Origin of the sequence: Pseudomonas sp. CFBP13528, assembly GCF_005233615.1 — a bacterium.
Classification (GTDB): domain Bacteria; phylum Pseudomonadota; class Gammaproteobacteria; order Pseudomonadales; family Pseudomonadaceae; genus Aquipseudomonas; species Aquipseudomonas fluorescens_AM.
Genome location: NZ_QGAJ01000001.1, coordinates 56029 through 168353 on the forward strand (window position 1 = coordinate 56029; position 112325 = coordinate 168353).

General features: G+C 60.4%; 107 protein-coding genes (1 of these 107 running past the window's edge). 55 read left to right on the top strand and 52 right to left on the bottom strand.

The window, feature by feature from the left end:
* Positions 1-25: 25 nt before the first annotated feature.
* The 3 genes from PspCFBP13528_RS00275 to coxB form a co-directional block, all read right to left on the bottom strand.
* Positions 26-577, bottom strand: a complete 552-nt coding sequence (locus tag PspCFBP13528_RS00275; RefSeq protein WP_101220833.1) for a cytochrome c oxidase assembly protein — start codon at positions 575-577, stop codon at positions 26-28.
* Positions 578-712: 135 nt separating this feature from the next.
* Positions 713-2299, bottom strand: a complete 1587-nt coding sequence (gene ctaD, locus PspCFBP13528_RS00280; protein WP_065953386.1) for a cytochrome c oxidase subunit I — start codon at positions 2297-2299, stop codon at positions 713-715.
* A 58-nt stretch (positions 2300-2357) separates the two neighbouring features.
* The gene (coxB, locus tag PspCFBP13528_RS00285; RefSeq protein ID WP_065953385.1) at positions 2358-3485 is read right to left on the bottom strand and encodes a cytochrome c oxidase subunit II; all 1128 of its coding nucleotides are present in this window, start codon (positions 3483-3485) and stop codon (positions 2358-2360) included.
* Positions 3486-3854: 369 nt separating this feature from the next.
* On the opposite strand from coxB, the gene PspCFBP13528_RS00290 reads away from it, so the two are divergent.
* Positions 3855-4502, top strand: coding sequence for a hypothetical protein (locus PspCFBP13528_RS00290; RefSeq protein ID WP_137199452.1), 648 nt, complete (start codon positions 3855-3857; stop codon positions 4500-4502).
* A 73-nt stretch (positions 4503-4575) separates the two neighbouring features.
* Here the strand turns inward: PspCFBP13528_RS00290 and PspCFBP13528_RS00295 are convergent, their stop codons facing one another.
* The 8 genes from PspCFBP13528_RS00295 to prlC form a co-directional block, all read right to left on the bottom strand.
* On the bottom strand, positions 4576-6123 hold the full coding sequence (locus PspCFBP13528_RS00295; RefSeq protein ID WP_065953384.1) for a SulP family inorganic anion transporter: 1548 nt from the start codon (positions 6121-6123) through the stop codon (positions 4576-4578).
* 85 nt (positions 6124-6208) lie between these two features.
* Positions 6209-6940 (bottom strand): carbonic anhydrase, encoded by a 732-nt coding sequence (locus PspCFBP13528_RS00300; protein ID WP_065953383.1) that lies wholly within the window; start codon positions 6938-6940, stop codon positions 6209-6211.
* A 229-nt stretch (positions 6941-7169) separates the two neighbouring features.
* Positions 7170-8228, bottom strand: a complete 1059-nt coding sequence (locus PspCFBP13528_RS00305; protein WP_137199453.1) for a PA0069 family radical SAM protein — start codon at positions 8226-8228, stop codon at positions 7170-7172.
* A 70-nt stretch (positions 8229-8298) separates the two neighbouring features.
* A complete protein-coding gene (locus PspCFBP13528_RS00310; RefSeq protein WP_101220835.1) occupies positions 8299-9597 on the bottom strand; it encodes a cytochrome c in 1299 nt (432 codons plus the stop codon).
* A 12-nt stretch (positions 9598-9609) separates the two neighbouring features.
* Entirely contained in the window at positions 9610-11394 is a 1785-nt protein-coding gene (locus PspCFBP13528_RS00315) for a GMC family oxidoreductase (protein ID WP_065895305.1), read from the bottom strand.
* Positions 11395-11396: 2 nt separating this feature from the next.
* Positions 11397-12149, bottom strand: a complete 753-nt coding sequence (locus PspCFBP13528_RS00320; protein ID WP_065953380.1) for a gluconate 2-dehydrogenase subunit 3 family protein — start codon at positions 12147-12149, stop codon at positions 11397-11399.
* 829 nt (positions 12150-12978) lie between these two features.
* Complete coding sequence (locus PspCFBP13528_RS00335; RefSeq protein WP_065886753.1) at positions 12979-13254, bottom strand: YheV family putative zinc ribbon protein; 276 nt, start codon at positions 13252-13254, stop codon at positions 12979-12981.
* Positions 13251-15302 (bottom strand): oligopeptidase A, encoded by a 2052-nt coding sequence (prlC, locus tag PspCFBP13528_RS00340; protein WP_137199455.1) that lies wholly within the window; start codon positions 15300-15302, stop codon positions 13251-13253. The genes PspCFBP13528_RS00335 and prlC overlap by 4 nt, the downstream gene beginning before the upstream one ends.
* A 101-nt stretch (positions 15303-15403) precedes the next feature.
* Between prlC and PspCFBP13528_RS00345 the strand changes: the two genes are divergently transcribed.
* Together PspCFBP13528_RS00345 and PspCFBP13528_RS00350 are read left to right on the top strand one after the other, a co-directional pair.
* Positions 15404-15946: a gamma carbonic anhydrase family protein gene (locus PspCFBP13528_RS00345; RefSeq protein WP_137199456.1), complete on the top strand. Its 543-nt coding sequence runs from the start codon at positions 15404-15406 to the stop codon at positions 15944-15946.
* A complete protein-coding gene (locus PspCFBP13528_RS00350) occupies positions 15943-16602 on the top strand; it encodes an HAD family hydrolase (RefSeq protein ID WP_137199457.1) in 660 nt (219 codons plus the stop codon). The genes PspCFBP13528_RS00345 and PspCFBP13528_RS00350 overlap by 4 nt, the downstream gene beginning before the upstream one ends.
* A gap of 85 nt (positions 16603-16687) precedes the next feature.
* Here the strand turns inward: PspCFBP13528_RS00350 and PspCFBP13528_RS00355 are convergent, their stop codons facing one another.
* Positions 16688-17731 carry an aminopeptidase gene (locus PspCFBP13528_RS00355; RefSeq protein WP_101218835.1) on the bottom strand — a complete coding sequence of 348 codons (1044 nt, stop codon included), beginning with the start codon at positions 17729-17731 and terminating at the stop codon, positions 16688-16690.
* Between the two features lie 103 nt (positions 17732-17834).
* Here PspCFBP13528_RS00355 and PspCFBP13528_RS00360 point away from each other — a divergent pair, with 103 nt between their 5' ends.
* Positions 17835-18257, top strand: a complete 423-nt coding sequence (locus PspCFBP13528_RS00360; RefSeq protein ID WP_065953375.1) for a hypothetical protein — start codon at positions 17835-17837, stop codon at positions 18255-18257.
* Here PspCFBP13528_RS00360 and PspCFBP13528_RS00365 read toward each other — a convergent pair whose 3' ends face one another.
* Both PspCFBP13528_RS00365 and PspCFBP13528_RS00370 read right to left on the bottom strand, forming a co-directional pair.
* A complete protein-coding gene (locus tag PspCFBP13528_RS00365) occupies positions 18258-18497 on the bottom strand; it encodes a DUF1161 domain-containing protein (protein ID WP_065953374.1) in 240 nt (79 codons plus the stop codon).
* A 206-nt stretch (positions 18498-18703) separates the two neighbouring features.
* Positions 18704-19135 (bottom strand): OsmC family protein, encoded by a 432-nt coding sequence (locus PspCFBP13528_RS00370; RefSeq protein ID WP_065953373.1) that lies wholly within the window; start codon positions 19133-19135, stop codon positions 18704-18706.
* A gap of 215 nt (positions 19136-19350) precedes the next feature.
* Here PspCFBP13528_RS00370 and PspCFBP13528_RS00375 point away from each other — a divergent pair, with 215 nt between their 5' ends.
* Positions 19351-20352: an LLM class flavin-dependent oxidoreductase gene (locus PspCFBP13528_RS00375; RefSeq protein ID WP_065953372.1), complete on the top strand. Its 1002-nt coding sequence runs from the start codon at positions 19351-19353 to the stop codon at positions 20350-20352.
* A gap of 60 nt (positions 20353-20412) precedes the next feature.
* Here the strand turns inward: PspCFBP13528_RS00375 and PspCFBP13528_RS00380 are convergent, their stop codons facing one another.
* Together PspCFBP13528_RS00380 and PspCFBP13528_RS00385 are read right to left on the bottom strand one after the other, a co-directional pair.
* Positions 20413-20637 (bottom strand): DUF1161 domain-containing protein, encoded by a 225-nt coding sequence (locus tag PspCFBP13528_RS00380; protein WP_065953371.1) that lies wholly within the window; start codon positions 20635-20637, stop codon positions 20413-20415.
* Between the two features lie 116 nt (positions 20638-20753).
* Positions 20754-20969, bottom strand: a complete 216-nt coding sequence (locus PspCFBP13528_RS00385) for a dodecin (protein WP_065953370.1) — start codon at positions 20967-20969, stop codon at positions 20754-20756.
* Positions 20970-21125: 156 nt separating this feature from the next.
* Between PspCFBP13528_RS00385 and PspCFBP13528_RS00390 the strand changes: the two genes are divergently transcribed.
* The gene (locus PspCFBP13528_RS00390) at positions 21126-21452 is read left to right on the top strand and encodes a DUF883 family protein (RefSeq protein WP_003170746.1); all 327 of its coding nucleotides are present in this window, start codon (positions 21126-21128) and stop codon (positions 21450-21452) included.
* Here PspCFBP13528_RS00390 and PspCFBP13528_RS00395 read toward each other — a convergent pair.
* Positions 21449-22345 (bottom strand): LysR family transcriptional regulator, encoded by an 897-nt coding sequence (locus PspCFBP13528_RS00395; RefSeq protein WP_065953369.1) that lies wholly within the window; start codon positions 22343-22345, stop codon positions 21449-21451. The two genes, PspCFBP13528_RS00390 and PspCFBP13528_RS00395, sit on opposite strands and share 4 nt — an antisense overlap.
* A 110-nt stretch (positions 22346-22455) precedes the next feature.
* On the opposite strand from PspCFBP13528_RS00395, the gene trpB reads away from it, so the two are divergent.
* The 3 genes from trpB (at position 22456) to PspCFBP13528_RS00410 (ending at position 26324) form a co-directional block, all read left to right on the top strand.
* The gene (gene trpB, locus PspCFBP13528_RS00400) at positions 22456-23682 is read left to right on the top strand and encodes a tryptophan synthase subunit beta (RefSeq protein WP_065953368.1); all 1227 of its coding nucleotides are present in this window, start codon (positions 22456-22458) and stop codon (positions 23680-23682) included.
* Positions 23682-24491 (top strand): tryptophan synthase subunit alpha, encoded by an 810-nt coding sequence (gene trpA / locus PspCFBP13528_RS00405; RefSeq protein WP_065953367.1) that lies wholly within the window; start codon positions 23682-23684, stop codon positions 24489-24491. Before trpB ends, trpA begins: the two co-directional genes overlap by 1 nt.
* A 171-nt stretch (positions 24492-24662) precedes the next feature.
* Complete coding sequence (locus PspCFBP13528_RS00410; protein ID WP_137199458.1) at positions 24663-26324, top strand: BBE domain-containing protein; 1662 nt, start codon at positions 24663-24665, stop codon at positions 26322-26324.
* A gap of 36 nt (positions 26325-26360) precedes the next feature.
* Here the strand turns inward: PspCFBP13528_RS00410 and PspCFBP13528_RS00415 are convergent, their stop codons facing one another.
* The 6 genes from PspCFBP13528_RS00415 to PspCFBP13528_RS00440 form a co-directional block, all read right to left on the bottom strand.
* The gene (locus PspCFBP13528_RS00415) at positions 26361-27665 is read right to left on the bottom strand and encodes an MFS transporter (protein WP_065953365.1); all 1305 of its coding nucleotides are present in this window, start codon (positions 27663-27665) and stop codon (positions 26361-26363) included.
* A 185-nt stretch (positions 27666-27850) separates the two neighbouring features.
* On the bottom strand, positions 27851-28999 hold the full coding sequence (gene dgoD, locus PspCFBP13528_RS00420; protein WP_003187297.1) for a galactonate dehydratase: 1149 nt from the start codon (positions 28997-28999) through the stop codon (positions 27851-27853).
* Positions 29000-29047: 48 nt separating this feature from the next.
* The gene (locus tag PspCFBP13528_RS00425) at positions 29048-29668 is read right to left on the bottom strand and encodes a 2-dehydro-3-deoxy-6-phosphogalactonate aldolase (RefSeq protein ID WP_065953364.1); all 621 of its coding nucleotides are present in this window, start codon (positions 29666-29668) and stop codon (positions 29048-29050) included.
* Position 29669: 1 nt separating this feature from the next.
* A complete protein-coding gene (locus tag PspCFBP13528_RS00430) occupies positions 29670-30629 on the bottom strand; it encodes a 2-dehydro-3-deoxygalactonokinase (RefSeq protein ID WP_101218827.1) in 960 nt (319 codons plus the stop codon).
* A gap of 164 nt (positions 30630-30793) precedes the next feature.
* Positions 30794-31120: a DOPA 4,5-dioxygenase family protein gene (locus PspCFBP13528_RS00435; protein WP_137199459.1), complete on the bottom strand. Its 327-nt coding sequence runs from the start codon at positions 31118-31120 to the stop codon at positions 30794-30796.
* 30 nt (positions 31121-31150) lie between these two features.
* The gene (locus PspCFBP13528_RS00440; protein ID WP_101218825.1) at positions 31151-32101 is read right to left on the bottom strand and encodes a LysR family transcriptional regulator; all 951 of its coding nucleotides are present in this window, start codon (positions 32099-32101) and stop codon (positions 31151-31153) included.
* Positions 32102-32204: 103 nt separating this feature from the next.
* On the opposite strand from PspCFBP13528_RS00440, the gene betC reads away from it, so the two are divergent.
* The 3 genes from betC to PspCFBP13528_RS00455 all read left to right on the top strand — a co-directional run bounded on the left by betC (position 32205) and on the right by PspCFBP13528_RS00455 (position 36317).
* On the top strand, positions 32205-33719 hold the full coding sequence (gene betC, locus PspCFBP13528_RS00445; RefSeq protein ID WP_065953360.1) for a choline-sulfatase: 1515 nt from the start codon (positions 32205-32207) through the stop codon (positions 33717-33719).
* 16 nt (positions 33720-33735) lie between these two features.
* The gene (gene choX / locus PspCFBP13528_RS00450; RefSeq protein ID WP_137199460.1) at positions 33736-34650 is read left to right on the top strand and encodes a choline ABC transporter substrate-binding protein; all 915 of its coding nucleotides are present in this window, start codon (positions 33736-33738) and stop codon (positions 34648-34650) included.
* A 98-nt stretch (positions 34651-34748) separates the two neighbouring features.
* Entirely contained in the window at positions 34749-36317 is a 1569-nt protein-coding gene (locus PspCFBP13528_RS00455) for a SulP family inorganic anion transporter (protein WP_137199461.1), read from the top strand.
* 53 nt (positions 36318-36370) lie between these two features.
* On the opposite strand, the gene aroE is transcribed toward PspCFBP13528_RS00455, so the two are convergent.
* Both aroE and hemF read right to left on the bottom strand, forming a co-directional pair.
* Complete coding sequence (gene aroE, locus PspCFBP13528_RS00460; RefSeq protein ID WP_101218821.1) at positions 36371-37189, bottom strand: shikimate dehydrogenase; 819 nt, start codon at positions 37187-37189, stop codon at positions 36371-36373.
* On the bottom strand, positions 37189-38121 hold the full coding sequence (gene hemF / locus PspCFBP13528_RS00465) for an oxygen-dependent coproporphyrinogen oxidase (protein ID WP_065953356.1): 933 nt from the start codon (positions 38119-38121) through the stop codon (positions 37189-37191). Before hemF ends, aroE begins: the two co-directional genes overlap by 1 nt.
* Positions 38122-38280: 159 nt before the next feature.
* Between hemF and PspCFBP13528_RS00470 the strand changes: the two genes are divergently transcribed.
* Positions 38281-39258: a quinone oxidoreductase gene (locus PspCFBP13528_RS00470; RefSeq protein ID WP_101218819.1), complete on the top strand. Its 978-nt coding sequence runs from the start codon at positions 38281-38283 to the stop codon at positions 39256-39258.
* Positions 39259-39362: 104 nt separating this feature from the next.
* On the opposite strand, the gene PspCFBP13528_RS00475 is transcribed toward PspCFBP13528_RS00470, so the two are convergent.
* The 3 genes from PspCFBP13528_RS00475 to PspCFBP13528_RS00485 all read right to left on the bottom strand — a co-directional run bounded on the left by PspCFBP13528_RS00475 (position 39363) and on the right by PspCFBP13528_RS00485 (position 41922).
* Positions 39363-39920 carry an L-threonylcarbamoyladenylate synthase gene (locus PspCFBP13528_RS00475; RefSeq protein ID WP_065886727.1) on the bottom strand — a complete coding sequence of 186 codons (558 nt, stop codon included), beginning with the start codon at positions 39918-39920 and terminating at the stop codon, positions 39363-39365.
* 58 nt (positions 39921-39978) lie between these two features.
* Positions 39979-41082, bottom strand: a complete 1104-nt coding sequence (dprA, locus tag PspCFBP13528_RS00480; RefSeq protein ID WP_137199462.1) for a DNA-processing protein DprA — start codon at positions 41080-41082, stop codon at positions 39979-39981.
* Positions 41083-41145: 63 nt separating this feature from the next.
* Positions 41146-41922, bottom strand: coding sequence for a peptidoglycan-binding protein (locus PspCFBP13528_RS00485; protein WP_065953353.1), 777 nt, complete (start codon positions 41920-41922; stop codon positions 41146-41148).
* Positions 41923-42057: 135 nt separating this feature from the next.
* Between PspCFBP13528_RS00485 and def the strand changes: the two genes are divergently transcribed.
* From def to PspCFBP13528_RS00510, 5 genes are all read left to right on the top strand, one after another.
* On the top strand, positions 42058-42564 hold the full coding sequence (def, locus tag PspCFBP13528_RS00490; RefSeq protein ID WP_065953352.1) for a peptide deformylase: 507 nt from the start codon (positions 42058-42060) through the stop codon (positions 42562-42564).
* A gap of 69 nt (positions 42565-42633) precedes the next feature.
* Entirely contained in the window at positions 42634-43587 is a 954-nt protein-coding gene (gene fmt, locus PspCFBP13528_RS00495) for a methionyl-tRNA formyltransferase (RefSeq protein ID WP_137199463.1), read from the top strand.
* Positions 43584-44894 (top strand): 16S rRNA (cytosine(967)-C(5))-methyltransferase RsmB, encoded by a 1311-nt coding sequence (gene rsmB / locus PspCFBP13528_RS00500; RefSeq protein ID WP_137199464.1) that lies wholly within the window; start codon positions 43584-43586, stop codon positions 44892-44894. Before fmt ends, rsmB begins: the two co-directional genes overlap by 4 nt.
* Positions 44895-44916: 22 nt before the next feature.
* A complete protein-coding gene (gene trkA, locus PspCFBP13528_RS00505; protein WP_065953349.1) occupies positions 44917-46290 on the top strand; it encodes a Trk system potassium transporter TrkA in 1374 nt (457 codons plus the stop codon).
* Positions 46291-46308: 18 nt separating this feature from the next.
* Positions 46309-46620 carry a hypothetical protein gene (locus PspCFBP13528_RS00510; RefSeq protein ID WP_065953348.1) on the top strand — a complete coding sequence of 104 codons (312 nt, stop codon included), beginning with the start codon at positions 46309-46311 and terminating at the stop codon, positions 46618-46620.
* 134 nt (positions 46621-46754) lie between these two features.
* Here the strand turns inward: PspCFBP13528_RS00510 and PspCFBP13528_RS00515 are convergent, their stop codons facing one another.
* On the bottom strand, positions 46755-47642 hold the full coding sequence (locus tag PspCFBP13528_RS00515) for a lysophospholipid acyltransferase (protein WP_065953347.1): 888 nt from the start codon (positions 47640-47642) through the stop codon (positions 46755-46757).
* Between the two features lie 40 nt (positions 47643-47682).
* Positions 47683-48240, bottom strand: a complete 558-nt coding sequence (tag, locus tag PspCFBP13528_RS00520) for a DNA-3-methyladenine glycosylase I (RefSeq protein ID WP_065953346.1) — start codon at positions 48238-48240, stop codon at positions 47683-47685.
* Between the two features lie 81 nt (positions 48241-48321).
* Here tag and glyQ point away from each other — a divergent pair, with 81 nt between their 5' ends.
* The 4 genes from glyQ (at position 48322) to PspCFBP13528_RS00540 (ending at position 52718) form a co-directional block, all read left to right on the top strand.
* Positions 48322-49275 (top strand): glycine--tRNA ligase subunit alpha, encoded by a 954-nt coding sequence (gene glyQ, locus PspCFBP13528_RS00525; RefSeq protein WP_065953345.1) that lies wholly within the window; start codon positions 48322-48324, stop codon positions 49273-49275.
* Positions 49272-51326, top strand: coding sequence for a glycine--tRNA ligase subunit beta (gene glyS, locus PspCFBP13528_RS00530; RefSeq protein WP_065953344.1), 2055 nt, complete (start codon positions 49272-49274; stop codon positions 51324-51326). Before glyQ ends, glyS begins: the two co-directional genes overlap by 4 nt.
* Positions 51326-51865 (top strand): D-glycero-beta-D-manno-heptose 1,7-bisphosphate 7-phosphatase, encoded by a 540-nt coding sequence (gene gmhB, locus PspCFBP13528_RS00535; protein WP_170827553.1) that lies wholly within the window; start codon positions 51326-51328, stop codon positions 51863-51865. Before glyS ends, gmhB begins: the two co-directional genes overlap by 1 nt.
* 82 nt (positions 51866-51947) lie before the next feature.
* The gene (locus tag PspCFBP13528_RS00540; protein WP_137199465.1) at positions 51948-52718 is read left to right on the top strand and encodes a lysophospholipid acyltransferase family protein; all 771 of its coding nucleotides are present in this window, start codon (positions 51948-51950) and stop codon (positions 52716-52718) included.
* 245 nt (positions 52719-52963) lie between these two features.
* Here PspCFBP13528_RS00540 and PspCFBP13528_RS00545 read toward each other — a convergent pair whose 3' ends face one another.
* Complete coding sequence (locus PspCFBP13528_RS00545; RefSeq protein WP_065953342.1) at positions 52964-53230, bottom strand: hypothetical protein; 267 nt, start codon at positions 53228-53230, stop codon at positions 52964-52966.
* A gap of 47 nt (positions 53231-53277) precedes the next feature.
* Positions 53278-55566: a CHASE2 domain-containing protein gene (locus tag PspCFBP13528_RS00550; RefSeq protein ID WP_137199466.1), complete on the bottom strand. Its 2289-nt coding sequence runs from the start codon at positions 55564-55566 to the stop codon at positions 53278-53280.
* A gap of 369 nt (positions 55567-55935) precedes the next feature.
* Between PspCFBP13528_RS00550 and PspCFBP13528_RS00555 the strand changes: the two genes are divergently transcribed.
* Positions 55936-56658: a response regulator transcription factor gene (locus PspCFBP13528_RS00555; protein WP_137199467.1), complete on the top strand. Its 723-nt coding sequence runs from the start codon at positions 55936-55938 to the stop codon at positions 56656-56658.
* 103 nt (positions 56659-56761) lie between these two features.
* Here the strand turns inward: PspCFBP13528_RS00555 and gyrB are convergent, their stop codons facing one another.
* From gyrB to dnaA, 4 genes are read right to left on the bottom strand one after another with little or no spacing between them, the layout of a single operon-like run.
* Positions 56762-59179 carry a DNA topoisomerase (ATP-hydrolyzing) subunit B gene (gyrB, locus tag PspCFBP13528_RS00560; protein WP_065886704.1) on the bottom strand — a complete coding sequence of 806 codons (2418 nt, stop codon included), beginning with the start codon at positions 59177-59179 and terminating at the stop codon, positions 56762-56764.
* 4 nt (positions 59180-59183) lie between these two features.
* Entirely contained in the window at positions 59184-60287 is a 1104-nt protein-coding gene (gene recF, locus PspCFBP13528_RS00565; protein WP_057725758.1) for a DNA replication/repair protein RecF, read from the bottom strand.
* Positions 60288-60307: 20 nt separating this feature from the next.
* Positions 60308-61411: a DNA polymerase III subunit beta gene (gene dnaN / locus PspCFBP13528_RS00570; protein ID WP_065886702.1), complete on the bottom strand. Its 1104-nt coding sequence runs from the start codon at positions 61409-61411 to the stop codon at positions 60308-60310.
* A 38-nt stretch (positions 61412-61449) separates the two neighbouring features.
* The gene (gene dnaA, locus PspCFBP13528_RS00575; RefSeq protein WP_137199468.1) at positions 61450-62955 is read right to left on the bottom strand and encodes a chromosomal replication initiator protein DnaA; all 1506 of its coding nucleotides are present in this window, start codon (positions 62953-62955) and stop codon (positions 61450-61452) included.
* A gap of 584 nt (positions 62956-63539) precedes the next feature.
* On the opposite strand from dnaA, the gene rpmH reads away from it, so the two are divergent.
* The 5 genes from rpmH to mnmE all read left to right on the top strand — a co-directional run bounded on the left by rpmH (position 63540) and on the right by mnmE (position 67468).
* Positions 63540-63674, top strand: a complete 135-nt coding sequence (rpmH, locus tag PspCFBP13528_RS00580) for a 50S ribosomal protein L34 (RefSeq protein ID WP_003213577.1) — start codon at positions 63540-63542, stop codon at positions 63672-63674.
* 16 nt (positions 63675-63690) lie between these two features.
* On the top strand, positions 63691-64095 hold the full coding sequence (rnpA, locus tag PspCFBP13528_RS00585) for a ribonuclease P protein component (RefSeq protein ID WP_003177079.1): 405 nt from the start codon (positions 63691-63693) through the stop codon (positions 64093-64095).
* A complete protein-coding gene (gene yidD, locus PspCFBP13528_RS00590) occupies positions 64088-64333 on the top strand; it encodes a membrane protein insertion efficiency factor YidD (RefSeq protein ID WP_019816912.1) in 246 nt (81 codons plus the stop codon). Before rnpA ends, yidD begins: the two co-directional genes overlap by 8 nt.
* A 2-nt stretch (positions 64334-64335) precedes the next feature.
* Positions 64336-66018, top strand: a complete 1683-nt coding sequence (gene yidC / locus PspCFBP13528_RS00595; RefSeq protein WP_065894368.1) for a membrane protein insertase YidC — start codon at positions 64336-64338, stop codon at positions 66016-66018.
* 79 nt (positions 66019-66097) lie between these two features.
* Positions 66098-67468 carry a tRNA uridine-5-carboxymethylaminomethyl(34) synthesis GTPase MnmE gene (gene mnmE / locus PspCFBP13528_RS00600; protein WP_101218805.1) on the top strand — a complete coding sequence of 457 codons (1371 nt, stop codon included), beginning with the start codon at positions 66098-66100 and terminating at the stop codon, positions 67466-67468.
* A gap of 7 nt (positions 67469-67475) precedes the next feature.
* Here mnmE and PspCFBP13528_RS00605 read toward each other — a convergent pair whose 3' ends face one another.
* The 3 genes from PspCFBP13528_RS00605 to PspCFBP13528_RS00615 form a co-directional block, all read right to left on the bottom strand.
* Positions 67476-69908: a TonB-dependent siderophore receptor gene (locus tag PspCFBP13528_RS00605; protein ID WP_137199469.1), complete on the bottom strand. Its 2433-nt coding sequence runs from the start codon at positions 69906-69908 to the stop codon at positions 67476-67478.
* A 90-nt stretch (positions 69909-69998) separates the two neighbouring features.
* Complete coding sequence (locus tag PspCFBP13528_RS00610; protein ID WP_137199470.1) at positions 69999-70943, bottom strand: FecR domain-containing protein; 945 nt, start codon at positions 70941-70943, stop codon at positions 69999-70001.
* Positions 70943-71449 carry a sigma-70 family RNA polymerase sigma factor gene (locus PspCFBP13528_RS00615; protein ID WP_137199471.1) on the bottom strand — a complete coding sequence of 169 codons (507 nt, stop codon included), beginning with the start codon at positions 71447-71449 and terminating at the stop codon, positions 70943-70945. The genes PspCFBP13528_RS00610 and PspCFBP13528_RS00615 overlap by 1 nt, the downstream gene beginning before the upstream one ends.
* A 541-nt stretch (positions 71450-71990) precedes the next feature.
* Between PspCFBP13528_RS00615 and mnmG the strand changes: the two genes are divergently transcribed.
* The 16 genes from mnmG (at position 71991) to glmS (ending at position 87815) form a co-directional block, all read left to right on the top strand.
* Entirely contained in the window at positions 71991-73883 is a 1893-nt protein-coding gene (gene mnmG / locus PspCFBP13528_RS00620; protein WP_137199472.1) for a tRNA uridine-5-carboxymethylaminomethyl(34) synthesis enzyme MnmG, read from the top strand.
* Positions 73880-74524 carry a 16S rRNA (guanine(527)-N(7))-methyltransferase RsmG gene (rsmG, locus tag PspCFBP13528_RS00625; RefSeq protein WP_065953334.1) on the top strand — a complete coding sequence of 215 codons (645 nt, stop codon included), beginning with the start codon at positions 73880-73882 and terminating at the stop codon, positions 74522-74524. The genes mnmG and rsmG overlap by 4 nt, the downstream gene beginning before the upstream one ends.
* Positions 74525-74542: 18 nt before the next feature.
* On the top strand, positions 74543-75340 hold the full coding sequence (locus tag PspCFBP13528_RS00630; RefSeq protein ID WP_057725767.1) for a ParA family protein: 798 nt from the start codon (positions 74543-74545) through the stop codon (positions 75338-75340).
* 9 nt (positions 75341-75349) lie between these two features.
* Complete coding sequence (locus tag PspCFBP13528_RS00635; RefSeq protein ID WP_065953333.1) at positions 75350-76222, top strand: ParB/RepB/Spo0J family partition protein; 873 nt, start codon at positions 75350-75352, stop codon at positions 76220-76222.
* Positions 76223-76382: 160 nt separating this feature from the next.
* Complete coding sequence (locus tag PspCFBP13528_RS00640; protein WP_065886693.1) at positions 76383-76790, top strand: F0F1 ATP synthase subunit I; 408 nt, start codon at positions 76383-76385, stop codon at positions 76788-76790.
* Between the two features lie 16 nt (positions 76791-76806).
* Complete coding sequence (gene atpB, locus PspCFBP13528_RS00645) at positions 76807-77676, top strand: F0F1 ATP synthase subunit A (protein ID WP_057725770.1); 870 nt, start codon at positions 76807-76809, stop codon at positions 77674-77676.
* A gap of 133 nt (positions 77677-77809) precedes the next feature.
* Positions 77810-78067 carry a F0F1 ATP synthase subunit C gene (gene atpE / locus PspCFBP13528_RS00650; protein ID WP_002555987.1) on the top strand — a complete coding sequence of 86 codons (258 nt, stop codon included), beginning with the start codon at positions 77810-77812 and terminating at the stop codon, positions 78065-78067.
* Between the two features lie 56 nt (positions 78068-78123).
* Positions 78124-78594: a F0F1 ATP synthase subunit B gene (locus PspCFBP13528_RS00655; protein ID WP_003195835.1), complete on the top strand. Its 471-nt coding sequence runs from the start codon at positions 78124-78126 to the stop codon at positions 78592-78594.
* Between the two features lie 12 nt (positions 78595-78606).
* On the top strand, positions 78607-79143 hold the full coding sequence (locus PspCFBP13528_RS00660) for a F0F1 ATP synthase subunit delta (protein WP_003195833.1): 537 nt from the start codon (positions 78607-78609) through the stop codon (positions 79141-79143).
* A gap of 21 nt (positions 79144-79164) precedes the next feature.
* On the top strand, positions 79165-80709 hold the full coding sequence (gene atpA, locus PspCFBP13528_RS00665; protein WP_065953332.1) for a F0F1 ATP synthase subunit alpha: 1545 nt from the start codon (positions 79165-79167) through the stop codon (positions 80707-80709).
* A 50-nt stretch (positions 80710-80759) separates the two neighbouring features.
* Complete coding sequence (gene atpG / locus PspCFBP13528_RS00670) at positions 80760-81620, top strand: F0F1 ATP synthase subunit gamma (protein ID WP_003195829.1); 861 nt, start codon at positions 80760-80762, stop codon at positions 81618-81620.
* A gap of 27 nt (positions 81621-81647) precedes the next feature.
* Positions 81648-83024, top strand: a complete 1377-nt coding sequence (gene atpD, locus PspCFBP13528_RS00675; RefSeq protein WP_065953331.1) for a F0F1 ATP synthase subunit beta — start codon at positions 81648-81650, stop codon at positions 83022-83024.
* Between the two features lie 44 nt (positions 83025-83068).
* Positions 83069-83485, top strand: coding sequence for a F0F1 ATP synthase subunit epsilon (locus PspCFBP13528_RS00680; RefSeq protein ID WP_032885166.1), 417 nt, complete (start codon positions 83069-83071; stop codon positions 83483-83485).
* Positions 83486-83607: 122 nt separating this feature from the next.
* The gene (glmU, locus tag PspCFBP13528_RS00685) at positions 83608-84975 is read left to right on the top strand and encodes a bifunctional UDP-N-acetylglucosamine diphosphorylase/glucosamine-1-phosphate N-acetyltransferase GlmU (RefSeq protein ID WP_101218799.1); all 1368 of its coding nucleotides are present in this window, start codon (positions 83608-83610) and stop codon (positions 84973-84975) included.
* Positions 84976-85204: 229 nt separating this feature from the next.
* The gene (locus PspCFBP13528_RS00690) at positions 85205-85972 is read left to right on the top strand and encodes a DeoR family transcriptional regulator (protein ID WP_065886690.1); all 768 of its coding nucleotides are present in this window, start codon (positions 85205-85207) and stop codon (positions 85970-85972) included.
* A gap of 10 nt (positions 85973-85982) precedes the next feature.
* Positions 85983-87815, top strand: coding sequence for a glutamine--fructose-6-phosphate transaminase (isomerizing) (gene glmS, locus PspCFBP13528_RS00695; protein ID WP_057011543.1), 1833 nt, complete (start codon positions 85983-85985; stop codon positions 87813-87815).
* A gap of 285 nt (positions 87816-88100) precedes the next feature.
* Here the strand turns inward: glmS and PspCFBP13528_RS00700 are convergent, their stop codons facing one another.
* From PspCFBP13528_RS00700 to PspCFBP13528_RS00725, 6 genes are read right to left on the bottom strand one after another with little or no spacing between them, the layout of a single operon-like run.
* The gene (locus PspCFBP13528_RS00700; RefSeq protein WP_065933648.1) at positions 88101-89033 is read right to left on the bottom strand and encodes a phosphatidate cytidylyltransferase; all 933 of its coding nucleotides are present in this window, start codon (positions 89031-89033) and stop codon (positions 88101-88103) included.
* Between the two features lies 1 nt (position 89034).
* Positions 89035-89655 (bottom strand): lysophospholipid acyltransferase family protein, encoded by a 621-nt coding sequence (locus tag PspCFBP13528_RS00705; protein ID WP_065953327.1) that lies wholly within the window; start codon positions 89653-89655, stop codon positions 89035-89037.
* A gap of 9 nt (positions 89656-89664) precedes the next feature.
* The gene (locus tag PspCFBP13528_RS00710; protein ID WP_137199473.1) at positions 89665-90108 is read right to left on the bottom strand and encodes a hypothetical protein; all 444 of its coding nucleotides are present in this window, start codon (positions 90106-90108) and stop codon (positions 89665-89667) included.
* Entirely contained in the window at positions 90098-91396 is a 1299-nt protein-coding gene (locus tag PspCFBP13528_RS00715; RefSeq protein WP_137199474.1) for a phosphatase PAP2/dual specificity phosphatase family protein, read from the bottom strand. Before PspCFBP13528_RS00715 ends, PspCFBP13528_RS00710 begins: the two co-directional genes overlap by 11 nt.
* A gap of 2 nt (positions 91397-91398) precedes the next feature.
* The gene (locus tag PspCFBP13528_RS00720) at positions 91399-93153 is read right to left on the bottom strand and encodes a bifunctional alpha/beta hydrolase/class I SAM-dependent methyltransferase (protein ID WP_137199475.1); all 1755 of its coding nucleotides are present in this window, start codon (positions 93151-93153) and stop codon (positions 91399-91401) included.
* Positions 93154-93164: 11 nt separating this feature from the next.
* Complete coding sequence (locus PspCFBP13528_RS00725; RefSeq protein ID WP_065953323.1) at positions 93165-93788, bottom strand: CDP-alcohol phosphatidyltransferase family protein; 624 nt, start codon at positions 93786-93788, stop codon at positions 93165-93167.
* Positions 93789-94098: 310 nt separating this feature from the next.
* On the opposite strand from PspCFBP13528_RS00725, the gene PspCFBP13528_RS00730 reads away from it, so the two are divergent.
* From PspCFBP13528_RS00730 to cfaB, 8 genes are all read left to right on the top strand, one after another.
* Entirely contained in the window at positions 94099-96003 is a 1905-nt protein-coding gene (locus tag PspCFBP13528_RS00730; protein ID WP_137199476.1) for a protease modulator HflK, read from the top strand.
* 12 nt (positions 96004-96015) lie between these two features.
* Positions 96016-97005 (top strand): protease modulator HflC, encoded by a 990-nt coding sequence (locus PspCFBP13528_RS00735; RefSeq protein ID WP_137199477.1) that lies wholly within the window; start codon positions 96016-96018, stop codon positions 97003-97005.
* A complete protein-coding gene (locus tag PspCFBP13528_RS00740; RefSeq protein WP_137199478.1) occupies positions 97002-98036 on the top strand; it encodes an SPFH domain-containing protein in 1035 nt (344 codons plus the stop codon). The genes PspCFBP13528_RS00735 and PspCFBP13528_RS00740 overlap by 4 nt, the downstream gene beginning before the upstream one ends.
* Positions 98033-99919: a cation-translocating P-type ATPase gene (locus PspCFBP13528_RS00745; protein WP_137199479.1), complete on the top strand. Its 1887-nt coding sequence runs from the start codon at positions 98033-98035 to the stop codon at positions 99917-99919. Before PspCFBP13528_RS00740 ends, PspCFBP13528_RS00745 begins: the two co-directional genes overlap by 4 nt.
* A 116-nt stretch (positions 99920-100035) precedes the next feature.
* Entirely contained in the window at positions 100036-100287 is a 252-nt protein-coding gene (locus PspCFBP13528_RS00750) for a hypothetical protein (protein ID WP_065953319.1), read from the top strand.
* 61 nt (positions 100288-100348) lie between these two features.
* Complete coding sequence (locus PspCFBP13528_RS00755) at positions 100349-101194, top strand: DUF692 domain-containing protein (protein ID WP_101218746.1); 846 nt, start codon at positions 100349-100351, stop codon at positions 101192-101194.
* The gene (locus PspCFBP13528_RS00760; protein ID WP_137199480.1) at positions 101185-101973 is read left to right on the top strand and encodes a DNA-binding domain-containing protein; all 789 of its coding nucleotides are present in this window, start codon (positions 101185-101187) and stop codon (positions 101971-101973) included. Before PspCFBP13528_RS00755 ends, PspCFBP13528_RS00760 begins: the two co-directional genes overlap by 10 nt.
* An 87-nt stretch (positions 101974-102060) precedes the next feature.
* Positions 102061-103245, top strand: a complete 1185-nt coding sequence (gene cfaB / locus PspCFBP13528_RS00765; protein ID WP_137199481.1) for a C17 cyclopropane fatty acid synthase CfaB — start codon at positions 102061-102063, stop codon at positions 103243-103245.
* Between the two features lie 109 nt (positions 103246-103354).
* On the opposite strand, the gene cls is transcribed toward cfaB, so the two are convergent.
* Complete coding sequence (cls, locus tag PspCFBP13528_RS00770; RefSeq protein WP_137199482.1) at positions 103355-104794, bottom strand: cardiolipin synthase; 1440 nt, start codon at positions 104792-104794, stop codon at positions 103355-103357.
* Positions 104795-104924: 130 nt separating this feature from the next.
* Here cls and PspCFBP13528_RS00775 point away from each other — a divergent pair, with 130 nt between their 5' ends.
* Positions 104925-105446 carry a DUF3617 domain-containing protein gene (locus PspCFBP13528_RS00775; RefSeq protein ID WP_065886672.1) on the top strand — a complete coding sequence of 174 codons (522 nt, stop codon included), beginning with the start codon at positions 104925-104927 and terminating at the stop codon, positions 105444-105446.
* 74 nt (positions 105447-105520) lie between these two features.
* Here PspCFBP13528_RS00775 and PspCFBP13528_RS00780 read toward each other — a convergent pair whose 3' ends face one another.
* The 5 genes from PspCFBP13528_RS00780 to folE2 are packed head-to-tail and all read right to left on the bottom strand — an operon-like array spanning position 105521 to position 109389.
* A complete protein-coding gene (locus PspCFBP13528_RS00780) occupies positions 105521-106081 on the bottom strand; it encodes a DapH/DapD/GlmU-related protein (RefSeq protein ID WP_065886671.1) in 561 nt (186 codons plus the stop codon).
* Positions 106078-106956: a metal ABC transporter substrate-binding protein gene (locus PspCFBP13528_RS00785; protein ID WP_137199483.1), complete on the bottom strand. Its 879-nt coding sequence runs from the start codon at positions 106954-106956 to the stop codon at positions 106078-106080. Before PspCFBP13528_RS00785 ends, PspCFBP13528_RS00780 begins: the two co-directional genes overlap by 4 nt.
* 11 nt (positions 106957-106967) lie before the next feature.
* On the bottom strand, positions 106968-107834 hold the full coding sequence (locus PspCFBP13528_RS00790; RefSeq protein WP_101218740.1) for a metal ABC transporter permease: 867 nt from the start codon (positions 107832-107834) through the stop codon (positions 106968-106970).
* Positions 107834-108502 (bottom strand): metal ABC transporter ATP-binding protein, encoded by a 669-nt coding sequence (locus PspCFBP13528_RS00795; protein ID WP_137199484.1) that lies wholly within the window; start codon positions 108500-108502, stop codon positions 107834-107836. Before PspCFBP13528_RS00795 ends, PspCFBP13528_RS00790 begins: the two co-directional genes overlap by 1 nt.
* Complete coding sequence (gene folE2 / locus PspCFBP13528_RS00800; protein WP_137199485.1) at positions 108499-109389, bottom strand: GTP cyclohydrolase FolE2; 891 nt, start codon at positions 109387-109389, stop codon at positions 108499-108501. The genes PspCFBP13528_RS00795 and folE2 overlap by 4 nt, the downstream gene beginning before the upstream one ends.
* A 128-nt stretch (positions 109390-109517) precedes the next feature.
* On the opposite strand from folE2, the gene PspCFBP13528_RS00805 reads away from it, so the two are divergent.
* A complete protein-coding gene (locus PspCFBP13528_RS00805) occupies positions 109518-110729 on the top strand; it encodes an N-acetylmuramoyl-L-alanine amidase (protein WP_065953311.1) in 1212 nt (403 codons plus the stop codon).
* Here PspCFBP13528_RS00805 and PspCFBP13528_RS00810 read toward each other — a convergent pair.
* On the bottom strand, positions 110726-111094 hold the full coding sequence (locus PspCFBP13528_RS00810) for a glutamine synthetase (protein WP_065953310.1): 369 nt from the start codon (positions 111092-111094) through the stop codon (positions 110726-110728). The genes PspCFBP13528_RS00805 and PspCFBP13528_RS00810 overlap by 4 nt on opposite strands.
* 140 nt (positions 111095-111234) lie before the next feature.
* Between PspCFBP13528_RS00810 and zigA the strand changes: the two genes are divergently transcribed.
* A protein-coding gene (gene zigA, locus PspCFBP13528_RS00815) for a zinc metallochaperone GTPase ZigA (RefSeq protein WP_137199486.1) crosses the window boundary here: on the top strand, positions 111235-112325 show its 5' portion. It continues 118 nt past the right edge of the window; the window shows 1091 of its 1209 coding nt (coding positions 1-1091); the start codon lies at positions 111235-111237; its stop codon lies beyond the right edge, outside the window.

Sequence of the window (112325 nt, forward strand, 5' to 3'; positions counted from 1 at the left end):
TCCTGATTGAGCGGGCAAACAGTAGCTAGCCGCCGCTGCGGGCCGCCCCGGGCGGCTGGCGCGCGGTGATATCAAACAGCGTGTAGGCCAGGGTCAAATGCTTCACATCCTTGGGCATCGCACGATCGACGATAAAGCGCACCGGCATCTCGATACGTTCGCCTGGCTGCAGCACTTGCTGGGTGAAGCAAAAACACTCGGTCTTGTGGAAGTACATCGCCGCTTCGGCCGGGGAAATGCTGGGCACTGCCTGGGCGGTCATCGGTTTGTCGGTGGGGTTGTAGGCCACAAATAGCATCTCGGTCACAGCGCCCGGATTGACCACGACTTCGTCGGCCTTGGCATGGAAATCCCAGACCATATCGATGGCGTTGGTGGACAAAAACTGCACCCGCACCTGGCGCGACGGGTCGACGACCTGCTCGCCCTCGTATTGCCCGCCAGTCTTGCCATTGATGCCGAACGCCTTGCACATCACGTCGTAAATGGGCACCAGGGCAAAGCCAAAGGCGAACATCGCCAGCACCAGAATGAGCAGGCGCGTGACCAGGCGCTTGATCGGTACGGCGTCAGCCATGACACCCACCCAAAGCGGACACAATCAATGTGGGAGGGGGCTTGCCGCCGATGGCGGTGTACCAGTCGACACTATCATTGGCTGTGAGATAGCTATCGGGGGCAAGCCCCCTCCCACAGGGGAGCACGAGCGTACTCATTTGACCTCCGGCGGCGTAGTGAAGGTGTGGTACGGCGCGGGCGAGGGCACGCTCCATTCCAGCCCTTCGGCGCCATCCCACGGCTTGGCCGGTGCAGGCGGGCCGCCGCGGATGCACTTGATCACGATAAACAGGAAGAAAATCTGCGTGGCGCCGAACATGAAGGCGCCAATCGAGGACACCATGTTGAAGTCGGCGAACTGCAGGTTGTAGTCCGGCACCCGGCGCGGCATACCGGCCAGGCCCACGAAGTGCATCGGGAAGAACGCCATGTTCATGCCCACGAAGGACAGCCAGAAGTGCAGCTTGCCGAGGGTTTCGTCATACATGTGGCCGGTCCATTTCGGCAGCCAATAGTAGGCCGAAGCGAAGATGCCGAAGATCGCGCCGGGCACCAGTACGTAATGGAAATGCGCCACCACAAAGTAGGTGTCGTGGTACTGGAAGTCCGCCGGCGCAATCGCCAGCATCAGCCCGGAAAAGCCGCCGATGGTGAACAGGATCACGAAAGCCACCGCAAACAGCATCGGCGTCTCGAAGGTGAGCGACCCCTGCCACATGGTGCTGACCCAGTTGAACACCTTGACCCCGGTAGGCACCGCAATCAGCAGGGTGGCGTACATGAAGAACAGTTCGCCCACCAACGGAATGCCGACCACGAACATGTGGTGCGCCCACACGATGAACGACAGGAACGCAATGCTGGCCGTGGCGTAGACCATCGAGGTGTAGCCAAACAACGGCTTGCGCGAGAAGGTCGGGATGATCGAGCTGACGGCGCCAAAGGCCGGCAGGATCATGATGTACACCTCGGGGTGGCCGAAGAACCAGAACACATGCTGGAACAGCACCGGATCACCACCGCCCGCCGCACTGAAAAAGCTGGTGCCGAAGTGGATGTCCATCAGCATCATGGTCACGCAACCGGCCAGCACCGGCATCACCGCAATCAGCAGGAACGCGGTGATCAGCCAGGTCCACACGAACAGCGGCATTTTCATCAGGGTCATGCCCGGTGCGCGCAAGTTGAGGATGGTCGCGACCACGTTGATCGCGCCCATGATCGAACTGATGCCCATCAGGTGAATGGCGAAGATGAAGAACGTCACGCTTTCCGGCGCATAGGTGGTGGAGAGCGGGGCATAGAAGGTCCAGCCGAAGTTCGGCCCGCCGCCGGGGCTGAACAGGGTCGACACCAGCAGCAGGAACGCCGCCGGCAGCAGCCAGAAGCTGAAGTTGTTCATGCGCGGCAGGGCCATGTCCGGCGCGCCGATCATCAGCGGGATCATCCAGTTGGCCAGGCCGACAAAGGCAGGCATCACGGCGCCGAACACCATGATCAGGCCGTGCATGGTGGTCATCTGATTGAAGAACGCCGGCTCCACGATCTGCAGGCCGGGCTGGAACAGTTCGGCACGAATCACCATGGCGAACGAACCGCCCAGCAGGAACATGGTAAAGGCGAACCACAGGTACATCGTACCGATGTCCTTGTGATTAGTGGTCAGCACCCAGCGCATCAACCCTTTCGCGGGGCCGTGGGCGTGGTCGGCGTGACCCTGGTCATCGATCACAGTGCTCATGGCCGTTCTCCTGCAAGCGAGTAAGCGGGGCGATTCAGGGCATTGGCAATGAAGGTAGTCATTTGCTCTCCGCCTGTTTCAGGGCCAGCACGTCTTTGGGCGTGACCATGTCGCCTTTGTTATTGCCCCAGGCATTGCGCTCGTACGTCACGACAGCGGCGATATCGACTTCCGACAGTTGCTTGCCGAAAGCGGCCATCGCGGTGCCGGGCTTGCCGTGATAGACAATGTTCAGGTGGTCGGCAGCGGGGCCGGTGGCGATTTTCGAACCCTTGAGCGCCGGGAACATCGGCGGCAGGCCCTGGCCTTCGGCCTGGTGACAGGCCACGCAGGTGGTGTGGTAGACCTTGTCGCCGCGCGCGACCAACTCATCCAGCGTCCACTCCTTGGAGGTCAGTTCCTTGAGCTTGGCCGCCTCTTGTTTGCGCTCACCGAGCCAGGTGTCGTAGTCAGCCTTGGATTTGACTTCGACCACAATGGGCATGAAGCCGTGGTCCTTGCCGCACAACTCGGCGCACTGGCCGCGATAGATGCCGGGCTTCTCGACACGGGTCCAGGCTTCGTTGACGAAACCGGGGATAGCGTCGCGCTTGACCGCAAAGGCCGGCACCCACCATGAGTGAATCACGTCGGCGGCGGTCACCAGAAAGCGCACCTTGGCGCCCACCGGCAACACCAGCGGCTGGTCGACTTCCAACAGGTAATGTTCGCCCTTGGTGGCCTGGTTATGGATCTGCTCGGCGGGCGTGGCCAGGTTGCTGAAGAACTCCACGTCCTGGCCCAGGTATTTGTAATGCCACTTCCACTGATAACCGGTGACCTGGATATCGATATCCGACTCACTGCTGTCGTAGATGTTGATCAGGGTCTTGGTCGCTGGAATGGCCATGGCCACCAGAATCAGCAAGGGCACCACGGTCCAGAGAATTTCCACGGTGGTGCTCTCATGGAATTTGGCCGCTACCTGGCCCGTGGATCGGCGGTGCAGGATCATCGACCAGAACATCGCGCCAAACACGACAATGCCGATCACCACACAAATCCAGAAAATGGTCATGTGCAGGTCAAACACAGCGTGACTGACTTCAGTAGCCCCTGGCGCCATATTCGTTGTCCAGGCCGCGTGGGCCTGGCCGAATACCGACCACAACAGTAAGCCCATCCAAACGTGTGGATGTCGCGTCATTGCGGGTTCCCCTTTATGTTTCTTGTTATCCCGCCGGTTTGCACCTGCGGCCAAGGGAGCGGCTTCCAGACTGCTTACAACCGCCAAGCCTTGCCTGCGTCTGCAGTTGGGCGTCATCAGCTAATTGCGTACAAATCCGAGTATAGACAGCCGCAGCGACCCCGCAATGTGTAGGGGCAAATGAGTGGAAACAGACGGACGGGGCCCAATAGAATAGGCGGCGGAATCGTTTATCCGACGAAGCAGGGCATTTCGATATAACGTCTACGTATATCCATGAAATAATTATGACAAATGCGTCTTAGGCGCTCGTATAAACGAGCTACCTTATCCTCTCCCTTTTCCTACACCTGCATGACTGGAGCCTTCATGAACACCGCCGCATTGCGCGAGCAGATTTCCCGTGCCCATCAACACGAAGCAACGACGGGCCAGCTTGCCCGGCAACTGGAAAAACAATTGCCGCACCTGCATTCGGCCATTTCCCTGGCTGACGGTGATCGCAACATTGTCATGAGCCGCTTTGTCACCGCCTACATCGACCTTGTCCCCGAGTTGCTCGACGCCGCCAATGACGTGGCTCGCGAAGCCGGAATCGAAAGCCAGATCAAGCCCGTGCTGAAGATTGCCGAGCATTTCTTCCTGCAGCCACCGGCGATTCTGGCTGGCCACGAAGGCCTGGACGGTCTGCTGGACGAGGCCTACCTGGCCCATCGGCTGGTGGAGGAAGTCAACGATCTGTATATCAAGCATTTCGGCCAGCCATTGATTCCGGCCGACACCACGGTTGCCAACCTGATTGCCCATCAATTGATTGGTGAAGGTTTCGCCAACCAGCTGGATGAAGCAGTGCACCTGGCGGTGGATGAGATGCTTAACGAGGAGAGCTTTGCGCTGGAGTCGGTCGAGGCTTATCGCGAAACGCTCAAAAGCCCGAACACAGAAGCCGCATGGAAGCGCTGGCCATGCCTGTCGCGCCAGCTGGGCGTTGAGCTGGCGCTGGATCAGCCGGCGTAATCTTCGGCTACGACGATCAAATGTGGGAGGGGGCTTGCCCCCTCCCACATTTTTGATCCGGTTTCGTCAGGTATCAGGTAGTAGACGGCGCCGAGCCAATCCCCACCGTCGTTCGCACCCGACCTTCCAACCGACGCTTCAAGCCACGCGCTTCGATCACCAGCTTCGAGCCCTTGGCTGCATTGGCCCGCCCCCATTCCTCCAGCAACTCCAGGCAGGAATGGTCGATATAACTCAGGTTATTGAGCGGCACATGCACGGTGGTTCCGGTCGGCACGGTCGACAGCACCTGCGTCAACGCCGGTACTTTGAGGAACGTTGCCGCTCCGGTCAGGCGCAACTCCATCTCACCGTCCTGAGGCAAATCGATCAGGCTGATTTTCAGCCGTGATGCCTTGAAGGCCAGCTTGACCAGCGTCAGCCCGAAGCCCACCAGTACGCCCGTCAGCAGGTCGGTGAAGATGATCGCCAGCGCGGTGGCGGCATAGGTGAACATCGGCATCCGGCCATAACGTCCCAAGGCCTTGAACGCCTTCACGTCCACCAGCTTGATCCCGGTATACACCAGCACGCCCGCCAGGCTCGCCACCGGGATGCTCTGCAGCACACTCGACAGCAACAGCACGAAGCCCAGCAACCACACGCCATGGAACATCGCCGACAACCGCGTGGTGGCGCCCGCCTGGACGTTGGCCGAACTGCGCACAATCACGCCGGTCATCGGCAAGGCACCGACCAATCCGCACAGCATATTGCCCACGCCTTGTGCGGACAATTCCTTATCGAAATCCGAGCGCTGCCCACTGTGCATGCGGTCGACCGCTGCGGCGGACAGCAGCGTTTCGGCACTGGCGATAAACGCGACGGCGAATGCGGCGATCAGCAGTTGCGGGTCAGCCAGGTTGAGCAGGTCGCTGGGGCGCAGCCAATCGATGGCATCGGACAGGTTCTCCGGTACCTCCACACGCTTGACCTGCAGGGCCAGCACCAGGCTGGTCACCGTCGCCAGGCCTACGCCCAGAAGGGCACCTGGCACAAAGCGTAACTTCTGCGGCCGGAATTTATCCCACAGGTACATCACCAGCATGGTCGACACACCAAGCAAGCCCGCCTGCCAGCCGAGCCCGCCGCCGAGGGTGGGAATCGCTTCGACCAAGGCGGCCGGAAAGCCCGCCAGGTTATCCAGCCCCGACGGTTTGGGCGCACCGTCGAGCATTACATGGATCTGCGACAGCACGATCAATACGCCGATCCCCGCCAGCATGCCGTATACCACCGCCGGCGCCGTCACGCGGAACCAGCAGCCCAGGCGTAGACGCCCGGCCACCAATTGCAGGAAACCCGCCAGCAGCAGGATAGGCCCGAGCATCAGCATGCCGTGCTGGCGCACCAACTCGAACACCAACACCGCCAAGCCCGCTGCCGGGCCACTGACTTGCAGCGGAGAGCCCGCCAACCAGCCCACCACCAGACCACCGATGATACCGGTGATCAAGCCCTTGGCCGGCGGCATGCCGGACGCGATTGCGATCCCCATGCACAAGGGCAGGGCGACCAGAAACACCACCACGGAGGCGAGCAGCTCCCGCGGCAAAACAGCTTTCAATTGAGCAGCACGCATGATGACTCTCCCGAGGCATTCGCCGGGCGCGGTAAAGCCTGGCTGCATCCATGGCAGCCACCGCATTACCCGGCAGGGAAGTGTGTTAGAAGCGCGCTTTAGGCGTCGCGGATGGAATCGGGCCTTCGCCGCCCAACGGTCGGAACGCCGACTGATCCGCATCGTAGGCGCGGATCTCGCTGGTTTCGATGTTGTAGATCCAGCCGTGAATAAACAATTGGCCATTGGCCATGCGCGAAGCCACGGAAGGGTGGGTGCGCAAGTGCTGCAACTGGGCGATGACGTTTTCTTCGGTCAGTACCTTCATGCTCTCGCCTTCATTGGCGCAGTCGCAGTTGTCGTGGACCATCGTCTTGGCGACCTCGGCATGCCGCAACCAGGCCTTGACCGTCGGCATCTTCTCGAGGCTGTCGGGATTGAGCACCGCGCGCATGGCGCCGCAATCGGAGTGCCCGCACACGATGATGTGCTGTACGCCAAGGGCGAGTACCGCGTACTCGATGGCCGTGGAAACACCGCCGTTCATCTGGCCGTAGGGAGGGACTACGTTACCCACGTTGCGGGTCACGAACAGGTCGCCGGGCGAACTTTGAGTAATCAGCTCAGGCACGATGCGCGAGTCGGCGCACGTAATGAACATCGCGCGCGGGCTCTGGGCCGTGGCGAGTTTCTTGAAGAGTGCTTCCTGCTGGGGGAAGACGTCGTGATGAAAATGCAAAAAACCGTCGACGATATGCTGCAGCGCTGCATCGGCGGTTTCCGCCACTTGAGGGGCTGAAGCCGACGCAGCCAACGGCTGTTTATCCTTATCACTCATGATTCAACCTCTTGATCAATGCAGGGGAAGTGTTCAGCTCAGTTCTGACGCCCGGGCGGTTAAATAGTTGGGAAACTCCGCCAATCAGGGCGCCGACTCATCAGTCACTCGTTGAACAAGGTACCCCTCGAAACTTAACTCAAACTGAATGAACCGCTCTAGATCGGGGGTTTCAGTGATATCAAAACGCGACCATTCCTACAGCAGTTTCGCATTTGTCTTCTTCAGTCTACAACAATGCCATTTGCCTGCCCGGTGGGCAAAATGCCGTGCAATCGAGATTGAAGCCTTCACGGCGATTGAGCCCCAGACGTTTGATCGCCTTGCTGAAACGCTGCGCCAGCAGATCGGCAAACGGGCCCTCACCGCGCATACGCACACCGAAACGGCTGTCATACACCTCGCCACCACGCACCTGACGCACCAAGCTCATCACATGCGCCGCGCGCTGCGGGTAATGCGCCGCCAGCCACTCCTCGAACAGCGGCGCCACCTCGAGCGGCAGACGCAGCATCATGTACGCGGCACTTTGCGCACCTGCGGCATGGGCCTCGGTAAGCAGGCTTTCCAACTCACTGTCGTTGATCATCGGAATCATCGGCGAGCACAGCACACCGACCGGGATACCCGCCTCCCGCAGCACCCGTATTGCCCGCAACCGCGCCTTGGGCGCCGCTGTACGTGGCTCCAGAATGCGTTTGAGTTCATCGTCGAGGCTGGTGAGGCTGATCATTACCGCCACAAGCCGTTGCCGGGCCAGTTCGGCAAGCAGGTCCAGGTCGCGCAGGATCAACGAGCCCTTGGTGATGATGGTCACCGGGTGCCGATAACGCAGCAGCACTTCAAGGGTTTGGCGGGTGATCCTGTATTCACGCTCGATAGGCTGGTACGGGTCGGTATTGGAGCCCAGGTTGATCGGCGCGCACACATACCCCGGCTTCGACAGTTGCTGTTCCAGCACGTCGGCGGCATTGCTCTTGGCAATCAGCCGGGTTTCGAAATCCAGCCCCGGCGACATGTCCCAGTAGGCATGGCTGGGCCGTGCATAGCAGTAGATGCAGCCATGTTCGCAGCCGCGATAAGGATTGATGGAGCGATCGAACGGCAAGTCCGGCGAGTTATTGCGGGTGATGATGGTCTTGGCCGTTTCGATGCGCACTTCGGTACCCTGGGTAGGCGGCACTTCCTGGTACCAGCCGTCGTCCTCGGCCACGCTGACGATGGGCGCGAAACGGTTGTGCAGGTTGGTGGCCGTGCCCCGGCCACGGGGTGGCAGTGCAGTGGTCATGAAAACGCCTCGATACTGTTTTTATATACAGTATCGAGGCGCGCGGCTTCTGACCAGTGCCGTCTGGCGGTCAGTGCTTTTGCGTGACCTGCCCCAGATCGTCACCCGAGGTGGTGCGCATATCGCTTTTGCGCAGATCGGCCACGTCGCTTGCGCTCACGGGTGCGCCCTGATTGCCCCAGCTGCCGCGGATAAAACTGACCACATCCGCCACTTCCTGGTCCGACAAGCGCCAGGCGAATGCCGGCATGGTGAAGGTCGACGGCGCGGCGTGAGTGGCGGGCAAGGTGCCGCCGTTCAACACGATGTTGATCAATGATGTGGCGTCCGCCGTCTGCAGCACCGGGTTGCCCGCGAGCGCCGGGAACACCCGCGTATAACCATGCCCATCGGTACGGTGGCAGGCCGCGCAGTTGTCGATATATACCGAGGCGCCCGGCTTGCTGTCATCCCCCTTCCAGAGCGCCTGGGCCACTTGTTGGTCGTACGAGTGCGGCTGGTCCTTGGGGTCCACCGCCGGCAGGCTCTTGAGGTAGCGGGCGATAGCGGTCAGATCGTCCTGCGATATGTATTGCATGCTGTGGACCACCACATCGCTCATGCCGCCAAACACCGCGCTGCGATCACTGCGACCGGTCTTGAGAAATTGCACCAGTTGCTCTTCGCTCCAGCTGCCGAGGCCGTCCTTGTGGTCGCCGCGCAGGCTTTTCGCAATCCAGCCTTCCAGGGGCGCGCTGCCGGACAGGAATGCGCTGCCGTCAGCGGCGCTCAGGGCTTTTTCCTGCATGGTCAGGGCGCGGGGCGTATGGCACGCACCGCAATGGCCAAGGCCTTCGACCAGGTAGGCGCCACGGCTGACCACTGGGTCGGCGGTGGCTTGTGCCTGATGTTCCTCGACCGATGGCGCGAACATCCAGCGCCATGCCGCCAGGGGCCAGCGCATGCTCAACGGCCAGGGAATATCACTGTCCCGGTTCTCCTGGGCGACCGGCTCGACGCCTTTCATGAAGTAGGCATATAACGCCTGCATATCGCTGTCGCTGACGCGCGCGTAAGACGGGTAGGGCATTGCCGGGTAAAGCGTACTACCGCTCTTGGCGACGCCATGGCGCACGGCCTTGTCGAAGTCTTCGAAGCTGTAGTCTCCCAGGCCGGTCTTGTCCGGTGTGATGTTGGTGGAATAAATCACGCCAATGGGGGTTTCCATCGGCAGGCCGCCGGCGAATGGCTTGCCGCCCTTGGCGGTGTGGCAAGCCACACAATCACCGGCGCGGGCCAGGTATTCACCTTGCTTGATCAGGTCGGTTTCAGCCGCGCTGACCGAGCAACTGCTGAACAGCGCCAGAGAGGCGATAACGAGTGCTTTCATGGTCATCGCTCCTTATGCCTGAACCAGCGGGCCGGGGTTTTTCAGGTACTGTTCGCGGATCGCACGGGCCGACCAGTAGGTCAAAGCTGCCACCAGACCGGTAGGGTTGTAGCCCAAACCTTGTGGGAAAGCGGACGCCCCTGGGACAAACACGTTGTGTACATCCCAGCTCTGCAGGTAACGGTTCAACGCGCTGGTTTTCGGGTCGGTGCCCATGATCGCGCCGCCGTTAAGATGAGTGGTCTGGTACGACGCCGTATTGAAATGCTCACCGACCTTTTTGCCGAGAACGGCGATCGCCTTGGGATTCATGGCCTGGGCGACCTTGCCCATTTTTTCCATCATGAAGCGGTTCATCTTGATGTCGTTTTCCTGCCAGTCGAAGGTCATCCGCAACAGCGGCAGGCCGTAGGCATCGCGGTAAACCGGGTCCAGATCCAGGTAATTGCTGCGGTAGGACTGATGTGCGCCGTGGGAATCCATCGACACTTGGTGGGTGTAGTAATCGGCGGTGGCACGCTTCCACGCGCTGCCCCAGGCCGGCGTGCCCGGAGGGTTGGAGGTGCCGGCAATCGGCCGGCTGCCCGCCTGGTTGACCCACATCGGCGAGCCGCCCACGAAGCCGTGCGGGCCATGGTCGAAGTTGTCGGCATTGAAGTCATCAATGGCCACGCCATTGCCGCCCGCGCCGATAAAGTTGTTGGTGTGGGTGTCCTTGTCGAAGAACGCCTTGATGGTGCCCATGTTCTGGTAGGCAAAGTTCCTGCCCACCACGCCTTCGTTGGTAATCGGGTCGTAAGGCTTGCCGATGCCCGACAGCAGCATCAGGCGCACGTTGTGGAACTGGAACGCGCCGAGGATCACCAGGTCCGCCGGCTGTTCGCATTCCCGACCCTGGCCGTCGACATAGCTCACACCGGTGGCTTTCTTCCCGGTGCTGTCGAGGTTGACCTTGAGCACGTGGGAATTGGGCCGCAGCTCGAAATTCGGCACTTGGCGCAACGCCGGCAGAATGTTCACGTTGGGCGACGCCTTGGAGTACATGTAGCACACGTAGCCACTGCAAAAGCCGCAGAAGTTACACGGTCCCATCTGCGCGCCGTAAGGGTTGGTGTAAGGCCCCGACGTATTGGCCGACGGCAGGTTGTAGGGTTTGTAACCCACATCAGCAGCCGCTTTCTGAAACAGCTGCGCGGAGACCGTGTTTTTCTGTGCCTCCAGCGGGAAGGGGTTCGAGCGATCCGGTGCATACGGGTTGCCGCCGCGACCTTCACCCACCAATTGACCCTTGACGGTCCACGCCTGGCCGGAAGTGCCAAAGACTTTTTCCGCGTAATCGAAAAACGGCTCCAGCTCTTCGTAGCTGACACCGAAGTCCTGGATGGTCATGTCCTTGGGAATGAAGTGCTTCCCATAGCGCTCTTCGTAGTGGCTGCGCATGCGCAACTCGATGGGGTCGACACGAAAATGCACGCCCGACCAATGCAGGCCTGCGCCGCCGACACCGTTACCGGGCAAGAAGGCGCCGAGCTGACGGTTGGGCAGGGCGACGTCATTCACACTATGGCGAATGGTCACCGTCTCTTTGGAAATGTCCTGGAAGAGTTTTTTACGCACGCTGTAGGTCAGTTCATCAATGACCTGGGGATAGTTGCCGTCCGGGTAGGTGTCCTGCATCGGGCCGCGCTCCAGCGCTACCACGTTGAGGCCGGCCTCGGTCAGCTCCTTGGCCATGATCGCGCCGGTCCAGCCGAAGCCCACGATCACCGCGTCCACTTTCTTCATGATGGTCGCCACGGTCATGCCCTCTCGCCGCGAATGGAAACAGCCGGGAAGGGGTATTGCTCGTTGCGCTCCACCCAGTCCATGAAATCGGCGCGGGCGCCGGGGAAACCGATCATGGTCCAGCCGACCATGCCTTTGTTGCCGCCGTGGATGGGATCGCAGAAGAAGCCCTCCTTGGTGTTCTGCAACAACAGGTTGAAGAACATCTTTGCTGGCACCGCCTCGAAGTGAGCGCTCACTTCGCTGCCACCCGCCTCCAGGCGGCGCAACATATCGTCTCGGGTAGCGCTGTCTTGCGCGGCAAAAACTTTACCGTTGAACGCTTTCGACCAGGCATCCGTCGCGGCGATACCCAGCCGATAGATTTCCCTGGGCACTAATTTGCTCTGCCAGCCCATCTCCGGCGCGGCGTCGGCATTGAAGGGGCCTTGCATGAACCACAGGGCGCCACTGGCGTACGGGGTGTTCATCTGACGGTCGATGTATTCCGGCGCGCCAGCCTCCAAGGCACCTGGGCCCTGAGCATCAGCGGGAATCAAACGCTCCACGGCAGCGTTGATAAACGCCCACTCCTCGGCGGTGAAATAAGTCGGCTCATACGCTTTGTCACTGGGAGCCGGCTGGGTTGGCGCGGCCTGGACAGGCTCGGGCGTCGCCATCAGCATCGAACCGCCAAGGCCGGTACTGGCAACCGTGACCACCGGGATCAAGGTCAAGGATTTGCGCAAAAAATCACGCCGGGGGTTGTCTTGATCTTGATCAGACATGGGTGCACCTCATCATGTGGTCACGGATTTGGCCGCCGCTTCTGGGGAGCGACTTGGCTTTTTTTGCCGCGAGCGGCAATCAATGGTTACAAATGATAGCAGGCTAAGCATGTGGAGGAGGAGTTCAGCGACCTAAGTCGCATACAGGCGGGCAAAAAAATGGGAGGGGGCCTTCTTCTGATGGCGTAGGTATACACAACTCTGTAGCGCTCAACGGTAACCACGATGCGAAGCGAGTCGCTCTTGATCTTGATCTGCTTTTGATCTCAGGCGCCCCGTTAAACCACGCTGGCCGAACGCAGGCTTGAATCCGTGGGTAACCCGGCAGGACGCCGGGTTAGCCGCACTGGGCCATGGATGGCCCATTGCGGCGGCCCACGGATTCAAGCCGGAGAGAGGGCACACCGAGCCTAGGCGAGGTGCCGAGTGGTGGGGCAAGAGCCTTTTTGGTTACTTTTGGGGCTCTTTTCCAAAAGTGACCCGCTGTAAAAGCGGAACCCATAGCAGCCGTTACTGCAGAAACGGATATGTACTCGTTCCAATCCAGCATCCTGGTCGGCCCAGAGGCCGCCATCGGGGGCAAGCCCCCTCCCACATTTGGACCTCGGAGTGTCAGGTAGAACCGCGTCGGCTGTCCGGCCGTCACAGGGGCAAGCCCCTCCCACATTTGGACCTCGGAGTGGCAGGTAGAACCGCGTCGGCTGTCCGGCCGTCACAGGGGCAAGCCCCTCCCACATTTGGACCTCGGAGTGTCAGGTAGAACCGCGTCGGCTGTCCGGCCGTCACAGGGGCAAGCCCCCCTCCCACATCTTGGATCGGCGTAAGGCTGCTAGTCTTTTTTCAGCTTTGGATTGGGAAAGAACTGCACCGCTTGCACCTTAGGGTCGGCCGGCGCTTTCAAGGCCGAGGTATTGACCCGCGTACCCAGCTCCCTGGGCACTGACAGCCCCTGGTCATTGAGCGTATCGGTATAGCCGCAGGCCACACATTCGCGGTGCGGCACGTTGTCTTCGGTCCACATCTTCAGCTTGTCCGGCTCGCTGCACGCCGGGCAGACCGCCCCGGCGATGAATTGCTTTTTGGTAATCACAGGCCCTTCACTCATGCTGCCGCGTCCTCACTCAGGCCGCTGTGGCGCAAGAGTGCGTCAATCGACGGCGCCCGTCCGCGGAAGTCGACGAACAACACCATCGGTTCCTGGGAACCGCCCCGTGCGAGAATCGCTTCCCGGAAGGCGCGGCCGGTCTGGGCATTGAGCACGCCGTCTTCTTCGAACTTGGAGAAGGCATCCGCCGAGAGCACTTCGGCCCACTTGTAGCTGTAGTAACCCGCCGCATAACCGCCGGCGAAGATATGCGCAAAGCTATTGGGGAAACGATTGTAGGCCGGCGGACGCATCACCGAGACTTCATCGCGCACACCTTCCAGCACCTGCGCCACACTGCGACCGTCGCCGTGGGTGGCGTGCAGTTCGAAGTCGAACATCGAGAACTCCAGCTGGCGCACCATCATCAGGCCGGACTGGAAATTCTTCGCCGCGAGCATTTTTTCCAGCAGGTCCTGGGGCAACGGTTCACCGGTTTCGTAATGACCGGAAATCAGCGCCAGGCCTTCAGGCTCCCAGCACCAGTTCTCCATGAACTGGCTCGGCAACTCCACCGCATCCCAGGCCACGCCGTTGATACCGGATACGCCGGCATGTTCAACGCGGGTCAACAGGTGGTGCAGGCCATGGCCGAATTCGTGGAACAGGGTGGTGACTTCATCGTGGGTCAGCAGGGCAGGCTTGCCACTGTCGGCCGGGGTGAAGTTGCACACCAGGTTGGCCACCGGGCTTTGCAGCACGCCATCGACGGTGCGGCGGCGGTCGCGGGCGCCGTCCATCCAGGCACCGCCACGCTTGTTGGCGCGGGCATACAAGTCAAAGAAGAAGCGGCCGACGTGCTGGCCGTTTTCCTTGATCTCGAACAGGCGCACGTCCGGGTGCCAGGCGTCGAAACCTTTCTGCTCGGCGATTTCGATGCCATACAGGCGCTGCACAATGGCGAACAGGCCGCCCAGCACCTTGTCGATCGGGAAGTAGGCGCGCAGGGCTTCCTGGGACACGCTGTAGCGCTGCTCGCGCAGTTTTTCGCCGTAGAAACCGCTGTCCCAACTTTGCAGGTCGGCACAACCTTGTTCGGCGGCGTAGGCCTTGAGCTGCTGCAGGTCCTGGGTCGCGAACGGCTTGCTGCGCCGGGCCAGGTCGCGCAGGAAACTCAGCACCTGATCGCTAGACTCGGCCATTTTGGTGGCCAGGCTCAGTTCGGCAAACGACGCGTAGCCCAGCAATTGAGCCAGTTCCTGACGCAAGTCGAGGATCTGTTCCATCACCGGGCCGTTATCGTTCTGACCGGCATTCGGGCCCTGGTCCGACGCCCGGGTGCAGTAGGCCGCGTAGACTTCTTCACGCAGGGTACGGTCCTGGGCGTAGGTCATTACCGCGTAATAGCTCGGAAATTCCAGAGTGATCAGCCAGCCATCGAGACCTTTGGCCTGGGCGGCGGCGGCCATTTGCGCCTTGGCCGAATCGGTCAGGCCGGCGAGGGTGGCTTCGTCGCTGACGTGCCGGGTCCAGGCCTGGGTAGCGTCCAGCAACTGGTTGGAGAATTTGCTGCCCAGTTCCGACAGCTTGCTTTGCACTTCGGCGTAGCGCTTCTGCTGCTCGGGCGGCAAATCGATACCCGACAGGCGGAAGTCGCGCAGGGCGTGTTCCAGGATGGTTTTTTGCGCCACATCGAAACCAGCGGCCTCCGGGCTGTTGGCCAGGGCTTCGAAGGCCTGGAACAGTTCACGGTTCTGCCCCATCTCGGTGGAATAGGCGCTCAATGCCGGCAGGCACGCCTCATAGGCTTCGCGCAGCTCGGCGCTGTTACACACCGCGTTGAGGTGGCTGACAGGGCTCCAGGCCGCGCCGAGGCGATCGTTGAGCTCGTCCATGGCCAGGACCAGACCCGCCCATGTCGGATTTTTGCCCTGGCTTTGCAGGATGTCTGCGATCGCTGCACGGTTGTCGGCCAGGATCTGTTCGATGGCCGGCTGGACATGCTCGGCACGGATCGCCGAGAACGGCGGCAGGTCGTAGGGCTGCAGAAGGGGGTTGTTCGCGCTCACGGTTGGCACCTTGGCTGAAGAAACAGATAAGACAAAGATGGGGCCATCTTAATTACAATCAACACCCACCGCAGCTATCAGTACAACAGAGAGAGGCTATCGTGACCCTTCGCACCTATCAGAATCACACGCCAACCCTGGGCACCGGGGCTTTTGTCGATGTTTCGGCGGTGGTGATCGGCGATGTCGAAATCGGCGCCGACAGCTCGGTCTGGCCATTGACGGTTATTCGCGGCGACATGCACCGTATCCGTATCGGTGCGCGCACCAGCGTGCAGGACGGCTGTGTCCTGCACATCACCCACGCCGGCCCGTTCAACCCGGACGGTTTCCCGCTGTTGATCGGTGACGACGTCACCATCGCTCACAAAGTCATGCTGCATGGCTGCACCGTGGGCAGCCGCATCCTGATTGGCATGGGCAGCATCGTCATGGACGGCGCAGTGGTGGAGGATGACGTGATCATTGGGGCCGGCAGTCTGGTGCCGCCGGGCAAGAAACTCGACAGCGGCTTTTTGTATGTCGGCAGTCCGGTTAAACAGGTCCGCCCACTGACCGACAAGGAGCATGCCTTTTTCACCTACAGCGCGGCGAACTACGTGAAGCTCAAAGACCTGCACATCGCGCAAGGATTCGACCAATGACCCTGCACCACCAGACCGTGCTGTTCGACCTGGATGGCACCCTCACCGACCCGCGCGAGGGCATCACCCGGTCGATCCAGTACGCCCTCGGCAAACTGGGCATCGACGAGCCGGACCTGACCCGGCTCGAACACTTCATCGGCCCGCCGTTGCTGCAGGCGTTCATGCAGTTCTATGGCTTCGACGAGGCCAAGGCGTGGGAAGCGGTGAATTTCTATCGCGAGCGCTTCAAGGTCACCGGACTTTATGAAAACCAGGTATTCGACGGCGTGATGCCCTTGCTGGAAGAACTGAACCGCCAGGGCCGCCAACTGTATGTGGCGGCATCCAAGCCGTGGGAATTCGCCCGCGAGATCGCGCGGCATTTCGACTTTGCCAAGCACTTCAAGGTGATTTACGGCAGCGAGATGGATGGCACGCGCACCAACAAGGTCGAGCTGATCGCCCACCTGGTGCGTGAAGAAGGGCTGGACCCGGCCACCACCTTGATGATCGGTGATCGCAAGCATGACCTGATCGGCGCGCGCAGCAATGGGCTCGACTCGGCGGCGGTGGGCTATGGGTTTGGCAGCTTTGAAGAGCTGAATGCCGAAGCGCCGACCTGGCATTTTGAGACGTTGGCAGACATGCATCAGGCATTTTTGCAGCGGCCTTGAGGCCGCCATCGGGGGCAAGCCCCTCCCACAATTGACCTGTGTACACCGCTCAAAATGTGGGAGGGGGCTTGCCCCCGATGAGGCCCTAAAGAGCAGCTTTCTCCAACTGCCTCAACACCGCCCTGCGCTGCTCCACCGGCAACCCTCCCAACTTCTCCACCGCCCCATAGAACTTCACCCAATCCCGCCCTTCCTGCGCAAACAACGCCGCAAACGCCGGCACCCACTGGTCGTACAGCCCGAACGGCAGCAGCCGCGCGTTGTTCATCGGCTGGTTGATCCACGCGTCATAACGCTTGTCGCCGCCCCACTGGCTGTCGCGCAGTTGGCGGTACTCCCTGCGCAGGCGTTCGAACTGCGCGGCCTTGGCCTGGCGCATCACATCGGCCGCCAACGGCTGGGCGTAGAGGTTTTCCAGGCGTTTGCGGGTATCGAGTATCAACTGGGTAAACTGGTCGCGCTGCTGCAACGTCGCATCGCTCAGCGGCGCCAGGCCACGGGCGGCGCGCCATTGCCGCGTACCTTCCTGCTCGACAAAGCTGGCGAATGACTCATTGAATTCGGTGTCGTCCTTCACGTAGACGCGCTGATGCGCCAGCTCGTGGAAGATCAGCGTGGCCAAACGCTCATCGCCCCAGTTCATCATCGAACTGATGATCGGGTCATTGAACCAGCCCAGCGTGGAATAGGCTTCGACGCCGCCAATCGCCACGTCCATGCCTTGTTGGCGCAGCAACGCCGCCTCGCCACGCGCCGCACCCTGGCTGTAATAGCCGCGGTAGGCCACGCAACCGGCGATGGGGAAGCAGTGGTTTTGCGCAGACAAAGAAAATTCCTGCGTGGCGAAGACATTCCACACCACATAGGGTCGACCAATATCGGCATACAGCCGGTAGCTTTGATTGTCGGGCAAGTGCAGCTGTTCGCTGGCGAACGCGCGGGCCTTCTGGGATTGAAGCAGATGCTCACGCAACGATTGAGGACGGGCCGGATCGGCGATGACCTCGGCCACCGGTTCCCGCGCCCGCAGCAGTTGCCACTGGCCACTTGCTAACTGGCCGTAGTAACTGACGCTGGAGCAGCCGCTGAGCAACATAACCATCAGCCCTGGAAGAAAACGCCTGATCATGCCGCGACTGCTCCTGGGTAGTGGGTGCGCTTGAAGTGAATTTGAATGTTCCGCGTGATGGCGTGTTTATACTCAAAATATCTTCTCGCGTTGAGTACCTGCCATGCGCCAGCTTTTGTATCCCGTCGCCGCCCTGTTGCTCAGCGCTTGTGCATCGACGCCGATCCCACCCGTGGACCCGCAGCAGGCCTGGGTGGATTTCACCACACCCACCCCGGGCGCCAAATTGGTCATGGCTCAGCGCCTGGACGGGAAAAACCTCGAAGACGGGCGCTATTTCCAAATGCCGCCCGGGGCCCACGAACTGATGGTGCGCTTCGACTTCGAAGTGCCCGCCGGTGGTGGGTTGGGGGGGCTCAGCCAGATGATGTACCGAACCTGCTTCATGACCTTGCAGTACGACCACTTCCAGGCCGGCCAGCGCTACGTACTGGAAGGGCGCTCACTGGCGTTCACGCCCAACATCCGCCTGTATGACTCGACGCGCCAGTTGCTGGCTGAAGAGCGCAGCGTGAACTGCATCTGATCAGTCGTTGTTCTTCTGGTAGAGGATGCGCTTGGTGCCGTTTTCGCACGTGCCGACGATCATGGCGCTGTCGTGATTCTTGGCTTCCTCGGCCGTGATGATTTCCAGGGTATAGGACGGGATCGCCTTGGCCTGGATGTTTACTTCGATTTCCTTGCGGAGCTCTTCGCAGTCTTTTGGCGCGGCCACAGCCGAAGTGGCCAATACGCCGCAGATGACCGCCAAAGCAAAACGTTTCATGTGTGTAGCTCCCTGAATGCATTGCGCACGGGTGTGCGTCTAGGCTGCATAGGCTATAGGACCACATTTAGGAAACACGAGTTCTTATTTAACGCAGAACAAAAAATGTGGGAGGGAGCTTGCTTCCGACAGCGGTGCATCAGTCATATATGCGTCGACTGACACTCTGCTATCCGGAGCAAGCCCCCTCCCGCACGATCCTGGGGTTAGCTCACCAGCGTGGCATCCAGGGTGATGGTTGCGTTCAGCACTTTGGATACCGGGCACCCTTCCTTGGCCTTTTTGCTCAGTTCGTCGAACTGCGCCTGGCTGGCGCCCGGAATTTTGGCTTTAAGCACCAGATGCACAGCGGTAATCGCAAAACCGCCCTCGACCTGATCGAGCGTCACCTGGGCTTCGGTGTCGATGCTGTCAGCCTTAAGGCCTGCATCGCCGAGAATCATGGAAAACGCCATAGAGAAACAGCCGGCGTGGGCCGCACCGATCAGCTCTTCAGGGTTGGTACCCTTGCCGCCTTCGAAACGGGCCTTGAAGCCATAGGGCGCTTCGCGCAGCACGCCGGTCTCGGTGGAAATGGAACCCAGGCCGGTCTTCAGATCACCTTCCCAATGCGCGGATGCCTTTTTAACGATACTCATAGCTTTCTCCTCGAACGGTGGTTTTGCGTCGGTAAGGTTCTGAGGATAGACGCCATGGCAAAGTTCATCTTGTCGGAAAGACCTACCAAATAAGTAGGAAATTTCATAACTGCTATTGAATTTCGGGTATATGCCCTCATTGCATAGAACATGCACATGAAGCGGCAGGTTTTGGTTCGTCTAAGAAGCCTGCGCCCCTATTGGAGAAGCAGGCTATGAAATCGCTGTCCGACGTTAAGTTCTCGACCCTCGACCTGGTGCCCGTGCGCGCCAATGGCAGTGCGGCGCAATCGCTGCGCAATTCCCTGGACCTTGCCCAGCATGTGGAAAAGCTCGGCTATAACCGTTTCTGGGTGGCCGAACACCACAATATGGACGGTATCGCCAGCTCGGCCACGTCGGTGTTGCTCGGCTACCTGGCCGGTGGGACCTCGACCATCCGTGTCGGCTCCGGCGGGGTGATGCTGCCCAACCACGCGCCGCTGGTGATCGCCGAGCAGTTCGGCACCCTGGAGAGCCTGTACCCTGGCCGTATCGACCTGGGCCTTGGCCGTGCGCCCGGTTCCGACCAGATGACCGCCCGCGCCCTGCGCCGTGAACGCTCCGGCAGCGCGGACGACTTCCCGCAAGACGTGGCCGAGCTGATGGCCTACCTCGGACCGCGCACGCCCGATCAGCGAGTGATCGCGGTACCGGGCACCGGCACCAACGTGCCGGTATGGTTGCTGGGCTCGAGCCTGTTCAGCGCGCAATTGGCCGGTGAACGTGGCTTGCCCTACGCCTTCGCCTCACATTTCGCACCGCGCCTGATGCATGAAGCGATTCGGGTGTACCGCAATCACTTCACGCCGTCGGCCGTGCTGGACAAGCCCTACGTGATGCTCGGCATTCCGCTGGTCGCCGCTGACACCGATGAACAGGCCGACTACCTGGCCACCTCGGTGTACCAGCGCATTCTCGCGCTGATGCGTGGGCAAAGCCTGGTGCAGCGCCCGCCGGTGAAAAGCATGGACGGCCTGTGGCTGCCCCACGAGAAAGAGGCGGTGGGCAGTTTCCTCGGCCTGGCGATGGTGGGCAGCCCGGCGAAAATCCGCGCCAAACTGCAGGTGCTGATCGAACAGACCGGCGCCGACGAACTGATCTTTACCTGCGACCTGTATGAGCATGCCGATCGGATTCATTCCTACGAGCTGCTGGCGCAGGTGATGAAGGGCTAAACCCCCAGACGAAAAAAAACCGACGCGCCTGCGTCGGTTTTTCAGGTCTGCAACACGGGATTAACCGCGCTTGTAGACGATTTCCTTGGTGCCGCCTTCGCAACTGCCAATCACTTGGCCATCGGCGGCAGCGCCTTTGTCCACAACATCCAGCGAATAGTGCTGAACGCCCTTGGCATCAAGCTTTGCCGCGAGTTCGCTTTTCAGCTCGTCACAAGGTTTGCCCGCCGCCAGGGCCGTACCTGCAATGCTCAACAAACCTACCGCCAACAAGAACTTCTTCATCCGATACTTTCCTTGCGCTGGTCGAAAAGAGCATGCCGACGCTTAAGGCGTCGGCATGCATTGGGTGTAGCGCAGGTTATGGCAATCGGCCAGCGATCAAAGTTCCACGCGCCCGATCAACTAGTGGCAATTCGGAATCCCACCTTGAGAGTGACCTGATAGTGCGCGACCTTGCCATTCTCGATATGCCCACGTGTTTCAGTCACTTCAAACCACTCCAGATGCTTGAGGCTTTTGCTGGCTTCGGCCAGGGCATTCTGGATCGCATCTTCGATGGTGGTGGTGGATGAGCCGACCAATTCGACTTTCTTGTAGGTGTGATGTTCGCTCATGGCATTTCTCCTAGGGTCGTCAATCAAGACTAGCAGTGAATATTCGTACTGCTTGAGGCGACCGCTTGGCTACGAAAGTTCAGATTTAATGCACTTTCTGAAACGGCCGCAGTCGGTATCTACACACGCCACTCAATCACTTCAGGAGATGTCCACATGGCCAACACTTCTTTACGCAAAGCGTCGCTGGAAAGCATGGAAGCCGAGATTTCGAGCCTGCTCAAATCCCTCGAGAGCCTCAAGGACGACGCATCCGATGAGTCGCGCAAAACGCTGAAGGCCCTCAAAAGCAATGCCGAGAATGCCCTCAAGCACTCTCGCCACCTGATCAGCGATGCCTACGAAGAAAGCAAAGTCAAAATCCGCGAAACCGGCGTTGCCACTCGCGACTACGCACAAGAGCACCCATGGACCACAGCCGGCGTCGCTGTCGGTGCACTGGGTCTGCTGGCGGCTTACCTGCTGTGCAAACGCGGCGACTAAACGATTTGGCGCGCCAGCTCAGCCTTTAGCCACTGCGCCAATTGCCCGGCGCGCCCATCTGCGGCGCGCTTGGGTAGCCACAACGCCAGGTGCGCCGGAGTTTCACTGAAGCCCCACGGCGCTACCAGCCGACCCGCTCGCAGGTCCTCTGCCACCAGCGGTTGAGGCGCAATCGCCACGCCCAGGCCCGCCACGGCCGCCTCCAGCAAATAATACAAATGTTCAAAACCCTGGCCGAATTTCAGCGCGCCGGGCTCGATCCCGTGTTGCTGCGCCCAGCTGGGCCAGGCCTGCGGGCGCGATGTGGTGTGTAACAGAGGCTCGCCACGCAAGGCCTGGGCGGGTGCCTGGCGCAGGCGCTCGTAACCGGCGAATCGTGGACTCATGACCGCGCCGATGCGCTCGCTGGCCAGCTCATACACCTGCATATCCGCCGGCCACGGTGGCTCGGCGAATACCAGCAAGGCATCAAGGCCGGGGCGCCTGGGGTCGAGATCGCCGTCACCCGCCGACAGGTGCAGACGCAAGTCCGGCAAGTCGGCATTCAAGCGCCCCAGACGCGGGATCAACCAGCGGGCCAGCAGGCTGCCCGAGCATCCCAGTACAAACGGTGCGTCGGCGCTGCGCTGGGTGAGTTCGGCACACACATCGCGCAGACGCTCGAACGCCTCGGCGCTGGCGTCGCGCAACCTTGCCCCCGCATCTGTGAGTTTAAGGCCGCGCCCGTCTTTGACGAACAGGCTGACCCCCAAGTGTTCTTCCAGCACTTTCAACTGGCGACTGACTGCGCCATGGGTGACATGCAATTGCTCCGCAGCTTGGCTGACGCTGCTGAGACGGGCGGTGGCCTCAAACGCGCGCAGCGCATTGAGCGGCGGAAGATCTCGACTCATATGTGAGTTTTCCTGACAGGTTGCGGCGATCTTATCGGTTTTCAGCCCGCAGCGGCAGGGGTAGAGTGGTCCTCATTGTTTTCCACACCCCTTCATTCCTGGAGCGTCCCATGACTCAGTCCCAGACCGACCTGCGCAACGGCCCTGACGTCAACGGCCTGTTTGGCGCGTTCGGCGGCCGCTACGTCGCTGAAACCCTGATGCCGTTGATCCTCGAACTGGCCCGTGAATACGAAGCAGCCAAGATCGATCCGGCGTTCAACGAAGAATTGGCCTACTTCCAGCGCGATTACGTCGGACGCCCAAGCCCGCTGTACTTCGCTGAACGCCTGACCGAGTTCTGCGGCGGCGCCAAGATCTACCTCAAGCGCGAAGAGCTGAACCATACCGGGGCGCACAAGATCAACAATTGCATCGGCCAGATCCTGCTGGCTCGACGCATGGGCAAGAAGCGCATCATCGCCGAGACCGGCGCCGGCATGCACGGCGTGGCCACTGCCACCGTCGCCGCGCGCTTTGGCCTGCAATGCGTGATCTACATGGGCACCACCGACATCGAACGCCAACAGGCCAACGTGTTTCGCATGAAGCTGCTGGGCGCTGAAGTGATCCCGGTGGTCGCCGGCACCGGTACCCTGAAAGACGCAATGAACGAAGCCCTGCGTGACTGGGTCACCAATGTCGACAGCACCTTCTACCTGATCGGCACCGTGGCCGGCCCGCACCCGTACCCGGCCATGGTGCGCGATTTCCAGGCCGTGATCGGCAAGGAAACCCGCGACCAATTGCAAGCCCAGGAAGGCCGCCTGCCGGACAGCCTGGTGGCGTGCATCGGCGGCGGCTCCAATGCGATGGGCTTGTTCCACCCATTCCTGGATGACACCAGCGTCGAGATCATCGGCGTTGAAGCAGCCGGCCATGGCATCGAAACCGGCAAGCATGCCGCCAGCCTCAATGGCGGGGTACCCGGTGTATTGCACGGCAACCGCACCTTCCTGCTGCAGGACGATGACGGCCAGATCATCGACGCGCACTCGATCTCCGCAGGCCTGGACTACCCCGGCATCGGCCCTGAACACGCCTGGTTGCACGACATCGGCCGCGTCCAGTACACCTCGGTGACCGACGATGAAGCCCTCGACGCCTTCCACAAATGCTGCCGCCTGGAAGGGATCATTCCAGCACTGGAAAGCGCACACGCCCTGGCTGAAGTCTTCAAACGCGCACCGACCCTGCCCAAGGACCACCTGATGGTGATCAACCTGTCCGGCCGGGGCGACAAAGACATGCAGACCGTCATGCACCATATGGAACAGTCCCAGCAGGAGAAACATTGATGAGCCGCCTGCAAACGCGCTTCGCGCAACTCAAAGAGCAGAACCGCGCCGCCCTGGTGACCTTCGTCACCGCCGGCGACCCGGGTTATGACGCCTCGCTGGCGATCCTCAAGGGCCTGCCCGCTGCCGGAGCCGACGTGATCGAGCTGGGCATGCCCTTCACCGACCCGATGGCCGATGGCCCGGCCATCCAATTGGCCAACATCCGTGCGCTGGAGGCCAAGCAGAACCTGGCGAAAACCCTGCAGATGGTTCGCGAGTTCCGCAAAGACAACAACGACACGCCGCTGGTGTTGATGGGCTACTTCAACCCGATCCACAAGTACGGTGTGCCGCAATTCATCACCGATGCCAAGGCAGCTGGCGTAGACGGCCTGATCGTGGTGGACATGCCGCCTGAACATAACGGCGAACTGTGCGATCCGGCCCAGGCGGCGGGTATCGACTTTATCCGCCTGACCACGCCGACCACCGACGACGTACGCCTGCCGACGGTGCTCAACGGCAGCTCCGGCTTTGTGTACTACGTGTCGGTGGCGGGTGTGACCGGTGCCGGCGCGGCCACCCTGGAGCACGTTGAAGAAGCCGTGAATCGCCTGCGTCGCCACACCGACCTGCCGATCAGCATCGGCTTCGGCATCCGTACGCCGGAGCAAGCGGCGGCCATTGCGCGCCTGGCGGACGGGGTGGTGGTGGGGTCTGCGCTGATCGATCACATCGCCAGCGCCGGCAGCGACCAGCAAGCGATCGATGGTGTATTGAGCCATTGCGCAGCGCTATCGGAAGGCGTGCGTAACGCTCGTCGGTAAGCGCGCCTGTCTGGATTCTTGCGCTAGGCTTGTGGGGTGACATGCAGTCATCCCACAAGCACTTCATGCGTCTTGTCGTCTAACCGCCTCCGCAAGCCCCCCGCAGTTCTTGCCTCTCGGTTGTTAAGTTAGCTGCATCAGAAGTCATCTTTGGCTCTTAAGGAGTACATCATGGCATTTGATCTCATCACGTCTTCAGACCCCCGTCATTCCACCTTGCAAAAAGGCTTCAACCTGCGCTGGCCATTGGGCAACCAGCAGGGCGAGTCGTCGCCCAATGGCGCCAATCGCATCTACCTCTGCCACAGTCCCCAGGACATCGTCGACGCCGCCGCCGAGGCGCTGGCCGTCACCGATGGGCGTATCACGGTTCGAAGCGGTGGTCACTGTTACGAAGGTTTCGTCTCCAACAAGATGCCCGGCAACGGCGACGAGGTGTTATCGATCCTGGATATCAGCCCTCTGAACCAAGTGGTCTACGCTGCCGATGGGCAAATCGCTTCCCAGCTGGTGCCGGCGCGGCCCGAGCGCTACGGTTTTCGCCTGGAGGCGGGTGCGCAGAACTGGGACGCCTACGTCAGGTTGTACAAGCTGGCCAATAAAACACTGCCGGGGGGCTCATGCTATTCGGTCGGGCTGGGCGGGCATATCTGCGGGGGCGGCTATGGGTTGTTGTCACGCAAGCATGGCCTGGTGTGCGATTGGCTGCACGGTGTGGATATGTTGGTGCCCAATGCACAGGGAACCGGCCTGACACCTGTGCATGTCTCGCGAGACAGCACAGACCCTGACGAGCTCGACCTCTTCGCGGCGTGCTGCGGCGCAGGCGGTGGTCAATTCGGCATCATCACCAGCTACTACTTCAAGGCACTGCCCGAGGCGCCGAAGGAAGTGCTATGGCTGGTGCTGGAATGGGATTGGTCGCTGCTGACCGATAAGTCCAGGCTCGACAACCTGCTTATCGCCTATCAAAACTGGTTCGCCGTTAACCAACGCAATCCCGACACCTGGGGGCTGGCCACCAAACTGGAGATGCGCCATCTGCACACCGGTAATGTGACCCTGGGCATCCACTACGTTGATCGGGACGGAGGGCTGGAGGACCAGGCGCCCTTCGTGGATTTCGTCGCAAAAATGCTCGCGGCCATTGGCCTGCCCGCGACGGAATGCCTGGTGCCGTTTTACGTTGTGCATATGCCAAGCGGCGGCGCCAGCGGACGCACCATCAGTGCATTGCCAGACGCATTAGCGGCCACGCGGCGCCTGGATTGGCTGGTGTGCCAGCAAACCTTGAATGGTTCAGGGGACAATCTGCGAGGGCGCTACAAGTCGGCCTATCAGAAGGGTGAATTCACCCCTCAGGTGCTCCAGGCGATCTGGGACACGCTGCACCTGGACGCCCCCGAGGAACACTTGACCCAGAGCCTGATACAAATCCAGTCGTTTGGCGGGCGCATCAATGAGCCCTCACCGGCGGTGCGCAAGGAGTCGTCGGTTTCGCAACGCTCCTCCTATCTGAAGTGGCAGCCCCAATGTTATTGGCACGATGCCAGCGAGGCGGCGGATCAGGCCCACGCCCGATGGATTCAGGGACTGTTTTTCCAAGCGTTCGTCAATGACCAGGGAGTACCGATCAATGACCAGTTCGAGGGCTGCTATATCAACTATCCGGACCTCGACATGACCCACGTCGGCGGTGATCCGGCCAACCCTAAAAACCCCTTTTGGTACAAGATTTTCTGCCCCGAGACGCCGATAGAAAGTCGCCTGCGCCGCACCAAGCGGCATTGGGACCCGCACAATGTGTTCCGTAACGAGATGTCCGTGCCGTAGACAAATAAAAAAAGGCGACCTTACGGTCGCCTGATTTCACAGCTCAATGCGCTCGACCTTGCCCACCAGCAACACGTAGGAAAGCGCGCCAAGCAACGCCAGCACTGCGATATAGGTAATCGCCGGCGCAAACGAATCACCGCTGGCGAGAAAACCAATCACGATCGGCGTGGCAATGGCTGACAAGTTGCCGATGAAGTTGAACACGCCACCGGTCAGCCCCAGCAAGCGCGCAGGCGCCAGCGTGGACACCAGCGACCAGGTGATCGATGCCAGGCCATTGCCGAAAAACGCCACCGCCAGGAACGCAATCACCCAGGCGGTGGAGTCCACGTAGTTGGCGCCGATGATCGCGGTGGAAATCAGCAGCCCGCCAATGATCGGCAACTTGCGCGCAAAGCCCACCGACGCGCCCCGGCGGATCAGCCAGTCGGAAAAAATCCCGGAGCACAGGACACCGACGAACGCCGCCAGAAACGGCAGTGAGGCGAGCAGACCGGACTTGATGAAATCCATGCCGCGATACTTCACCAGGTAGGTCGGGAACCAGGTCAGGAAAAACCACAGGGTGGAATTCAGGCAGAACTGCCCCAGGTAGATGCCCCATAACTTGCGCTTGCTCAGCACAATGCCCAGGTCAACCCAGCTGAACGGCGCCTTGGCCGTGTGTGCCTGCATATCCACCAGGCCACCGCCGTCACGGATCAGCTGGATTTCCGCCGCGTTGGCGCCTTTGAAATCCTTGGGCTCGCGGTACACCGCGTACCAGATCAGCGCCCATAAAATGCCGACGCCACCGGTGGCGACGAAGACCATGTGCCAGCCGAACGCGTGCTGCAGCCAGGCCAGCACGGGGGTGAGAAACGCCAGCCCGACGAACTGCCCGGAGGTGTAGACGCCAATCGCCGTGGCGCGCTCACGCTCGGGAAACCAGGTGGTCACGACCCGGCTGTTGATCGGATAAGCCGGGGCTTCCAGGGCGCCGACAGCCATGCGCAACACGAACAATGCGATGAAGCTTGCGGCAAAGCCAAGCATGACGGTGGCGATGGACCACAACAGCAGGGCGACGGTGTAGAGAATGCGCGGGGGCACACGGTCGACCAACCAGCCGCCAGGGATCTGCATCGCGGCGTAGGTCCAGCCGAACGCCGAGAAAATCAGCCCGACATGGACCGGGTCGATGCCCAGCTCGCTGGTCAGCGCGGGAGCGGCAATCGACAGGTTGCTGCGGTCGAGGTAGTTGATCACCACGGTGATGAACAGCAGCACCATGATGAAGAAGCGCTTTCGGCTGGGCGTGACTAAAGAAGCCTGTCCGGTGAGGGGTTCAGGGTGCATGGGGAGGTGCCTCTTCTTGTGTTTATTGAGGTCTGAAAAGCTGAGCTGACTGAAGAAACTGGATCAAATGTGGGAGGGGGCTTGCCCCCGATTTCGGTGTGTCATCCACTGATGTACTGGCTGTTCCACCGCCATCGGGGGCAAGCCCCCTCCCACATTTTTGACCACATTTTAGCCAGTCAACATCACCACTCGGCGAAACTGCCGTCGGCATGGCGCCAGATCGGGTTGCGCCAGCGATGGCCGATGGCCGCGCGCTCGACCACGTATTCCTCGTTGATCTCGATGCCCAGGCCCGGCCCGTTGGGGATTTTCACGAAGCCCTGGTCATAATCGAACACGCCCGGGTCGCGCACGTAGTCGAGCAGGTCGTTGCTCTCGTTGTAGTGAATGCCCAGGCTTTGTTCCTGGATAAACGCGTTGTAGCACACCGCATCCAATTGAAGGCAGGCCGCCAGGGCAATCGGGCCGAGCGGGCAGTGCAGGGCCAGGGCCACGTCATAGGCTTCGGCCATGTTGGCGATCTTGCGGGTTTCGGTGATGCCGCCGGCGTGGGACGCATCCGGCTGAATGATGTCGACATAACCTTCACTGAGCACTCGCTTGAAATCCCAACGCGAGAACAACCGCTCGCCCAGGGCAATCGGGGTGCTGGTCAGCGGTGCCAGTTCCTTGAGGGCCTCGTAGTTTTCGCTGAGCACCGGTTCTTCGATGAACATCAGCTTGTACGGGTCCAGCTCTTTCATCAGCACCTTGGCCATGGGCTTGTGCACGCGACCATGAAAATCGACGCCAATGCCGACGTTAGGGCCGACCGCATCACGCACGGCAGCGACGTTGGCCAGGGCCAGGTCGACCTTTTCGAAGCTGTCGACAAACTGCAGTTCTTCGGTGCCGTTCATTTTCACCGCAGTGAAGCCACGGGCCACGGCCTCTTTGGCGGCGCGGGCGGTGTCGGCGGGGCGGTCGCCACCAATCCATGAATACACGCGGATCTTGTCACGCACCTGGCCGCCCAGCAGGTCGCTGACGGACACGCCCAGGGCCTTGCCCTTGATGTCCCACAACGCCTGGTCGATACCGGCGAGGGCGCTCATGTGCACAGCGCCACCGCGGTAGAAACCGCCGCGATAGAGCACAGTCCAGATGTCTTCGATATTGCGTGGGTCTTTACCGATCAGGTAGTCGGACAATTCTTCGACGGCAGCGGCCACGGTGTGGGCGCGACCTTCAACCACGGGCTCACCCCAGCCGGTGACGCCCTGGTCGGTTTCGACTTTGAGGAAGCACCAGCGCGGCGGGACGATGAAGGTCGTCAGTTTGGTGATTTTCATCTGTTGTCTCTCTTATAGATGCAGCGCCAGCAGGCGCGGAACTTGAAATCAGCTCAGGGCTTTCCAGGCCGCGACATAAGCCTGGGCGCGGCTCGCAACCTGCTCTACGGTCATACCCGGCTTGAACAACCCGGACCCCAGCCCGAAGCCCTTGGCACCGGCGTCGGTGAACACTTGCATGTTGTCCGGCGTAATACCGCCCACCGGCAGCAGCAACGTGCCCGCCGGCAATACCGCAAGCCACGCCTTGATGACCGCCGGGCCCATTTGCTCGGCCGGAAACAACTTCAATACATCGGCACCTTCGGCCAGTGCGGCAAAGGCTTCGGTCGGCGTGGCGACGCCCGGCGACAGATACAAGCCGGCTGCTTTCGCCGCCCGCAATACCTTGGCATCGCTGTGGGGCATCACGATCACCTGGCCGCCGGCGGCCTTGACCTGCTCGACCTGCTCGGGCGTCAGCACCGTCCCGGCACCAATCAGGCAATCGGCGGGCAGGCTGTCGCGCAGGGTGCGGATGCTGGTGTAGGGGTCCGGCGAGTTAAGCGGCACTTCGATGACGCGAAAACCGGCCTGGTACAGCGCCTGGCCGACGGCTTCGGCTTCGTCCGGGCGCACACCGCGCAGGATCGCGATCAGACCGTTTTGTGCAAGTGCTCTTTTAAGCATGTCAGGCCTCCGTTACAGGTTGAGTGAGCCCGGCCGCCACGGCCAGTTGCCACAAACCGCGCTCGCTGGCTGCCTGCGCCAGGCTGACGTCGGCGAAGCCGCAAAGCGCGAGGGCACGTTGATAGCGGGCGCAGAGGGGGGCGGCACCGACCAGGACGATCGGCTTGGGTTTTGCGCTGTCGGGTAAACCGGCGAGTTCATGACCGATCAGCAGGCCGGACAGGTAGTCGGGCTGCTGCTCAGGCGTCAGTTGGGCGGTCAGGCCGAGGGTGCGGGCACTGAACAGGGTCGAGAGCACGCCGCGCTGGCCGTCCGCCGAAAGCGCCACATGCACGCCGCGATCAAACGCCTCGGTCTGGAAATGTTCCGATGATTTCTGGGTACGTCCCAGGATGCTGTGCTGGCTCAATACGGCGAACAGCTCACCGGTCATGAACGTGTCGAAGTGAGTGATACATCCCTCGACCACCTCGACCCATTTGGAATGGCTGCCCGGCAGGCCGATCAGCACTTCGCTCGCAAGCCCGTGCAGCACACCGAGCACCTGGGTTTCTTCGCCGCGCATCACATTGGGCAGGCCGACCTGTTCGATCACGCCCGGCACAATATGCACATCAACGCCACGCACGCTGCGCACCTTATGCAGCGCCTGGCCCAGGCTGGCCACATCCACCGGGGTGTTGCGATAAGCCGCTTCGCTCCACCCCTGTGCGCTGCCGACCATGCCGCAGGCAATCACCGGCAGTTCGGGCTGGGCGTCGAGCCAGTCCCCACACGCGGTGTCGAAGGCCAGCTCGAAACCATTGCTGCAGCGCACGCCCGCAATGTCACGCGGTTCGTTGGGCAAATGCATGATGCCCGACGCCAGTGAGCGTTGCTCCAGCACCACGCCGGCGGGGCCTAGTTTGTAAGCACGAAGGGAGCTGGTTCCCCAATCGAGCGCGATCAATTGCGCCTGCATCGCTTCACCTGAAATGAGTGGGTGCTGAAAAAAGCAGATGGGCGAATATAAACCTAAGCTTTGTAATATCTCAATATATAAATATCAGTCCCATATATTGGGAGAATGCCGCAAGAAATCCTACGCATTCTTGGGAGAATGAGCATTGCAGCCGCCTGGACAGGTTAAAAAATCGACAAATCCAGCTCGCGCATCGCACCCATCCAGATCGCGTAATCGGTGTGATCCTTCAGGTCATCGCCAGTCTCGGGGTGCAGGAACACCACCAGGCCGTCGCGATGCAGCGCCAGCCACGGCAGTACCACGCCAATGTATTCCGGCTCGAATGCCAACTGGCAGCTCCAGTCCGGGTGCGGGCCCACCGGACGCTCATGCACACGCCCCATGCGCAGCGGGAACAGCGCTGCCGCGTCTTCACACAAGGTGCGTGCCTGGTCGAGGGTGTTGGCGTCGAAGTAGATATGGGCGTGGTAGCCCTTGATACGTTGCATGACGGACTCCGGATCCACTGTGCGCCGATCCTAGACCGCAATCGACGGCAGGGCCAGCCCGGTCAATGACTGCGCACTGCTGGCCTGCTCTGCCATCAGCCAATCGACAAACCGTTCGACCAACTGCCCGCGACGCTTGCGCTGGGGCTGCACCACGTAATAGCCCAAGCGCGAGACCACCGTGTCGCTGATCGGCCTGCACAGCCAGTTCTGCTCCAGCAGGTTATCCACCAGGTGGCGCCAGCCGATCGCGACGCCCTGGCCGGCAATAGCCGCCTGAATCAGCAGCGTGTAATTGTCGAAACGCAACTGGCCAGGAGTGGGCGCGGCACTGATCCCCAGCTCGCGAAACACACCGGCCCAATCGAACCATTGACGATTGTTTTCCTGACGCAGGTGCAGCAGGGGGTAGTCCGGCAGGGTCTGTACGGTCAGCGCAGTGGCCTGGTTGTTGAGCCACTGCGGGCTGCACACCGGGAACACTTCCTCGTTGAACAACCAAAGGCTGTCGCCTTGCTTGAAGCGTCCATCGCCAAACAGCACGGCCACGTCGATGTCGCTGCGCAGGCTGGCGTGGTTGCGCTCGCTGGTCACCAGGCTCACGTCAACCTGCGGGTTGTCCTGGTGGAAGCGATGCAGGCGCGGCATCAGCCAGTAGGCGGCAAAGGCGAAGTCAGTGGCCACTTGCAGCACTTCGTGCTGGTCCTGCTGGGTGACGGTGCCCAGGCCCAGGTGGATGGTTTGCAGGCCGGCCTGCACGTGTTCGAACAGCAGGGCGCCGGCGTCGGTCAATTCGATGCCACGGTAGATGCGATCGAACAAGCGGATCGCCAACTGCTCTTCAAGCCGTTTGATCTGCTGGCTGATGGCCGGTTGGGTGGTACCCAGTTCCATCGCGGCGGCGGTGAAACTGCGCCGCCGCGCAGCCGCTTCGAACGCGCGCAGCAGGTCGAGTGAGAGGTCACCCAGCGCTTCATACATAAGCTGTGCTTATCCTAGGCATTGTTCTTCATGGGCTTTACCACGTTTTTCATGGACCGCATGCTCATTGGCATAAACACCGCCTATGGAATGCCGAGAAACCATGAAGCGCAAGAACATTCTTTTCATCATGGCCGATCAAATGGCCGCGCCGCTGCTGCCGTTCTACGGACCTTCCCCGATCAAGCTGCCGAACCTGAGCCGCCTCGCCGAGCAGGGCGTGGTCTTCGACGCGGCCTACTGCAACAGTCCGCTGTGCGCGCCTTCGCGCTTTACGTTGGTCAGCGGCCAGCTGCCGAGCAAGATTGGCGCCTATGACAACGCGGCAGATTTCCCCGCTGATGTGCCCACCTACGCCCACTACCTGCGTCGCCTCGGCTACCGCACGGCGCTGTCGGGCAAGATGCATTTCTGCGGTCCCGACCAGTTGCACGGCTATGAGGAGCGCCTGACCAGCGACATCTACCCGGCCGACTATGGTTGGGCGGTGAACTGGGACGAACCGGATGTACGCCCCACCTGGTATCACAACATGGCCTCGGTGCTGCAAGCCGGGCCATGTGTGCGCACCAACCAGCTGGATTTCGACGAAGAAGTGGTGTTCAAGGCCCAGCAATACCTGTTCGATCATGTCCGCGCGGACGGCGCGCAGCCGTTCTGCCTGACCGTGTCGATGACCCATCCCCATGACCCCTACACCATTCCCAAACCGTTCTGGGACCTGTACGACGACAACGACATCCCACTGCCTGAAACACCGGCACAGGGCGATCTCGACCCGCACTCCCAGCGTTTGCTCAAGGTCTACGACCTGTGGGATAAACCGCTGCCTGTGGATAAGATCCGCGATGCACGCCGTGCCTATTTTGGCGCGTGCAGCTACATCGACAGCAATGTTGGCAAGCTGCTGCAAACCCTGGAAGACACCGGGCTGGCCGATGACACCATCATCATCTTCTCCGGCGATCACGGCGACATGCTGGGCGAACGCGGCCTCTGGTACAAAATGCACTGGTTCGAAATGGCCGCCCGCGTGCCGCTGTTGGTCAGTGCGCCGGGGCAATTTGCGGCGCACCGTGTGTGCCAGGCCGTCTCGACCGCCGACCTGTTGCCCACCCTGGTAGAGTTGGCCGGCGGCGAGCTGGACCCGCGCCTGCCCCTGGATGGCCGTTCGTTGCTGGCGCACCTGCAAGGCGAGGGCGGGCACGACGAAGTGTTTGGCGAATACATGGCCGAAGGCACCATCAGCCCGCTGATGATGATTCGCCGGGGCGCCTACAAATTCATCTACAGCGAAGACGACCCTTGTCTACTGTTCGATGTACACAACGACCCGCACGAGCGGGAGAACCTCGGTCAGTCACCTGAACACCGGCCACTGTTCGAGGCTTTTTTGGCTGAGGCGCGGGCCAAATGGGACATCCCGGCGATCCACCAACAGGTGCTCGCCAGCCAACGCCGCCGTCGCCTGGTATTCCAGGCACTGTCCCAGGGCAAGCTCAAGAGCTGGGATCACCAGCCACTGGTGGACGCCAGTCAGCAGTACATGCGCAACCATATCGACCTCGACGACCTGGAGCGCAAGGCACGTTATCCACAACCCTGCCAAAACCAGTAAATACAGAGGGAAGGCCATGCAAAAGTTAACGGTAGTGCTGGGCATGCTGGCGTTGAGCAGCGCCAATGCATACGCGGACCCCAGCTGTGAAACGGTAAAAATGGCCGATCCCGGCTGGAGCGACATTGCGGCGACCAACGCCATCACCGGTTTTCTGCTGACCGGCATGGGCTACAAGCCCAAGGTCGACACCCTCGCCGTGCCGATTACCTTTGGCGGGCTCAAGGATGGTCAGGTTGACGTGTTCCTGGGCAACTGGATGCCGGCGCAGCAGGGCTTCTATGACAAGTTCGTGGCCAATGGCGATGTCGTACAGCTGGCGAAGAACCTCGACGGCACCGAGTTCACCCTTGCCGTACCGGACTACGTGTGGGACGCGGGTGTGCATGATTTTGCCGATCTGAATAAATTCGCCGACCAGTTCGGCAAGAAGATCTACGGCATCGGCTCCGGCGCGCCGGCGAATATCTCGCTGCAGGAGATCATCAAGAAGAATGACTTTGATCTCGGCCAGTGGAAGCTGGTGGAGTCGAGTGAACAGGCGATGCTCGCCGAAGTCTCGCGAGCGGTGAAGAAACAGCGCTTCGTCACCTTCCTCGGCTGGACGCCGCACCCCATGAACGTGCAGCTGAAAATGCACTACCTCAAAGGCGGCGAGCAGTATTTTGGCAGCACCGGCAGCGTCTATACCCTGACCCGCAAGGGCTATGCGCAAGCCTGTCCGAATGTGGGCAAACTGCTGACCAACCTGAGTTTCACCCAGGAGATGGAGAACAGCATCATGGCTGACGTGGCCAACAATAAGGTCAGCAATGCCGAAGCAGCCAAGGCGTGGATCAAGGCCAATCCGGCGGTATTGGACAAATGGCTCGATGGCGTGAAAACCGTTGATGGCAGGGATGCGTTGGCAGCGGTAAAAGCCAACCTCTAAGACACACCACGATCCAAATGCGGGAGGGAGCAAGCCCCCTCCCACAAGGATCAGCATGTGCTGATACCCTGAGCCCAACCTTTGAATCCGAGCCTGCGATGCCCCGGCCCAACCGCCACACCCTGTTCCCTTTCCTCGATTGGCTCCCGCGCCAAACCTGCGGCAGCGTCGGCCGGGATGCCATCGTCGGCCTCAGCGGCGCCGTACTCGCGCTGCCACAATCGATTGCCTACGCGCTGATTGCCGGGCTCCCACCGGAGTACGGCCTGTACGCGGCCATTATTCCAGTGTTGATCGCTTGCCTGTGGGGCTCGTCCTGGCACCTGATCTGCGGTCCTACAGCGGCAATTTCCATTGTGCTCTACGCCAGCATCAGCCCGCTGGCGGTGCCGGGTTCCCAGGATTACATCACCTTGATCCTGCTGCTGACCGTCCTGGCCGGCGTGTTCCAGTGGTTGCTGGGTCTGCTGCGCTTCGGCGCGCTGGTGAATTTCGTCTCCCATTCCGTGGTGCTTGGTTTCACCTTGGGTGCCGCAGTGGTCATCGCCCTCGGGCAGTTGCCCAACCTGCTGGGGCTGGACCTGCCGAGCCAGGCCACCGCGATCAACAGCCTGCTGGCGCTGCTCGAGCATGCCGGCGAGTGGGATCACGCCTCGCTTGCCCTGGGCATGAGTACCTTGCTGGTGGGCGCGTTGCTCAAATACCTGATGCCACGCTGGCCGAGCCTGTTGATCGCCCTGGCCCTGGGCAGCCTGGCCACGTGGCTGTGGCCGGCGCTGTTCGGGCATGTGGCGCTGGTCAGTTCGTTCATCGGCAAGCTGCCACCCTTGCGCCCGTTGCCAATGGACCTGGATACGATCCTGCGCCTGCTGCCGAGCGCGGTGGCGGTGGGCATGCTGGGACTGGTGACCAGCCTGTCGATTGCCCGTTCATTGTCGGCCCGTTCGCAGCAACTGCTCGATGCGAATCAGGAAGTTCGCGCCCAGGGTTTATCCAATATCGTCGGCGGGTTTTTCTCCGGGTATTTGTCGGCAGGCTCCTTCACCCGTTCCGGCCTCAGTTATGAGGCGGGTGCCCGCTCGCCATTGGCCGGCGTGTTTTCCGCACTCTGGGTGGCGCTGTTCGCGCTGTATGGCGCAGGGTTGATCGCCCACATCCCGATCCCGAGCATGGCGGCAAGTATCCTGTTGATCTGCTGGGGGCTGGTGGACCACCGAGGCGTTCGGGCGCTGTTGCGCGTGAGCCGCGCCGAATTCGTGGTGATGGTGCTGACGTGTGTCGCTACCTTGCTTCTGGAACTGCAAACGGCGATTTATGCCGGGGTACTCGCGTCGCTGTTTTTCTACCTCAAGCGCACCTCGCAACCCCGGGTGCAGCAATGGCGCGACGGCGACGAGGATGTCTTGCGCGTGGGTGGCTCGATCTTTTTTGGCGCCAGCCACTACCTGCAGGTGCGCCTGCAACGTTTGCAGGGCGAGCGGGTGGTGATTGAGGCCCAGCAGATCAACTTTATCGACTATTCCGGGGTGGAGATGCTGCACCAGGAAGCGCGGCGGTTGGCGGGGTTGGGGCGTAGCCTGAGATTGCGCGGGGCTCGGCCGCAGGTGGTGGATGAGTTGAAAAAGCTGGAGGGGCCAGACAGGTGCCCCATCCATTTCGAGGACTGAATACGGTCAAAACTGTGGGAGGAGGCAAGCCCCCTCCCACAGTTGGATGTATGTCAGGCCAACTGGCGGCGCAGCTCGGCCAGTACCGGCGCCGACTCCGGGCGAACGCCGCGCCACAGGAAGAAGGCCTGCGCCGCCTGTTCAACCAGCATGCCCAGGCCATCCATCGCTACCGCTGCACCTTGCTCATCGGCCCAGCGACAGAAGGCGGTCGGCTCCTTGGCGTACATCATGTCGTAGCAGAACGTCTTGCCCGGTTCGATCAAACTGCCCGCAATCGGCGGTACGTCGCCTGACAAGCTGGCGGACGTGGCGTTGATAATCACGTCCACCGGCTCACGCAGCCAATCGAAACCACTGGCGGACACCGGCCCCAGGTCGTCGAACAGCTCGGCCAGCCCTTCGGCTTTTTCCACGGTGCGGTTGGCAATGATCAGCGAGGCGGGCTTCTCGGCCAGCAACGGTTCCAACACGCCGCGTACCGCGCCACCGGCGCCCAGCAACAGGATGCGCTTGCCTTGCAGGTCCAGCCCGGCGTTGACCTTGAGGTCGCGCACCAGGCCTGCGCCGTCAGTGTTGTCACCGATCAACGTGCCATCGGCCAGCTTGCTCAGGGTATTCACCGCGCCGGCGCGTTGGGCGCGTTCGGTGAGCGTGTCGGCCAGCCGGAAAGCGTCTTCCTTGAACGGCACGGTGACATTCGCCCCACGGCCATGTTGAAAGAACTCACGGGCGCAGCCGATGAAATCCTCCAGCGGCGCGAGCAACGTGCTGTAGTCCATCTGCTCGCCGGTCTGCTCGGCGAACAGGCGGTGAATCAACGGTGATTTGCTGTGGCCGATGGGGTTGCCGAAGACGACATAGCGATCCATCACACCACCACCTTGGGCGCAGCCAGGCCGAGCCAGTCGCGGTCTTGCAGAAAATAGTCGGTAAGGCGCGCTTCTTCGCTGCCGGCTTCGGCTTTCCAGTCGTAGCTCCAGCGCACCTGCGGCGGCAGCGACATCAGGATCGACTCGGTACGCCCGCCCGACTGCAGGCCGAACAGGGTGCCACGGTCATAGACGAGGTTGAACTCAACGTAGCGGCCCCGGCGGAACTCCTGGAACTGGCGCTGCTGTTCGGTGTAAGCCATCGCCTTGCGGCGCTGCATGATCGGCAGGTAGGCGTCGATGTAGGCATCACCGATGGCGCGGATGAAGGCAAAGCAGGTGTCGAAGCCCCATTCGTTCAAGTCATCGAAAAACAGGCCGCCGATGCCACGCGGCTCGTTGCGGTGCTTGATATGGAAATAGGTGTCGCACCAGGCTTTATAACGCGGGTAAACGTCCGCACCGAACGGCGCACAGGCCTGCTCGGCCACGCGATGCCAGTGGATGCAGTCTTCGTCGTTGCCGTAATAGGGCGTCAGGTCAAAGCCGCCGCCAAACCACCACACCGGCTCTTCGCCTTCTTTTTCGGCAATGAAAAAGCGCACATTGGCGTGGGAAGTCGGCACGTGCGGGTTGTGGGGATGGATCACCAGCGACACGCCCAGCGCCTCGAAGCCGCGCCCGGCCAGTTCAGGGCGATGCGCACTGGCGGACGGTGGCAAGCCGCTGCCAAACACGTGGGAAAAATTGACGCCGCCTTTTTCGATGACCGACCCGTTCTCAATCACACGGGTGCGACCGCCACCACCCGCAGGCCGGGTCCAGGCGTCTTCGATAAAGCGCGTGTCCGTTTCGAAGGTTTCCAGGGCGCTGCAAATGCGGTCTTGCAGGTCGAGCAGGTAGGCTTTTACAGCCTCGGTGCGAGTAGTCATGGCATCACCTTGAATCGGGCAAAGCTACGCGAGGCCATTGGGCGTCGGCGGCAAATGGGCGCACAGGATACCACCCCACCCCGTGTCGTCGCAGTTGACGAAGATCAAGCTTAGGAGTCCGATAGGAGCCTTCGTTTATTCGACCCAAGGAGAAGGTAGATGGCCAAACGTATCCAGTTCAGCGCCCACGGCGGCCCCGACGTGCTCGAGTATGTGGACTACACACCAGCGGAGCCAGGCCCACAGCAGGTTCGGGTGCGCAACGAAGCCATTGGCCTGAACTTCATCGACACTTATTTTCGCAGCGGCCTCTACGCGCCACCGTCGTTGCCCTCGGGACTGGGGGCCGAAGGCGCCGGTGTGGTCGATGCCGTGGGCAGTGAAGTCAGCCAATTCAAGGTCGGCGACCGCGTGGCCTATGGCAGCGGCCCGCTCGGCGCCTACAGCCAACTGCACGTGTTGCCCGCCGCCAATCTGGTGCATCTGCCGGACGAGATCAGCTTCGAACAGGCCGCCGGTGCCATGCTCAAGGGCCTGACCGTGCAGTACCTCTTACGCCAGACCTATGAGTTGAAGGGCGGCGAAACCATTCTGTTCCACGCCGCCGCAGGCGGTGTGGGCTCCCTGGCTTGCCAATGGGCCAAGGCGCTGGGCGTCAAGTTGATCGGCACGGTGAGCTCACCGGAGAAAGCCGCCCTGGCCAAATCCCTCGGCGCCTGGGAGACCATTGATTACAGCAAGGAAGATGTCGCACAGCGCGTGCTGGAACTGACTGACGGTAAAAAGGTGCCGGTGGTGTATGACGGCGTTGGCAAGGACACTTGGCTGACGTCGCTGGACAGCGTGGCACCGCGTGGCTTGGTGGTGAGTTTCGGGAATGCGTCGGGCGCGGTGGATGGGGTGAACCTGGGGATTCTGTCGGCGAAGGGGTCGCTGTATGTCACCCGGCCGACGCTGGCGACCTACGCGAGCAACGCGAAGGATTTGCAGGCGATGGCCGATGACCTGTTCTCGATGATCAAGAGCGGCAAGGTGCGCATTGATATCAACCAGCGCTATGCACTGGCGGATGCGGCCAAAGCGCAGACCGAGCTGTCGGCGCGGCGCACGACCGGCTCGACCATTCTGCTGCCTTAAGCAAGTCATCGGGGGCAAGCCCCCTCCCACCCTTGACCGAGGTGTCACGACGAACACCAATCAAATGTGGGAGGGGGCTTGCCCCCGATAGGCGCGACTCGGTCTCAGGAAGGCCGCACCACATCCCCCGTCGCCAGGTCACGGATCAGGCTCGGGTTCTTGCGCCCCCCCAGGGCGCCGCCCAACACAAGGTCCACCTGCCCCCGGAAATACTGCTCCACCCGAATCCGCGTACGCGCGGCCGGACGGCCCTGGGGGTTGGCCGACGTGGAAATCAACGGCCCGACCTGGGCGCACAAATCCCGTACCAGCGGATGGTCACTGACCCGCAGCGCCACGGTGTCATGCACACCCGTGACCCATTCCGGCAGCAAGTCCTGATGGGGCACCAGCCAGGTATTCGGCCCAGGCCAGGTGCTGGCCATGCGCTCGATCCAAGTGTCGGGAAAGTCTTCGAACAGGAAGTCGAACTGGCGAATATTATCGGCCACCAGGATCAGGCCCTTATCCACTGAGCGATTCTTGATCGCCAGCAAACGGTCCACCGCTGCTTCATTCCACGGGTCGCAGCCCAGGCCCCAGACCGCTTCGGTCGGATAGGCAATCACCGCACCAGCGCGAATTTCTCGTGCGGCTTCCAGCACACGCCACCTGTTGACCATTGTTTACTCTCCGAACTAAAGCTCTGGGCAGTTTACCGATCTTCGTTGCAAAACCCAGCTACAACCGCTCGCCACGCGCAAGCCAGCGCCCACTTTCACAGATCACCTGGCCTTCGAGTTCCAGCTCGGTAAGGCTCGCCAGCACCTGGGCCAGCGGCCGTCCACTGGAAAGCGCCAGGGCTTCGCTGGTATGCGGGGCCGCATGCAACAGGGCCACCAGTGGATGCACAACCGGCACCGGGGCCGGGCGTGACAATGCCTGCCAACCGCGCAAGCCTTCAAGAATATGCTCGATGGTTTCCACCAGCACCGCGCCATCGCGGATCAACTGATGACAGCCCTTGGCCGCGGGGTGATGGATGGAACCCGGAATGGCGTACACCTCGCGCCCTTGTTCCGCCGCCAGCCGTGCGGTAATAAGCGAACCGCTGGCGATGCTGGCTTCCACCACCAAAACGCCCAGGGACAAACCGCTGATAATACGATTGCGCCGTGGAAAGTTACCGGCCTGGGGTGGCGCGTCCAGTGGAAACTCGGAAACCACGGCGCTGCCCTGGGCGATCATGGTGGCGGCGAGCGTCTTGTGGCGCTGTGGATAAAGTTTTTCCAGGCCGGTGCCGAGTACACCGATGGTATGACCGCCCACGTCCAATGCCGCCTGATGGGCCGCACCATCGATACCCAACGCAAGGCCGCTGGTGATGACGAAACCGGCGCTTGCCAGGCTGCGGGAAAAGGCGGCGGCGGTGTCCATGCCGGGGCGGGAGGCGCGACGACTGCCGACCACGGCCAATTGCGGTTTTTCCAGCAGCGTGGGGTCGCCAGCAACGAATAACAGCGGCGGAGCACCCTCAATCTGGCCTAGCAGCGCAGGGTAATCGGGCTGGTCCCACATCAGTAAATGCTGGCCCGGACGGGCCAGCCAGGCCAATGCCGCACTGGCCCCATCGCGAATATCCGGACTGCGCCGGGCATCGGCACTGACCGCCGGCAACCCGAGCGCACGCCAGGCACTGGCAGGTGCACTGATGGCTTTGGACGCAGAGCCGAACGCCTCGATCAACCGGTGAAAACGCCTGGGGCCCAGTTCCGGCAACCTGTGCAAGCGTAGCCGGGCTTCCAGCTCTGCCGGGGAAATCTGAGTGCTGTTTATCGGAAACATCTGATCATCCTTGATCGGAACAAGCTGTGGATAACTCTGTTGGTAACTTATTTAGCAGGCTATTTATTGCGATTGATCGTCAGTCTCGAAACGATCCATGACCGCCAACGGTCGGGACGCGCTGAGAACCAGGGCGTAGCTGAGTTTTTCATAGGTGCGAAATACCAGCAGGGTGCCAGCACGCACATCCGGGAGTCGCGTCGGGGCACCTGTAAGCGCATCGCGTACCGAGGCGCCAGCCCTGATCACCGTGAGCAATTGGCCTTCGACTACGCCGTCCCGGCGCCCCTTGTTCAAGGTCACCGCATCCAGCACGCCGATTTGCGTGACGCCCTTGGGGATATCGATGATGTGACCCTCAACGAAGGGTGCATGGGCAGCCGTTTTCAGATCGGCCAGGCTGACGCCAGGTTCGGCGCGAAGCAAACGGTCGCCTGGACGCACTTCCTGGGTAACCCTTTGCACGGCCAGGGTGGTGAGATCATCGGTCAGCAAAAAACGCGCGGTGCCGATGTCGTCGGCATTGATTCCAAGCAGTTCCCGGGTGTCGGGATCGGTATAGACCCTGCCTCGACGGAAGATCCCGTAATTCGGCTGGGTCGGGTCCAGACTGCCCCTGGCGTAGACGCGCTCGCCATTGGCGCCCAGCACGCGTCCGGCCTCGGCGGCGACGATGTAGGGTGCGTTGTCCAGGTCCTTGGGGGAATCGAGCAGACGATTGTGCAGCAAGAAGCTCTGTATCGCCTTTTGCGTGACAGGGTCCAGGCGCTGGCCGGGCTGTGGAATCAGCGCCATGGCCAGCGGGGCCCATAGCAGCAAGACGAGTAGCGATTTCCTCATGGGGTCAATCTCCTTTATTATGTGCGTTCGCGTGAAACGCCATAGCCTTCGCGGCTTTCGAACGTTTCACACCGGCTGCCTGGGTCCATCCCACCGCCGATTTGCCTCTACCTCACATGTGCAGCAATTACGCTTATGGCTATTTTGAACATCCTCGAATTTCCCGACTCGCGCCTGCGCACGATCGCCAAGCCGGTGGCCGTAGTGGACGACAAGGTTCGTCAGTTGGTCGATGACATGTTTGAAACAATGTATGAAGCTCCGGGCATCGGCCTCGCCGCGACCCAGGTCAACGTGCATCTGCGCGTCGTGGTCATGGACCTGTCCGAAGATCGCAGCGAACCCCGGGTGTACATCAACCCCGAGTTCGAAGCGCTGACCGACGAGATGGGCGAATACCAGGAAGGTTGCCTGTCGGTGCCGGAGTTCTACGAGAACGTCGAACGCCCATTGCGCGTGAAGATCAAGGCCCTGGACCGTGACGGCAAGCCGTTCGAGTTGATTGCCGAAGGCCTGTTGGCGGTGTGCATCCAGCACGAGTGCGACCACCTCAACGGCAAGCTGTTTGTCGATTACCTGTCCACGCTCAAACGTGACCGGATCAAGAAGAAGCTGGAAAAAAAGCATCGCCAGCAAGCTTGATGCCCTCCTTCCAAAGGCTTGCTGCGGCAAGCCTTTTTCTTTTGTGACTGCTTTTAACCGAGAACTCCGATGACCGAGCCACTGCGCATTGTTTTTGCCGGTACACCCGAATTTGCCGCCGAACACCTCAAGGCGCTGCTTGCCAGCCCCTATGAAATCGTCGCGGTGTACACCCAGCCGGATCGCCCGGCCGGGCGCGGGCAAAAACTGATGCCCAGCCCGGTCAAGCAACTGGCGCTCGAGCACAGTATCGCCGTGCTGCAACCACCGACCCTGCGCAATGCGGATGCCCAGGCGGAACTGGCCGCGCTCAAGCCGGACCTGCTGGTGGTCGTCGCCTACGGCTTGATCCTGCCTCAGGCCGTACTCGATATCCCACGCCTGGGCTGCATCAACAGCCACGCTTCGTTGCTGCCACGCTGGCGCGGAGCGGCGCCGATCCAGCGCGCCGTGCAAGCAGGCGACAGCGAAAGCGGCGTGACGGTCATGCGCATGGAAGCAGGGCTGGACACCGGCCCGATGCTGCTCAAAGTCACCACGCCGATCACCGCCGAGGACACCGGCGGCAGCCTGCACGACCGTCTGGCTGAAATGGGCCCGCCCGCCGTCATCCAGGCCATCGCCGGGCTTGCTGCGGGCACCCTGGAAGGCGATGTGCAGGACGACAGCCTGGCCACCTACGCGCACAAACTGAACAAAGACGAAGCCCGCATTGACTGGAGCCGCCCGGCCGTGGAGCTTGAGCGCCTGGTGCGTGCGTTCAACCCATGGCCTGTCTGCCACAGCACGCTCAACGGCGAAGCCTTGAAAGTGCTGGCTGCCACCCTGGCCGACGGTGAAGGCGCGCCCGGAGAAATCATCGGCGCCAGCAAGGACGGCCTGCTGGTCGCCTGCGGTGAACAGGCGTTGTGCCTGACACGTCTGCAACTGCCCGGTGGCAAGGCGCTGAATTTCAGCGACCTGTTCAACAGCCGCCGGGAGCAATTCGCTCCGGGCACGATCCTTGGGGTGAGCGCTCAATGAACCCACGTCTGGCCGCCGCCAAGGCGCTCGCCGCCGTGCTCAACGGCAAGGCTTCGCTGAACAGTTCACTGCCTGTGCAGTTGGACAAGGTCGAAGACCGTGATCGCGGTTTCACTCAGGACCTGGCGTTTGGCACGGCGCGTTGGCAGCCAAGGTTGTCGGCGTTGGCGGCCAAGTTGCTGCAAAAACCGTTCAAGGCAGCCGATGCCGATGTTGAAGCGCTGCTGCTGGTCGGTCTCTATCAACTGCTCTACACCCGCGTACCGGCCCATGCCGCCATCGGTGAGACGGTGGGTTGCGCCGACAAACTGAAAAAACCCTGGGCCAAGGCCTTGCTCAATGCCGTGTTGCGCCGCGCCCAGCGCGAAAGCGAAGGGCTGCTGGCCGAGCTGGAACATGACCCGGTGGTGCGCACCGCGCATCCGCGCTGGCTGCAAAAATCCCTGAAGGCGTTCTGGCCGCAGCAATGGGAAGCCATTTGCGCGGCGAACAATGCCCATCCGCCGATGATCCTGCGGGTCAACCGCCGGCATCACAGCCGCGACGCCTACCTGCAATTGCTCAGCGAAGCGCGCATCGACGCCGCGCCGTGCGTGTACAGCATCGACGGTATCGTGCTCCAGGCTGCCACAGACGTGCGCAGCCTGCCGGGCTTTGCCGAGGGCTGGATCAGCGTGCAGGACGAAGCCGCACAACTGGCCGCCGACCTGCTCGACCTGGCACCCGGCCAACGCGTCTTGGACGCCTGCTGCGCGCCTGGCGGCAAGACCTGTCACATCCTGGAAGTCGAAAAGGACCTGGGCGGTGTGGTAGCGGTCGACCTGGAAGCCAAGCGTCTGGTGCGCGTACGGGAAAACCTCGCACGCCTGGGTTTGAGCGCCGAATTGATCGCCGCCGACGGCCGCGACACCGCCACCTGGTGGGACGGCAAACCGTTCCAGCGCATCCTGCTGGATGCGCCCTGTTCGGCCACCGGCGTGATCCGCCGCCACCCGGATATCAAGCTGACGCGCCAACCCGACGACATCGCCGCGCTGGCCGTGTTGCAAGGCGAACTGCTCGACGCGCTGTGGCCCACCCTGGAAGTCGGCGGCATTCTGCTTTACGCCACCTGCTCCACCTTGCCCACCGAGAATACCGAGGTTATCGAAGCCTTCCTCGCCCGCACCAGCGGCGCACGGGAACTGGACCTCGCGACCACGGCCGGCATCAAGCAACCGCACGGTCGCCAATTGCTTGCGCAGGAAGGCGGGCATGATGGCTTCTACTACGCCAAACTGATCAAGATCGCCGCCGCGCGCGGCTGAATGGTTTTAAGGGAGTGACCGGATGAAAATCATCATCCTCGGGGCAGGGCAGGTCGGTGGCACGCTGGCTGAACATTTGGCCAGCGAAGCCAACGACATCACCGTGGTCGATACTGACGCAGAGCGCCTGCGCAATCTGGGCGACCGCCTGGACATCCGCACGGTGCAGGGCCGTGCGTCGTTCCCGACTGTGCTGCGCCAAGCCGGTGCCGACGATGCCGACATGCTCGTCGCGGTCACCAACAGCGACGAGACCAACATGGTCGCCTGCCAGGTCGCCCACACGCTGTTCCACACCCCGACCAAGATCGCCCGTGTGCGCGAAGCCGCCTACCTGACCCGCGCCGGCCTGTTCGATAACGATGCCATTCCGGTGGACGTGCTGATCAGTCCGGAACAGGTGGTCACGCACTACATCAAGCGCCTGATTGAAATTCCGGGTGCCTTGCAGGTGATCGACTTCGCCGAGGGCAAGGCGCAACTGGTCGCGGTAAAGGCCTACTACGGCGGGCCGCTGGTGGGTCAGCAATTGCGTCAATTGCGCGAACACATGCCGAATGTGGAAACCCGCGTCGCCGCGATTTTCCGGCGTGACCGGCCCATCCTGCCCCAGGGCGACACCGTGATCGAAGCCGATGACGAAGTGTTTTTCATCGCGGCCAAGGCGAATATTCGTGCGGTAATGAGCGAAATGCGCCGGCTCGACGAGACCTATAAACGCATCGTCATCGCCGGCGGCGGGCAGATCGGTGAGCGCTTGGCGGAGGCCATCGAAAGTCGCTACCAGGTGAAGATCATCGAGATGAGCCCCACGCGCTGCCGGCACTTGTCCGACACGCTCGACAGCACCGTGGTGCTGCAGGGCAGTGCCTCGGACCGCGACCTGCTGATGGAAGAAAACATCGCCGATGCCGATATCTTCCTGGCGCTGACCAACGACGACGAGGCCAATATCATGTCCTCGCTGCTGGCCAAGCGGCTGGGGGCGAAGAAGGTGATGACCATCATCAACAACCCGGCCTATGTCGACCTGATCCAGGGCGGCGATATCGACATCGCCATCAGTCCGCAATTGGCAACCATCGGCACGTTGCTCGCTCACGTGCGCCGTGGCGACATCGTCAGCGTGCACTCCCTGCGCCGTGGCGCGGCGGAGGCTATCGAGGCGATTGCCCATGGCGACTCCAAATCGAGCAAGGTCATCGGCAGGGCCATCCGCGATATCGGCTTGCCGCCGGGCACCACCATTGGCGCGATCATTCGCGATGAAGAAGTGATCATCGCCCACGACGATACGGTCATCGCCACCGGTGACCATGTGATCTTGTTCCTGGTGGACAAGAAACATATCCGCGACGTGGAGAAGCTGTTCCACGTGGGCTTGAGCTTTTTCTGATCAAACGGAGTGACCGACATGCTCGAATCCCTGGAAAAAATGCTCGCCAAGGGCGTGGATAATTCGCTGCTGCGGTTTGGGCTGGGCAAGGGTTATCTGGACCTGAAGGACAACGCCAAGGCGGCGCAGCACCTACAGAAATGTGTCGAGTTCGACCCTAAGTATTCGGCGGCCTGGAAGTTGTTGGGCAAGGCGCAGTTGGGGCAGGATGATAACGCTGGCGCACGATACGCGTGGGAGAGAGGCATCGAGGCGGCCCAGGCCCATGGCGACAAACAGGCCGAAAAAGAGATGACGGTATTCCTGAAGAAACTCGACCGCCAGACCTGAGCAGAACCAAATGTGGGAGGGGGCTTGCCCCCGATAGCAGTGTGTCAGCCAATACATAGTTGACTGAACCACCGCTATCGGGGGCAAGCCCCCTCCCACATTGTTTTTTGTGGTGATCTTGAGTCAGGTGTCAATCAGTACCACCGCGCCTCACCCGGCGGGCGTTTCTTGAAGCGTTTCATGCTCCACATGTACTGGCTCGGGTAGGCGCCGACATAACGCTCCACCACCTTGCTCATCGCCGCGCAGGACGTGGCGGTATCAGTGCTGTACATGTCTTCCGGGGCCGCTTCCAGGATCACCTTGTAACCCGAGCCGTCCGGCAAGCGCAGGGCATGCAGGAACACGCCCACCGCCTTGTGACCCGCGAGCATGTTCGGCACGAACTTGCTGGTCAGCGCCTGGGTCGCGAAGAACGGTACGAAGATGCCAGCGGATTCAGCCGGCTCGGGGTCGGCAGGGATACCTACCTGGCCGCCTTTACGCACTTCCTTGATCACACTGAGGATGCCTTCCTTGGTGGAGGCGGCCACGCGGTTGCCCAGTTGCACGCGTTGCTTGCGCAACAATTCGTCAACGGCCTTGAGCTTGGGTGGGCGATAGAAAATGATCGGTTTGCACTGGCTGCAATAAAAATGATTCAGCACTTCCCAGTTGCCCAGGTGGCTGGTGATACCCACCACTCCTTTGCCCGAGGCCAGGGCCTCGTGGAGCACTTCCAGGCCTTCGACTTCGCGCACCAGGTCGATGGAACGCTGGGCCGGCCAGATCCAGGCGCAAGCGCTTTCGGTCAGGGACTTGCCGATGTCCATCAGGCTGCGGCCCACCAGGCGCTCGCGTTCGACCGGGTCCATGTCCGGGAAGCATTTGGACAGGTTGATCCGCACCGTGTCGCGGGAGCGGTTGGGGGTTTTCCACATGATCCAGCCGATGCCCGTGCCGACGGCCTGAACGGCGCGCCAGGGCAGCAGGGCAAACAACCGAAGAGCGCCTACCAGCAAGGCGCCTTTAAACTTTTCCACAGGTCACTCCTGATCGTGTGTGGTACGCAAAGCGCGCATTCTAACCGGCGTTGACCAGGTCCGCGTAACGGTCGCAGTCCTGGGTGTGGTCCATGACCATGCCCGAGGCCTGCATGAACGCGTAGCAGATGGTCGGCCCGACAAACGTAAAGCCGGCCTTTTTCAAGGCTTTGCTCATGGCTTCGGCTTCGGGCGTAATCGCCGGGACGTCGCTGCGATCCTTGAAGTGATTGACCTTGGGCTTGCCGCCGACAAACGACCAGAGCAACCCCACCGGGTCTTCCAGCGCCAGCCAGGCCGCGGCGTTGCGGCGTGTGGCGTTGAGCTTCAGGCGATTGCGCACGATGCCCGGGTCCTGCATCAGCGCTTCGATTTCAGCGTCGGTCAGCCTGGCCAGACGCTGCGCATCGAAGCCGAACAGCACCTTCCGGTAATGCTCGCGTTTGCGTAAAACGGTGATCCAGGACAAGCCCGCCTGGAACCCTTCGAGCAAAAGCAACTCGAACAGTCCCTGCGCATCGCGCAGCGGCGTTCCCCACTCTTGATCGTGATAAGCCATGTACAGCGGATCTTCAGAACACCAAAAGCAGCGTGGCATAAGGCTCCAGGGAGTGGTGGCGGGGCCGAATCGGGTATACTCCCGCTCTTTAAATCGCAGCCCAAGTAACAGGTGAATTTCGTGAGCCAGCCTACGCCAGCCGTGCGTACCTTCCAAGACTTGATCCTCGCCCTCCAGCAATACTGGGCCGAGCAAGGTTGTGTGGTACTTCAGCCCTACGATATGGAAGTAGGCGCCGGCACTTTCCACACCGCTACCTTCCTGCGGGCCATCGGCCCGGAAACCTGGAACGCCGCTTATGTGCAGCCCAGTCGTCGCCCGACTGACGGCCGCTACGGCGAAAACCCGAACCGTCTGCAGCACTACTACCAGTTCCAGGTGGTGTTGAAGCCCAATCCGGACAACTTCCAGGAACTGTACCTGGGCTCGCTGAAACATGTCGGCCTGGACCCACTGGTCCACGACATCCGTTTCGTCGAGGACAACTGGGAATCGCCGACCCTGGGCGCCTGGGGCCTGGGCTGGGAAGTCTGGCTCAATGGCATGGAAGTGACCCAGTTCACTTACTTCCAGCAAGCGGGCGGCATCGAGTGCTACCCGGTGACCGGCGAAATCACCTACGGTCTCGAGCGCCTGGCCATGTACCTGCAGGGCGTGGACTCGGTCTATGACCTGGTGTGGGCTGACGGCCCGTTCGGCAAAGTCACCTACGGCGACGTGTTCCACCAGAACGAAGTGGAGCAGTCCACCTACAACTTCGAACACGCCAACGTCGACAAGCTGTTCGAACTGTTCGATTTCTATGAAAGCGAAGCCAAGCGCCTGATCGAGCTCGATCAGCCGCTGCCGTTGCCGAGCTATGAAATGGTGTTGAAGGCCTCCCATACCTTCAACCTGCTGGACGCGCGCCGTGCCATCTCGGTGACCGCGCGCCAGCAATACATCCTGCGTGTACGTACCCTGGCGCGTTCCGTCGCCCAAGCCTACCTGCTGGCGCGCGCCAAGCTGGGCTTCCCGATGGCACCCCCCGATTTGCGTGATGAAGTGTTGGCTAAGCTGGAGGCTGCACAATGAGTGCTCAAGATTTCCTGGTTGAACTGGGCACCGAAGAGCTGCCACCCAAGGCACTCAACACCCTGGCCGATGCCTTCCTGGCCGGTATCGAAAAAGGCCTGCACGGCGCCGGGCTGAAGTTCGCCGCGAAGAAAGTCTACGCCGCGCCACGTCGCCTGGCGGTGTTGCTGACCGCGCTGGAAACCCAGCAGCCGGACCGCAACATCAACCTCGACGGTCCGCCGCGTCAGGCCGCATTTGACGCCGAAGGCAACCCGACTCAGGCGGCACTGGGCTTCGCCAAGAAGTGCGGCGTCGAGCTGAGCGAGATTGACCAGAGCGGGCCGAAACTGCGCTTCAGCCAGGTCATCACCGGCAAGCCGACGGCCAGCCTGTTGCCGACCATCGTGGAAGACTCCCTGAACGACCTGCCGATCCCCAAGCGCATGCGCTGGGGTGCGCGCAAGGAAGAATTCGTACGCCCAACCCAATGGCTGGTGATGCTGCTCGGTGACCAGGTCATCGATTGCACCATCCTCGCCCAGAGGGCAGGCCGTGATTCCCGTGGCCACCGCTTCCACCACCCGGAGAGCGTGCGCATCACCTCGCCGGCCAACTACCTCAATGACCTGCGCGCCGCCTACGTGCTGGCCGATGCCAATGAGCGTCGCGAGTTGATCAGCAAGCGCACCGAAGAGCTGGCCCGCCTGCAGGAAGGCACCGCCATCGTGCCGCCAAGCCTGCTCGACGAAGTGACCGCCCTGGTTGAATGGCCGGTGCCGCTGGTGTGCTCGTTCGAAGAGCGCTTCCTCGACGTACCGCAAGAAGCGCTGATCACCACCATGCAGGACAACCAGAAGTACTTCTGCCTGCTGGACGTGGACGGTAAGTTGTTGCCGCGTTTCATCACCGTGGCCAACATCGAAAGCACGGACCCGCAACAGATCATCGCCGGTAACGAGAAAGTCGTGCGCCCACGCCTGACCGACGCCGAGTTCTTCTTCAAGCAGGACAAGAAGCAGAAGCTCGAAGACTTCAACCTGCGTCTGCAAAACGTGGTGTTCCAGGAAAAACTCGGCAGCGTCTACGACAAAGCCGTCCGCGTTTCCAAGCTGGCGGCCTACATCGCGCCGCGCATTGGTGGCGATGCCGCCTGGGCCGCCCGCGCAGGCCTGCTGTCCAAGTGCGACCTGGCCACCGAGATGGTCGGTGAATTCCCTGAGATGCAAGGCGTGGCCGGTTACTACTACGCCCTCAACGACGGCGAACCGGACGATGTGGCCCTGGCACTGAACGAGCAGTACATGCCACGTGGCGCCGGTGCCGAGCTGCCGAGCACCCTGACCGGTGCGGCCGTTGCCATCGCCGACAAGCTGGACACGCTGGTGGGTATCTTCGGTATCGGCATGTTGCCCACCGGCAGCAAAGACCCATATGCGCTGCGCCGTGCGGCCCTGGGCGTGCTGCGTATTCTGATCGACAAGAAGCTGGACCTCGACCTGACCCAGGCCGTGGTATTTGCCGTCGGCCAGTTCGGTGCCAAGGTCAAGCAAGCGGGCCTGGCCGAGCAAGTGCTGGAGTTCGTGTTCGACCGCCTGCGTGCGCGTTACGAAGATGAAGGCGTGGACGTTTCTGTCTACCTGTCGGTGCGTGCCCTGCAGCCGGGTTCGGCGCTGGACTTCGATCAACGCGTACAGGCCGTACAGGCGTTCCGCAAGTTGCCGGAAGCCGATGCCCTGGCCGCCGTGAACAAACGCGTATCGAACCTGCTGAGCAAGGCCGACAACCTGGGCACTGCCGAAGTGGACCCAAGCCTGTTTGCCGATGCCAAGGAGTTCTCGCTGAACTCGGCCATCGTCAAGGCCGAGAATGCCGTGAAGCCGCTGATCGCCGAGCGTAACTACGCTGAAGCGCTGGCGCGCCTGGCGTCGTTGCGTGAGCCGGTGGATGCGTTCTTTGAAGCGGTGATGATCAATGCCGACGATGCCGGCGTGCGGAAAAACCGCTACGCCATGCTCGCGCGTCTGCGTGGCCTGTTCATCAATATCGCTGACATTTCCGTACTGGGCTGATCATGTTGAAACTGCTGATTCTCGATCGGGACGGGGTGATCAATTACGACTCCGACGCTTACATCAAGTCGGTGGCGGAATGGATTCCACTGCCCGGTTCGATCGAGGCCATCGCGCAGTTGAGCAAAGCCGGCTGGACAGTGGCCATTGCCACTAACCAGTCCGGCATCGCCCGCGGTTATTACGACATTGCCACCCTGGACGCCATGCACGCGCGCTTGCGCAGGCTGGTGGCCGAGCAGGGCGGTGAGGTGGGGCTGGTGGTTTACTGCCCCCACGGCCCGGATGAGGGCTGCGCTTGCCGCAAACCCAAACCTGGCATGCTGAAAACTATTGCAGAACATTACAAGGTGCCCTTGGCTGGGATATGGTTCGTCGGGGACAGTCTCGGTGACCTGGAGGCGGCCAAAGCCGTCGACTCTCAGCCAGTTTTGGTAAAAACCGGGAAAGGCGAAAAGACCCAGGCGAAAAACCTGCCGGTAGGCACTTTGATTTTTGACGATCTGGCGGCGGTTGCCGCAGAACTTATCAACAACTAGCCGCCCTCGACTTCCTGACCAGGGATTGTTCGGGAGTGCGCTTTTAACAGGCGGGCCGTGTCCCGCAACGGTAAATGCCGCCATGTCGATCTTGCAGGCCATCAGAACCTTTTTCTTTTACCTGCTACTGGGCACCAGTTCGTTTATCTGGTGCACCCTGAGCTTTTTTATTGCACCGTTCCTGCCGTTCAAGGCGCGCTATCGCTTTATCAATGTGTATTGGTGCCGCTGTGCGCTGTGGCTGTCCAAGGTCTTCCTGGGCATTCGCTTCGAGATCAAAGGCGCGGAAAACGTCCCGGAGCAGCCCTGCGTGATTCTGTCGAACCACCAGAGCACCTGGGAAACGTTCTTCCTCTCGGCGTACTTCTCGCCCCTGAGCCAGGTGCTCAAGCGTGAACTGCTGTACGTGCCGTTCTTTGGTTGGGCCATGGCGATGCTGCGTCCGATTGCGATCGACCGTGACAATCCCAAGGCCGCGCTCAAGCATGTTGCCAAGAAAGGCGACGAGCTGCTCAAGGATGGTGTTTGGGTGCTGATCTTTCCCGAAGGTACGCGTGTGCCTTATGGCACCGTAGGCAAGTTCTCGCGAGGCGGCACTGCATTGGCGGTCAACGCCAACCTGCCGGTGTTGCCGATCGCACATAACGCTGGGAAGTTCTGGCCAAAGACCGGTTGGGCCAAACGCGCAGGCACCATTACCGTGGTGATCGGCGAGCCCATGTATGCAGAGGGCGAAGGCCCACGCGCTATTGCCGCCTTGAACGACCGCGCCGCAGCATGGAATGAAGCGCAGCAACGGGCGATGGGTTCATTGCCGCCGGAGCCGGTGGTGATTGATACACCCGTGATCTGATGATCTGTGGATAACCTGTGTATGATTTTCTCTCGAATGGCGCTTTTATCGTCACAACAAGCTGATTTCATTGCATATTTCCCAAGCTCATAAAATCACGTAAAAAGTGCATAAGTTTTTCTGTCGCAGCGTTGCCCGTTACAGGCACCTTTCTCAGAATGGCGCTACACCTATAAAAAAATGCCCCGCATCACTGATGTGGGGCATTTTTTTTGCGTGCGGCGTCGGCGCGTACTGACTGCCGTCTACCTCGCCAGCGCCACCCGGCTGGCGTCAACCATAGCGCTCGTCAGCAGCAGATAACTGTCTTCATCAAGTTGCCCATTGCTCATTTTTTCCGCAAGGCCAGTTGATGCAGCGGAGAACTGATCCTGGTAGCGAAGTCCTAACGCTGCTACGTATCCGCGAGCTTCGTCTACGTTTTTTATCGTTGTTTTCGATGCCGCTTGAGGATCGCTGTTGATTGAAGGGCCAAGCGTTGGGAAGTTAAATTGCGTGTTTATTTCTTTCATGGAAAAACTCCAGGTTGGCAGACTTCATAAGTGGAGAAATCTGCACTTCAGTTCCCGAAGGGTTCTTCCAACAACGGCAGTTTCAAGGTGAAGGTAGTACCTTTTCCTACAACACTCTCGCACCCAATGTAGCCCTTGTGACGCTCTATGACGGCTTTGACCATCGTCAGTCCCAATCCCAAACCCTCGCTGCCCTGCGCAGAATCAAAACGCCGATACTGGCTGAACAGTTCCGGCAGGTCCGCCGCAGCAATTCCCGGCCCCTGGTCACTGATACGACATTCCAACCAACCCTCTACCGTGCTGTGCCTCAATCTGACAGTAGTCCCCGAGGATGAATACTTGATGGCGTTCTCCAGGATGTTGAACAGCGCGCGAGTGAGCAGCGACTGGTCTGCCGACACCATGCCTTCGTCCGCTTCATCCAGATCGTGAACCAAACGAATGCCTTTGAGTTGCGCGATAACTGCCACTTGATCGAAAGCATCCATCACCAGCATGGCAAACAGGGTGGGCTGGAAGTGGTAACCGTCCGCCTCCGCTTTCGCCAGTTGCACAAAGGACTCGGTGAGGCTCAGCGCTCGGCGCACCTGTTGTTCGATCTGGCCAAACACGGGCGATTCACTTTCATGCAGATCCAATAGGGCGAGGATTGCCGAATGTGGCGCACGCAGGTCATGGGACAGGAAGCGCAGCATGGTTTCGCGATGCTGTTGGGCTTCGCGTTCCTTGCTTAGATCCGTGAGGCTCAGCAGCCAACCCAGGGCGATGTCACCTTCGGCCGGCAGCAGGGGTGCAAGCTCCATGCGCAAGCTGCGTTGGTGGATATCACGGAACTCGACCAACGCCAATTCGGACAGGGCAGGGCGCACACCGTTATGCAGCGGCGGATAACCCAGGTCGGCGAGCTGTTCGAGGAGGTTTTCTTGAACCAGGTCGTTGCCGAATACCTCACGAGCAATGCGATTGGCCAACAGGACGCTGCCCCGGGGATCGGTGATCAGGGTCGCGACCGGCAGGCATTCCAGGCCATCCGCCATGAAACGCCGAGTATCGCGCGTACGACTGACCGCCTGCTCGAGGGCGAAGATCCGCCCTTGCAGCACATCGCCCTTGCTGGCCGGCGCACGGCGCCGCTCCGGCAAGACTTTGGGTTCGTTATCCAGGCGAGCAAGTTCCCAGCCGAAGTAGGCGAGAATCACACTCAGGCGTCGCCAGTTCCAGATCAGGTAGCTGAGCAGCAAACCAATCAGACAAGCCGCAGGTGACCACCAGTGGCCTAGGCTCAGCAGCGCCCACGCACCCAGTATCGACGCGGCCATGCCGCTCAGGGTCATCCACAGCGCATATCGTGGGCGATACAACAGCAGGCCCAGCAGCAGTGCTACCAAGGACGTCGCCATCAGCGCCGCAAGCCAACCTGGCAGATCGACAATACTGCGCCCTTGCAGTAAGCCATTGAGCACATTGGCCTGAATCTCCACACCCGCTGTCGAGCCGATAGAGGAGAGCGGCGTAACGAAACTCTCGCCCATCCCATAGGCCGTGGCACCGACCAGAATCAGTCGACCGCGCAGCCACTCTGGAGATACCTCTCCACGTAGCACGCTGGCGTAAGAAACACTTGGGAAAGGGTCGTGTGAAGAGGTGAAAGGGACGCGGATCTGATGTTCCTGATGCCACTGCTGACTACCCGGCTCTTGAGGCATGCCCGGCATCCCTGATGTTTGCCCGTTCAACGTGAACGCCAGCCAGGCCAACTGCGGGAGTGCGCTGCCCGGGGGGCCTTCACGTAGATACACGCTGCGCACGACACCATCATGATCCGATTCGACATTGATATGCCCGATACCCCTGGCGCACTTGAGCAAGGGCGACAAGGACTCTCCCGTCTGCCTGGACCGTGCGCTGCTGTCCGTCACGATGGGCAGCAATACATTGCCTGCCTTGCATACGGCGTCGGCCAATCGTCGGTCACCCGTGCCTTCGCCGGGTTCACTGAAGATGACATCGAATAGAATACCTGCCGGCTTGGCGGCACTGAGGCGTTCGATCAGGTCCGCATGCACACTGCGCGGCCAGGGCCATGGGCCAAGTTCTTCCAGACTTGACGCGTCAATGGTTACCAACACAATGCGCGGGTCTACCGGCAGCGGTGCCAACTGGCGCAGGCTGTCATAGAGCGGGTTATTAAGGGCCAGGCCCGGACTCAAGGATAAGTAAGCCGTGAAGGGCAATAAGACCAAGCCGATCAACAGCCACTCTCGTACCAACCCGTGAAACAGCAACTGCGCCCGGGTGGGCTGGCGTTTTTCAGCCTTGCCCCACAGTTTCACAGGGTCACCGCCGCAGACCCGACAAGGCATCGATAACCGTCAGATGAAAGTGTCATAAGCCCCGGTCTCCCTCCAGGTGGTCACGCTGAAACGCATCAGAGGTACTGATACCAGTGAAGCTTATTCCGGTCTTCTTGGAGTATCAGGCAATCACCATACCGTACATCGATCCTTTTCCTCATAGCCAGGAGCCGGTATCTTTCCCCTTGCGTACCGAAGACTTTCGATGGGCTACCGCGCTTCAATACCAGCGTAACGAGAGATTCGAGATTCGGTTTATCCGACCATAATTATTCAGATTCAGAGGCGAGTATCCGCACACGTTGCCTCTGATTAAGCTGCCGTATTTTTTGCAGGAAGGACCCACTCATGCGTGTCGCGATACTGGACGACGAGCCCGCCGAATTGAGACGGGTAGAACAGACACTGCGACAGATTCCCAGCACATTGGAACAGCCCTGGTCCCTGCATTGCTTTGAACGCGGTGAAGACCTGCTGCGCCAACTGCGCCGTGAAACCTTTGACCTGTTGATACTTGACTGGCAACTGCCTGATATCAGCGGAATTGCGTTGTTGCGCTGGACTCGCGAGCACATGGAGTCACCGCCCGCCGTCATCATGCTTACCAGCCGCGATGCTGAGAGCGATATCGTCACAGCGCTCAACAGCGGGGCGGATGACTACGTCGGCAAACCCTTTCGGCCTAACGAACTCAAGGCACGCGTGACCGCCGTCCTGCGTCGGCACGGGCTGCATAAGTCCGCCAGTAATGAACTGCAAAGCTTCAATGATCTGACATTCGATGATGCCGAGCTGACCGTCACGCGAGCCGGAAAACCAATCAACCTCACCGAACGGGAATACCGCTTGGCCAGTTGCCTGTTTGCCAACCTGGCGCGGCCGCTTTCTCGCGAGTATTTGTATGAGCGATTCTGGACCCACGAAGAAATGGTTTCGTCTCGGCCGTTGGATACGCATATCTACCGTCTGCGCAATAAACTCGGATTGACGGCCGACCGCGGCTGGCAACTGCTGACTATTTATGGGTACGGGTATCGATTGGAGAGTGTGGCAACAGCGGCTGAACAGTGAAAAGTGCGATGTTCCACGTGGAGCATTTTTCCGCGCTGACCAAACGCCCACAAAAAAGGCCAACGCTTAGCGTTGGCCTTTTTTGTTTTTGCCGGCTACCGGATCAGAAATCCAGGTTGGAAACCGCCAGGGCATTGCTCTCGATGAAGTCACGACGAGGCTCGACCGCATCACCCATCAGGGTGTTGAAGATCTGGTCTGCGCCAATGGCGTCTTCGATGGTCACGCGCAGCATACGACGCTGAGCCGGGTCCATGGTGGTTTCCCACAACTGATCCGGGTTCATTTCGCCCAGACCTTTGTACCGCTGGATGGTGTGACGCTTGGTGCTTTCAGCCATCAACCAGTCCAGGGCTTCCTTGAACTCCTTGACCTGCTTCTTGCGTTCGCCACGCTGAATGTAAGCGCCGTCGTCCAACAGGGTGCTCAACTGCGCGCCGAGGGTGACGACCGTCTTATAGTCATTGCTACCGAAGAAGTCGCGGTTGAAGGTTACGTAGTTCGACAAACCGTGGGAGATCAATTCGATCTCTGGCAGCCATACGTTACGTTCACGGTCTTCGCGCAGGCTGGCTTTATACACCAGGCCAGACTTCTCTACCGTGCGCAGACGCACTTCGTACTGGGCCAGCCAATCCTGCATGTGCGCATGATCGCCCAGCTGTTCCAGGGTGATGGCCGGCAGGTAGATGAAGTGCTCGGTCAGCTCCTGAGGGTACAGGCGCGACAAGCGCTTGAGCGTCTTCATCACCATGCGGAAGTCATTAACCAGGCGCTCCAGCGACTCCCCGGAGATACCTGGGGCTTCGTCGTTCAAGTGCAGGCTGGCATCTTCCAGGGCCGACTGCGTCATGTACTCTTCCATGGCGTCGTCGTCTTTGATGTATTGCTCTTGCTTGCCCTTTTTCACTTTGTACAAAGGCGGCTGGGCAATGTAGATGTAGCCGCGCTCAATCAGTTCAGGCAACTGACGGAAGAAGAAGGTCAGCAGCAGGGTACGGATGTGCGAACCGTCGACGTCAGCATCGGTCATGATGATGATGTTGTGGTAGCGCAGCTTGTCGATGTTGTACTCGTCACGGCCAATGCCGCAGCCCAGTGCCGTGATCAAGGTGCCGACTTCCTGGGAGGAAATCATCTTGTCGAAGCGCGCTTTCTCGACGTTGAGGATCTTGCCCTTCAACGGCAGGATGGCCTGGGTGCGACGGTTACGACCCTGCTTGGCGGAACCGCCAGCAGAGTCACCTTCCACCAGGTACAGTTCGGAGAGGGCAGGGTCCTTCTCCTGGCAGTCAGCCAACTTGCCCGGCAGACCGGCGATGTCCAGCGCGCCTTTGCGACGGGTCATTTCACGCGCTTTACGTGCCGCTTCACGGGCACGTGCGGCGTCGATCATCTTGCCGACAACCAGCTTGGCTTCGTTCGGGTTCTCCAGCAGGAAGTCGGAGAAGTACTTGCCCATCTCCTGTTCCACAGCGGTCTTCACTTCGGAAGACACCAGCTTGTCTTTGGTCTGGGAGCTGAACTTCGGATCCGGCACTTTTACCGAGATGATCGCAGTCAGGCCTTCACGGGCATCATCACCGGTGGTGGCGACTTTGTGCTTCTTCGCCAAGCCTTCCGCTTCGATGTAGGTATTGAGGTTACGCGTGAGCGCGGAACGGAAACCCACCAGGTGAGTACCGCCATCGCGCTGCGGAATGTTGTTGGTGAAGCACAACAGGTTCTCGTTAAAGCTGTCGTTCCACTGCAGGGCGATTTCAACGCCGATGCCGTCTTCACGCTGGATGTTGAAGTGGAACACCTGATTGACCGCAGTCTTGTTGGTGTTCAAGTATTCAACGAACGCACGCAAGCCGCCTTCGTACTTGAACAACTCTTCCTTGGCGCTGCGCTCATCCTTGAGGATGATGCCGACACCGGAGTTGAGGAACGACAGCTCGCGAATCCGCTTGGCCAGGATGTCCCAGCTGAAGTGGATGTTCTTGAAGGTTTCAGCCGAAGGCTTGAAGTGGATCTGGGTGCCGGTGGTTTCACTGTCACCCACGATTTTCATCGGTTCCTGTGGCACACCGTGAACGTAAGTCTGTTCCCAGATCTTGCCGCTTCGGCGTACGGTGAGTACCAGCTCTTCGGACAGCGCGTTCACTACCGATACACCTACACCGTGCAAGCCACCGGATACTTTGTAAGAGTTGTCGTCGAACTTACCGCCGGCGTGGAGCACGGTCATGATGACCTCAGCCGCCGAGACGCCTTCTTCTTTATGCACATCTACCGGAATACCGCGGCCGTTGTCGCGCACGGTAATGGATTCGTCCGGATGGATGATGATGCTGATGTCGTCGCAGTGACCGGCCAGAGCTTCGTCGATGGAGTTATCGACCACCTCGAACACCATGTGGTGCAGACCGCTACCATCATCGGTGTCGCCAATGTACATACCGGGACGTTTGCGTACGGCATCCAAACCTTTCAGCACTTTAATGCTGGTCGAGTCGTACGTGTTTTCTTCGCTCATGCCTTCACTCCCGATGGTCGTGGGTCTGGGTGATACGGCCTTGTTCCACGTGGAACAAAGCGACTGGCGTTTCCGTCTGCCAGCCTTCCCTCAATAATTCGTGGTCTACACAGGTGATAAACACTTGGCAGCGTAAGTCTTCCAATAAGCGGCATAACGCGCGGCGGTGCTGCTCGTCGAGTTCGGACGGCAAGTCATCCACCAGATAAATACACTGACCGCGTCGGGCCTGGCTGACCAGGTGCCCCTGCGCGATACGCAATGCACACACCACCAACTTCTGCTGGCCGCGGGACAGAATATCCGCAGCATTGTGAGCGCCTAACCTAAGGCGCAAATCAGCGCGTTGGGGGCCGGCCTGGGTGTGGCCAATCTGCTGGTCACGCTGCAGGGAGGTCGCAAGCACTGCACTCAGCTCGCGCTCCTTGTCCCAACCACGGTAATAACTCAGCGTCAGCCCCTCGAGGTCCAACAGCTCGCTCAAGGTCTGCTCAAAGACTGGTTTCAAGGCTTTGATATAGGCACGGCGGTATTCATCTATTTCGTCGCTGGCCAGGCAGAGTTCCCGGTCCCAGGCCGCTTGTGAAGCGGCGTCAAGTGTACCATGCCGCAGCCACGAGTTCCGCTGCCGCAGGGCCTTCTGCAGGCGCTGCCACGTGGCCATGAACCTTGGTTCCACGTGGAACACGCCCCAATCGAGGAATTGCCTGCGGATTTTTGGTGCACCTTCCAACAAGCGGAAGCTGTCGGGGTTGATCAACTGCAACGGCAGGATTTCCGCCAACTGCGCAGCACTGCGCGCATTTTGCCCATCGATGCGAATCTGAAACTCCCCGCTGCGATCACGGGATATCCCAAGGGCGCTGTGTCCACCTTCGGCCAATTCAACTTGGCCAAATACCGTGCACGCCAGTTGCTCGTACTGAATCACCGGTAACAGGCGGGCACTGCGGAAGGAACGGGCGAGCCCCAGCAAGTGGATAGCTTCCAGCACGCTGGTTTTGCCACTGCCATTGGCGCCATGAAGAATGTTGATGCGAGGGGAAGGGGAGAAGGTCACCGGGTGCAGATTGCGCACCGCGGTGACAGAGACGCGACTGAGGGACATCTATCTTCTGCTGAGCATGATTACAGACGCATCGGCATAACAACATAAGCCGAGTCGTCGTTATCGGATTCTTGTACCAGCGCGCTGCTGTTGGAGTCCGACAGAATCAAGCGAACCTGTTCGGTGGTCATCACCCCCAGCACGTCCAGCAGATAGCTCACGTTAAAGCCGATCTCCAGGTTGCCGCCGTTGTAGTCGACGCCCACTTCTTCTTCCGCCTCTTCCTGTTCCGGGTTGTTCGCCTGGATCTTCAGCTGACCATTAGCCAGTTGCAGACGAATACCCCGATACTTCTCGTTGGAGAGAATGGCGGTACGGCTGAACGCTTCACGCAGGGCCTGGCGATCGCCGAGTACCAGCTTGTCACCGCCTTTAGGCAGCACCCGCTCGTAGTCGGGGAACTTGCCGTCGACCAACTTGGAGGTAAAGGTGAATTCGCCGGTCGTCGCGCGGATGTGGTGCTGACCCAGAACGATGCTGACGTTGCCATCCGGCTCAGTCAGCAAACGCGCCAACTCGAGGATACCTTTACGCGGCACGATGACCTGGTGACGATCCGGCTGGCCGATATCCGCGCGCATCGAACACATCGCCAAGCGGTGACCGTCAGTGGCGACCGCACGAATGATCCCTTCGGACACTTCCAGCAGCATGCCATTAAGGTAATAGCGCACGTCCTGCTGGGCCATGGCGAAACTGGTGCGCTCGATCAACCGACGCAGTTTGCTCTGCTCCAGGCTGCAGGTCAGCGAACCTGGACCTTCTTCCACAGTCGGGAAATCGTTGGCCGGTAACGTGGAGAGGGTGAAACGGCTGCGCCCGGCTTTGACAACCAGTTTCGATTCATCAACCTTGATGTCGATCAGCGCGTCGTTCGGCAGGCTCTTGCAGATATCCATCAGCTTGCGTGCCGGCACGGTAATCTCGCCAGGTTCGGCGGGCTCTTCGAGCTGCACGCGGCCAACCAGTTCGACTTCCAGGTCGGTACCGGTCAGGGACAACTGTTGGCCTTCGACCACCAGTAATACGTTGGAAAGCACCGGCAAGGTCTGTCGGCGCTCGACGACGCCTGCGACCAGTTGCAGGGGTTTCAACAGGGCTTCGCGTTGAATGGTGAAATGCATGGTCTAGTCCCTTGCCTTAATAAGCTGCGCTGGTGTCATCATGTAGTCAGTGTACGCAGCAGGTTCTTGTAGTCCTCGCGAATATCCGCGTCGGATTCCTTAAGTTCGTTGATCTTGCGACACGCGTGCAAAACCGTGGTGTGGTCGCGACCACCAAACACATCACCGATTTCCGGCAGGCTGTGGTTGGTCAACTCTTTGGAGAGGGCCATGGCCACCTGGCGCGGGCGTGCTACCGAGCGCGAACGGCGCTTGGACAGCAGGTCGGAAATCTTGATCTTGTAGTACTCGGCAACGGTGCGCTGGATGTTATCCACACTCACCAGTTTGTCCTGCAGCGCCAGCAAGTCTTTCAGGGATTCGCGAATCAGCTCGATGGTGATGTCGCGCCCCATGAAGTGAGAGTGCGCAATGACCCGCTTGAGCGCACCTTCAAGTTCACGCACGTTGGAACGAATGCGTTGGGCGATAAAGAACGCAGCGTCGTGGGGCAGGTCGACTTTGGCCTGGTCGGCCTTTTTCATCAGGATCGCGACGCGTGTTTCCAACTCGGGCGGCTCTACGGCAACCGTCAGCCCCCAACCGAAGCGCGACTTCAAGCGCTCCTCGAGGCCTTCGATTTCTTTCGGATAACGGTCACTGGTGAGAATGACCTGCTGTCCGCCTTCGAGCAGGGCGTTGAACGTGTGGAAGAACTCTTCCTGGGAACGTTCCTTGCGCGCGAAGAATTGAATGTCGTCGATCAGCAATGCATCAACGGAGCGATAAAAACGCTTGAACTCGTTGATGGCGTTGAGTTGCAGAGCCTTGACCATGTCAGCCACGAAGCGCTCCGAGTGCAGGTAGACCACCTTGGCATTCGGGTTCTTCTTTAACAGGTGGTTACCCACAGCGTGCATCAAGTGGGTTTTACCCAAGCCGACACCGCCATAAAGGAAGAGCGGGTTGTAACCGTGCTTCGGGTTGTCAGCCACTTGCCAGGCGGCCGCACGGGCCAACTGGTTGGACTTGCCCTCGACAAAATTCTCGAAGGTAAAGGTGCGGTTCAGGTAGCTGGTGTGCTTGAGCGCGCCCTCGACCTGCACCGTGCGCTGCTCGGCACGAACGGGAGCTTGTTGAGAGCTGGCTCCAGCCATGGGATCGAAGCTGTCACGGGACGGCTCTTCGTGCTCTGGTGCATGTTTAGGCGTAGATGATTTGGCGGGCGCCGGTGCAGGCGCTGCAGCTACCGGTGCCGCCTGGGACTGCGATGCAGCCGCAGCCAATGGCGCATTCGGGGCAGCACGAGGTGCGGAGCTGCGTTTGCTGCCTATTAATAAGGAAAGCACGGGCGCGATGCCGTTGCCATGTTCGTCGAGCAATTCGAGAACGCGGCTCAGGTACTTCTCGTTGACCCAGTCGAGAACAAAACGATTGGGCGCGTAGACACGCAACTCGTCGCCTTCGGCTTCGACCTGTAGCGGACGGATCCAGGTGTTGAATTGCTGGGCAGGCAGTTCATCGCGCAAAAGCTCCACGCACTGCTGCCAAAGTTCCACTGACACGGATATCCCCTAAGTTGAAAGCCGGTGAGGCAAAAACAGCCGCCATTGTAGCGGCCAGCCGTCCACTTATCCACATGAAGGTTGCTCACAGGGCACCCAAAATCAACGCCTTAACGGGAATAAAGGCGACCGGCGGTCTGTGAATAAGCTCTGTGGATAACCGTACCTGAGCCCGTTGCACAAGTAGGGGCAAAAGTCTGTGGGTAACTGGCCTGTGGATAACAACCCATTCCACCCACAGCTTATCCGACAGTGCAGCACAGGCAGAGCACCGTTTCTCCCCTGTGTTGTCATTCTCTGTACACCACGTTGAATATGGCCTCAAGGTAGTTATCCACAGAAGAACGCCTCTCTAGCTTTTATAAGCTTTACAGAAAAGCTTTAAATAACTTCCTTCTTTATTTTTATATCTAGTCACTCCTCGTGGAAGCCAGGCGGATGGAAAGGGGGAGGTGGCCTCCAGATATCTAATTGAAGGAAAAGCTGGTTGGAAATTGACCTAGAGGCTTGCTTTCTCTAGAATCGCCGGTCTCTTAAAACGGGGGCCATTCCGGCCCGTTGTGGACGAACCAGGTAACAACGCCATGAAACGTACTTTCCAACCAAGCACCATCAAACGCGCCCGTACTCACGGCTTCCGTGCTCGCATGGCTACCAAGAACGGCCGTGCTGTCCTGTCGCGTCGCCGCGCCAAAGGTCGTGCGCGTCTGGCAGTTTGATAATCCGGTACTGGTGGTGAGTCAGGACTTCAGTCGGGAAAAGCGTCTGCTAACCCCCCGGCATTTCAAGGCAGTCTTTGACTCCCCCACCGGCAAGGTTCCGGGGAAAAATCTCCTGCTCCTTGCGCGTAACAACGATCTTGATCACCCCCGTCTCGGGTTGGTGATCGGCAAGAAGAGCGTAAAGCTCTCCGTTGAGCGCAATCGCCTCAAGCGTCTGATGCGCGAATCGTTTCGCCTCCACCAGGACACTCTGGTTGGTTGGGATATTGTTATCGTCGCGCGCAAAGGCTTGGGGGATGTAGAAAACCCCGAATTGATTCAGCATTTCGGCAAGCTCTGGAAACGTCTGGCGCGTACCCACAAACCAGCACCAGCAGTCAGCACCGAAACTGTAGGGGTAGACAGCCTTGATGCGTAAACTGGCAATCGTTCCGATCCAGTTTTATCGCTATGCCATTAGTCCTCTGATGGCCAGCCACTGTCGTTTCTACCCCAGTTGTTCCTGCTACGCGTTAGAGGCCATAGAAAATCATGGTCTTCTGCGCGGTGGCTGGCTGACCTTTCGTCGTTTAGGTCGCTGTCATCCGTGGAATCCCGGTGGTTATGACCCGGTTCCACCTATCCCTACCTCCCGTTCTTCTTCGATGGCCGAGTAATCATGGATATTAAACGCACAATCCTGATCGTCGCCCTGGCAATCGTGTCCTATGTCATGGTCCTTAAATGGAACCAGGATTATGGTCAGGCTGCCCTGCCGACTCAGAATGTTGCTACCAATCAGGCTGCGCCGGCTATCCCGGACACCCCGCTGGGTAACAATGCGTCCGCGAGTGCCGATGTTCCCAGCGCGAATGGCGAGACAAGTGCCCCGTTAGAAACGCCAGTGGTCACCAACAAAGACCTCATCCACGTTAAAACGGATGTGCTCGACCTGGCGATCGACCCGCAGGGCGGTGATATCGCACAGCTGAAGCTGCCGCTTTATCCACGTCGCCAAGACCACCCGGATGTTCCGTTCCAGCTGTTCGATAACGGCGGTGAACGCACCTATCTGGCGCAAAGCGGCCTGACCGGCACCAATGGTCCGGATGCGCGTGCTACCGGTCGTCCGATTTATTCGACCGAGCAGAAGAGCTATCAACTGGCTGATGGCCAGAACCAGTTGAACGTCGACCTGAAATTCAGCCTCGACGGCGTCAATTACATCAAGCGTTTCAGCTTCACGCGTGGTTTGTACGATTTGAAGGTCACGTACCTGATCGACAACACCAGTGACAAAGCCTGGAGCGGCAACCTGTTTGCCCAGCTCAAGCGTGACGCCAGCTCCGACCCTTCTTCCAGCACCGCCACCGGCACCGCGACTTACCTGGGCGCCGCCCTGTGGACAAGTAACGAGCCCTACAAAAAAGTGTCGATGAAAGATATCGACAAGGGCGCGCTGAAAGAAACCGTTCAAGGTGGCTGGGTAGCGTGGCTGCAGCACTACTTTGTGACTGCGTGGATCCCGAACAAGGGTGAAGCCAACCTGGTTCAAACCCGCAAGGACAGCCAGGGCAACTACATCATTGGTTTTACTGGCCCGGCATTGACCGTCGCACCAGGCGCCAAGGCAGAAACCAGCGCTACCCTGTATGCCGGCCCGAAAAGCCAGGCGGTACTGAAAGAGTTGTCCCCAGGCCTGGAACTGACTGTGGATTACGGCTTCCTGTGGTTCATTGCCCAGCCGATTTTCTGGCTGCTGCAACATATCCACAGCATCGTCGGTAACTGGGGCTGGTCGATCATCTTCCTGACCATGCTGATCAAGGGGATCTTCTTCCCGCTGTCGGCCGCCAGCTACAAGTCGATGGCGCGCATGCGTGCCGTGGCGCCGAAACTGGCTGCGCTGAAAGAACAACATGGTGACGACCGGCAGAAAATGTCGCAGGCCATGATGGAGCTGTACAAGAAAGAGAAGATCAACCCGCTGGGTGGATGCTTGCCGATTCTGGTACAGATGCCGGTATTCCTGTCGCTTTACTGGGTACTCCTGGAAAGCGTGGAAATGCGCCAGGCGCCGTTCATGCTGTGGATAACCGACCTGTCGATCAAGGACCCGTTCTTTATCCTGCCGATCATCATGGGCGCAACCATGTTTATCCAGCAGCGTCTGAACCCGACGCCGCCGGACCCGATGCAGGCCAAGGTAATGAAAATGATGCCAATCATCTTCACCTTCTTCTTCCTGTGGTTCCCAGCGGGCCTGGTACTGTACTGGGTAGTCAACAACGTGTTGTCGATCTCCCAACAGTGGTACATCACACGTAAAATCGAAGCGGCTACCAAAAAAGCCGAGGCGTAATTTACTCTGTGGATAACCACTCAAGACGCCCCCTCGTGGGGCGTTTTGCTTTCCGACACTTTAATTCTGGAACCTGCTGATGAGCGCTCCCCGTGAAACCATCGCAGCTGTCGCGACCGCTCAAGGTCGCGGCGGCGTCGGTATCGTTCGAATTTCCGGGCCGCTCGCCGGCGCGGCCGCCAAGGCGATCAGTGGACGGGAGTTGAAGCCGCGGTTCGCCCATTACGGCCCGTTTCTGGATGCGGACGAAAGTGTGCTGGACGAAGGCTTGGCTCTTTACTTTCCGGGACCAAACTCCTTCACGGGTGAAGATGTACTGGAACTGCAGGGCCATGGTGGTCCGGTTGTCCTGGACATGTTGCTGCAGCGTTGCCTGCAGTTGGGCTGCCGCCTGGCCCGTCCGGGTGAGTTCAGCGAGCGCGCATTCCTCAACGACAAACTCGACCTGGCCCAGGCCGAAGCCATTGCCGACCTGATCGAGGCCAGTTCTGCACAAGCTGCACGTAACGCATTGCGTTCGTTGCAGGGGGCGTTTTCCCTGCGTGTGCATAACTTGACCGAGCAGTTGATCAGCCTGCGTATCTATGTCGAGGCGGCCATTGATTTTCCAGAAGAGGAAATTGATTTCCTGGCTGATGGCCATGTCCTCGCGATGCTGGACAAGGTCCGCGATGAGTTATCCACAGTGTTGCGCGAAGCCGGGCAGGGTGCGTTGCTGCGTGACGGCATGACCGTGGTGATCGCGGGGCGACCCAATGCCGGCAAGTCCAGCCTGCTTAATGCATTGGCGGGGCGCGAAGCGGCCATCGTTACCGAAATTGCCGGTACCACCCGCGACATCCTGCGCGAACATATCCACATCGATGGCATGCCGTTGCACGTGGTCGATACGGCAGGGTTGCGCGACACCGACGACCAAGTGGAGAAGATTGGCGTAGAACGCGCGCTCAAAGCCATCGGCGAAGCCGATCGTGTCTTGTTGGTGGTGGACGCCACCGCCCCCGAGGCGGTGGATCCTTTTGCGTTGTGGCCGGAATTCCTCGAGCAACGGCCAGACCCGGCCAAAGTGACCCTGATCCGTAACAAGGCCGACCTGACCGGTGAAGCCATTGCGATGGAAACCAGCGAGGATGGCCATGTGACTATCAGCCTGAGTGCCAGATCGGCAGGTGAGGGCCTGGAGTTGCTACGTGACCATCTCAAGGCCTGCATGGGCTACGAGCAGACCTCGGAAAGCAGCTTCAGTGCACGCCGCAGGCATCTGGAGGCGCTTCGCCATGCCAGCGCGGCGTTGGAGCACGGGCGGGCACAGCTGACCCTGGCGGGCGCCGGGGAGCTGCTGGCTGAGGATTTGCGTCAGGCGCAGCAGCTGTTAGGTGAGATTACCGGCGCATTCAGCTCGGATGACCTGCTCGGCCGAATCTTTTCCAGCTTTTGTATCGGCAAATAGCCAGGTTTTACCAGTTGTAGGACACCGTGCCCAACAGGGTGCGGCTGTCACCCCAATAGCAGCGCCCCGCATCGTTGCAACCAGACACATACTCCTTGTCGAACAGGTTCTTGGCGTTCAGATCCACTGACCAGTGCGGGTCGATCTGATACCCCACCACGGCATCCACCAACGTGACACTGCCTGCATCCAACTTCCCGTACAGCGTAGGCGCCGTATAGGAAAAGGTGCTGTCGAAATAGCGCACGCCTCCCCCCACAGACAGGCCCTTGAGTTGACCCTCCAGGAAGCGGTATTTGCTCCATATCGAAGCCTGATTGCGAGGAACACCGGTCATCTGGCGTCCTTCAACCAGGGAAGTGGCGGAATCCTTGGTAATCCGCGCGTCAGTGTAGGTATAGGCCGCCGTCACATTCAGGTTGGGCGTAAGGTTGCTGTTGACTTCAACTTCCACGCCCTTGGCGCGGCTCTCACCCACCTGCCTATAGCTGTTGGTGGTGGCATCCAGGTAAGTGTCGTCCTGTTTGCGCAAGTCATACACCGACAGCGTCATCGCCGTGTCCCAGCCGCTCGGCTCGTACTTCACACCCGCTTCATATTGGCTGCTGGTGATGGGTTTCAACGGGGAGCCAGCGTTGGAAATCTGCTGAACCGGAACGAATGCCGTGGAATAGCTGACATACGGCGTGAGGCCGTTATCGAACTGGTACATCACGCCACCTTGATAGGTGAACTTGCGGTCTTGACTGCCGGTGTTGCTGGCCTTGTTGACCTTGTCGCGAAAATCGCTGTCGACCCAGTCCTGCCGGCCCCCGAGCAGGAACAGCCAGTGGTCATACTTGCTCTGGATCTGGGCGTATGCGCCTTTCATCTGCTGTTCGAGCAAGGTGTTCTGCACCGCGATCGGCGTGAGCGGATCGCGCAGGTACACCGGGTTATACACATTGATGGTACCGGCGAAACCGGCGTCCCAATCCTGGTTGAACGACGTGCGGTCATAACTGGCGCCGAACAACACGGTGTTTTCCAGTGCGCCGATATCGAATTTGCCCTCGAGCTGGTTATCCAGGGAATAAACCATGGATTTGTTGTAGCGGTCGTAGGCGGTCATGTTCAGCTGAGTACCGAAGCCCCGATTATTCAGTGCGCTCGGCCAGGTTTCATGGCGGTTGATGCGTGACTGCATGTACCGGGAATTCTGGCGGAACTGCCAGTCGTCGTTGAAGCTGTGGCTGAACTCGTAACCGGTGCTCCAGGCTTCGCGCTCAAAGGTATTCCAATCCGGGTCGCCGAGCATGGTGTGCTTGGACAGTTTACCGTTGGGATTAGTAAGCAAAGTGCCTGCAGCTGGCAGGCCGAGTTCCAGGTTGGTGTGATCCTTCTGGTAGTTGGCCAAGAGGGTCAGGGTGTTGTAGTCGTCGAAATTCAGGGTCAGGGAAGGGGCGATGTAAACACGATCATCCGGGACATGGTCGGTCTGGGTGTCGGATTTGCGGCCCAGCATCACTAAGCGGCCGAGAATATTCTCGCTGTCATTGAGCGGGCCGGAGATATCCACACCCAGCTGGCGCCGGTTGTTCGAGCCATAGCCCAATTGCACCTCGCCTCGCGGGTTGGCGGTCGGATGTTTGCTCACCAGGTTGACCAACCCGCCCGGGGCATTTTCACCGTAGAGCAGTGAAGAAGGACCGCGAAACACTTCGACCCGCTCCAGGCCATACGGCTCGCTGGTGGTGTCGTAACGATTGCCTTGCACACGCAGTCCATCTCTCAGCAGGCCGTAACCGTAGTCCGTGGCGTTGAAGCCTCGAATAAAGAATAGATCGCCCGCCAGCCCGTCGCCCGCGGCAAAAGGCGGCGCGAAGATGCCGGGGACGTACCCCAGCACTTCGGTCAGTGTCTGCGATTTCTGATCCTTGATACGTTGCCCGGTCACCACCGATACCGAACGGGGTGTCTGCGACAGAGGCGTACTGGTTTTGGTGCCGACCCGGCTATTCTGCGCCTTGTAGCCCACATCCCCTGCTATGTCCTGATTGAAGCCATCCGGTTGATAAGCACTGACGGTGGTGGGTGCAAGCGTGAGCTGGCCCGTAGGGACTGCTTGCAATCCATAGCTGCCGGGGGCCTGGACGACGGCTTGCAACCCGGAATTCTGCAGCAGCAGGGCGAAACCTTGATCCACCGAATAATCACCATTGAGTCCGGAGGTGGTCAGCCGTGAAGTCTGTTGTGGCGAGAAGGACAGGATCACATTGGCCCTGGCGGCAAACTGGCTCAAGGCACTGTCCAGAGGACCGGCTGCGATAACGTAGTGCTGGGTGGTGCTGGCGGCCATGACCCCTGTGGATAACAAGGTACCGCCCATGCTGGCAAGCATCAGGCCGTAGGTGATGGCATGGCAGGAGAGTCGCTGACGTAGCTGGATGGAAAGGCGCATAGATGGGTAAGCCCTGAGGGTAGCGTCGTGATTACCTGAAGGGCCGTGCGTGATAAAAAAAAGATAACCCCCCTGAGGTTATTTTTTTCATCAACCGATTCGGTTAACCGACACCCAGTAGCGCGTGAAGTACTTCACCTGGATCGGCAGGGTCGCTTGCAGGTTGGCCAGTACCGCGTCGGTCGAGTCCAGACGGAACGCGCCGGAAACGCGCAGTCGAGCCGAAGCCGGGTCACAGTGCAGCACGCCCGGCCGATAGCGCGCCAACTCATCGATGACATCGCCGAGTCTGGCATCGAGCACGATCAATTGACCGTCCGCCCAGGCGGCTTGCGCCACGCCATATCGCTGGGTGAGGCTAATCGTGTGTCGATCAAAATCAGCGCTTTCCCCAGCTCCGAGGGTCTTGTTGTGGTCGGGTTGATCGCCTGGTGACAAATTGACCCGATCTTCCAGCACACCGACCCGGGTGAAATCTGGCAATTGGCGAACAGTAAACCGAGTACCCAGTGCCTGAACCCGACCGTGGCGAGTCTCCACATACAAGGGCGTGTTGGCGCCACGTTTGCCACTGTGGATAAGTACTTCACCTTCACGCAGGCGAATCAAGCGTTGGCGCGAGTCGAACATCACATCAATAGCTGTGCTGGTGTTGAGATCAACCTGAGTGCCGTCGGCCAGTTCGATCCTTCGATGTTTACCCACAGGCGTGCGGTAGTCGGCCCATACGTTACCCACGGACGTGTATTGTTGAACATTCCAGCCCAGATACCCGCTGCCGCCCAGTACCAGCATCCACTTGAGCACCTGGCGGCGTTTCTGCGTGCTGGTCAATGCGCGGCGTGTGAAGTCCTGGGGCAGGGCGCCGAGGCTGCGCTGCAATTGCTCCAACTGGTTCCACGCCGCCTGATGGGAAGGGTCGCCATTGAGCCATTGTTGCCAGGCCAGTCGATCGGCCGGCGTCGGCGATTGCGCCTGGAACTGCACATACCAACTGGCGGCCGCCTCGAATGTCTTGCGATCAGGGGCGGGCATTAGAGGCTGGCCATGATCAGCGAACACTCGGTCAACGCGCGGACCATGTGCTTCTTCACTGTGGTCAATGACACGCGCAGTTGATCGGCTATCTGTTGATAAGTCAGACCCTCGATCTGCGACAGCATGAAAATCCGTCGGGCACGCTCGCCCAAGCTGCACAGTGCTTTATCCACAGCCACCAGGGTTTCGATAATGATTGCCTTGTCTTCTTCACTGATGGCGGTGGCTTCGGGACGCTCGGCCAAGCTTTGCTTATAAGCCTGCTCGATGGCGTGCCGGCGATAGCGATCAATCACCAGGCCCCTTGCAATGGTCGCCAGATAATCCCGTGGCTCGAGGATCTGCACGGCGTCGCGTCCACCCAGGATACGCACGAACGTATCGTGGGCCACATCGGCCGCATCGCAGGCGTTATGCAATTTGCCTTTGAGCCACCCGTGCAACCACGAATGGTGTTGCTCATAGATGCGCTGCACAGCTGTCGTGTGTGAAGAAGGGGACATAGGCGCGACGAGGTAGGTTAATGATAATCGCTATTATTAACTGCCCTCGTGTCTTCCCACAATAGCCGTCTTGACCTCGAATCTGCGCTGAATCCATGGGCTGGCCGATATTGAATCAGCCTTTTCTGTGGATTAAGCCCTGTGAATAACCGCCCTTGTGCCCGGTTGATAACCACGCTTGAAACCTGAGTAAAAACCGGTCTGTGGATAACCACCTGTTTAATCCACAGGCTTAAAGCACTTATCCAAGCCCCTCATTGGCACATGACCACAGACTTTTGAATACCTGTACACGACGTAGATAAAGGCCTGCATAAATCTATCCACAGAAAAGGTACCCAGTAGAAATAAACATAAAAACAAAGATTTAATAAATTTCTCTCTTTTAATTTCTATTGTCCGTGATCCATCCACAGCTGGTTAAATTTTGTGCAAAGGGTTCTTTAGGAAGGGCGAAGTCCCTATACTTGCCGCCATAAGCTGCAAAACTCTTTCAACCAACAATTCCTGATTACCTACATAAGCAGGCACGAGGTGCGTGGTGGATTTCCCTTCCCGTTTTGAAGTGATCGTCATCGGCGGCGGTCATGCCGGTACCGAGGCAGCACTGGCGTCAGCACGCATGGGCGTAAAAACCCTGTTGCTGACGCATAACGTGGAAACCCTCGGCGCCATGAGTTGCAACCCCGCCATTGGTGGCATCGGCAAAAGCCACCTGGTCAAGGAAATCGATGCCCTTGGCGGCGTGATGGCCATGGCCACCGACAAGGGTGGTATCCAATTTCGCGTGCTCAACAGCCGCAAAGGCCCGGCCGTACGGGCCACTCGTGCACAAGCCGACCGTATTCTGTACAAGGCCGCCGTACGTGAAACCCTGGAAAACCAGCCAAACCTGTGGATATTTCAACAGGCCGCAGACGACCTGATCGTCGAGCAGGACCAGGTACGCGGCGTTGTCACGCAAATGGGTCTGCGCTTCTTTGCAGAATCCGTGGTGTTGACTACCGGGACCTTCCTTGGCGGACTTATCCACATCGGCATGCAGAATTATTCCGGTGGTCGCGCCGGTGATCCGCCGTCGATTGCCCTGGCACACCGTCTGCGTGAATTGCCGCTGCGTGTGGGCCGCTTGAAAACCGGGACTCCGCCGCGTATCGACGGACGTTCTGTAGATTTTTCGGTAATGACCGAACAGGCCGGTGATACCCCGATTCCGATCATGTCGTTCATGGGTTCCAAGGAACAGCACCCCAGACAGGTAAGCTGCTGGATCACCCATACCAACGCCCGTACCCACGAAATCATTGCCGCGAACCTCGACCGTTCGCCGATGTATTCCGGGGTGATCGAAGGTATCGGCCCGCGTTATTGCCCCTCGATTGAAGACAAGATCCATCGCTTTGCCGACAAGGAAAGCCACCAGGTCTTTATCGAGCCCGAAGGCTTGACGACTCACGAGCTGTACCCGAACGGGATTTCCACTTCCCTGCCGTTCGACGTGCAAATCCAGATCGTGCAATCGATTCGCGGGATGGAAAATGCCCATATCGTCCGCCCTGGCTACGCCATCGAGTACGACTATTTCGATCCACGTGACTTGAAATACAGCCTGGAAACCAAGGTGATCGGCGGTTTGTTCTTCGCCGGGCAAATCAACGGCACCACCGGTTACGAAGAAGCCGGCGCCCAGGGTTTGCTGGCCGGTACCAACGCTGCACTGCGTGCCCAGGGCAAAGACAGCTGGTGCCCGCGTCGCGATGAAGCGTATATCGGCGTGTTGGTCGACGACCTGATTACCCTGGGCACCCAGGAACCGTACCGGATGTTCACGTCCAGGGCCGAATATCGCCTGATCCTGCGCGAAGACAACGCCGATCTGCGCTTGACCGAAAAAGGTCGCGAGTTGGGTCTGGTCGATGACGCGCGCTGGGCGGCCTTTTGCAAAAAACGCGAGAGCATCACGCTCGAAGAGCAGCGCCTGAAAAGCACCTGGGTTCGTCCGGGCACTGAACAGGGTGATGCGATCGCCGAAAAATTCGGCACGCCGCTGACCCACGAGTACAACTTGCTGAACCTGCTGTCCCGTCCAGAGATTGATTACGCTGGCCTGGTCGAAGTGACCGGCGGCGGCGCGCAAGATCCACAGGTTGCGGAACAGGTGGAAATCAAGACCAAATACGCCGGTTACATTGATCGCCAGCAGGACGAGATCGCTCGCCTGCGCGCCAGTGAAAACACCAAGCTGCCTGTGGATATCGATTACACAGGGATTTCCGGACTGTCGAAGGAAATCCAAAGCAAGCTGGGGATAACTCGGCCGGAAACCCTCGGGCAGGCATCGCGTATACCTGGCGTCACTCCGGCAGCTATTTCGCTGTTGATGATTCATTTGAAAAAACGCGGCGCGGGCCGTCAGTTGGAGCAAAGCGCTTGAGTTCGTTGGTCACCACGCAACACGCCGAAGAGTTATCCACAGGTGCGCGCCAGTTGGGCGTCGACCTGACTGAAGCCCAGCACGCTTTGCTGATGGGCTACCTGGCCCTGTTGATCAAATGGAACAAGGCCTACAACCTGACCGCAGTGCGCGATCCGGACGAAATGGTGTCGCGCCATCTGCTCGACAGCTTGAGCGTAATGCCATTTATCGAAAACGGTCGCTGGTTGGACGTCGGCAGCGGCGGCGGCATGCCTGGCATTCCACTGGCCATCCTGTTTCCCGAGTCGCAAGTGACCTGTCTGGACAGCAACGGCAAAAAAACCCGCTTCCTGACCCAGGTCAAACTCGAACTCAAGCTGGACAACCTGCAAGTTGTCCACAGTCGCGTCGAAGCCTTTACGCCTGAGCAGCCCTTCAACGGAATTGTTTCCCGGGCATTCAGCAGCATGGAGAACTTCAGCAACTGGACTCGCCACCTGGGCGACCACGACACCCGCTGGCTGGCAATGAAGGGCGTCCATCCAAGCGACGAGCTGTTAGCATTGCCGGCAGACTTCCACCTCGATAGCGAACACGCCTTGGCCGTACCCGGTTGCCAAGGCCAACGCCATCTGCTGATACTGCGCCGCACGGCATGATTGGGAACACAAGCAAGAATGGCTAAGGTATTCGCGATAGCGAACCAGAAAGGTGGCGTGGGTAAAACCACCACCTGCATCAACCTCGCAGCATCCCTGGTCGCGACCAAGCGCCGGGTGCTGTTGATCGATCTCGATCCACAGGGCAACGCCACCATGGGTAGCGGTGTGGATAAACACGGCCTGGAAAACTCGGTCTACGACTTGCTGATCGGCGAGTGTGACCTGGGCCAGGCCATGCACTACTCCGAGCACGGCGGTTATCAACTGCTGCCGGCCAACCGCGATCTGACTGCGGCGGAAGTGGTACTGCTGGAAATGCAGATGAAGGAAAGCCGTCTGCGCAGCGCCCTGGCACCCATCCGCGAGAATTACGACTACATCCTGATCGACTGCCCGCCGTCGCTGTCGATGCTCACGCTCAACGCTCTGGTTGCCGCCGATGGGGTGATTATCCCCATGCAGTGCGAGTATTTCGCACTCGAAGGCTTGAGCGACCTTGTGGATAACATCAAGCGTATTGCCGAATTGCTCAACCCGAACCTGAAAGTCGAAGGCCTGCTGCGGACCATGTATGACCCGCGCTTGAGCCTGATGAACGATGTCTCGGCGCAGCTCAAGGAGCATTTCGGCGACCAGCTCTACGACACAGTGATTCCACGCAACATTCGCCTGGCCGAGGCGCCAAGCTATGGCATGCCGGCGCTGGCTTACGACAAATCATCCCGTGGCGCCATTGCCTACCTGGCGCTGGCCGGTGAGATGGTGCGTCGCCAACGTCGCAATTCACGCACCGCTGCAGCCCAGCCAACTTAAGGAATCCCCATGGCCGTCAAAAAACGAGGTCTCGGACGTGGACTGGATGCACTCCTGAGTGGTCCGACCGTCACTTCGCTGGAAGAACAAGCGGTGCAGGCCGACGAGCGTGAGCTGCAGCACTTGCCGCTGGACCTGATCCAGCGCGGTAAATACCAGCCACGTCGCGACATGGACCCGCAGGCTCTGGAAGAGCTGGCCAACTCGATCAAAGCCCAGGGCGTGATGCAACCGATCGTGGTGCGCCCGATTGGCAGTGGCCGCTTTGAAATCATTGCCGGTGAGCGTCGCTGGCGCGCCAGCCAACAGGCCGGCAAGGAAACCATCCCGGCGATGGTGCGCGATGTGCCGGATGAAACCGCCATTGCCATGGCATTGATCGAGAATATCCAGCGTGAAGACCTCAACCCGATCGAAGAAGCGATCGCCTTGCAGCGTTTGCAGCAGGAATTCCAGCTGACTCAGCAACAAGTGGCCGAGGCGGTGGGCAAATCCCGCGTCACCGTGTCCAACTTGCTGCGCTTGATCGCGCTGCCGGAAGTCATCAAGACCATGTTGTCCCACGGTGACCTGGAAATGGGACACGCCCGTGCTTTGCTCGGTTTGCCGGAAAATCAACAGGTTGAAGGGGCGCGACACGTTGTCGCACGCGGGCTCACCGTTCGTCAGACGGAAGCCTTGGTTCGCCAATGGCTGAGTGGCAAACCTGCACCGGTCGAAACCGTCAAACCTGATCCGGATATCGCGCGCCTTGAGCAGCGCCTCGCCGAGCGCCTAGGCTCTGCGGTGCAAATTCGCCACGGCAAGAAAGGCAAAGGGCAATTGGTTATCGGATATAACTCCCTTGATGAGCTTCAAGGCGTCCTTTCCCACATCCGTTGAAACATTCGCAGAAACATTTGCTCATGTAGCGCGTGATCGGAAATCACTACCCGGCAGTTGAATAGGGGCTGAACCGCCCCTATACTCTGCGCGCATTTTGTCGGCACAAAGTATGCCAAGTTATTGATTTCCGGCAGCCGACCATTGAGGAGCAAGCGTGATGGAAACCCGCACGCCAAACACGTTGCCGTTCCATCGCTTGGCTGTTTTTCCGGTTTTATTGGCGCAACTTGTCGTTTTGCTGATCGCTGCATTGGCGCTTTGGTACTGGCATGGCGTCGTAGCCGGATATTCAGGACTCTGCGGAGGCCTGATAGCCTTGCTGCCCAATATGTATTTTGCTCACAGGGCCTTTCGGTTTTCCGGCGCCCGAGCAGCCCAGGCCATCGTCCGGTCTTTTTATGCCGGCGAGGCGGGGAAACTGATTTTGACGGCAGTGCTGTTCGCACTGACCTTTGCAGGTGTGAAGCCATTGGCGCCGCTGGCTGTATTCGGCGTCTTCGTGTTGACCCAATTGGTCAGCTGGTTCGCTCCCCTGCTAATGAAAACAAGACTTTCGAAACCTTAGGGCGTTTGAGGCAACCATGGCAGAAACAACCGCTTCGGGCTATATCCAGCACCACTTGCAGAACCTGACCTTCGGTCAGCTTCCCAACGGCGGCTGGGGCTTTGCCCACACCGCAGCAGAAGCCAAGGAAATGGGTTTCTGGGCCTTCCACCTGGATACTCTGGGCTGGTCGGTCGCATTGGGTCTGATCTTCGTCCTGATTTTCCGCATGGCGGCAAAAAAGGCGACTTCCGGTCAGCCAGGTGCTTTGCAGAACTTCGTTGAAGTATTGGTCGAATTCGTCGATGGCAGCGTGAAAGACAGCTTCCATGGCCGCAGCCCGGTGATTGCACCGCTGGCACTGACCATCTTCGTCTGGGTGTTCCTGATGAACGCCGTCGACCTGATCCCGGTGGACTGGATTCCTCAGTTGGCCATCCTGATCTCCGGCGATGCGCACATTCCATTCCGTGCCGTATCGACCACTGACCCGAACGCGACCCTGGGCATGGCCCTGTCGGTGTTCGCGTTGATCATTTTCTACAGCATCAAGGTCAAGGGCATCGGCGGTTTCATCGGCGAACTGACCCTGCACCCGTTCGGCAGCAAGAACATTTTCGTTCAAGCCCTGCTGATCCCGGTTAACTTCCTGCTGGAATTCGTGACCCTGGTCGCCAAGCCGATTTCCCTGGCCTTGCGACTGTTCGGCAACATGTATGCCGGCGAGCTGGTGTTCATTCTGATCGCTGTGATGTTCGGCAGCGGTCTGCTCTGGCTTAGCGGCCTGGGCATCGTTCTGCAGTGGGCGTGGGCTGTGTTCCACATCCTGATCATCACCCTGCAGGCCTTCATCTTCATGATGCTGACCATCGTCTACCTGTCGATGGCGCACGAAGAGAACCATTAAGACCAGTCTCGACTAGTCTGATGTCCTTCCCGGTCAAACGGGAAGGTGGCCCTCCAGGGCTATGAAACGATTTGTTTTACCGCTTTAAAATCTAAAAAACCTAAACCATACGACGTAAAAGTCGGGAGGAAAGATGGAAACTGTAGTTGGTCTAACCGCTATCGCTGTTGCACTGTTGATCGGCCTGGGCGCCCTGGGTACTGCCATTGGTTTCGGCCTGCTGGGCGGCAAATTCCTGGAAGGCGCAGCGCGTCAGCCAGAAATGGTGCCAATGCTGCAAGTTAAAATGTTCATCGTTGCCGGCCTGCTCGACGCCGTGACCATGATCGGCGTTGGTATCGCACTGTTCTTCACCTTCGCGAACCCCTTCGTTGGTCAACTCGCTGGCTAATCACTCGACTTTTCGAGTGATTGGGGTGATGGACAACGAATGAGCGAGGTGTTGGCGTGAACATTAATGCAACCCTGATTGGCCAATCCGTTGCGTTCTTCATTTTTGTAGTGTTTTGCATGAAGTTCGTGTGGCCTCCGGTCATCGCGGCTTTGCACGAACGTCAGAAGAAGATCGCGGATGGTTTGGACGCTGCCAGCCGTGCAGCTCGCGACCTGGAGTTGGCCCACGAGAAAGTGGGTCAGCAACTGCGCGAAGCTAAAGCACAGGCAGCCGAGATCATTGAGCAAGCCAAGAAACGCGGTAACCAGATCGTCGAAGAGGCTGTTGAAAAAGCCCGCGTCGAAGCTGACCGTGTGAAGGCTTCGGCTCATGCCGAGATCGAACAGGAACTGAACGGTGTCAAAGACGCGCTGCGTGCCCAACTGGGTGCTCTGGCGGTCGGCGGTGCCGAGAAGATCCTCGGTGCCACAATCGATCAAAACGCGCACGCGGAGCTGGTTAACAAACTGGCTGCTGAAATTTAAGCGAGGGCGATCATGGCAGAACTGACCACGTTGGCCCGACCTTACGCTAAGGCAGCCTTCGAGCACGCCCAGGCCCACCAGCAACTGGCCTCTTGGTCAGCCATGCTCGGCCTGGCTGCAGCAGTGTCGCAAGACGACACCATGCAGCGCGTGCTCAAGGCCCCGCGCCTGACGAGCGCAGACAAGGCCGCCACTTTTATTGAAGTGTGCGGCGACAAGTTTGATGTGAAAGTGCAGAACTTCATTCACGTCATTGCCGAAAACGACCGTCTCCCGCTGTTGCCGGAGATTGCCGCTCTGTTCGACCTGTACAAGGCCGAAGCAGAGAAATCGGTAGACGTTGAAGTGACCAGTGCTTTTGCATTGAACCAAGAACAGCAAGACAAACTCGCCAAGGTTCTCAGTGCACGACTCAATCGGGAAGTGCGCCTGCAAGCTTCGGAGGACGCATCCCTGATTGGTGGTGTCGTTATCCGTGCCGGCGACCTGGTTATCGATGGCTCGATTCGCGGAAAAATCGCGAAACTTGCCGAAGCATTGAAATCTTGAGTTTGAAGGGGCAGCAGAGCAATGCAGCAACTCAATCCTTCCGAAATAAGTGAAATTATCAAGGGCCGCATCGACAAGCTCGATGTGACCTCCCAAGCCCGTAACGAAGGCACTGTCGTCAGCGTATCTGACGGCATCGTGCGGATTCACGGTCTGGCCGACGTTATGTACGGCGAGATGATCGAGTTTCCGGGCGGCGTCTACGGTATGGCCCTCAACCTGGAGCAAGACTCCGTAGGTGCCGTTGTATTGGGCGCATACACCAGTCTGGCCGAAGGCATGAGCGCCAAGTGCACAGGCCGCATCCTGGAAGTTCCGGTTGGTAAGGAACTGCTGGGTCGCGTAGTCGACGCACTGGGTAACCCTGTTGACGGTAAAGGTCCACTGGGCAACACCGAGACCGACGCGGTCGAGAAAGTTGCTCCAGGCGTGATCTGGCGTAAGTCGGTAGACCAGCCTGTACAGACTGGCTACAAGGCTGTCGATGCCATGATCCCAGTCGGCCGTGGCCAGCGTGAGCTGATCATCGGTGACCGTCAGATCGGTAAAACCGCTCTGGCCATCGACGCGATCATCAACCAGAAGAACAGCGGCATTTTCTGCGTCTACGTAGCCATTGGTCAGAAGCAATCGACCATCGCCAACGTGGTTCGCAAGCTGGAAGAAAACGGCGCCCTGGCCAACACGATCATCGTGGCTGCCAGTGCTTCGGAATCTCCTGCGCTGCAATTCCTGGCACCGTACTCCGGTTGCACCATGGGTGAATTCTTCCGCGACCGCGGTGAAGACGCGCTGATCGTTTATGACGATCTGTCCAAGCAAGCAGTGGCTTACCGCCAGATTTCCCTGCTGCTGCGCCGTCCACCAGGCCGTGAAGCCTACCCAGGCGACGTGTTCTATCTCCACTCCCGTCTGCTGGAGCGCGCATCCCGCGTTTCGGAAGAGTACGTAGAGAAGTTCACCAACGGCGCAGTGACCGGCAAAACCGGTTCCCTGACCGCATTGCCGATCATCGAAACCCAGGCTGGCGACGTTTCCGCGTTCGTTCCGACCAACGTGATTTCCATCACCGACGGTCAGATCTTCCTGGAATCGGCGATGTTCAACTCAGGCATCCGCCCTGCAGTGAACGCCGGTGTTTCGGTATCCCGTGTGGGTGGTGCCGCTCAGACCAAGATCATCAAGAAGCTCTCCGGTGGTATCCGTACCGCTCTGGCTCAGTACCGTGAACTGGCGGCATTCGCCCAGTTCGCTTCTGACCTGGACGAAGCGACCCGTAAGCAACTTGAGCATGGTCAGCGCGTTACCGAGCTGATGAAGCAGAAGCAATACGCCCCAATGTCGATCGCTGACATGGCGTTGTCGCTGTATGCCGCTGAGCGTGGGTTCCTGACCGACGTTGAAATCACCAAGGTCGGCAGCTTTGAACAAGCGCTGATTGCTTACTTCAACCGCGATCACGCCGAATTGATGGCGAAGATCAACGTGAAGGGTGACTTCAATGACGATATCGACGCTGGCATGAAAGCCGGTATCGAGAAGTTCAAGGCCACCCAAACCTGGTAAGCCGCAGCGGGAGCCGCAAGGCTCCCGCTTGCTAACCTGATAGGTGTTACATGGCAGGCGCAAAAGAGATTCGCAGTAAGATTGCGAGCATCAAAAGCACGCAAAAGATTACCAGCGCCATGGAAAAAGTGGCGGTCAGCAAAATGCGCAAGGCACAAATGCGCATGGCTGCTAGCCGTCCTTATGCGGAGCGTATCCGCCAGGTAATTGGGCATCTGGCCAACGCCAACCCGGAATACCGCCACCCGTTCATGATCGAGCGCGCCGTCAAGCGCGTGGGTTATGTGGTAGTGAGCAGTGACCGTGGTTTGTGCGGTGGCCTGAATACCAACCTGTTCAAGGCCCTGGTCAAGGACATGGCGGTAAACCGCGAAAACGGCGTCGAGATCGATCTGTGTGTTGTGGGTAGCAAGGGTGCGGCCTTTTTCCGTAACTTCGGCGGTAACGTCGTTGCAGCTATCAGCCACCTGGGTGAAGAGCCGTCGATCAATGATTTGATCGGCAGTGTGAAGGTGATGCTGGATGCGTATCTGGAAGGCCGGATTGACCGCCTGTCCGTGGTATCCAACAAGTTCATCAACACCATGACCCAGCAGCCAACCGTGGAGCAATTGATTCCACTGGTGGCAACTCCGGATCAGGAACTCAAGCACCACTGGGACTACCTCTACGAACCAGACGCCAAAGAGCTGCTTGACGGCTTGATGGTGCGCTACGTGGAGTCGCAGGTGTACCAGGCGGTGGTCGAGAACAACGCAGCTGAACAAGCGGCGCGGATGATCGCGATGAAAAACGCTACCGATAACGCCGGTGATCTGATCAGCGATTTGCAGCTGATCTACAACAAGGCGCGTCAGGCTGCGATCACCCAAGAGATCTCGGAAATCGTCGGCGGCGCTGCCGCGGTTTAACGGTTCAAATATTCAGAGGATCCAGCTATGAGTAGCGGACGTATCGTTCAAATCATCGGCGCCGTTATCGACGTGGAATTCCCACGCGACAGCGTACCGAGCATCTACAACGCGCTGAAAGTACAAGGCGCGGACACTACTCTGGAAGTTCAGCAGCAGCTGGGCGACGGCGTAGTTCGTACCATTGCGATGGGTTCCACCGAAGGCTTGAAGCGCGGTCTGGACGTTATCGACTCTGGCGCAGCCATCTCCGTACCGGTCGGTAAAGCGACCCTGGGCCGGATCATGGACGTACTGGGCAACCCGATCGACGAAGCTGGCCCGATCGACACCGAAGAGCGCTGGGGCATTCACCGCGCAGCACCTTCGTTCGCCGAGCAAGCGGGCGGCAACGACCTGCTGGAAACCGGCATCAAGGTTATCGACCTGGTTTGCCCGTTCGCCAAGGGCGGTAAAGTCGGTCTGTTCGGTGGTGCCGGTGTAGGCAAGACCGTAAACATGATGGAACTGATCCGTAACATCGCCATCGAGCACAGCGGTTATTCCGTGTTCGCCGGTGTGGGTGAGCGTACCCGTGAGGGTAACGACTTCTACCACGAGATGAAGGACTCCAACGTTCTGGACAAAGTGGCACTGGTTTACGGTCAGATGAACGAGCCGCCGGGAAACCGTCTGCGCGTAGCACTGACCGGCCTGACCATGGCCGAGAAGTTCCGTGACGAAGGTAACGACGTTCTGCTGTTCGTCGACAACATCTATCGTTACACCCTGGCCGGTACTGAAGTATCCGCACTGCTGGGCCGTATGCCTTCGGCAGTAGGTTACCAGCCGACCCTGGCTGAAGAGATGGGCGTTCTGCAAGAACGTATCACTTCGACCAAGGAAGGTTCGATCACCTCGATCCAGGCGGTATACGTACCTGCGGATGACTTGACCGACCCGTCGCCAGCCACCACCTTCGCCCACTTGGACGCCACCGTCGTTCTGTCCCGTGACATCGCTTCCCTGGGTATCTACCCAGCGGTCGATCCACTCGACTCGACGTCGCGCCAGCTGGACCCGAACGTGATCGGCCAGGAGCACTACGACACCGCTCGCGGCGTTCAGTACGTGCTGCAGCGTTACAAGGAACTGAAGGACATCATTGCGATCCTGGGTATGGACGAGCTGTCGGAAGCCGACAAGCAGTTGGTAAACCGTGCTCGTAAGATCCAGCGCTTCTTGTCGCAGCCGTTCTTCGTGGCTGAAGTCTTCACCGGTGCCTCGGGTAAATACGTTTCCCTGAAAGACACCATTGCTGGCTTCAAAGGCATCCTCAACGGTGACTACGACCACCTGCCAGAACAAGCGTTCTACATGGTTGGCGGCATCGAAGAAGCGATCGAGAAAGCCAAGAAACTGTAATCCTGGCGCCCGGAAACGGGCGCTCATCAGGTTGAGGCAATCAGATGGCTATGACAGTCCATTGCGATATCGTCAGCGCGGAAGGGGAAATCTTCTCCGGTCTGGTAGAAATGGTGATTGCACACGGCGAACTCGGTGACCTGGGTATTGCCATGGGCCACGCGCCGTTGATCACCAGTTTGAAGCCAGGTCCGATCACTCTGACCAAGCAAGGCGGGGAACGTGAGGTGTTTTACATCTCCGGTGGTTTCCTCGAGGTTCAGCCGAACATGGTCAAGGTACTTGCCGATACTGTGCAACGTGCTGGCGACCTGGATGAAGCCTCCGCTCAGGAAGCCGTCAAGGCTGCCGAGAAGGCGCTGAACGAAAAAGGCGCAGACTTCGACTACAGCGCTGCTGCAGTCCGTCTGGCCGAAGCTGCAGCGCAGCTGCGTACGCTCCAGCAGATCCGCAAGAAGTAAGCGGCTTTGCCGTTACGCTTCACGCGTGATTGATTAAAAAGGGTAGCCTCGGCTACCCTTTTTCTTTTTTGCAAAACACTTCTCTGGTCTGAAGCCGGACCGCCCAGGATTGGTAGCCATTCATGTCTCTTGAAATCGTAATTCTCGCCGCAGGCCAGGGCACCCGCATGCGCTCAGCCCTGCCCAAGGTGCTGCACCCGGTCGCAGGCAATTCCATGCTCGGTCATGTTATCCACAGCGCCCGGCAGTTGGCCCCGCAACGCATTCACGTGGTCATCGGGCACGGTGCCGATGTGGTACGTGAGCGTCTGGCCGCAGACGACTTGAATTTCGTATTGCAGGACAAGCAATTGGGCACTGGCCACGCCACTGCGCAGGCCGTGCCGTTCATTACCGCTGATACCGTGCTGATTCTCTACGGTGACGTGCCGCTGATCGAAGTGGAAACCCTGCAACGCCTGCTCAAGCACGTGGTGCCAGGCCAGATGGGCCTGCTCACCGTTGAGCTGGACGATCCCACCGGCTACGGACGTATTGTGCGCAATGCCGACGGTAAGGTCGCCGCGATCGTCGAGCACAAGGACGCCAGCGAAGCCCAGCGCGCCATTACCGAAGGCAATACCGGCATTCTCGCCGTGCCGGCCGACAAGCTGGGCGACTGGATGAGCCGCCTGTCCAACAACAACGCCCAAGGCGAGTACTACCTCACTGACGTCATCGAGATGGCGGTCAGTGACGGCCTGGTGGTCGCCACCGAACAGCCCCACGACCCGATGGAAGTGCAGGGCGCCAACGACCGCAAGCAGCTGGCGGAGCTGGAGCGCCACTACCAGATGCGCGAAGGCCGCCGCCTGATGGCCCAGGGCGTCACCCTGCGTGACCCGGCGCGTTTCGATGTACGGGGTGAAGTGACGGTCGGCCGCGACGTGTTGATCGATATCAACGTGATCCTCGAGGGCCGCGTGATCATTGAAGACGACGTGGTGATTGGTCCGAACTGCGTGATCAAAGACAGCACCTTGCGCAAAGGCGTGGTGGTCAAGGCCAACAGCCATATCGACGGTGCGGTGATGGGCGAGGGCAGCGATGCCGGGCCGTTTGCGCGGTTGCGTCCGGGTAGCGAGCTGGGAGCCAAGGCCCATGTGGGTAACTTTGTCGAACTGAAAAACGCCCACCTCGGTGAAGGTGCCAAGGTCGGTCACCTGACTTACCTGGGTGATGCTGTCATTGGCGCCCGCACCAATATCGGTGCCGGCACCATCACCTGCAACTACGACGGCGCCAACAAGTACCAGACGACGATTGGCGAAGACGTATTCATCGGCTCCAACAATTCGCTGGTGGCTCCTGTGACCATCGGTGATGGTTCCAACACCGCAGCGGGCTCAACCATCAACCAGGATGTGGATAAGTCGCAACTGGCCGTAGCGCGTGCGCGCCAGCGCAACATCGACGGCTGGAAACGCCCGGTCAAAATCAAAAAAACCTGAGTACCCCAGTCTGACAAGCAACAAAATTCCAATGTGGGAGGGGGCTTGCTTCCCGATGGCGGTGCATCGGCCAGGACATAGACTGACTGATACACCGCCATCGGGAAGCAAGCCCCCTCCCACATTGGCCTGTGTTATTTCAAAAATAGTGATCGCCACCGCTTGACGATCTTTCGCCAATAGGTTTTGATTGCCTTCGTTATCTTTCGAAACGAAACTTATCACTGCCATGTCGAAACGAAACACCCCCCAACGTCGCCACAACATCCTGACCTTGCTCAATGAACAGGGCGAAGTGAGTGTGGACGAATTGGCCAAGCGTTTCGAAACGTCGGAAGTGACCATCCGCAAGGATTTGGCCGCCCTCGAAAGTAATGGCCTGCTCCTGCGCCGCTACGGTGGTGCAATCACCATGCCTCAGGAACTGGTGGGCGACGCGGCCCAGCCGGTGTCGGCCTACAAGCGTGCGATTGCCCGCGCCGCCGTGGTGCGCTTGCGTGAACACGCGCGCATCATCATCGACAGCGGCAGCACCACCGCCGCGATGATTCCCGAACTGGGCCATCAACCCGGCCTGGTGGTCATGACCAATTCCCTGAACGTGGCCCGCGCCTTGAGCGAGCTGGAGCATGAACCGGTGCTGCTGATGACCGGCGGTACCTGGGATCCGCATTCGGATTCGTTCCAGGGTCAGGTCGCCGAGCAGGTTTTGCGTTCCTACGATTTTGATCAACTGTTCATCGGTGCCGACGGTATCGATTTGCAGCGCGGTACCACCACCTTCAACGAATTGCTGGGCCTGAGCCGCGTCATGGCCGAGGTCGCCCGTGAAGTCGTGGTGATGGTCGAATCCGACAAGATCGGCCGCAAGATTCCCAACCTGGAACTGCCCTGGAGCAGTGTCCATACCCTTATCACCGATGATCGCCTGCCGCTCGAGGCCCGCGACCAGATCCAAGCCCGCGGCATTACGCTGATATGCGCGGCAGTCATCTAGGAGAAATACCATGTGTGGAATTGTTGGCGCAGTCGCCGAACGTAACGTAACGGCCATCCTGATCGAAGGCCTCAAGCGCCTGGAATACCGTGGCTATGACAGCGCCGGTGTCGCGGTCTTCACCAACGCCGGCAAGCTGGAGCGTATGCGTCGTCCGGGCAAAGTCAGCGAGTTGGACCAGGCCCTGGCCGGCGAGCCACTGGTAGGCCGCCTGGGTATTGCCCACACCCGCTGGGCTACTCACGGCGCACCTTGCGAGCGTAACGCTCACCCGCACTTTTCGGGCGACCTGGCCGTGGTGCACAACGGCATCATCGAAAACCACGAAGTGCTGCGCGAACAACTCAAGGGCCTCGGCTACGTGTTCACCTCGGACACCGACACCGAAGTCATCGCCCACCTGCTCAACCACAAGCTCAAGGACCACAGCGACCTGACCACCGCCCTCAAGGCCACGGTCAAGGAACTGCACGGCGCCTACGGCCTGGCCGTGATCAGCGCCAGCCAGCCTGACCGCCTGGTTGCCGCGCGCAGTGGCAGCCCACTGGTGATCGGCCTGGGCCTGGGCGAGAACTTCCTCGCCTCCGACCAACTCGCCCTGCGTCAAGTGACCGACCGCTTCATGTACCTGGAAGAAGGCGATATCGCCGACATCCGCCGTGAAAGCGTGCAGATCTGGGACGTCAACGGTCAGTCCGTCGAGCGCGAAGCCGTGCAATACCGTGACGGTGCCGAAGCCGCCGACAAGGGCGAGTTCCGCCACTTCATGCTCAAGGAAATCCACGAGCAGCCTTCCGTGGTGCAGCGCACCCTCGAAGGTCGCCTGAGCCAGAACCAGGTGCTGGTCAACGCCTTCGGCCCACAAGCCGCCGAGCTGTTCGCCAAAGTGCGCAACGTGCAAATCGTCGCCTGCGGCACCAGCTACCACGCCGGTATGGTTGCGCGTTACTGGCTGGAAGAACTGGCCGGTATCCCGTGCCAGGTCGAAGTTGCCAGCGAGTTCCGCTACCGCAAAGTGGTGGTGCAGCCCGACACCCTGTTCGTGACCATCTCCCAGTCCGGCGAAACCGCCGACACCCTGGCCGCCCTGCGCAACGCCAAGGAGCTGGGCTTCCTCGGCAGCCTGGCGATCTGCAACGTCAGCATCAGCTCACTGGTGCGCGAATCCGACCTGACCCTGCTGACCCAGGCCGGTCGCGAAATCGGCGTCGCCTCGACCAAAGCCTTCACCACCCAACTGGTCGGCCTGTTGCTGCTGACCTTGTCCCTCGGCCAAGTGCGCGGCACCCTCGCCGAAGGCGTTGAGGCCACCCTGGTGGAAGAACTGCGCCGCCTGCCGACCCGCCTGGGCGAAGCCCTGGCCATGGACGGCACCGTGGAAAAAGTCGCCGAACTGTTTGCCGACAAGAACCACACCCTGTTCCTCGGCCGTGGCGCGCAGTACCCGGTCGCGATGGAAGGTTCGCTGAAACTCAAGGAAATCTCGTACATCCACGCCGAAGCCTACCCGGCCGGCGAACTGAAACACGGCCCACTGGCCCTGGTGGATGACGACATGCCCGTGGTCACCGTGGCGCCGAACAATGAGCTGCTGGAAAAGCTCAAGTCCAACCTGCAGGAAGTGCGCGCCCGTGGCGGCCAGCTGATTGTGTTTGCGGACGAAAAGGCCGGCATGACCAACGGTGAAGGCACTCACGTGATCAACATGCCGCACATCCACGACACCCTGTCGCCGATCCTCTACACCATCCCGCTGCAGTTGCTGTCGTACTACGTCGCCGTACTCAAGGGCACCGACGTTGACCAACCGCGCAACCTGGCGAAGTCGGTAACGGTGGAGTAAGCCTGACTGGCGTACCCAAAAGGGGCTGTTTCGACAGCCCCTTTTTACGTTTTGGATTCGCTCCATTCAAGGATGCGGGCCGATGCAAAGTCCTTCTGCGACTGTCCATGCACGCTTGTACCTTCGGCGGTCTGAGTGGGTCCTGAAGCACCAAAAACCAAGGTGGGAGGGGGCTTGCTCCCGATAGCAGTGGCTCAGTCAACTCACAGGTCACTGATACTCCGCCATCGGGGGCAAGCCCCCTCCCACAGTTTGATCTTCATTGGTTTTGAGAAAGGGGAAGGCTCAGGTCCACCAGTAGCGCACGAGGTGGAAGAAGATCGGCGCCGCAAAGCATACCGAGTCCAGCCTATCCAGCATGCCGCCGTGCCCCTCGATCATATGGCCCCAATCCTTCACGCCGCGGTCACGCTTGATCGCCGACATCACAATCCCGCCGGCAAACCCCAGCAAGTTGATCAACAGCGCGATCAGGAATGACTGCCACGGGTTGAACGGCGTGGTCCACCACAGCGCCGCACCGATCAGGGATGACAGCAGGATGCCGCCGACAAAGCCTTCCACGGTTTTGGACGGCGAGAGGTTGGGCGCGATCTTGTGTTTGCCGAACAACTTGCCGCACACGTACTGCAGCACGTCGGACAGTTGCACCACGATCACCAGGTAGGCGATCAGCAGCAGGTTGCGGCCTTCATAACCGGGGATGTCCAGCGTCAGCAGCGCCGGGACGAACGACACGCAGAACACCGCGATCATCAGGCCCCATTGCACCTTCGATGCGCGCTCCAGAAAGTGGGTACTGTCGCCGCCCAGGGAGGCGAGGATCGGCAGCAGCAGGAACACGTAGACCGGGATGAAGATCGAGAACAGCCCGTACCAATCGGCATAGATCAGCACGTACTGCAGCGGCAGCGCCAGGTAGAACGCCGCTACCAGCGCCGGGTAGTCGCTGCGCCGGGTCGGCGTGAGGGTGAGGAATTCGCGCAGGGCGTAGAACGACACCGCGTAGAACAGCAGGATCACCGCGCCGGTACCGAGCCAGAAGGCAATACCGATCACGACCACCATCACCCACCAGGCGTTGATGCGCGCATTGAGGTTGTCGATCACCGCATTGGGGTTGCCACGGGTGCGCAGCTTGAGGATCAGGCCGATCAGCGAGGCGGTGACCAGGATCGCGCCGATCCCGCCGAATAACATCAGGGTTTGGCTATCCATCTCAGGAATGCTCCGGGGCGAGGGCGAGCAGGGCGTCGCGTGTGCGGGCAAGGAACGCGGTTTTGTCTTCGCCTTCTTCCAAGTGCAGTGGAGCGCCGAAGCTGGTTGTGCATAACAATGGCAATGGCAGGACACGGCCCTTGGGCATGACGCGGTTGAGATTGGCTATCCACACCGGGATCAGCTCGGCCTGTGGGTAACTGTTTGCCAAGTGATACAGGCCGCTTTTGAACGGCAGCAAGCCGTCCTCCAGATTGCGCGTACCTTCGGGAAAGATAATCAGCGAGTCGCCGCCTTCGAGGGCGGCGAGCATCGGCTGCAGCGGGTTATCCACAGGCTCCTTGCGCTCGCGATCGATCAGCACGCCATTGAACACACGGTTGATGATGTAGCGGCGCAGCGCGCTTTTATTCCAGTAATCGCTGCCGGCCACAGGGCGGGTGAATTTGCGCAGGTTCTGCGGCAGCGACGCCCACACCAGCACGAAGTCGCCGTGGCTGCTGTGATTGGCGAAATAGATGCGTTGTACCGGCACTGGCGCGCAACCCAGCCACAGGCTGCGAGCGCCCGTAACGGTGCGGGCCATGGAGGTAATCAGTGTGGCGACCACGGGTTCGAACATGGGAACTCCTTATCCGGCGAAAGGTAGCCAAGGGCTGGCAAGTATCACGCCCAGGGTCAGCAACACTTGCGCGCCAAGCAGCCAGGCCTGTTTGCGCAGCAATTTGAGTGCGCCACGACGGCGTTCGACCCAAGGCCTGCCGGCGCGCTCGGCCGATTGCAGGCCAAGGGCTTGCAGGGCTTGGTCAAGGTCCGGGGTGCGCTCGGTGTCGCGGGCCAGCAGGGCGAACAAATCGGCATCGAACGCAACGCGTAGCGCCCAGTATTTTTGTAGAAGGCCCAGGATGATCATCCACAAGGCCAGCAGCAGGCAGATCGTCGAAACGCTCGCCATCAGCAACTGGGCCAGACCGAACAGCACACCGACCAGGGTCAGGCCTGTGGATAACTGGTCCAGCGAACGGCCACGACGCAGCAGGCTGGCAACTACGTGCAGCTCCATGTCAGCGGGCATGGGACAACCCCTCCAAAGCCAAGCGATGTGCAGGATGCAGGACCACACGGGTTCGTGCTGTACGAATAATAGCCAGCGCCTGGTCGACCGTCGCCGCGCGCCCGCTGTGCAACAGCCAGGCTGCGATGGCCGTTGCGCTGCGCGAGTAGCCCAGGGCGCAGCACACCAGCAGCGGGCCGTCCAAGCGCAAGCGTTCGATGGCCTGGGCGGCTTGCAGGCATTCGGCGGGAGTTGGCGCAATCAAGTCCAGAACAGGGATGCATTGATAGCGCCGGCCTTGTGGATCAATCGGCAATTCGGCGCAGAGATCGACGATGGCCTTGAATGGCGGTTGCTCGCTGGCCGCAGGAATCCGCCCCAGCCAGACGTTATCCACAATCAGGTCGGGCTGTGGGTGGGTACGTGTCCACAGCCGCGAATTGATCCAGGCGCCAGCGAGGTAAGGCGCATACAGCCAACGCGCTGCGGGCGTCAGCTGGCCATCGCTGCGTTTCTGAAAGCCCTCGGCACCCAGCAGCCAGTAGTTGGTCGCGACCAGGCCGAGGGATGCCGCCGGCCATAGCAGCCATAACCCCCAACCGCCCAAGGTCAGCGCGAGCAGCATCAGCGCCAGCGCGCCAAGGGCGTAGCGCGCACCCAGCCAACCGCGTTTAGAGTCGCGTGTCAGTCGGGCATTGCGCAGCGGGCTGGGATGTTCCAGCGGCCATAGCCACACGCACAACCAGCCGGCGAGGGCGCCTGTGGGTAAGTCGATGAAGTGATGTTGATAAGTGGTCAGTACGGAAATACCGATCAGTGCAAACCAGCCGTGCACTGCCCAGCGCCAGAGACCCTGGGTATGCCGCTGATATACCACCCACAGGATCACCAGCAGCGCGATATGCAGTGAAGGCGCCTGGTTGAAGGGTTTGTCGAAGCCTGCCAGCACTGCAAACAACCAGCCGAACACGCCCTCCAGTTCCGGCCGTTCGAAGGTGAAGCGTAGCGGCCAGATCAGGAAGCAACTGACGGCAATCACCTGGGCCGTCAGCAGGCGCAGGGCGTGTTGCCTGAGTTCGTGGCGGGTGCTCGGCAGCAGCAGGGAGAAACCGTACAGCAGGTCGATGGACCAATAAGGCACGATGGTCCAGGCCCAGAACGGCATATGGGTTTCCCAGCCGAACACCAGCGTACCCACATCGCTACGCTGGGTGGTGACCCAGGTGGCGAGGCCGTAGGTGCTGAAAAACAGCGGTGCCAACAGCAGCAGCCAGAGAAGCGCTGGTTTGAATAAGCCGGGTTCGCGCATGCTCAGATCTTCTGCGCCAGGGACACCGTGAAAATGCCCCACTCATCCACACGCTGAGTGATCTTGCGAAAGCCTGCAGCCTCCACCAGTTGGTCCATTTCCGCCTGACTGCGCCGACGCATCACCCAGGCCTGGCCCTGGCGGTGGCTGGTCAAGGCGCGGGCGATCAGTTCCAGCTGCGGGTGCCACGGTTGGCCGGTGTAGACCAGATAGCCGCCCGGTTCCACCGCTTCGGCCAGGCCTGACAACGAACCGCCGACCATGGCGTTATCGGCAAACAACTCATATAACCCGGACACCACCGCCAACGTCGGCTTGGGCTCCAGCGCCGCCAGGCTCGCACGGTCGAACGCATCGCCTTTGACGAACTGGGCAATGTCGCCCAGGCCTTTTTCACGGATCAACGCACCGCCGTCGCGCACGTTGATGTCGCTGTAGTCGCGCAGCAGGATCGATTCCGGCAGCGGCGACACACCCTGCAACGCTTCCAGAATGTACCGCCCGTGACCGGCGGCGATATCGACGATACGCACTTCACGCTCGTCCGCGCGCAACCGCGCCATGGCCAGGCGCAGCAGTTCTTCGACGTTCAGTTTGCGCTGACGAATACCGCGCCAGCCGATGGAGTTCAGGTAGTTGGTGTCGATCATCCGCCCCAGCGCGCCTTTGCCGGTGGGCGTGTTGCGGTACACGTAGTCCAGGGTGCTGCCGGAATCGAAACCGGTGTCGAAGCCCAGTTTCACCCCGTCGGACAGGTTCTTGCCCAGGCCCATGCTGGCGCGCGTCATGCGCCAGTACAGATCGCGCAGGGAATTGCGCGGCAGCGGTGCGGCGAGGGCTTCGGATTCGGCGCAGGTGGCACCCAGTTTGTCGGCATCCAGCAGGCTGGCGCGGTCCAGTGGCTGCGCGAAGCTTTGCAGGATAAAGCGCCTGGCGCTGTTGACGGCCGTGGCGCGGTCACGTTCACCGAGGGTGTCGTGGAAGAAACCGGGAAGCACATGCAGCTCTTTTTTCAGGCTGCCGAGACGCTCGAAAAACTGCTGCTGGGGTTTGCGGTGCACCACGAAGTCGGAGCCGGAGATCAGCAATTGGGTCGGCACCTGAATGGCCTGGGCGTCGGCGACCACTCGGTCGGCCGCTTCGTACAGGCCCAGCAGCACGTTCACCGAAATGGCCTTGGTGATCAGCGGATCGCTGTCGTAGGACGCCACGCGCTCCGGGTCATGGCTGAGGAACTTGGCCTTGACGTAGCTGTTGACGAAAAAGTTGCCGCGAAACTTGCGCATCAGTGCCAGGCCCGGGCGGGCGAAAGGCACGTAAAGCTTGACCTTGAAGGCGGGGGAGGCGAGTACCAGGGCGCGGATCTTCGGTGCGTAGTCATGCACCCAGGTGGCCGCGATCACCGCGCCGACGCTTTGGGCGACAACGGCGAGATTTTCTGCGTCGATACCGTAGGTGGCGCCTATGTGGTCGCAGAAGGTCTGTACGTCGCGAGCGCTGGTGGCAAAGCTCGGGCTGTCACCGCGCTCGCCGGGGGATTGGCCGTGGCCACGGGCGTCCCAGGCGAAGAAGTCAAAGTCGGGCAGGCCCAGTTCGTCCACCAGGTGCGCGATGCGACCTGAGTGCTCATGACCGCGATGGAACAACACAATGGCCTTGCGCGGCCCGGCGTCTGCCGTGGCCGTGGCCGTCCAATGCCGGTAAAAAAGCTCGACGCCATCATGGGTGCTGAAGGTGTGCTGTTGCTGTTCGCGCATCGCAGAAATCCTTATGCAATCGGTGAGGTTGCTGATTGTTCCTTGAGGCCGTGGCGCACCCGGTTGACCAGGGTGTAGGCCAGCAGCGCGGCGACCAGCCACATCAGCGTGTCGACCCACCCGGCGCCGAGCCAGCCCAGTGCCACGCCCGTGGCCAGCACGCCGAGTACGAACGCCCGGTCACTCTTGCCCATCGGCCCGTCATAGCGACGCGAGGCGCCCACCATCGGCCCCAACACGCCGGCGTATTCGCTGAACACCGCGAGCAACGTCACCAGCAGCACGGGCGCCAGGCTTACGCCGGGGATCAGCGCAAACGGCAGAATCAAGGCGCTGTCGGCGATCACATCGCACAATTCATTGAGGTAGGCGCCCAGACGTGATTGCTGGCCGAATTCCCGCGCGAGCATGCCGTCGATGGCGTTGAGGGCCATGCGCACAATCATCCACAGCGGGATCAGCGCAAACAGCCAGAGGTGCTGGGCGAAGCCGGCGATCAGCAGGCCCACCAGCACGGAAATGACGCCGGCCAGCACGGTGATCTGGTTGGCGGTGGTGCCGTTGTCATAGAGGCGTTGCACGAGGGGGCGCAGCAGGTTCTGAAAGCGCGGTTTGAGCTGATAGATGGAGATCATGAGGGGCGATGCTTCCTTGTCCGTGGACCCGCGAAAAACTGTTCTGGAGTGTGCCGATTAATTGTCGCGTGCACCAGTGATGTCGCGTGTTTATGGGGGTTTAGTCACGGTCTGGAGAACGCGCAGATTCAAATGTGGGAGGGGGCTTGCCCCCGATAGCGGTGTGTCAGCCAACACCTGTTTTAACAGACCCATGGCCATCGGGGGCAAGCCCCCTCCCACAAGGATCGGCGGCGTGGCCAAAAGCGAACAAAAATTTCACGCCCTGTGTTATATCGTAACGAATTATGTACAAGCGGGCGTTGAGTGGATGCAAGTGGATCTAGAGGCTGCTGGCGCTTCGGTTGAAGGCTTGCCGCGTTTTCAGCAGGGGTTGTTCCATGCCCGTCGATTGAGGCAAGCCGGCATCAGCTTGACTGCCCTGGCCGTCACCGGTTGGGTATTGGCGCTATTTGTCGTTTTGTTTGCACCGGTATCGATCTGGCCGGTGGTGCTGATCAATTGCTCATCGGCCCTGTGGGTGCTGGTTGCCGCGTTGCAGTCGGCGTGGTGGGTGGCCGATTGGCGTGCCCAGGCGCTGGAAGAGCCGCCGGCCGATGCGCAGGTCACAGAGACGGGCCGCTACACTCGCCTGGTGGAGCGCTTGGGCAAGCAGATCGGCGCGCCGGTGTTGTGGTTGTGCGGTTGGTCATTATTGGCGCTGATCAGCATCATCGAATTCTGGAACCTGACGCTACCCGCCGCGGCTGTCGGTCAATCCGCGAGCATCGGCGCGGCGCTGGGGTTGGCGCTGGCGTTCGGTTTGCTGGTGTTCGAGCGGCGCCTGGCCCAGCAAACGCCTGCGCAGTGGCCTGAAGCCTCCCCCCTGGGGCAGCTGTGCCGCGTGGCGATCGGTTGCCTGTTGGTCAGCTCGATTTGCCTGCTGTTCGCCGGTGCCGAGTCGGTGTGGCCGTTGCGCCTGGCCGTGCTGATCGGCCTGCTGCCCGCGCTGGTGGCGCTGGAGTTTCTGTTGCGCGGCGTGCTGTCGCTGTTCAGCCCACGCCAGCCGCGTCTCGAACCGCGCCTGATAGCGCAGAGCTTTGTCGCCGGCTTGCTGCGCTGGCCGCCGCAACCCTTGCTGGCCTTGCAGCATGAACTGCATAACCGCTTCGGCATCGACCTGCGCCAGATTTGGGCGTTTACCTACATGCGTCGCGCGTTCCTGCCGGTGCTGCTGGTAGTGCTGGCGATCGGCTGGGCGCTGACGGGCGTGCATGAAGTGCCTTTGCAGGGCCGTGGAATCTATGAGCGTTTCGGCAAACCGGTAGAGGTATTCGGCCCGGGCCTGCACGTCGGGTTGCCCTGGCCGCTGGGCCGTGTGTTGAACGTGGAGAACGGCGTGGTGCATGAGCTGGCGACCAGCGTCAGCGAAACGGCCGCCCCCGAGTTGGCCAGCGCCGAAGGTCCGGCGCCGCTGATTGCCAACCGCTTGTGGGACGCCAGCCATGTGAATGATAAATCCCAGGTCATCGCCAGCAGCAGCGGCGACAAGCAGAGCTTCCAGATCGTCAATATGGACGTGCGGTTCGTCTATCGCATCGGCTTGACCGACCAGGCCGCGTTGGCCGCCACCTATAACAGCGCCGATGTCCCGACCCTGATTCGCAGCACCGCCAGCCGTATCCTGGTGCATGAGTTCGCCTCGCGCACCCTCGATGAATTGCTCGGCGAACAACGCACCAGCCTCGCCGACGAGATCGGTCGCACCGTACAAGCCGACCTGAACACACTCGACAGCGGTGTGGAAATCCTCGCCACGGTCGTTGAGGCGATTCACCCACCGGCCGGCGCCGCCAACGCCTACCACGGCGTGCAAGCCGCGCAGATCGGCGCGCAGGCATTGATCGCGCGCGAGCGAGGCGCCGCCAGCGAGCAGACCAACCAGGCGTTGCTGCAGGCCAGCACGGCCCGCGACCAGGCCCAGGCCACCGCCGGCGAAGTGAATGCCGGTGCCCAGGCGGCGAACCTGCGCTTTGTTGCCGAACAACACGCCTATGCCGCGGCGGGCCGAGCCTTCGTGCTGGAGCAGTACCTGGGCCAGCTCAGCCAGGGCCTGGCCCACGCCAAACTGCTTATTCTGGATCATCGCCTGGGCGCCGACAGTGCGCCGACGATCGATCTGCGTTCTTTTACTTTGCCGGCCGACCCCTCGATGCCGCGTAAAGCCGTTCAATAAGGAGTCTGTCTGTTGAGCGCTCATTCTCACGATCACGGCCATCACCACGGCCATCACCACCATCACCATCACGGCGATGAACAGGCGGCCGGGCCTTTTCCCTGGCGGCGCATGGCCTGGGCGGCAGTGCTGGTGCTGTTCGCCATCGCGGCGGCGAGCCTGGTGCAGGTGCGTTCCGGCGAGGCCACGGTGATTACCCGGTTCGGCAACCCGGTGCGGGTGCTGCTGGAGCCGGGCCTGCGCTGGCGCTGGCCGGCGCCGTTTGAAGCGGCGATTCCGGTGGACCTGCGCCTGCGCACCACCTCCAGCGGGTTGCAGGATGTGGGCACCCGCGATGGCCTGCGCATCATCGTGCAAGCCTACGTGGCGTGGCAGGTGCAGGGCGATACCGACAACGTGCAGCGCTTCATGCGTGCGGTGCAGAATCAGCCGGACGAAGCAGCGCGCCAGATCCGTACCTTCGTCGGCTCGGCGCTGGAGACCACGGCGGCCAGTTTTGACCTGTCCAGCCTGATCAACACCGACGCCAGCCAGGTGCGCATCGCCGAGTTCGAAGCCCAACTGCGCCGGCAGATCGATCAACAATTGCTCGCCACCTATGGCGTACGCGTGGCCCAGGTCGGCATCGAACGGCTGACCTTGCCCTCGGTGACCCTCACCGCCACGGTCGACCGCATGCGCGCCGAACGTGAAACCATCGCCACCGAGCGCACCGCCGTGGGCAAGCGCGAGGCGGCGCAGATCCGCTCGGCAGCCGAGCGTGATGCGCGGATCGTGCAAGCCGAGGCCACGGTCAAGGCCGCTGATATCGAAGCGCAATCGCGGGTCGAGGCGGCGCAGATCTACGGGCGTGCCTACGCGGCTAATCCGCAGCTGTACAACCTGCTGCGCTCGCTGGATACCCTGGGTACGGTGGTGACGCCAAGTACCAGGATCATTCTGCGTACCGATGCCGCCCCGTTCCGTGCGCTGGTGGATGGACCGAAGGATGTTCAGCCATGAGTGAGCGTGACAGCCCGGACAGCCCCTGGATCCAGGCCGGGCGCCTGACGTTCCTGGCGCTGTACGCAGTCACCGTATTGGCGGCGTTGGCCTGGGCGTTTTCCAATGTGCGCCAGATCGACCCGCAGAACCGCGCCATGGTGCTGCACTTCGGCGCCCTCGACCGCATTCAGAACGCCGGGCTGCTGCTGGCATGGCCGCAACCGTTCGAGCAGGTGGTGTTGCTGCCGGCGGCGGACCGGGTGATCGAGCGTCGGGTGGAGAACCTGTTGCGTTCGGAGGCGGCGGTGCAGGCGGACCGCGTGGCCAGTTTCGCCACACCCTTGAGCGATACGCTGGCCGGCTCCGGCTATCTGCTGACCGGTGATGCCGGGATCGTGCAACTGGATGTGCGAGCCTTCTACAAGGTCACCGAACCCTATGCCTTTGTAATGCAGGGCGAGCATGTGCTGCCCGCGCTGGACCGCCTGGTGACGCGCAGCGCCGTTGCCCTGGCGGCGGCGCGGGACCTGGACACTATTTTAGTGGCGCGCCCTGAATTGATCGGCACTGACAACGGCGCCGCCGAGCGCCGCGAACGGCTGCGCGGTGACCTGGTACAGGGCATCAATCAGCGCCTGGCGCAGTTGACCGCCAGTGGCTTGGGGTTGGGTATCGAAGTGACACGGGTCGATGTGCAATCGAGCCTGCCGGGGCCCGCGGTGAACGCGTTCAACGCGGTACTTACGGCGAGCCAGCAAGCCGACAAAGCGGTGGCCAACGCGCGGACCGATGCGCAAAAGCTCACCCAAACCGCCAACCAGGAGGCTGACCGCCAAGTGCAGGTCGCCCATGCCCAGGCCAGTGAACGTCTGGCCAATGCCCAGGCGCAGACCGCCACCGTCGCCAGCCTGGCGCAAGTGAAAGACCCGGGCTTGTTGCTGCGCCTGTACCGTGAGCGCCTGCCGAAGATTCTCGGCCAGGCCGGCTCGGTGACCACGGTCGATCCCAAAGACGACGCCCGTTTGATCATCCAGGGAGCCGAGCAATGAGCGCACCCATGCTGACCACCGCCGAACAGCGCCGCGCCGCCCGGCAATTGACCCTGGCCATGCTGGCCCTGGGTTTACTCCTGCTGGGCCTGGTATGGCGCTGGCTGGCGGCGGACCAGAGCGGGGTCAGCCAGCTGCTGCTCGGTGTTGCCTCGCTGCTGGTGGCCGTGCCGGTCATGCGTTCGGCCTGGTACAGCCTGCGCTACCCGAGCCTGCATGGCATCACCGACCAATTGATCGCGCTGGCGATGATGGGCGCCTGGGCCACGGGCGATCTGCTGACCGCTGCCCTGCTGCCGATCATCATGATTTTCGGGCATGTACTCGAAGAGCGCAGCGTGATCGGTTCCCAGGAAGCGATCCATGCGCTGGGTAGGCTCACCCGCAGCCATGCGCGCCGGGTGCAGGCTGACGGCAGCATTGTGGAAGTGGATAACGCCACGCTGAACACCGGTGATGTAGTCGAAGTGCGCGCCGGCGACCGCGTGCCGGCCGACGGCGTGGTGCTGTCGGGCCAGGCCAGCCTGGACACCGCGCCGATTACCGGTGAGTCGGTGCCCCTGGAGGCCAGTGTGGGCGTACAGGTGTTTGGCGGAGCGATCAACCTGGACGGCCTGCTGCGCCTTGAAGTGACGCGCACGGGTAATGAGTCGACGCTGGGCAAGGTCATTGCGCTGATGCAGAACGCCGAGCGTGCCAAGCCGCCGATCACGCGGTTGCTGGAGCGCTATGCCGGCAGCTATATGGTACTGGTGCTGTTGCTGGCGGCGGTCACCTGGTTTGTCACCCACGATGCTCAGGCGATGCTTGCCGTGCTGGTGGCGGCGTGTCCGTGTGCATTGGTTTTGTCAGCGCCGGCCACCGCGATTGCCGGGATCGCGGTCGCCGCACGCCATGGCATCCTGATTCGCAGTTCGGCGTTTCTGGAAGAACTGGCGGACCTCACCTCGCTGGTCGTCGACAAGACCGGCACACTGACCTTCGGCACCTTGCGTCTGCAGTCCATCCAGACCGCTTCGACCGATCGCCAGGCACTGCTCAACCTGGCGGCCAGCCTCGGTTCGGCCAGCAGCCATCCGGTCAGCCGTGCGCTGGCGGGGTTGGCGACGCAGGAACAACTGCTGGCGCTGAGCGATATACGCGAGCGCCAGGGGCTCGGCGTGGTTGCGCACACGGAACAGGGCGAAGCGGCGTTGGGCCGTCCCGAACTGTTCGAGCAACTGAATATCGTCACCACCTCGGTGCCTGAGCACGACGGCCCGATTGCCGGGCTGGCGCTGAACGGGCAATTCCTGGCCTGGCTGCTGCTGGCCGATAGCGTCAAACCGGAGGCGCGCCAGGCCTTGCAAGAGCTGCGCGACCTGGGGCTGGGTCGCCAACTGCTGCTCACCGGCGACCGCCAGAGCGTGGCCGACAGCCTGGCCGTGAGTGTGGGCATCGGTGAGGTCCAGGCCCAGGCATTACCGGAAGACAAACTCAACCGTGTGCTGGGGGAGATCGGCAGCGGTTTCCGGCCGATGGTGGTGGGGGATGGGATCAACGACTCTCTCGCGCTGAAAGCCGGCGTGGTCGGCGTGGCGATGGGCGCGGGCGGTGCCGATATCGCGCTGGCCTCGGCCGACGTGGTGCTGATCGGCAGCGACCTGCGCCGCCTGGGCACGTGCGTGCGCTTGAGCCGGCAGTGTCGGCACACCTTGCAGGTCAACGTGATCATTGGCCTGGGTTGGACGCTGGCCATCGTGGTGTTCGCCGCCTTCGGCTGGCTGGGCGCCGCCGGGGCCATGATTGCCGCGGTGTTGCACAACCTCAGCACCTTGCTGGTACTCGGTAACGCCGGGCGCTTGCTGCGCTTTCACGAGCCGCTGTTGAAGCTTGACGAATAACTTTCAGAAACTTTTGTACACGCTGTAACGCTAAAAGGGCGCCTCACTCTAGTGGTGTGTCGAGACTGGGCAACCCGTTCAGACCGACCCCACTATTGATCTATGAGGACTACACAATGAACATCAAGAAAGCCGTTTCCGGTGCTGCCCTGGCTATCGCTGCCGCTTCCCTGTTTGCCGGCGTCGCCACCCAGGTACAGGCCGCCGACGCTCCGGTTCATTGCTACGGTGTCAACGCCTGCAAAGGCATGAACGATTGCAAGACCGCCGAAAACGCCTGCAAGGGCCAGGCGGTGTGCAAGGGCCATGGTTTCAAATCCATGACCAAGGCTGAGTGCGCCAAGGCTGGCGGCAAAGTCGGCGAGTAACCGACGCGAGTGCTGCCGCAGCGGCAATTGCGCCGCTGCGGACACTGTCCAGGAGCGCATGATGGCCAGTTCTTTCCCTTTCCTGGGCTACGGCCTGGGTTTACGCAACGAATACTATGAACAGATCCTTGCCCAATCCCCTGCGGTGGATTGGTTCGAAGTGATCTCCGAGAACTATCTGGTGCAGGGCGGCAAGGCCTTGTACTACCTGGACGCGATAGCCGAACGCTATCCCCTGGTGATGCACGGTGTTTCCCTGTCGATCGGCGGTCCCCATGCCATCGATACCGATTACCTCAAGCACATCCAGCAGCTTGCCGCGCGCATCCAGCCGGCGTGGATTTCCGATCACCTGTGCTGGAGCCGTGGCAGCGCACACCAGTTGCATGACTTGCTGCCCCTGCCTTACACCGAGGAAAGCCTGTACCACGTGGCCAGTCGCGTGCGTCAGGTGCAAGACGTGTTGCAACGCCCGTTGGTGCTGGAAAACGTCTCCAGTTACCTACGCTCCAAGGCGGATGAATTCACCGAGTGGCAATTTCTCAATGCGTTGACACACCTGACGGGATGCCAACTGCTGCTCGACGTGAACAATGTGTACGTCAGCTCGCGCAATCACGGGTTCGATGCCTGGGAATTCATTCGCAACCTGCCGCCTGAGAGCATTCGCCAGCTGCATCTGGCGGGGCATGTGGATTACGGCGACTACGTAGTCGATACCCATGATCATCCGGTGTGCGACCCGGTGTGGGCGCTCTATCAGCGCACCCTGGAACATTTGGGGCCGGTGTCGACGCTGCTGGAACGCGACGATCATTTTCCGCCATTCGAGGCGTTGCTGGCTGAATTGAGCAAGGCCCGGGAACTGGGGGCCACCGCTTTGGCCAGGGGGGCGCTATGCGCCTGATCGATTGGCAGCTGGCCTTCGAGGCGCATCTGTTGTCTGAAACGTCCACCGCCGCCAGTGGATTTTTTTCCACCCTGCTTGGCGGCCCGACGCTGGATGTAGACACGGGCCTGGCGATTTATCAAAACGCTTACCTGTCGCGCTTACAGGACGTGTTACGCCACGACTTCGCCGCCATCCGCTACTGGCTGGGTGATGAAGAGTTTGCCGCATTGAGCCAGGCGTATGTTCGGCGCTACCCGTCGGACCATTACAGCCTGCGTTGGCTGGGTGAGCGCTTTGCAGTGTTTATTCTTGAGCATCTGGTGGCCGAACACAGTATCCCCCTGGCTGAACTGGCGCAGTTGGAATGGGCGTTCACCCTGGCATTCGACGCGCCTGCGGGCGAGCCGCTGACCCTCGATCACATGGCGCACCTGGCTCCTGAGCACTGGCCGCAACTGCGCGTATCGCTGGCACCTTCGGTGCAACACGTGCTGTGCCGTTTCAATACGGTGGCGATCTGGCGGGCCAACAAGGATGAATCGGACTTTCCCGGCAGCCAGGCGCTGGACGTGGCACAGGTGTGCCTGGTGTGGCGTCACCGCAACCTGTGTCAGTACCGCAGCCTGGAACCGAATGAGGCCCGTGCCCTGGCAGGTATGGCGACCACCGGCTGGAACTTTTCAGAACTGTGCATCGAGTTGGCAGTCACTTATGGAGAGGGTGCGCCACTGCAAGCGGCCACGTGGTTGAAACAGTGGATCCAGGAAGGGTTGCTCGAACGTCGGGCTTCATAGCAGGCAGTTATTTAATCGATAGCTTCCTACTTTATTTGGCATGGTCTACCCTCACTCCAGACGTCTGAAACAAGGGGGGGACTACTCATGCTCGCGCAACTTCCACCGGCCTTACAGAATCTTCAGCTACCGCTGCGTCTGCGACTCTGGGACGGCCATGAATTCAACCTGGGCCCGGAGCCCAGTGTGACCATTGTGGTGAAGGACCCTACGGTTGTCACACAGCTGACCCATCCCACGCTCGATTCACTGGGCGAAGCCTTCGTCGAGGGCAAGCTGGACCTTGAGGGCTCCATTGCCGAGGTGATCAGGGTATGTGACGAATTGAGTCACGCCTTGATCGAAGACCACGACGGACCTCGTCCGGTGCGCTCGATCCACGACAAGGCAACCGACGCGGCGGCCATTTCCTATCATTACGACCTGTCCAACGAGTTCTACCAGCTATGGCTGGACCAGGACATGGCGTATTCCTGCGGTTATTTTGAAACCGGCAGCGAGTCCATCGACCAGGCCCAGCAAGACAAATTTCGCCACCTGTGTCGCAAATTGCGCTTGCAGCCGGGTGAATACCTGCTCGATGTGGGATGCGGATGGGGCGGGCTTGCGCGGTTTGCGGCGCGGGAATTCGGGGTCAACGTGTTCGGGATTACCTTGAGCAAGGAACAACTGGCCCTGGCCAGAGAGCGGGTCAGAGCCGAAGGCCTTGAAGAGCAGGTCGACCTGCAGTTGCTCGACTATCGCGACCTGCCGCAGGATGGCCGTTTCGACAAGGTGGTGAGCGTGGGCATGTTTGAACATGTCGGCCACGCCAACCTGGCGCAATACTGCCGGATTCTGCACGGCGCCGTGCGCGAAGGCGGCCTGGTGATGAACCATGGTATTACCGCCAAGCATACCGACGGTCGTCCCGTGGGCCGTGGCGCCGGGGAGTTTATCGAGCGCTATGTCTTCCCCAATGGTGAGCTGCCGCACCTGGCGATGATGACGGCCGAAATCAGCGAAGTCGGGCTGGAAGTGGTGGATGTCGAAAGTCTGCGCCTGCACTACGCCCGCACGCTGGACCATTGGAGCGAGCGCCTGGAGGACAACCTCGAAGCGGCGGCGAAGAGCGTGCCGGAGCACGCTTTGCGTATCTGGCGCCTGTACCTGGCCGGTTGCGCTTATGCGTTTGCGCGGGGCTGGATCAACCTGCACCAGATCCTGGCGGTGAAACCCCATGCCGATGGCAGCCATGAACTGCCGTGGACGCGGGAAGATATCTACCGCTAAGAACACTGAAGATCAAACTGTGGGAGGGGGCTTGCCCCCGATAGCGGTGTATCAGTAACCCAACTTGTGGCTGACACACCGTAATCGGGGGCAAGCCCCCTCCCACATTTTAAAGGATGGGTGAAATCAAGCGCGCCACGCGCATGCCCAGCTGTTGCAGGCGTCGGGTTTCGCGGCTTTCTTCCTGGCTGACTTCATGGGCCAGGGCGAAGTCGTCCAACAGCATCCGCTCCACCTCTTTGGCGAAGGCTTCGTCGACCGTCAATAACATCACTTCGAAATTCAGCCGGAACGAACGGTTGTCCATGTTCGCGCTGCCGATGGCGCTGATTTCGCTGTCCACCAATACCACCTTTTGATGCAGGAACCCCGGGGTGTAGCGAAAAACCCGCACGCCAGCGCGTACCGCTTCGATGGCATAGAGGCTGGAGGCGGCGTACACGATGCGGTGGTCGGGTTGCGAGGGCAGCAGCACGCGCACGTCCACGCCGCGCAGGACGGCCAGGCGCAGGGCAGCGAACACGGCCTCGTCGGGGATGAAATACGGGCTGGTGATCCACACGCGTTGGGTTGCGGCGTGAATGGCCTCGACGAAAAACAGCGAGCAGGTTTCATACGGGTCCGCCGGCCCGCTGGCGAGCAATTGGCAGAGCACGCCGTCTTCCGGATAAGCGTCCGGCAGGATCAGGGGCGGCAATGCCCGCGCGGCCCAGAACCAGTCCTCGGCGAACGACTCCTGCAAGCACGCCACCACCGGGCCGGTGACCTGCACGTGGGTGTCGCGCCACGGTGACAACGGCAGCTTTTTGCCCAGGTATTCATCGCCCACATTGTGCCCGCCGACAAACCCGGTAATGCCGTCCACCACCACGATTTTACGGTGGTTGCGAAAGTTGACCTGGAAGCGGTTCAGCCAGCCGCTGCGGGTGGCGAAGGCCTTGACCTTCACCCCGGCGTCACGCAGCGATTGCACGTAGCGATGGGGCAGGGCATGGCTGCCGATGCGGTCGTAGAGCACATAGATGTCCACGCCTTCGGCCGCTTTTGCCGTGAGTAACCGGTGCAGTTGGCGGCCGAGGTCATCGTCATGAATGATGAAGAACTGGAACAGTACGGCGGTTTTCGCGTTGCCGATGGCTTCGAAGATTGCGCTGAAGGTGGCGTCACCATTAACCAGCAACTGCACCTGGTTATTGGCCAGGCAGGGCATGCGGCCCAATTTGGGCATGGCGCGCAAGGAGGCATAAGCGCTGGAGTTGCGTGCGGCCAGCGCTTCTTCTACCCAGGGGCGCCAGTTCAGTTCGGCGATTGCCCTGTGCATTTCCTGGTTGGCCTGGCGACGTGCCTGGATGTAGGCATCGAACGTGCTGCGCCCGAAAATCAGGTAGGGAATCAGCGTGAGATAGGGCATGAACATCAGCGACAGCGCCCAGGCGATCGAGCCTTGGGCGGTCCTGACGGTCAGTACGGCATGGATGGCGGCGAGGCTCCCGAAAAAATGCAGCGTGGCAATGAAGTAGGCGAGCAGGTGCGGGCCAAAAAAATCCATGAACGACATCACTCCGGGCAGTCCAGTGCGTAACAGACCATGTTCGACAGTGAATGTCGCTATTTTATTTGCCGTGCAACACTGGCGCCTTTGCGGCGTCTAACGCCCACCATTGCCCAGGAGTTACCCGATGAATGCTCGTCTGCTGTGTTTGTCCATGGTTGTTGGTTTGTCGCTGCCGGTGGCGGCGCAGGCGCAGATGTTGGCGCCGGGCTTGTGGGAATTGACCACCAGCAATATGAAAGTCGATAACCAGGACCTGCCGGACCTGTCGCTGATCCTCGGTCAGCTCAAGCAACAGATGACCCCCGAACAACGCGCCATGCTGGAAAAACAAGGTATTACCATGGCCGGTAAAGGCGTGCAGGTGTGCCTGACGCCGGCCCAGGTCGCTTCCGATTCCATCCCCCTGACCGACCCTCAATCGGGCTGCAAACAGCAAGTGACCGACAAGACCGGCAACCAGTGGAAATTCCGCTTCAGTTGCCCTAAAGCGCAAGGCACGGGCGTGGCGACGTTCCAGAGCCAGAAAGAATTCACCACCACCGTCAACGGTACCTTCAATGCCACCGGCATCCAGCAAAAGGGCAGCCTGGACACTCACGCCCAGTGGCTGGGTAACGATTGCGGCACCGTCAAACCTCGCGCTTGACCCTGAAAATGCAGGGGCAGGGTCTGGCCTTCATTGACCCGCCGTCCATTTAGGATCATCAGGCCGCTCATGCGTCAGAACTCGTTTTGCAGGGCTTTGTAACCGCGCACCAGGTCGACATTGGTGCGCGCCACGTCTTCAGAAAACTCCGAAGCGCTGACGCTCACCGGCGGGAATTGCGACAAGTCGGTAGTGGGCCCGATGCGGGTGGTGGAGGGTACGTAGAAGGCCGCGGGCAGGTCGCGCCCGTCCACCACCGAGTTGTGCCGCACCACGCAGCCGTCGCCCACGGCGCAGTTGAACAGTACGCTGTTGAAGCCGATGAACACGCGGTCGCCGACGGTGCAGGGGCCGTGGACGATGGAGCGGTGTGCAATCGAGGTGAACTCGCCGATGGTCACGGCGGCACCGGACTTGGAGTGGATCACTACACCGTCCTGGATATTGGAATTGGCACCGATGGTGATCGGGTCCATGGCGCCGCTGGCGTCGACTTCGTCGGCGCGGATCACGGCGTAGGGACCGACAAACACGTTTTCGCCGATGATGACCTTGCCGCAGATGATCGCGGTTTTGTCGACATAGGCCGATTCGGCTATCACCGGCAGATCGCCGGAAGGGTTCTTGCGAATCATGGTTTGCCCAGCGCGGCGCACAAGGTGTTGAGGTTGTACTCGAACAGCCCGGTAAAGGTACTGGCCGGACCTTCTGCGGCCAGAGCATCGGAGTACAGCGTGCCGCCGATCTGCGCGCCGCTTTCGTCGGCGATTTGCTTGAGCAGGCGTGAGTCCTTGATGTTTTCGATGAACACGGCCTTGACCTTGTCCTTGCGGATCTGGGTGATCAACGCGGCCACTTCGGCGGCCGACGGTTCGCGCTCGGTGGACAGGCCTTGGGGCGCGAGGAACTGGATGCCATAGGCCTGGCCCAGGTAACCAAAGGCGTCATGGGAGGTCACGATACGGCGGTTACCCGCAGGCAGTGCGCCGAACCTGGCCTTGGCTTCGGCCAGCAGGCGGTGGATGTCTTTCAGGTAGGCCTGGCTGTTGCGCAGGTAGTCCGCCTTGTTGGCAGGGTCGGCGGTAACCAGCGCCTTGGTGATGTTGTTGACGTAGATCTCGGCATTGGCCAGGTTGTGCCAGGCGTGCGGGTCGGGGATGGTCTCGCCGTCCTCGTCCATGGTGTGGGAGATCACGCCCTTGCTGGCGGTGACCACCGTGGCCCTGGTTTCGGTGCTGGTCACCAGGCGGTCCAACCATGGCTCGAAGCCCAGGCCGTTCTTGATGATGAGCGTGGCCTTGAGCAGCGCCTTGGCATCGTCCGGCGAGGGTTCGTAGGTGTGGGCGTCGGCGTCCGGGCCGACCATGTTGCTGATCTGGATGTGATCGCCACCAATCTGATGGGTGATGTCATCCAGGATACTGAAACTGGTGACCACCTGGAGTTTGTCGGCGGCCTGGGCCATCGAGAGCGGCAACAGCAGACTGAACAGCACGAGTAAAGCGCGCATTGGAAAACACCTCATTGGGATGACAGCAAGGGCGGGCGGCGCAGTAAGCCGTGCACCGGACCGAAGACCACGGACAGCAAATACCCGCCGCCCGCCACCAGCACGATGGCCGGGCCGCTGGGCAGTGAGTAATAGAACGACAACAGCAGACCCAGCCATACCGACAGGCATCCCAGCACTGCCGATACCGCGATCAGCACCGGCAGGCGCCGGCTCCAGAAGCGTGAGGCGATGGCCGGCAGCATCATCAAACCCACCACCATCAAGGCGCCGATGGCCTGGAAACCGATTACCAGGTTCAGCACTACCAGGGTCAGGAACAGCCCGTGGGCGAGCGGGCCGAGGCGGCTGACGGTTTGCAGGAACAGCGGGTCGAGTGTGTCGAGCAGCAGCGGTTTATAGATCAGCGCCATGGCAATCAGGCTGAAGCCGGTCACCCACAGCATGCCGGTGAGGGTGGTTTCATCCACGGCCAACGCGGAGCCGAACAGCAGGTGCAACAGGTCCAGGCGCTTGCCGGCGATGCCAAGGATCAACACCCCGGCGGCGAGGGAGATGGGGTAGATGGCAGCGAGGCTGGCGTCTTCACGCAGGCCGGTGCGGCGTGTGATCCATGCGGATAACCCCGCCATGCTCAGCCCTGCGCCGAGGCCGCCGATGGTCAGCGCGGGTAGGCTCAGCCCGGCGAACCAGAAGCCCAGGGCGGCGCCGGGCAGAATGCCATGGGCCACCGCATCACCGATCAGGCTCATGCGCCGCAGGATCAGGAACACCCCCAGCGGCGCCGTGCTGCAGGCCAGCACCAGCCCCCCGATCAGCGCGCGGCGCATGAACACGAAATCGACAAAGGGCATCCACAAGTGGGCGGCAAACTGCATCAGGCCACCTGCAATTGCGGTTGTGGGCGAATCAGCTCTTTACTCGGGCCCAGCGTGCAGCCTGTGCTTTTGATATGCAGCACGTTCTGAGTGTGATGGCGCACCGACGCCAGGTCATGACAGACCACCATCAGCGTGCGGCCCTCTTCATGCCAGGCGTGGATGTGTTTCCAGCACAGCGCCTGGCCTTCCTCATCGAGGGCGGCGTGGGGTTCGTCGAGCAGCAACACCGGCGAGTCGGTCAGGCTCATCCGGGCGAGCAGTGCGCGTTGCAGCTGCCCGCCGGACAGGGCCATCAACGGACGTTGCTCCAGGCCGCTGAGGCACCAGTCTTCCAGCACGGCCTGCAGGCGCTCGCTGCGTTGCGGTGGCGTGAGCCGAGTGCCCCACAGTCCGGCGGCGACCAGTTCTTGCAGGCTGATGGGGAACTGTCGGTCCAAGTGTTGCTGCTGGGGCAGAAAGGCCAGGCCGCCGCGCCGTGGAACATCGACGCTGACCTTTCCTGCCAGCGGCTTCTGCAAGCCGGCGATAACCTTGAGCAGGCTGCTTTTGCCACAGCCATTGGGGCCGATGACGCCGGTGAGGCTGCCTTTTTCCAGGGTGAAATCCACGGCGGGAGTCAGCGGTTGGCCCGGAGCGCCCCAGCGCAACGCATTGCAGGTGATCATGTGGAAGGTCTCGTCCAGCGGCTTTCAGCCACGGCATCGTGCGCGTGCAGGCTTTCGGCGTGGACCACTTTGAGGTGGAAGGCTTTGACCGCATCCGAGCGTTTCAAGGCGAGGTTAAGGCGGCGAGCGGCGTCCTCGCAGAACATCAGGTTCTGCCCATTGGCCAGGGCGAAGGCTTGCTCATCGGCACGTTTTACCGCGGTTTGCACGGCGGTGCCGAGGGCTGCTTCGGCACTGTCGATCAAGTCAACGATTGGCAATTGGTTGCCTTGCAGGTGCACGTGCAACTGCGCGCTGCTGCGCTGGCTGTGGGGCGTGGCGACGACGCCGTTGGCGCTGCCGAGCCAGGTCAACACGTCTGCGTGTTGCAATGGCGCGTTGGCAAAATCATTCAGAAATTGCTGCTGAATCAACTGCCTGGCAAGGGCGGCGGAGCATGGGCAGGTTGAGGAGTAAGTCACGTCAATTTTTAGTTCCACGTGGAACATCTGGTTTTCCAGACGCGCCTCGATGCTGACCGGGTAGCGCTTCCAACCATCCAAAGGGCTGACCAGGGCAGGGCGTTTTAACAGCAACTCGGTGTGAATACGCAGGTAGGCGTTATTAGATAAATCTTCATGTGTGTCGAGAAAACGCTGCAGTACATTACGCAGAAGTGCAGGCGTAAGCGGCTGTTGGTCGAACATCTCCAGCGCCAGGTACAAGCGTGACATATGAATGCCACGGGCCGAGCCATCGTCCAGGCTCACACCCGCATCGGCAGTGGCGGCCAGGCGTTGGCCATCGAACAGGACAGGCAAGGCAACGCCGCACATGCCCACCCAGTCGAGGGGCAAGGCTTGGCGTGAAGCCTGCGCGGCGATATCCGGCAGAGTCAGCGCATTCATAAGCAGGTCCATCGTTGGTAATAATTCGACATGTTATAGTATAACAATATAATCCACGATGAATTTTCTGCTCCAGCCTTTCTTCAGTCACGTCGAGCAGGGACGCTCCCTTATTCGCGGTATCGGTCATGCACAGACGTCAGCTCCTCAACCTGCTGCTGCTCAGCCCCCTGTTCGCCTTGCCGCTGGGGGCTTACGCCACGCAGATCCGCAATGCGCGCCTGTGGCGTTCCGCCGATAAGCTGCGGCTGGTCTTCGACCTCAGCGGCCCGGTGCAATACAAGACATTTTCACTGACCGCCCCGGAGCGCTTGATCATCGACCTGAGCGGCGCGGGGCTCAGCGGTGACTTCTCCCAGTTGGCGCTGAAGAACAGCGGAATTACCTCGATCCGCTCCGGGCATTTCGGCCAGAACGACACCCGCATCGTGCTGGACCTGGCTGCGCCGATGCAGCTCAACAGTTTCCTGTTGCCACCCCAGGAGGGCCAGGGCCATCGCCTGGTGCTCGACCTGACCCGCGCCACACTGGCGCCTCGTCAAATCGCCGCCGAGCCTGCGCCCTTGATCGCGCCGGTGGATAAAACACATCCCCGGCGCGACATCATCGTGGTGGTCGATCCGGGTCACGGCGGCAAGGATCCCGGGGCCATCGGCTCCAAAGGCCAGCGTGAGAAAGATGTGGTGCTGTCGATCGCTCAGTTGCTGGCCAGACGCTTGAAGCGCGAGAAGGGGTTCGACGTGAAGCTGGTGCGCAACGATGACTTCTTCGTGCCTTTGCGCAAGCGCGTGGACATCGCCCGTCAGCACAAAGCCGATATGTTCATCTCCGTGCATGCCGACGCCGCACCTCGGCTTACCGCCTCGGGCGCCTCGGTGTATGCGCTGTCTGAAGGAGGCGCCACCTCTGCGACCGCACGCTTCATGGCGCAACGCGAAAACGGTGCTGACCTGCTGGGCGCCACGACGTTACTCAACCTCAAGGACAAGGACCCGATGCTGGCGGGGGTGATTCTCGACATGTCGATGAACGCGACCATCGCCTCCAGCCTGCAACTGGGCAGCTCGGTGCTGGGTAGCCTGCAAAACATCACCAGCCTGCACCAGAAGCGCGTGGAGCAGGCCGGCTTTGCGGTGCTCAAATCACCGGACGTGCCGTCGATCCTGGTCGAGACCGGCTTTATCTCCAACACCCAGGACGCCCAGCGGCTGGTGACGGCGCGCCATCAACAGGCGGTTGCCGATGGCCTGTTCGACGGTCTGAAAAAATACTTCGAGAAAAACCCGCCGATGAACAGCTACATGGCGTGGGTGCAGGAGCAGCAGAAAGGCCAGGTCTAACAGCCGGTGATTCGGCTGCAGGTGAATGTGGCGCTGGCTCCACCGGAACTGGAGAAGCGGTTAAGCGTGGTCCAGCCCACGCGCCGCGTGTAGCCGACCCACGCCTCACCGTCCGATGCCAACCCGGTAAAGAACGTCAGCTGCCCATAGCGGCTGTTGGTTTGTGCCCAGTAGCGTTTACCGATCACTTCGACACCGCGCAAATACGTGGTGCTGCCCACGGTCGCCACGCTGTAGGCATTGCCCAGCGGGTCTACGCAGGCCAGCAGGTTGGCGCTGCGCGTACAGTGGGCCGACAGGCTTGGCGATTGGGCACAGGCAGGTCCCGCCGCTGCCAGTAGCAGGATGTACCAAAGGCGTTTCATCGGGTTTCTCTGGGGTTGGGAGGTGATCAAGCTTCGCGCCCTTCGTCACGCAGAGCAAGGAAGGTTGGCTTGTTTGTATTGTTATACTATAACATAAAACAAAGCCTGGCTTGACCGGGCAGCCTGATGAGAGCGACCTGATGCCCAATCGTCTACCCGTTACCGTGTTGTCCGGCTTTCTCGGCGCCGGTAAAAGCACCCTGCTCAACCACGTACTGCGCAACCGCGAACACCTGCGCGTGGCGGTGATCGTCAACGACATGAGCGAAATCAACATCGACGGCAGCGAGGTCCAGCGCGACGTCACTCTCAATCGTGCCGAAGAAAAGCTGGTTGAGATGAGCAATGGCTGCATCTGCTGCACCTTGCGTGAAGATTTGCTCGAAGAAGTCGGCAAGCTCGCCAGGGAAGGTCGGTTCGATTACCTGCTGATCGAATCCACCGGTATCTCCGAACCGATGCCTGTGGCTGAAACCTTCACCTTTCGCGATGAAGACGGGCAAAGCCTGGCGGATATCGCACGCCTGGACACCATGGTCACCGTCGTCGACGGCATGAATTTCCTGCTCGACTATCAAGCCGCAGAAAGCCTGGCCTCACGCGGAGAAACCCTGGGGGAAGAGGATGAGCGCTCGATCACCGACCTGTTGATCGAACAGATCGAGTTCGCCGACGTGATACTGATCAGCAAGATCGACTTGATCGGCAGTCACGAGCGCCAAGAGCTGATGGCGATCCTCGAACGGCTCAATGCCCAGGCACACATCATCCCGATGGTGATGGGGGAGGTGGCGCTGCACAAAATCCTCAACACCGGTCGCTTTGATTTCGAACGGGCCGCCCAGGCCCCGGGCTGGTTGCAGGAGTTGCGCGGCGAACACGTACCGGAGACCCAAGAGTACGGCATCGCCTCCACCGCTTACCGTGCGCGCCGCCCCTTCCACCCGCAGCGATTTTTTGACTTCATCGACCGCCCCTGGGTGAACGGCAAGCTGTTGCGTTCCAAAGGCTTCTTCTGGCTGGCCAGCAAACACCAGGACGCCGGCAGTTGGTCCCAGGCCGGTGGTTTGATGCGCCATGGTTTTGCTGGCCGCTGGTGGCGCTTCGTGCCGAAAAGCCAATGGCCGCAGGACGAAGAAAGTGTTGCCGCAATCATGGGCAACTGGCAGCCGAGCACCGGCGATTGCCGTCAGGAACTGGTGTTTATCGGGCAGAACATCGATTTCGCGCA

What these genes read in the sequence shown, in the direction of transcription:
- glmU (WP_101218799.1), top strand. Translation starts at nt 83,608, where the DNA reads ATGTCTCTTGAAATCGTAATTCTCGCCGCAGGCCAGGGCACCCGCATG.
- atpE (WP_002555987.1), top strand. Translation starts at nt 77,810, where the DNA reads ATGGAAACTGTAGTTGGTCTAACCGCTATCGCTGTTGCACTGTTGATC.
- fmt (WP_137199463.1), top strand. Translation starts at nt 42,634, where the DNA reads ATGACCGAGCCACTGCGCATTGTTTTTGCCGGTACACCCGAATTTGCC.
- PspCFBP13528_RS00425 (WP_065953364.1), bottom strand. Translation starts at nt 29,668, where the DNA reads ATGCTTAAAAGAGCACTTGCACAAAACGGTCTGATCGCGATCCTGCGC.
- ctaD (WP_065953386.1), bottom strand. Translation starts at nt 2,299, where the DNA reads ATGAGCACTGTGATCGATGACCAGGGTCACGCCGACCACGCCCACGGC.
- PspCFBP13528_RS00370 (WP_065953373.1), bottom strand. Translation starts at nt 19,135, where the DNA reads ATGAGTATCGTTAAAAAGGCATCCGCGCATTGGGAAGGTGATCTGAAG.
- trpA (WP_065953367.1), top strand. Translation starts at nt 23,682, where the DNA reads ATGAGCCGCCTGCAAACGCGCTTCGCGCAACTCAAAGAGCAGAACCGC.
- PspCFBP13528_RS00350 (WP_137199457.1), top strand. Translation starts at nt 15,943, where the DNA reads ATGACCCTGCACCACCAGACCGTGCTGTTCGACCTGGATGGCACCCTC.
- PspCFBP13528_RS00380 (WP_065953371.1), bottom strand. Translation starts at nt 20,637, where the DNA reads ATGAAGAAGTTCTTGTTGGCGGTAGGTTTGTTGAGCATTGCAGGTACG.
- atpB (WP_057725770.1), top strand. Translation starts at nt 76,807, where the DNA reads ATGGCAGAAACAACCGCTTCGGGCTATATCCAGCACCACTTGCAGAAC.
- PspCFBP13528_RS00300 (WP_065953383.1), bottom strand. Translation starts at nt 6,940, where the DNA reads ATGAGTGATAAGGATAAACAGCCGTTGGCTGCGTCGGCTTCAGCCCCT.
- PspCFBP13528_RS00355 (WP_101218835.1), bottom strand. Translation starts at nt 17,731, where the DNA reads ATGATCAGGCGTTTTCTTCCAGGGCTGATGGTTATGTTGCTCAGCGGC.
- PspCFBP13528_RS00635 (WP_065953333.1), top strand. Translation starts at nt 75,350, where the DNA reads ATGGCCGTCAAAAAACGAGGTCTCGGACGTGGACTGGATGCACTCCTG.
- PspCFBP13528_RS00385 (WP_065953370.1), bottom strand. Translation starts at nt 20,969, where the DNA reads ATGAGCGAACATCACACCTACAAGAAAGTCGAATTGGTCGGCTCATCC.
- PspCFBP13528_RS00660 (WP_003195833.1), top strand. Translation starts at nt 78,607, where the DNA reads ATGGCAGAACTGACCACGTTGGCCCGACCTTACGCTAAGGCAGCCTTC.
- PspCFBP13528_RS00725 (WP_065953323.1), bottom strand. Translation starts at nt 93,788, where the DNA reads ATGATCTCCATCTATCAGCTCAAACCGCGCTTTCAGAACCTGCTGCGC.
- PspCFBP13528_RS00745 (WP_137199479.1), top strand. Translation starts at nt 98,033, where the DNA reads ATGAGCGCACCCATGCTGACCACCGCCGAACAGCGCCGCGCCGCCCGG.
- choX (WP_137199460.1), top strand. Translation starts at nt 33,736, where the DNA reads ATGCAAAAGTTAACGGTAGTGCTGGGCATGCTGGCGTTGAGCAGCGCC.
- yidD (WP_019816912.1), top strand. Translation starts at nt 64,088, where the DNA reads ATGCGTAAACTGGCAATCGTTCCGATCCAGTTTTATCGCTATGCCATT.
- yidC (WP_065894368.1), top strand. Translation starts at nt 64,336, where the DNA reads ATGGATATTAAACGCACAATCCTGATCGTCGCCCTGGCAATCGTGTCC.
- folE2 (WP_137199485.1), bottom strand. Translation starts at nt 109,389, where the DNA reads ATGAATGCGCTGACTCTGCCGGATATCGCCGCGCAGGCTTCACGCCAA.
- glmS (WP_057011543.1), top strand. Translation starts at nt 85,983, where the DNA reads ATGTGTGGAATTGTTGGCGCAGTCGCCGAACGTAACGTAACGGCCATC.
- PspCFBP13528_RS00690 (WP_065886690.1), top strand. Translation starts at nt 85,205, where the DNA reads ATGTCGAAACGAAACACCCCCCAACGTCGCCACAACATCCTGACCTTG.
- PspCFBP13528_RS00720 (WP_137199475.1), bottom strand. Translation starts at nt 93,153, where the DNA reads ATGCGCGAACAGCAACAGCACACCTTCAGCACCCATGATGGCGTCGAG.
- PspCFBP13528_RS00455 (WP_137199461.1), top strand. Translation starts at nt 34,749, where the DNA reads ATGCCCCGGCCCAACCGCCACACCCTGTTCCCTTTCCTCGATTGGCTC.
- PspCFBP13528_RS00335 (WP_065886753.1), bottom strand. Translation starts at nt 13,254, where the DNA reads ATGAGTGAAGGGCCTGTGATTACCAAAAAGCAATTCATCGCCGGGGCG.
- PspCFBP13528_RS00790 (WP_101218740.1), bottom strand. Translation starts at nt 107,834, where the DNA reads ATGCAGTTTGCCGCCCACTTGTGGATGCCCTTTGTCGATTTCGTGTTC.
- glyS (WP_065953344.1), top strand. Translation starts at nt 49,272, where the DNA reads ATGAGTGCTCAAGATTTCCTGGTTGAACTGGGCACCGAAGAGCTGCCA.
- PspCFBP13528_RS00440 (WP_101218825.1), bottom strand. Translation starts at nt 32,101, where the DNA reads ATGTATGAAGCGCTGGGTGACCTCTCACTCGACCTGCTGCGCGCGTTC.
- PspCFBP13528_RS00700 (WP_065933648.1), bottom strand. Translation starts at nt 89,033, where the DNA reads ATGGATAGCCAAACCCTGATGTTATTCGGCGGGATCGGCGCGATCCTG.
- hemF (WP_065953356.1), bottom strand. Translation starts at nt 38,121, where the DNA reads ATGACTACTCGCACCGAGGCTGTAAAAGCCTACCTGCTCGACCTGCAA.
- dnaN (WP_065886702.1), bottom strand. Translation starts at nt 61,411, where the DNA reads ATGCATTTCACCATTCAACGCGAAGCCCTGTTGAAACCCCTGCAACTG.
- PspCFBP13528_RS00615 (WP_137199471.1), bottom strand. Translation starts at nt 71,449, where the DNA reads ATGTCCCCTTCTTCACACACGACAGCTGTGCAGCGCATCTATGAGCAA.
- PspCFBP13528_RS00545 (WP_065953342.1), bottom strand. Translation starts at nt 53,230, where the DNA reads ATGAAAGAAATAAACACGCAATTTAACTTCCCAACGCTTGGCCCTTCA.
- PspCFBP13528_RS00740 (WP_137199478.1), top strand. Translation starts at nt 97,002, where the DNA reads ATGAGTGAGCGTGACAGCCCGGACAGCCCCTGGATCCAGGCCGGGCGC.
- rpmH (WP_003213577.1), top strand. Translation starts at nt 63,540, where the DNA reads ATGAAACGTACTTTCCAACCAAGCACCATCAAACGCGCCCGTACTCAC.
- rsmB (WP_137199464.1), top strand. Translation starts at nt 43,584, where the DNA reads ATGAACCCACGTCTGGCCGCCGCCAAGGCGCTCGCCGCCGTGCTCAAC.
- PspCFBP13528_RS00605 (WP_137199469.1), bottom strand. Translation starts at nt 69,908, where the DNA reads ATGCGCCTTTCCATCCAGCTACGTCAGCGACTCTCCTGCCATGCCATC.
- gyrB (WP_065886704.1), bottom strand. Translation starts at nt 59,179, where the DNA reads ATGAGCGAAGAAAACACGTACGACTCGACCAGCATTAAAGTGCTGAAA.
- dgoD (WP_003187297.1), bottom strand. Translation starts at nt 28,999, where the DNA reads ATGAAAATCACCAAACTGACGACCTTCATCGTCCCGCCGCGCTGGTGC.
- PspCFBP13528_RS00555 (WP_137199467.1), top strand. Translation starts at nt 55,936, where the DNA reads ATGCGTGTCGCGATACTGGACGACGAGCCCGCCGAATTGAGACGGGTA.
- PspCFBP13528_RS00470 (WP_101218819.1), top strand. Translation starts at nt 38,281, where the DNA reads ATGGCCAAACGTATCCAGTTCAGCGCCCACGGCGGCCCCGACGTGCTC.
- PspCFBP13528_RS00755 (WP_101218746.1), top strand. Translation starts at nt 100,349, where the DNA reads ATGGCCAGTTCTTTCCCTTTCCTGGGCTACGGCCTGGGTTTACGCAAC.
- recF (WP_057725758.1), bottom strand. Translation starts at nt 60,287, where the DNA reads ATGTCCCTCAGTCGCGTCTCTGTCACCGCGGTGCGCAATCTGCACCCG.
- trpB (WP_065953368.1), top strand. Translation starts at nt 22,456, where the DNA reads ATGACTCAGTCCCAGACCGACCTGCGCAACGGCCCTGACGTCAACGGC.
- tag (WP_065953346.1), bottom strand. Translation starts at nt 48,240, where the DNA reads ATGCCACGCTGCTTTTGGTGTTCTGAAGATCCGCTGTACATGGCTTAT.
- cls (WP_137199482.1), bottom strand. Translation starts at nt 104,794, where the DNA reads ATGGATTTTTTTGGCCCGCACCTGCTCGCCTACTTCATTGCCACGCTG.
- PspCFBP13528_RS00640 (WP_065886693.1), top strand. Translation starts at nt 76,383, where the DNA reads ATGGAAACCCGCACGCCAAACACGTTGCCGTTCCATCGCTTGGCTGTT.
- aroE (WP_101218821.1), bottom strand. Translation starts at nt 37,189, where the DNA reads ATGGATCGCTATGTCGTCTTCGGCAACCCCATCGGCCACAGCAAATCA.
- mnmE (WP_101218805.1), top strand. Translation starts at nt 66,098, where the DNA reads ATGAGCGCTCCCCGTGAAACCATCGCAGCTGTCGCGACCGCTCAAGGT.
- def (WP_065953352.1), top strand. Translation starts at nt 42,058, where the DNA reads ATGGCTATTTTGAACATCCTCGAATTTCCCGACTCGCGCCTGCGCACG.
- PspCFBP13528_RS00365 (WP_065953374.1), bottom strand. Translation starts at nt 18,497, where the DNA reads ATGAAACGTTTTGCTTTGGCGGTCATCTGCGGCGTATTGGCCACTTCG.
- PspCFBP13528_RS00730 (WP_137199476.1), top strand. Translation starts at nt 94,099, where the DNA reads ATGCAAGTGGATCTAGAGGCTGCTGGCGCTTCGGTTGAAGGCTTGCCG.
- trkA (WP_065953349.1), top strand. Translation starts at nt 44,917, where the DNA reads ATGAAAATCATCATCCTCGGGGCAGGGCAGGTCGGTGGCACGCTGGCT.
- PspCFBP13528_RS00785 (WP_137199483.1), bottom strand. Translation starts at nt 106,956, where the DNA reads ATGCGCGCTTTACTCGTGCTGTTCAGTCTGCTGTTGCCGCTCTCGATG.
- PspCFBP13528_RS00610 (WP_137199470.1), bottom strand. Translation starts at nt 70,943, where the DNA reads ATGCCCGCCCCTGATCGCAAGACATTCGAGGCGGCCGCCAGTTGGTAT.
- PspCFBP13528_RS00760 (WP_137199480.1), top strand. Translation starts at nt 101,185, where the DNA reads ATGCGCCTGATCGATTGGCAGCTGGCCTTCGAGGCGCATCTGTTGTCT.
- atpG (WP_003195829.1), top strand. Translation starts at nt 80,760, where the DNA reads ATGGCAGGCGCAAAAGAGATTCGCAGTAAGATTGCGAGCATCAAAAGC.
- PspCFBP13528_RS00810 (WP_065953310.1), bottom strand. Translation starts at nt 111,094, where the DNA reads ATGAAACGCCTTTGGTACATCCTGCTACTGGCAGCGGCGGGACCTGCC.
- PspCFBP13528_RS00310 (WP_101220835.1), bottom strand. Translation starts at nt 9,597, where the DNA reads ATGAAAGCACTCGTTATCGCCTCTCTGGCGCTGTTCAGCAGTTGCTCG.
- PspCFBP13528_RS00715 (WP_137199474.1), bottom strand. Translation starts at nt 91,396, where the DNA reads ATGCGCGAACCCGGCTTATTCAAACCAGCGCTTCTCTGGCTGCTGCTG.
- PspCFBP13528_RS00320 (WP_065953380.1), bottom strand. Translation starts at nt 12,149, where the DNA reads ATGTCTGATCAAGATCAAGACAACCCCCGGCGTGATTTTTTGCGCAAA.
- PspCFBP13528_RS00375 (WP_065953372.1), top strand. Translation starts at nt 19,351, where the DNA reads ATGAAATCGCTGTCCGACGTTAAGTTCTCGACCCTCGACCTGGTGCCC.
- PspCFBP13528_RS00750 (WP_065953319.1), top strand. Translation starts at nt 100,036, where the DNA reads ATGAACATCAAGAAAGCCGTTTCCGGTGCTGCCCTGGCTATCGCTGCC.
- atpA (WP_065953332.1), top strand. Translation starts at nt 79,165, where the DNA reads ATGCAGCAACTCAATCCTTCCGAAATAAGTGAAATTATCAAGGGCCGC.
- atpD (WP_065953331.1), top strand. Translation starts at nt 81,648, where the DNA reads ATGAGTAGCGGACGTATCGTTCAAATCATCGGCGCCGTTATCGACGTG.
- PspCFBP13528_RS00780 (WP_065886671.1), bottom strand. Translation starts at nt 106,081, where the DNA reads ATGATTCGCAAGAACCCTTCCGGCGATCTGCCGGTGATAGCCGAATCG.
- PspCFBP13528_RS00410 (WP_137199458.1), top strand. Translation starts at nt 24,663, where the DNA reads ATGGCATTTGATCTCATCACGTCTTCAGACCCCCGTCATTCCACCTTG.
- PspCFBP13528_RS00390 (WP_003170746.1), top strand. Translation starts at nt 21,126, where the DNA reads ATGGCCAACACTTCTTTACGCAAAGCGTCGCTGGAAAGCATGGAAGCC.
- PspCFBP13528_RS00630 (WP_057725767.1), top strand. Translation starts at nt 74,543, where the DNA reads ATGGCTAAGGTATTCGCGATAGCGAACCAGAAAGGTGGCGTGGGTAAA.
- PspCFBP13528_RS00540 (WP_137199465.1), top strand. Translation starts at nt 51,948, where the DNA reads ATGTCGATCTTGCAGGCCATCAGAACCTTTTTCTTTTACCTGCTACTG.
- PspCFBP13528_RS00305 (WP_137199453.1), bottom strand. Translation starts at nt 8,228, where the DNA reads ATGACCACTGCACTGCCACCCCGTGGCCGGGGCACGGCCACCAACCTG.
- PspCFBP13528_RS00805 (WP_065953311.1), top strand. Translation starts at nt 109,518, where the DNA reads ATGCACAGACGTCAGCTCCTCAACCTGCTGCTGCTCAGCCCCCTGTTC.
- betC (WP_065953360.1), top strand. Translation starts at nt 32,205, where the DNA reads ATGAAGCGCAAGAACATTCTTTTCATCATGGCCGATCAAATGGCCGCG.
- PspCFBP13528_RS00795 (WP_137199484.1), bottom strand. Translation starts at nt 108,502, where the DNA reads ATGATCACCTGCAATGCGTTGCGCTGGGGCGCTCCGGGCCAACCGCTG.
- PspCFBP13528_RS00275 (WP_101220833.1), bottom strand. Translation starts at nt 577, where the DNA reads ATGGCTGACGCCGTACCGATCAAGCGCCTGGTCACGCGCCTGCTCATT.
- PspCFBP13528_RS00705 (WP_065953327.1), bottom strand. Translation starts at nt 89,655, where the DNA reads ATGTTCGAACCCGTGGTCGCCACACTGATTACCTCCATGGCCCGCACC.
- PspCFBP13528_RS00680 (WP_032885166.1), top strand. Translation starts at nt 83,069, where the DNA reads ATGGCTATGACAGTCCATTGCGATATCGTCAGCGCGGAAGGGGAAATC.
- PspCFBP13528_RS00295 (WP_065953384.1), bottom strand. Translation starts at nt 6,123, where the DNA reads ATGCGTGCTGCTCAATTGAAAGCTGTTTTGCCGCGGGAGCTGCTCGCC.
- cfaB (WP_137199481.1), top strand. Translation starts at nt 102,061, where the DNA reads ATGCTCGCGCAACTTCCACCGGCCTTACAGAATCTTCAGCTACCGCTG.
- PspCFBP13528_RS00485 (WP_065953353.1), bottom strand. Translation starts at nt 41,922, where the DNA reads ATGAGGAAATCGCTACTCGTCTTGCTGCTATGGGCCCCGCTGGCCATG.
- PspCFBP13528_RS00510 (WP_065953348.1), top strand. Translation starts at nt 46,309, where the DNA reads ATGCTCGAATCCCTGGAAAAAATGCTCGCCAAGGGCGTGGATAATTCG.
- dprA (WP_137199462.1), bottom strand. Translation starts at nt 41,082, where the DNA reads ATGTTTCCGATAAACAGCACTCAGATTTCCCCGGCAGAGCTGGAAGCC.
- PspCFBP13528_RS00775 (WP_065886672.1), top strand. Translation starts at nt 104,925, where the DNA reads ATGAATGCTCGTCTGCTGTGTTTGTCCATGGTTGTTGGTTTGTCGCTG.
- PspCFBP13528_RS00435 (WP_137199459.1), bottom strand. Translation starts at nt 31,120, where the DNA reads ATGCAACGTATCAAGGGCTACCACGCCCATATCTACTTCGACGCCAAC.
- PspCFBP13528_RS00430 (WP_101218827.1), bottom strand. Translation starts at nt 30,629, where the DNA reads ATGCAGGCGCAATTGATCGCGCTCGATTGGGGAACCAGCTCCCTTCGT.
- PspCFBP13528_RS00360 (WP_065953375.1), top strand. Translation starts at nt 17,835, where the DNA reads ATGCGCCAGCTTTTGTATCCCGTCGCCGCCCTGTTGCTCAGCGCTTGT.
- PspCFBP13528_RS00415 (WP_065953365.1), bottom strand. Translation starts at nt 27,665, where the DNA reads ATGCACCCTGAACCCCTCACCGGACAGGCTTCTTTAGTCACGCCCAGC.
- coxB (WP_065953385.1), bottom strand. Translation starts at nt 3,485, where the DNA reads ATGACGCGACATCCACACGTTTGGATGGGCTTACTGTTGTGGTCGGTA.
- PspCFBP13528_RS00475 (WP_065886727.1), bottom strand. Translation starts at nt 39,920, where the DNA reads ATGGTCAACAGGTGGCGTGTGCTGGAAGCCGCACGAGAAATTCGCGCT.
- PspCFBP13528_RS00395 (WP_065953369.1), bottom strand. Translation starts at nt 22,345, where the DNA reads ATGAGTCGAGATCTTCCGCCGCTCAATGCGCTGCGCGCGTTTGAGGCC.
- PspCFBP13528_RS00290 (WP_137199452.1), top strand. Translation starts at nt 3,855, where the DNA reads ATGAACACCGCCGCATTGCGCGAGCAGATTTCCCGTGCCCATCAACAC.
- PspCFBP13528_RS00710 (WP_137199473.1), bottom strand. Translation starts at nt 90,108, where the DNA reads ATGCCCGCTGACATGGAGCTGCACGTAGTTGCCAGCCTGCTGCGTCGT.